Raw genomic sequence first — 111,557 nt, 5'->3', positions numbered from 1 at the left:
CGCGAACGGTCTCGTCGAGATGGCCGAGTTCGAGGTAGACGACGACAGCCCCCTCGTCGGCCAGACGGTCCGCGAGGCTGACCGGTACGAGATGCTCACGTTCGCGGCCATCCTCCGCGGGGAGACGGTGGAGTTACCACGCGGCGACAGTCGACTGCAGGCGGGTGACCGCGTCGTCGTCATCGGGCCGTCGGAGACGGTCCACGAGTTCGCGTCGACCGCGACGCCCGACGAGACGGCGGGCGAGGCCGAGATGGTGTTCGTCGTTGGCGGCGGCGAAATCGGGTTCCAGACCGCCAGACTCCTGCAAGAGCGCGGTATCTCTCCGCGACTCGTCGAACAGGACGCAGAGCGCGCCCGGGAACTCGCGGAGTCGCTCGCCGACACCGTCGTCTTGCAGACCGACGCGACGGACGCCAACGCGCTGGACCGGGAGAACTTCGGCGAGGCCGACGCCGTCGTCGCCGCCCTCGACAACGACCAGAAGAACCTCCTCGTCTCCTTACTCGCGAAGCGACTCGGGGCGGGTCAGACCGTCGCGGTGGTCGAGACGGGCGAGTACCGCGACCTGTTCGAGACGGTCGGCGTCGACGTCGCGGTGAACCCCCGTACGGTGACCGCAGAGGAGATAACCCGATTCACCCGCGAGAACACGACCGAGAAACTCGCGTTCATCGAGGACGACAGAGCCGAAGTCCTCGAAGTGGAAGTCGACGACGACAGCGGACTCGTCGGGCGTCCCATCCGAGAGTCGGTCCCCGACCTTCCGGGCGACGTGGTCGTCGGCGCGATAGTGCGCGGGAGGGAACTGCTCTCGCCGCGCGGCGAGACGGTCATCCAGAGCGGCGACCACGTCGTCCTCTTCGTCGACGCCGAGAGAGCAGAAGCCGTCACCGCGGCCATCTGAACGCGCCCCGTCCGAACGCGCCCCGTCCGAACGCGCTCCGTCTGAACGACCGCTCGGCCGCGCTCAGGCCCGCCAGTACTCCGGCGTGAAGACGATGAGGACCGAGAGAATCTCCAGTCGGCCGATCCACATCAAGAGCACCATGTACAGCTTCGAGAACGCCGAGAACGGCAGGAAGTTGTTCATCGGTCCGGCGACGCCGACGCCCGGTCCGATGTTGCCGAGCGTCGCGATGGCCGCGCCGACGGCTTCGATGGCCGACAGTTCCAGCCCGATTCGCAGGCTGTCGATGTAGATGACGACGGTCGAGACGGCGAAGATGGTGAGGAACGTCGTCACGAAGACGAACAACCCGCGGATGGTCGACTCGTCGACCACGTCGTCAGATAACCGAACCGGGAGCACGGCGTCCGGATGGACCGACGTGAACAGTTCCCGTCGGATGGTCTTCTGGACGACGTACCAGCGGATTATCTTCACGGACCCGGCCGCAGACCCCGCCGAGCCACCGAGGAACATCGCCAAGAGGAGGACGAGTTGCGCCGACTGGTCCCACGTGTTGAAGTCCATGCTCGCATAGCCCGTCGTCGTCACGATGGCGGCCGTCTGGAAGACGGCGTGTCGAAGCGAGTGTTCGAGGTTGCCCGGAATCGGGAGGACGTTCGACGGCGTCGCGTCGAGGCCGAGGCCGGTGAACAGGAGACCGCCGAGGACGACGCTGACGGCGGCCATCATCGCGAGGTACGCGCGGAACTCGGCGTTTCTCGTCAGTCGCTTCGGTTCCCCTGAGAGGACGTACCAGAACAGCGCGAAGTTCGTCCCCGCGACCACCATGAACGCCGTAATCGCCCACTGAACCGCCGGTGAGAACGCCTCCGCGCTCCGCGCTTCGGGCGAGAACCCCCCCGTCGGCATCGTCGTGAGGGCGTGCGCGACGGCGTTGTACAGGTCCATGTTCGGCGCGAGTCCCGAGAGGTGGAGTCCGTAGTAGACGACGGCCGCCGCGACGGTGAAGCCGATGTAGATGCGCCAGAGGGCGCTGGCGGTGTCACGAATCCGCGGCGTCAGTTTGTCGAGAGAGGGGCCGGGTGACTCCTGGTCCATCACCTGCGCGCCGCCGACGGACAGTTCCGGCAGGATAGCGACCATCAGAACGATGATACCCATCCCGCCGAGCCACTGGGTCACCTGCCGCCACATCAGTATCGACCGCGAGTGCGTCTCGAAGGATATCTCTCCCAGGACGGTCGCGCCCGTCGTCGTGAATCCGCTCATGCTCTCGAACAGCGCGTTGACGGGGTGGGCGACAGTTCCCTGCCCGGCGACGAGGTACGGGACGGTTCCGAGCACCGGAAGCACCAACCACGTCAGACTCACGAGGAGGAACGCCTCGCGGTGGCCGAGGTCCGGGGTCGACCGCAACCGTTCGAGACCCGCCCCGAGACCCACCATCACGGCGATGGTGACGAGAAACGGAAGCGGACTCTCGCCGTAGTAGAGGGCGACCGCCGCCGGAAAGATGGGGGGTATCGCCATGTACTTGATGACGGACCCGAGAAACCCGACGCTCGTCCGGTAGTCGACGTAGACGTCGAAAGTAGCGCTCATTGATCTCAGGAAAGACACACCGGTAGCAGGCATATCACTCTGTAGGTATCGGCTCGATTAGTCAGATGGACGTCACCACACCGCACGGTCCGGTTCCGGGTTCACCGTTGTTCTCACGTCCGTCCGCAGACTCGCTCTCGCGTCCATCCTCGTCCCCACCCGCGACGCCGACATATACAGGCACAGCCGTTACCCCGAGAGCGGACTTCGCACGAGATGATGAGCGACGCAGAACGCTCCGACCCCGAGATAGCCGAGACGCACGGCGGGAACGACGACGCTCTCGTCTCGCCGGAGTGGCTCTCCGACCACCTCGACGAGTTCGCATCCGACGACCCGGACTACCGACTCGTCGAGGCCGACATCGAGTACGAGGAGTCCTACGCCGAGCGCCACATCCCGGGTGCCGTCGGGTTCCGGTGGGGGACGCACCTCCAGGACTCCGTCGAACGCGACGTCCTGAAGCGGGCGGCGTTCGAGGACGTCGTCGAGAACGCGGGAATCACGGAGGACACGACTGTCGTCCTCTACGGCGACGAGTCCAACCAGTGGGCCGCGTACACCTACTGGCAGTTCAAATACTACGGCCACGAGGACGTCCGCTTACTCGACGGCGGACGGGCCTACTGGGTCGACGAAGGCTATCCGACGACCGACGACGAACCCTCGTTCTCCCGGCGAGAGTACGACTCCGCGGGACCGAACGAGGGCCTCCGGGCGTATCTGGGGCGCGTCGAGGACGTCGCCGCCATCGAGGGCGAGTCCTCCGCCGAGGGCCGCGCCGCCGTCGGCGACGACCCCGAGATACCGCTCGTCGACGTCCGTTCGGAGGCCGAGTACTGCGGCGAGATAGTCGCACCCGAGGGGAGCACGGAGACGGCGCGTCGGGCGGGACATATCCCGGGGGCGACGAACGTCTCTTGGAAGGAGAACCTCGACGACGACGGCCGGTTCAAGAGCGGAGACGAACTTCGGTCGGTGTACGCCGAGAGCGGTATCGAGGGTGAGTCCGAGGTGGTCACGTACTGTCGCATCGGGGAGCGGTCCTCGCTGACGTGGTTCACGCTGCACGAACTGCTCGGCTGGGACGTCACGAACTACGACGGGTCGTGGACCGAGTGGGGCAACCTCGTCCGCCAACCGGTCGCCGTCGACGTCGAGGACCCGGCGTCCGCCGACGCGAAAGAGTAGTGACTCGCTGGAGCGTTCCGACTCGCTCGGAAGCCGTCGCTGTCACGTTCTGCGTCGTCTGACGTCGCGGGGGTCGAAACGACGAAACACCGAAGACCGGATGTCCCGGCGACCCGACCGTTTACGTCCGAGCGCTACGTTATCGTACACCATGGTGGTCGCCAGCCACGTCTCTCGGCGTCGTCGCATCTCGTGGTCGTTGAACCGGACCACCAACCGGAGGTGCGAGGGTGAGCAAAGCCGGTGAGCGAGCGCCCGTCACGAGCCTGACGCTACTCGACGCGACGATGGTCGGCATCGGCGCGATGATCGGTGCGGGGATATTCGTCCTGACCGGACTGGCCGTCGACATCTCCGGTCCCGCCGCCCTCGTCGCGTTCGCGCTCAACGGCGGCGTGACGGCGTTCACGGCGCTGTCGTACGCCGAGTTGGCGGCCGCCATCCCCCGGAACGGGGGCGGCTACGCCTACGTGCGCGAGGTGTTCTCCGCGCCCGTCGCGTTCGTGATGGGGTGGACGCGCTGGTTCACCTACATGATAGCGGGGTCGCTGTACGCGCTCGGGTTCGCCTCGAACTTCGTGGAGTTCGGCCACATCTACGGCGTCGGCCTCCCCGGACCACCGGTCGCGTACGCACTCGGTGCCGTCGTCGTCCTCGTCGCGTTGAACGCGCTGTCGACGGAGGCGTCGGGACGCGGCGAGACGGCCATCACGCTCGTGAAGATAGCCATCCTCGGCGTGTTCGTCGCCTTCGGCCTGACCGCCGCCGAAGTCGGCGAGTTCGACCCGCTCTTCACCGAGGGCGCGCTGGCCGTCCTCCCGGCGATGGGGTTGACGTTCATCGCCTTTCAGGGGTACGACCTCATCGCGACGGTGACCGAAGAGGTGGAGAACCCCCAGAAGAACATCCCGAGAGCCATTCTCCTCTCTGTCCTCGTCACCGTCGTCGTCTACCTCCTCGTCGTCTTCGTCGCCATCGGAACGCTCGGCGCGGAGCAACTCGCCGGGGCGGGCGAGACGGCCATCGCGCAGGCCGCGGAGGGGTTCATGCCCGCGTTCCCCGTGATTGGGACTGGTGCGGCGCTCATCGCGTTCGGTGCCGTCTTCTCGACCATCTCGGCGCTCAACGCCGTCGTCATCGGCTCCTCGCGCGTCGCGTTCGCGATGGGGCGCGAGCGACAACTCCCGGCGGCCCTCGGCCGGTTTCACCACCGCTACGGGACGCCGCTGGTCGCCATCCTCGCCTCCGCGGTGGTGATGCTCGTCGCCGTCGTCGTCGTCCCCATCCGCATCGTGGGCAACCTCGCCAGCCTGTTCTCGCTTCTCGGCTTCGTCATCGTCAACGTCGCCCTGATTCGTCTCCGTCGCCGCCAACCCGACCTCAGACGACCGTTCGAGGTGCCGTTCTACCCGGTGACGCCGATTCTCGGTATCGTCTGCAACTTGCTTCTCGGCCTGTTCATCGACCCGTTCACGTGGGCGCTCGCGCTCGGCTGGCTGGCGTTCGGCGGCGGCGTCTATCTCCTCCTGTCGCGTCGGGCGGGTCCCGCGACGCCCACGGACGTGGAGATACAGCCAGCAGAACCGCTCGACACACCGAAAGAGACGGAGGACTGACTCCGCAGTACACCATGTCACAACGAGAGACCGACCGACAGTCGCTCCGCGTCGTCGTCGCCGGCGGCGGCGAGATGGGGCTCAGAACGACCGAACTGCTCACCGACCGCGGTCACGACGTCGTCGTCGTCGAGACCGACCCCGACCGCTGTCGGCTCATCAGCGAACGCTACGTCGCCACCGTCATCGAGGGCGACGCCGCCCGGCCGGCGACGCTCCGACAGGCGCAACCCGAACGGAGCGACGTGGTCGCCGCGCTCACCGACGACGAGACGACCAACTTCGCCATCTGTACGGCGGCCCAGCGGATGGCCGACGTGCGGACGGTGATGCGGGTGACCGAGACGCCCGACGAACTGTACGAGGAGTACGTCGACGCCCTCGTCTTCCCCGAGCGACTGGGGGCCCGCGCCGCGACCAACCAGATAGAGGGCGGCGGCGTCAGGACCATCGAGGACGTCGCCGGCCCCGTCGAAATCATGGAGGTCGAAGTCGCGGCGGGGGCGCCCGTCGCGGGCCGTCGACTCGACGAGGTCCGACTCCCCCGCGGGAGCCTCATCATCGTGGACGCGAACGGCGAGCGAATCGGCGGCCCCGACACCGTTCTGGAGGCGGGCAACAGCTACCTCCTCGCCGTCGAGTCCGACGTGATGGACGAGGTGGTCAACCTCATGCGGGGGTGAGTGCCGGTCACTCCGCTAACGCACCGAACCGTTCCGGCGGCCGACGGTGGTCCGTCGCTCGCTCGAAGGCGTACCCCAACTCGAACAGTCGCGGTTCGCCGAACGCTCGGCCGAGGAGTTCGACGCCGACCGGCAGGCCGTCGTCGGTGACCCCGGCCGGGAGGACGATGGCCGGGAGTCCCGTGTGTGCGGCGAGTTCGCAGTTCATCTCGGAGAACGGTTGGTGGTCGGGAATGGCGACGGGCGGCACTCTCGACGGCGGGTAGAGCAGAGCGTCGAGGTCGTCTTCGACCATCCGCGAGAGCACCGACTCTCTGAGCCGCTCTCGCCGCCTGAGTCGCCGGAGGTAGCCGACGTTCGACTCGACCGACGCCGTATCGACGTCGAGGATACCGCCCGAGTCGAGTCGCGAGGCGACCGACGGGGTGACGGGTCCGGTGGCGTGCACCTCCTCCAGCGAGTCGTACGGCGCGGCGTCCCCGAGCGTGGAGAGGTAGCGCTCGAAGTCCCGGGCGAACTCGTGCGTGATGACGCGAGCGCTCGCGAGACGGTCGAGGTCGACGACGTCGACGGGGTCGACGACAGTCGCGCCGGCCGCGGCCATCGCCTCGACGGCGCGGTCGACGACGGCCGTGACCGCCGTCGCGTCCGCCTCCGTGGCCGCGTCGTCGTCGTGCACGCCGAAGAACTGCCGTGCGACGCCGATTCTCGCGCCGTCGAGACCGTCCGGGTCGAGATGCGAGACGTACCCGTCCGGCGGTATCGCGTCCGCTCCCCGCGCCGTGACCGGGTCCTCCGGGTCGTGGCCGGCCACCACGTCGAGCATCCGGGCGGCGTCCCCGACGGTCCGCGTGACGGGGCCGACGGTGTCCTGCGTCTCGCTCAGGGGGACGACGCCGCGGCGACTGACCAGTCCGCGCGTCGGACGGAGGCCGACGAGATTGTTGAACGCCGGTGGCGACCGGACGGACGAACAGGTGTCCGAACCCGTGCCGACCGTCGCGAAGTTCGCGGCGACGGCCACCGCGGTGCCGCCACTCGACCCCGAGGGCCGGTAGTCGGTGTCGTACGCGTTTCGCGTCGCGCCGCCGAGCGAACTGACGGTGTCGACGCCGAACGAGAGTTCTTGCAGGTTCGTCTTCGCGAGGACGACCGCACCCGCCTCGCGGAGTCGTTCGACGACGAACGCGTCCCGCGGCGGGACGGACGCGGATAGTGCGACGGCACCGGCCGTCGTCGGCAGGTCGTGGGTGTCGTGATTGTCTTTGAGGACGACCGGGATGCCGTGAAACGGCCCCACCAACCCGTCCGCCTCGAATCGCTCGTCGAGACGGCGGGCGCGGTCACGAGCGTCCTCGTTCACCGTGAGAACCGCGTTCAGTTCGTCGTCGAACGCGTCGATACGAGCGAGGTAGCGGTCGACGAGCGATTCGGCGGTGAGTCGTTCCTCGGTCATGGCCGCGTGAACCTCGGAGACAGTGGCCTCGACCACCTCGAACGCGTCCGCGGGTGTGTTCGACATGAGTGGTGTGCGCACTACTCTCAGAGGACCGACCTGAACGTTTCGCCGCGTTCGGCGAACAGATTTTTCCACCTCTGGTGCGTCGAAGAAAACATGAAGCTCTCGACCATCGTGATACTCGTCGGCGTCGTGTTCCTGTTCATCCCGATTCCGCCCATCGCTACGATAATCGGTCTCGTGACGATACTAGCGGGCGTCGCACTGCGGTCGTTCGCGGACACGTAGCGCCACTTTTTCCGGGACTCGCTTCGCTCGCCCCGCAAAACCTGGAGGGAAAAACCGCCGAACCCTAGTTCTCGACCGCAGACGCCGCTCGAATCATCGTTTCTTCGCCGAACTTCGGCCCGATTAGCTGGAGGCCGACCGGGAGGCCGTCCGCTTCGCCCGCCGGCACGGAGATGGCGGGGAGGTTCGCGAGGTTCACCGGGACGGTGTTCGCGTCCATCAGGTAGAGTTGCAAGGGGTCAGACAGACTCTCGCCGAGTTCCGGCGGGAGGACGGGCATCGTCGGCGTCGCGAGGACGTCCGCCTCGGCGAACGCCTCGTCGAAGTCCTGCTTTATCCACGCGCGGGCGTCCTGGGCCTTCTTGTAGTACTTGTCGTGGTAGCCCGCAGAGAGCGCGTACGTTCCGAGGAGGATGCGGCGCTTGACCTCCGCGCCGAAGCCCTCCTCGCGGGTGTCGGCGTAGACGTCGTTCCAGTTCCCCTCCTTCCCGGTTGAGAGGCCGTAGCGCACGCCGTCGTAGCGCGCGAGGTTCGAGGAGGCCTCTGACATCGCGATGACGTAGTACGCCTGCACGGCGTGCTCAAGCGATTCGAGGCTCACGTCGACGACGTCCGCACCCTGCGCTCGGAGGTCCGAGACGGCGGCCTCGAACGTCTCGACGACGCGGTCGTCCGCGCCTTCGAGGAGGTCCGTGATGACGCCGACGGTCAGTCCGTCCACGTCGCCGTCGGCGGCGGCGGCGTAGTCCGAGCCTTCGGCGGGGTGGGCGTCCATCTCCGCCGACTGGTCGAACCGGGTCGTCGCGTCGCGTTCGTCCGCACCCGAGATGACGTCTAAGAGGGCGGCGGCGTCCTCGACGGTCGACCCGATGGGGCCGACCTGTTCCAAGGAGTTCGCGTAGGCGACGAGACCGTAGCGAGAGACGAGACCGTACGTCGGTTTGATGCCGACGACGCCGCAGAACGCGGCGGGGTTGCGGACCGACCCGCCGGTGTCCGTCCCGAGTGCAAGGTCGGCCTCACCGGCGGCGACGGCGGCGGCGGACCCGCCGGATGACCCGCCGGGGACGCGCGACTCGTCGACGGGGTTCTTCGTCGGGCCGAACGCGGAGGTTTCGGTCGTGCCGCCCATCCCGAACTCGTCCATGTTCGTCTTCCCGACGATGGTCGCACCGGACGCTTTGAGTCGTTCGACCACCGTGGCGTCGTACGGCGGGACGTACTCCTCCAGCATCGCCGACCCGCAGGTCGTGCGGACGCCCTCGGTGCTGATGTTGTCCTTGACGGCGACGGTCTTCCCCGCGAGGGGGCCGTCGTCGTCGCCCGCGACGGTCTCTTCGGTGACGAAGATGTTCAGGCTCATCTACGACACCCGCGGTCCTTTGAAGAAGCCGTCTTCTGCGTCCGACGCGTTCTCCAAGGCTTCGGACTGGTCGAGGCAGTCGCGTACCTCGTCGCTTCGCATCACGTTCACGAGGTCCGGTTCCGCGTCCACTTCGGGAACCTCGTCCAAGGCGTCGAAGTAGTCGAGAATGTCGGCGAACTGGGTGGCAAACTCCTCGACTTCGTCCTCGTCGAGGTTCACCCGCGCCAACTCCGCGACGTGACGCACTTCCTCGGCGTCGACGGGCGTATCGCTCATGTTCGAGAGGTACCGGGGGTCGGGAGTAAGGGTTTCGGTGTCGGTGGACGGCGGCCCCTTGCGGACCGAAGGCGACCAGAACTCGATTCCGTCGTTCGCTAGCCATCAGATATATGCTCGTGCTTCCCTTGTAACGCGTACGGAGAACACTCCGGTCCCATTCTCTGCATCCAACAAAATGACTGAAAGCGTACGAAGTTTTCGAGCCCGTAGCGCACGCGCGCGCGAGGACGACCGAGAGGACCAGACCGAAGAGACGAACGAGACGCTTCGCTGTCCGGAGTGCGGGTCGACGAGTCTCGTAACCGACGCCGAACACGGAGAGACGGTGTGCGAGGACTGTGGCCTCGTCGTCGAGGAGGACGCCGTCGACCACGGCCCGGAGTGGCGCGCGTTCGACTCCGCCGAGAAAGACCAGAAGTCCCGCGTCGGCGCGCCGACGACGAACATGATGCACGACAAGGGACTGTCGACGAACATCGGCTGGCAGAACAAGGACGCCTACGGCAACTCGCTGTCGTCGACCCAGCGCCAGAAGATGGAACGGCTGCGGACGTGGAACGAGCGGTTCCGCACCCGCGACTCCAAAGAGCGCAATCTGAAGCAAGCGCTCGGCGAGATAGACCGGATGGCCTCCGCGCTCGGCCTCCCGGACAACGTCCGCGAGACGGCCTCCGTCATCTACCGCCGCGCACTCGACGACGACCTGTTGCCGGGTCGTTCCATCGAGGGCGTCGCAACCTCGGCGCTGTACGCGTCCGCGCGGATGGCCGGCACGCCGCGGTCGTTAGACGAGATTACGAGCGTCTCGCGGGTCGGAAAAGACGAGATATCGCGGACGTACCGCTACGTCGTCCGCGAACTGAAGTTGGAGATAGAACCCGCAGACCCCGAACAGTACGTCCCGCGGTTCGCCTCCGAACTCGACCTGAGCGACGAGTCCGAGCGTCGCGCCCGGCAGTTGCTGCAGACGGCGAAACAGCAGGGAATCCACTCGGGCAAGTCGCCCGTCGGACTCGCCGCCGCCGCCATCTACGCCGCCTCGTTGCTCGCCAACGAGAAGGTGACGCAGAGTCAGGTGAGCGAGGTGGCCAACATCTCCGAGGTCACCATCCGCAACCGCTATCACGAACTGCTGGAAGCCGAAGACCACCTGACCGCGTAGTCGCTCCGGTTCTCCGCTCCGCTCTTCGCGCCGCTTTCTCTTCGTGCCGTCTTCTTCGCGCATTCTTCGCGCCGTTCTCTTCTCTCCACGTTCTTTCGCGCGTCGCCTCCGACAGAGAACGCAACAGCCAAACCTCCGCCCCGAAACCGGCGTCCATGGAGACGACGCGACACTTTACCGCGACGGTGTACATCGTCGAAGACGGCGCCGTCGCCCTGCACCGCCACGAACGACTCGGCATCCGCGTCCCACCCGGCGGACACGTCGACAGGGACGAACTACCGCACGAAGCGGGTCTCAGAGAGGTGCGCGAAGAGACCGGACTCGTCGCCGAGTTGCTGGACGACACCGAACAGGTCGACGCTCCCGACGGTGAGGTTCTCCCGCAACCGCGACACCAGATGCTCTACGATATCGACGTCTACGAGAACGGACGGGCGGGTCACCAACACATCGACCACGTCTACTACGCGACGGTCGACTCGCGCGACGTGGACCCCGACGGCGACGACGAAGCGGCCCCGGCGATGTGGGAGTGGTACGACGCCGACGACTTGCGCGACAGTGACCTCGACGGCGACACCGTCCAGTTCGCCTTCGAAGCCATCGACGCCGCGGCGGCGGCCGAGTAGTCGCGCCGAGTCCGAGACGGTCACTCCTCGACGAGCGACCGGACGTACTTCTCGACGTGGTCGTCCATCCGGCGCTTGAATCCGGCTTGCCGCGCCAGACGGTCGAGTTCCCTCGACGCGTACGTCCCGTACTGAACCGCTTTCTTGTCCGCCTCGGCGACGGACTCGGGCACGAGCGTCCGCGCCACCTCGCGCAACGCGACTTTCCGGCGGCCGTCGCTGACGAGCAACTCGCCGGGAAGCGGAAGCGCCGCCCGGACCACCGCGTCGTGCAGGAGGGGTGCCACGGGTTCGACGCCCGCCGCGCGGAGGGCGAGGACGTCCCGTTCCAACTGGTCGGGGAGCGTCCGAATCATCTCGGTGGCCGCGCCGCGCACCGTCTCCGCGTCGACCCGCGGGTCGTCGGGCGCTTTCTCCACCTTCGCGTACCCGCCGAACAGTTCGTCCGCGCCCTGTCCGACGACGAGGCGGTCGTAGCCGTCGGCGGCCACACGCTTCGCGACGAGGTAGAGAGGCAGGACGATTTGGACGTCCATCGGGTTCGTCCGGCCCAGCACCGAGACGAGTTCGGGCACCGACTCGCGGAGTGCGTCGTGTGTCAGTTCGACGACGCGCAGGTCGCGGTCCATCTCGGCGGCGGCGTTCCGCGCGGCGGCGACGTCGTGACTCCCCTCGAACCCGGCGACGTAACAGGGCGCGTCGGGGACGCCCGCGGCGACGACGGCGGAGTCGACGCCGCCGGAGAACGCCACCGCGAGGCCCGCCTCGTCAACGTCGAAGACGGCGTCGGCGACGGCCGAGTCGACCGCAGACAGCGCCGATTCGCGGTCCGTCTCCACCCGCGGTTCCGGGAGCGTCCACACCCGTTCGTCGCCGTCGGTGGTGCGCCGCGTCCCCGGCGGCACGCGGACGGGGTGCGAGAGGGCGCGGCGGTCGAACGACCACGTCGACGGGTCGTCGCGTTCGGAGAAGAGGGGTTGTCGACCGAGGACGTCGCGGACCAAGCCCCCGTCAATCTCGCCCGCGAACCCGGCGGTACCGGGCAGTGGGTCGGCCGTCCGGAGGGCGGTGCGAACCGTCTCCGCGTCGGCACCGCGGAGCATCAGAGCAAGTCGGTGACGCCGCGTCTCACGCGGCGAGTGACGCCGCCGCCGAACTGTCTGAACGAGATGCGCCACGGCGTCTTACTCCCGACGACGCTCGTCTCACCGGCCTCGACGGCGTCGAGGATGCCGTCGACGGAGCGGTCGTCCGTGGCGACTTCCGTGACCGCTTGGCCGACCATCTCGCTGATGTGCGCGTCGCTTCCGGCCGTCTTCGGCAGGCCGCGGGCCGTCGCGAACTTCTCGGCCTGTCGGTTCGACCGTCCGGTGAACAGTCGGGAGTTGTACACCTCGATGGCGTCCGCGCTGGCGAGTTGCGTTCGAGTGATGTGCGGGGCGACGCCGTGCCGCGACGACTGGAACGGGTGCGGAACGACCGCGATTCCGCCCTGTTCGCGTATCGCCTCCAGCGTCTCGTCGTACGAGAGACCCGCCGGAATCAGTTTCTCGATACCGAGTGCGAGCACGTGTCCCGCCGCCGACGTGACCTCCATGCCCGGGATGCCGACCAGTCCGTACTCGTCGGCGACGTCGGCCGCCTCGAGACTCGCGTCTATCTCGTCGTGGTCGGTGACCGCGAGCGCGTCCAGCCCCACCGCTTGCGCCTGTTCGAGGAGGAGCTCTATCGGGTCGCGACCGTCGTACGAGAGCGACGAATGCGCGTGCAACTCGACCGATAACACGTCCGAACGTTGTCGCTGGGGTTAGAAAAACCGAGCGGTCCGAATCCGAGGGCCGCCGATACCGAACCGTCGAGAGCGGAGCCGTCACCGAGCGACCGACTTCTCCGACGACCGAGACGCACGTTCATGCACACGTTCGTGTACATAGAAAGAGCTTACATCCTGCGTTCTGACCACATCAATGAATGAGCCTTTCCGACGCGGACCGCGAACTCGTCGTGGCCGAACTCGGACGCGACCCGACACCTGCGGAGACGGTTCTCTTCGAGAACCTCTGGAGTGAACACTGCGCCTACCGGTCGTCCCGGCCCCTCCTCTCGGCGTTCTCCTCGGAGGGCGAACAGGTCGTCGTCGGCCCCGGCGACGACGCCGCCGTCGTCCGCCTGCCGACGTACGACGAGGACGGCACGGAAACCGACGAGGAGGGCGAGATGTACATCACGATGGGTATCGAGAGCCACAACCACCCGTCGTACGTCGACCCGTACGACGGCGCGGCGACGGGCGTCGGCGGTATCGTCCGCGACACGCTCTCGATGGGTGCGTACCCCATCGCCCTCGCGGACAGCCTCTACTTCGGAGGCTTCGACCGCGAGCACTCGCGGTACCTCCTCGAAGGCGTCGTGGAGGGCATCGCAGACTACGGCAACGCCATCGGCGTCCCGACGGTGACGGGGAGCGTCGACTTCCACGAGAACTACGAGGGCAACCCCCTCGTCAACGTCGCCTGCGTCGGCCTCCTCTCGGCGGACCGACTCGTCACTGCCGAAGCGCAGGAAGCGGGGAACAAACTCGTCCTCGTCGGCAACGCGACGGGCCGCGACGGCCTCGGCGGCGCGTCGTTCGCCAGCGAGGACCTCGCCGAAGACGCCGAGACGGAGGACCGCCCCGCCGTCCAGGTCGGCGACCCCTACTCCGAGAAACTCCTGATAGAGGCGAACGAGGAACTCGTCGACGAACGCCTCGTGGCGTCCGCGCGCGACCTCGGTGCGGCGGGACTCGGCGGCGCGTCCTCCGAACTCGTCGCGAAGGGCGGGTTCGGCGCGCGCATCGAACTGGACCGCGTCCACCAGCGCGAACCGAACATGAGCGCGCTCGAAATCCTCTTGGCGGAGTCCCAAGAGCGCATGTGCTACGAAGTCCGCGAGGAGCACGTCGACCGCGTGGCCGAGATAGCCGCGAAGTACGACCTCGGCTGTTCGGTCATCGGCGAGGTGGCCGAGGGCAACTACGTCTGCACCAAAGACGGCGAGACGGTCGTCGACGTCCCGCCGGAGTTCATCGCCGACGGCGCGCCGATGAACGACCTCGACTCGGTCGCCCCCGAGCAACCGACTCGGGACCTGCCCGACGCCGACCTGCCGGCGGCGTTCGAGGCCGTCGTCGGGTCGCCGAACACCGCCTCGAAACGGTGGGTCTACCGACAGTACGACCACGAAGTCGGTCTCCGAACGGCGGTCCGTCCCGGCGACGACGCCGCGGTGATGGCCATCAGAGAAGCGAACGCCGGCCTGGCTATCTCCTCGGGCGCGAACCCCAACTGGACGACTTGCGCCCCGTACGACGGCGCTCGCGCAGTCGCGCTTGAGAACGCGGCGAACCTCGCGGCGAAGGGGGCGACACCGCTCGCGGCCGTCGACTGTCTCAACGGCGGCAACCCGGAGAAACCGGACGTGTACGGCGGCTTCAGGGGCATCGTCGACGGCCTCGCGGATATGTGCCGAGACCTCTCGGTGCCCGTCGTCGGCGGCAACGTCTCGCTGTACAACGACTCCGTCTCGGGTCCCATCCCGCCGACGCCGACGCTGGCCGTGGTGGGGACGAAGGCGGGATACGACGCCCCGCCCGCCGCGTTCGACGGCGCGGGCGAGATACTCCTCGTCGGCGACGCGGGCGGCGCATTCGGCGGGTCGGAGTACCTCGCGCAGGTCGGCGGGTCGGACGGGTTCCCGACGCTGCCGGAGAACGCCTCCGAGACGCTCTCGACGCTCGCTACCGTCGCGAACGCGGAGACGACGCTCGCCGTCCACGACGTGAGTCACGGCGGACCGGCGGTTTCGCTCGCCGAGATGGTCACCGCGGACGCCGGGGCCGAGGTGTCCGTCGAGAACGCCCTCGACCTGTTCGACGAGACGCCGGGCCGCGCCGTCGTCGAGACGACGGCCCCCGAGTCGGTTCGCGAGGCGTTCGACGGCGTCGCCTCGGTGACGACGCTCGGGTCCGCGACGACGGACGGAACGCTGTCGCTCTCGGTCGGTGACGAAACACTCGTCTACGACGCCGAGGAGATAGCCGACCTCCGCGGCGTGTTGGCGCGCGAACTGGACTGACCGCCGCGCGGGTCGAAGCTCAGTTCCGCTCGGCCGTCCGGTCGCGGATTCTCTCGGCCGCTTCGCCCTCCGATTCGGTCGGTATCTCGAGCGATTCCTCGCCGTCGTACGCACCGAACGGGAGCGACTCCGCAATCCCGTCGTCACCGCGTCCGGGCGTGGCCGCCGACGTCTCGACGGAGACGAAGTACAGCGAGCGAGCGCTCTTCGACCCGCTCACGTGTCCGTAGTGGAAGTAGAGGGTGGCGTCGGATTCGACGAGACGGAGGACGCTGTCGAACTCCTCGCGGTCGAAGTACGCCCAGACGGCGGCACCAGTGTCGGGGTCGTCGACGTTGGAGACGACACCGGTCTCCGTCCGGTTCGACGTAAACAGCAGCGTCGCTTCGTCGCCTCCGTCGGCGGAGCGGAGAACGATTCGTCGCTCGATGGGACTCCACGGTTCGACGGCGACTTCGTAGTCCGAAACCTCGAACTTGGCAGTTGGCACACTCCGGCTACGAGAGGGTCGCTGAAAAGTCTGTTAGCCGTTCGACGGAACGTCTCTCACCGTCGCGCGTTCGTCAGGGTTCGAGGACGACCTTTCCGACGCTCTGTCTACTCTCCAGATACTCCTGTGCGTCTCTCGCATCTTCGAGCGCGAACGTCTCCCCGACGACGACGTCGAGTTCGCCCGCCGCGAGGAGTCGCTGGAGTTCGGCCGTCGCGCCGAGGACGCGCGACGGTTCCGTCTGGATGGCGTTCCCGAGGTGGAACCCGAGGACGGACTTGTTCTCGAACAGGAGACGCGAGGTGTCCGGTTTCGCCACCTCGCCGGAGGCCGCGCCGTAGACGACGACGCGTCCGAACGCCGCGAGCGCGTCCAGACTCCGCTCGAACGTCTCGCCGTTCACCCCGTCCAAGACGAGGTTCACGCCCTCGCCGTCCGTCTCCTCTTCGACGACGTCTCGGAAGTCGGTCTCTTCGTAGTTTATCGGGTGGTCCAACCCGAGGTCGACGGCGAGGTCCAACTTCTCCTCGGTGCTCGCGGTTCCGAACGACTCCGCACCGGCGTGGTCGGCCAACTGGACGGCCGCCGTGCCGACGCCGCCCGCCGCGGCGTGTATCAGGACGCGGTCGTGCGCGGTCAGGTTGCCCCAGTTGTGCAGGCAGTTGTACGCGGTGAGGAACTGGACGGGAAATCCGGCGGCCTCCGCGAACGACATCGACTCGGGCACGTCGAACAGCGACTGCTCGAACGCCGTCGCGTACTCGGCGTACGCCTCGTCGGTGAGTGCGACCACGCGCTCTCCCACCTCTCGGTCGACGCCCTCGCCGACGGCGTCGATAGTTCCTGCGGCCTCGAACCCCGGCACGAACGGCGGTTCCGGGCCGTCTCGGTAGTGTCCGCGGCGTTGCATCACGTCCGCGAAGTTCAGTCCCGCGGCGGCGACGTCGATTCTGACCTCGCCCGGCCCCGGTTCCGGAACCGCTGTCTCCCGCAGTTCGAGGGCGTCGCTACTTCCGTACTCGGTGACGACGATGGACTTCACGGTCGTCGTACGTCGCGAACGCTAAAAGGCGGCGGGAAAGGGGAACCTCGTACGAGTTGCCGGTTCTCTGCGGCGGCGTCCGGGGCCGCCCTCAGAGGACGAGTGGGAGACCGAAGATGACCGCGAGGCCGACGGCGAGAACCACGAGTCCGGTCATCGCCTTCCCCGTCGAGAACTCCTGCATCGGCGAGGTGACGCGCCCGGGGTCCGAGGAGTGGTGCGCGCCCTCGTACTCGTCGTGTTCGTTCGCGGCGTGGCCCTCCACCGTGTGGTCGCTCTCGTACTGGTCGCTCGGGTTTTCGTACGTCTCGTCGCTCATAGCCGACGGTTCGGCCCCGGGGATAAAAGAACATCCGAATCACCGGCGGCCACCGAGGCCTAAGTACGTCTCGCCCGACGACGGTGTATGGACGAGACGGCGCGGACCGGCGGCGAGACGCTCCCGAACGGTGAGACGCGGCGGTGGTGGAAGGAAGCGGTCGTCTACCAGGTGTATCCCCGAAGTTTCGCCGACTCCGACGGCGACGGCGTCGGCGACATCCCGGGTATCGTCGAGAAGGTCGACTACCTCGACGAACTCGGCGTCGACGTGGTGTGGCTCACCCCCGTCTACGAGTCGCCGCAGGCCGACAACGGCTACGACATCGCGGACTACCGGGCCATCGACGACCAGTTCGGGACGATGGCCGACTGGGAGGCACTCCGCGACGCACTCCACGAGAGAGACATCAAACTCGTCATGGACCTCGTGGTGAACCACACCTCCGACGAACACGACTGGTTTCAGAACGCCTGCGAGTCGCGAGACACCGAGTACCGCGACTACTACGTCTGGCGCGACGGCCGCGACGCCGCCGACGCGGACGCGGAGTACGACGTCGGCCCCGACGGCGAGGCACCGCCGAACGACTGGAGGTCGTTCTTCGGCGGCCCGGCGTGGGCGTACCACGAGGGGACCGAGCAGTGGTATCTCCACCTGTTCGACCGCAAGCAACCGGACCTGAACTGGGAGAACCCCGACGTCCGAGAGGACGTGTTCGACATGATGAACTGGTGGGTCCAGAAGGGAATCGACGGCTTCCGGATGGACGTCATCAACCTCGTCTCCAAACCGGAGGGACTGCCGGGAACCGACCCCGACGCGGGCGTCCGGACCATCGACCGAGTCGCCAACGGACCCCGCGTTCACGAGTTCCTCGGGGAGATGCGCGAGGCGGTCCTCGACCGGGCACTCCTGACTGTCGGCGAGATGGTCGGTAATCCGCTTCCGGTGGACCACGCGCGACGGTACGTCTCCGACGACGAGGACGGCGACGGCCTCTCGATGCTGTTTCACTTCGAGCACGTCCTCCTCGATAGGGGAGAAGAGGTGTGGGAGACAGAAGACTGGAATCTGACGGACCTGAAGGCCGTCTTCGACCGCTGGCAGGAGGCGTTCGCCGACGAGGGGTGGAACTCGCTGTATCTCAACAACCACGACCAACCGCGGATGGTGTCACGGTTCGGCGACGACGGAGAGTTCCGCCGGGAGTCGGCGAAACTGCTCGGGACGCTCCTCCACACGCTCCGCGGGACGCCGTACGTCTACCAAGGCGAAGAGTTGGGGATGACGAACTACCCGTTCGAGTCGTTTGACGACTTCCGGGACGTGGAGACGCTGAACAACGTTCGAGAGGCGATAGACGCCGGCGAAGTGGACTCGTTCGACGCGGTCCGGGACGGACTCCGCGCGAACAGTCGAGACAACGCGCGGACGCCGGTGCAGTGGACGGACGATGAGTACGCGGGGTTCTCGGAATCCCGGCCGTGGATAGCGGTCAACCCGAACTACCCCGAGGTGAACGCCACGGCGGAGCGAGACGACGCCGACTCGGTGTTTCGCTACTACCAGCGACTGCTCGCGTTCCGAGACGAGAACGACGTCGTCGTCTACGGCGACTACGACCCGTTCTTCCAGGACCACGAGGACGTGTGGGCGTACACGCGAACGCTCGGGGAGGAGCGTCTGTTCGTCGTCCTCAACTTCGCGAGTGAGACGACGACTGTCGCGAGTCCCGTCGAAGCGTCCGGTGTGACGCTCGAACTCTCGAACTACGATGCCGACGACGCGGTCCAAGAACTCCGTGACGGGTCGCTCTCGCTTCGGCCGTGGGAGGTCCGCGTGTATCGCTGCTGACGGGTCCGCGAGCGAACCGACGGAGTAAAACAGACTGTCTCTCCTACGAGAGATATGACCGACACCGACCGCAAGTGGTGGAAGGAAGCGGTCGTCTATCAGGTGTACCCCCGAAGCTTCGCCGACTCCGACGGCGACGGCGTCGGCGACATCCCGGGTGTCCTGGACCGTCTCGACTACCTCGACGAACTCGGCGTCGACGTGGTGTGGCTCAACCCCGTCTACGAGTCGCCGGGCGTCGACAACGGCTACGACATCGCGGACTACCGGGCTATCGACGACCAGTTCGGGACGATGGACGACTGGGAGGACCTCTTGGCGGGCCTCCACGACCGAGAGATGCGTCTCATCATGGACCTCGTGGTGAACCACACCTCCGACGAACACGACTGGTTCCAGAACGCCTGCGAGTCGCGAGACGCCGAGTACCGCGACTACTACGTCTGGCGCGAGGGACGAAGTCTGGAGGAAGCGGGCGTCTCCGACGCCGCGTTCGACCCCGCCGTCTACGGCCTGCCGGCGGGCGTCCGCGAACTGCCACCGAACGACTGGGAGTCGTTCTTCGGCGGTCCGGCGTGGTCGTACCACGAGGCGACGGGCGAGTGGTATCTCCACATCTTCGACGAGCGACAACCGGACCTGAACTGGGAGAACCCCGCCGTTCGACGGGAGATTCTCGACATGATGGAGTGGTGGTTAGAGAAGGGAATCGACGGCTTCCGGATGGACGTCATCAACCTCATCTCCAAACCCGAGGGGTTGCCCGACGGCGAAGACCCGGACGCCATCGTCCGCGGTGCGGACCAGTTCGTCAACGGGCCGCGGATTCACGAGTACGTCTCCGCCATCCACGACGTGTTGGCCGACTACGACGTGATGTCCGTCGGGGAGATGGCCGAGGTGACCGTCGAACAGGCGAAGCGGTACACCGGCCGCGACGGCGACGGCATGAGCATGGTGTTCAACTTCGACCACCTCCGACTGGACTTCGGTCCCGAAGGCGGACGGTGGTCGAAGGGCGAGTGGTCGATGGCCGACCTCAGAGAGACCATCACGCACTGGCAGGACGGACTCGAAGACGACGGCTGGAACTCCCTGCATCTCAACAACCACGACGAACCGCGGATGGTATCGCGGTTCGGCGACGAAGAGTACCGCCGCGAGTCGGCGAAACTGCTCGGGACGTTGCTCCACACGCTCCGCGGGACGCCGTACATGTACCAGGGCGAAGAGTTGGGGATGACGAACTACCCGTTCGAGTCGCTGACCGAGGTACGCGACGTGGACACGCTGAAAAACGTCGAAGCGGCGCGGAGAGAGGGCCGGTTCGCCTCCGAGTCGGAGATGCTCGACCTGGTTCGCTATCGCTCTCGCGACAACGCGCGGACGCCGATGCAGTGGGCGGACGAGGAGCACGCCGGGTTCTCGGAGTCGACGCCGTGGATGCCGGTCAATCCGAACTACACCGAGGTGAACGCCGCGGCGGAGCGTTCGGACCCCGACTCGGTGTTCCACTACTACCGGCGACTGCTCGCGTTCCGAGACGAGAACGACGTCGTCGTCTACGGCGACTACGACCTTCAGACGCCGAACCACGAGGACGTGTGGGCGTACACGCGGACGCTCGACGACGACCAGTTGTTCGTCGTCCTCAACTTCTCCGACGACGAGACGACGTACGACGTGTCGGCGGAGTTCGTCGGCGACGCGTCGCTCGAACTCTCGAACTACGACGCCGAGGACGGCGTGGCGGCGACGCTCTCGCTTCGGCCGTGGGAAGCGCGCGTCTACCGACTCGCCTAGAGCGGTCGGGACGAGTCGATTCGAGGGGCGAACAGGCGGCGATGTCGCTCGCGACGCGGTGTGCCGCACACCCGCAGGCCGCGCCGCGGTCGGTCTCAGGTCACGGCGTCGCTGGCCGCGCACTCCTATTTGAACGTTCGTCCGACGGCGCGGGTCGGTGCAAAGACCGCGACAGTCGAAACCGTCAAACGGCCCATCCGCGAAGCTTCGAGTAACGAATGCTCACGAAGCGAATCATCCCCTGCATCGACGTCGACTTGGACGAGGACGGCGAACCCGCCGTCTACACCGGCGTCAACTTCGAGGACCTGAAGTACACCGGCGACCCCGTCGAGATGGCCAAACTGTACAATCAGGCCGGTGCCGACGAGTTCGTCTTCCTCGACATCACCGCCTCCGCCGACGGGCGCGAGACGATGCTCGACACCGTCTCGCGCGTCGCCGACGAGGTGTTCATCCCGCTGACCGTCGGCGGCGGCATCCGAACCCGCGACGACATCAAAGAGACGCTCCGCGCCGGCGCGGACAAGGTGTCTATCAACACCGCCGCACTGCAGAACCCCGACTTGGTGAACGAGGGTGCCCGCGCGTTCGGGTCGCAGTGCATCGTCATCTCCGTGGACGCCCGCCGCCGGTTCGACGAGGAAGGCGAGTACTACGCCGAAGTCGACGGCGAGTCCTGTTGGTTCGAGTGCACCGTCAAGGGCGGCCGCGAGGGCACCGGAATCGACGTGGTCGAGTGGGCGGGCGAGGCCGAATCCCGCGGCGCGGGCGAGTTGTTCGTCAACTCCATCGACTCCGACGGGACGAAAGACGGCTACGACATCCCGCTGACGAAAGCCGTCTGCGACGAGGTGTCGACGCCGGTCATCGCCTCCTCGGGCTGTGGCGGTCCAGAGGACATGTACGAGGTGTTCACCGAGGCGGGCGCGGACGCCGGCCTCGCGGCCTCCATCTTCCACTTCGACGAGTACTCGATTCAGGACGTGAAGTCGTACCTCGACGAACGCGGCGTCCCCGTCCGGCTCTGACCCGGCGCTCTTCTGCGGCGTCTCGTGCGCGCCACCGGTCGTGCGGGGTCCGCGCAGGCCGAGACTGCGTTCAAGTCGTCTGACGACGTACCGAGAGTCTCATGAGTTCGCTCGACACCGACGCGTGGCGCGAAGCGTTGCTGCGCCACCGCGCCGACAAAGACGAGTACTTCGCACGCGACCCGCATTCGCCGATTCCGGCCGACCGACGGGAGTCGTTCACGGGACTCGACTACTTCGACCCGGACCCCTCCTACCGCGTCGTCGCCGAGTTGGACGAGTACGACGGGAAAGAGGAGATAACCGTCGAGACGACGACGGACGGCGAACGCGACTACCTCGTCTGGGGGTCGTTCACGTTCGAAGTCGGTGGGGAGACGGTCGCTCTCGACGCCTACCGGTCGGCCCCCGACGAACACCGACTGTGGGTGCCGTTCCGCGACGAGACCAACGGCGACGAGACGTACGGTGCCGGGCGCTACCTCGACTTGGAGGACCCCGACGACAGAGCGGGCGAGGCGTGGGTACTCGACTTCAACTACGCGTACAGCCCGTTCTGCGCCTACAACGACCGCTACGAGTGTCCGCTCGTCCCGATGGAGAACTGGCTCTCCGTGTCGATTCGCGCCGGCGAGAAAGACGTCGAGTAGTCGGCGTTACAGCGCGGCTTCGAACGCTGACGTGAAGTTGGTCGAGAGGTCCTGCACGCGTCGGGACGCGTCCGCGAGAGCGTCGAGCGGGTCCGTCCCCGGTTCGGTCTTGACCGAGAGGATGGGGTCGGTCTGCCCACCGGACTGCTCGGGGTTCACGTCGTACGTCGCGGCGGCGACGCCCGACGTCTCCAGCAGTGCGCCCTTGATGACGTTCATGAAGGTGTGGTCCTCGCCCGCGATTTCGAGGCGAAGTTCTTCGTCCGTCTTGTCGATGACCCGCAGTTCCATGCACTCCTCTTTCCGGTCGCGGCGTTTCAGTATTTCGTCTTGGGGAACAGCGACGACACGTCAGGGTCATCGTCGACCAGACGATATTCGCGGCCGTCCGCGGCGACGACGTCGGCGTGGACGAGGTGGTCGAGGTGCGCCCACGCCTCGCCGGGACCGTGCAGGATGTGGATGTTCTCCAGTTCGCCGAACAGGTGCGCGCTCACCGTCCACGCGTCGGCGGGGCCGTGTTCCGAGAGCACGTCGACGACGTTCTCGGTTCGCTCGCGGTGGTGTTGGAGGATGGTCGCCGTCCGCGCCGTCGGGTCGCCGATGGGGTCGCGGTGGCCCGGAAGCGCCCGGTCGAAGTCGCGGTCCAGAAGCCACTGGAGGCTCTCGACGTACGTCTGGAGCGGTCGGTCGACGCGGAGGTCCGCCCCGCCGACGTTCGGCGTGTACTTCGGGAGGATGGCGTCGCCGACGAACGCCTCGTCGGTCGTCGCTCCCGCCGACGTCTCGCCGGCGAACGCGAACGCGGCGAGTCCGGCCGCGTGGCCGGGCAGGTGGACGACTTCGAGTTCGTCGTCGCCGGCGTCCACGGTGTCGCCGTCGGTCAACGGAATCACGTCGGCCGGGTCACCCGAAATCTCGTCGTGCAGACCCATGAAGTCGACCAGTTCGTCGCGTTTCTCCTCGGGGATGCCCCACTCGTCGAATCGACGGTGGCGGACGTCCCGTTCGGCTTCGACGGCGTCCGTCTCCTTGGCGATGAGCGGCGCATCGGCCTCGTGTGCCCGGACGACAGCACCGCTCTCCGCCTGCAGTTCGCCCGCGAGACCCGCGTGGTCGGCGTGCCAGTGCGTGAGGAGAATCTGGTCGATATCGCTCAGTTCGACGCCCGCCTCGCCCAGTCCGGCGTCCAGGTCCGCTCGAATCTCGTCGAGCGAAGCGCCGACGTCTACGAGCGTCGTCGTCTCGCCGGTGAGGAGGTACGCGTTGTTCCGACCCTCGAAGACCGTGTTGTTGAGTCGGATTCGATGGAGATCCATACACCGCGCGATGCCGTGAACGATGATGAGGGTTGCTATCCCGGAACCGGTGACGGGGAGCGCACGGGACGGTCGACGGCGGCGCGGCCCTCCTCTTCGCCGCGAATCTGTTCGTGTCCGCTAACTGACCCGTCCGACCCGGTACATTCAAACAGGGGGATTTCGTACCAGCGTTCGACCTGAATGGACGACTTCTACGACCTCTTGGAGGTCTCCGAGGACGCTTCGCCCGCCGACATCAAGCGGGCCTGGCGGGGGAAGGCGGGTGAGTACCACCCGGACGTGAACGACGACGACCGAGCGAACGCGCAGTTCAAGACGCTCCGCAAGGCCTACGAGGTGCTCTCGGACGAGACAGAACGCGCGGCGTACGACCGACTCGGACACCGGAACTACGTGAACAAGCGCCTCGACGGGTTGCCGACGTCGGGGATGACGCGCCCGAACGGGGCCGCCTCGGGCGGGAACCGCTGGGACACGGGGACGGCGAACAGTCGCGCGTCGTCCGCCGGTGGGTCGACAACGACGTCTTCGAACACCGGCCGCGGTGGCTCGAACGCGTCGTCGTCCACGTCCTCGGCGTCGTCGTCCGCTCGGACGAATCGGTCGAGTACGTCGTCGGGACGGTCTCGGTCGTCGGGGTCGTCCCGGTCCACCGGTTCGACCTCGCGCGGTTCGACGTCCGCCCGAACCACCGGCGGACGGTCCGGACGGTCGGAGTCGTCTCGGCGGCGCGGTTCGTCCGGGCGTCGGTCGAACGCGAACGCGAACGGGACGTCGTCCACCGCTTCCGCGGGGTCGAACGCGTCGACGACCGGAACCGCCGAGGCGGGGACGACGGCGGCGACGGACACCGAATCGTCGCCGCGACATCCGCTCTGGTACGGGTGGGTCGTGACCTTCCTCGTCGGCGTCGCGTACGTCGGGAGCCTCGGCGTCTACCTCGCCGCCAACGCGGGCGCACTCTCGTCGTTCGCCGCCGCACTCCTCGCGAACCCGCAGGCGGCGCTCCTCGGCGCCGGCGGCATGACCGCTCCGGGGACGTTCGTCCTCGACGCCGTCGCGGCGACGCCGGGCGTCGCACTCGCGTTCCCCGTCGGCGTCGCCCTCCTCACCGTCGTCTTCACCGGCGTCGTCGCGAAGTTCGGCCACGGGACGGCCTACCTCTACCTCCTCGGCGCACTCGCGCCCGCGGCGGCGATGGCCGTCGGTCCGGTGGTTCCACCGCTCTCCACCGCCGGCACCCTCGCACTCGTCCTCGTCCTGCCGTTCCTCGCGACGACGCTGTTCCTCGCGGACGTGGGGCGGTTCCTCGCGTCGACCCGGTAAACTGGGGACCGACTTTTGTCATCGCGCCGTGAAGACAGGGTATGTCACTCGAACCCGGTGCAGTCCGCCGATTCCGGTGTCGCGGTGTGAACGCCTACCTCGTCGACGACGACGGGACGCTCACCCTCGTCGACGCGGGGACGCCCTGGGACGGCGACCGGATGCGCCGGATGCTCTCGAACGCGGGTCTCGACCCCGAGGCCATCGACCGCGTCCTCCTCACTCACTACGATATGGACCACGTCGGGACGCTCGCGACGCTCGGACTCGACGCCGACGTCCCCGTCTACGTGGCCGACCCCGACGCCTCGTTCCTCCTCGGCGACGCGGACCCGCCGGCGACGAACCACAAAGGACTGATTCAACGGCTCTCTCGACCGTTTCTCACCCCGCCGGAGAACGAGATTCGACGCGTCACGGACGGCGACGCCATCGGCGGATTCGAGGCGCATCGGACGCCCGGTCACACGCCGGGACACGTCGTCTACCACCACGCGGCCCACGAGACGGTCTTTCTCGGCGACCTGGTCCGCGAATCCGACGGCGAACTGTCGCCGTTGCCGTGGGTCGTCTACTACGACGTCGAGCGAAACGCGCGGAGTCTCGTCGAACTAGTCGAGCGAATCGACCCGTTCGAGGCGGCGTGCGTGGGCCACGGCGACCCAATCCGCTCTGACGGGTATCGTGCGCTTCGCTACGCCGCGGCGAGGGTCTGAGAAGAGACAGGTTTCTTGTACTCTGACGAACAGTTCTCGGCATGGACTCGAAGCCTTCCACCCGACTGACTCGGAGACGATTCTTCGCGGCGACGGGTACCGGGGCGGTGGCCGCCCTCGCCGGATGCAACGCGCCCGGGTTGGAGACGCGTCTCGAAACGGAGTTCGACGTCTCGCCGGACGGGGCCACCGACGTCCGCGTGACGAACCGGAACGGCGGCGTGACGGTTCGCCCCGGCGACGGGGACGCGGTCCACGTCCGCGTCGTCAAGCGGGGGTTCGGCGTCGACGAGAGCGTCCTCGAACGGATATCGGTCAGCGATTCGGTCTCCGACGGCGTGTTGACGCTCGACGTGGACTACCCGGAGAACGCCGTTCGCGTCGCTAGCGACCTCACCGTCGAACTGCCGGAGTCGCTCGCGCTCTCACTCGCGGAGACGGCGAACGGAGGCGTCGACGTCCGCGGCGTCGCGGGCGACGCGACGCTTCGGGCGGGCAACGGCGGCGTCACCGCGGAGTCGGTTCCCGGGTTCCTCACGCTCGAAGCCGGAAACGGCGGCATCGAGGCGCGAGACGTGGGCGGTATCGACGGCGTTCGTGCGGGTAACGGCGGTATCGACGTCGAGATTCCGGCGATACGGGGTGATACCGAGGTGAGCGCGTCGAACGGCGGCATCGACGCGGCCGTCTCTCCCGATATCGACGCGGCGTTCGAGGCGCGCGTGACGAACGGCGGCGTCGACGTCTCCGGGTTGGAACTCACGAACGCGACCGTCTCGCCGTCGCGCGTCGCCGGAACGCTCGGTGACGGCGGCCCGTCGCTGACGCTCTGGGCGGGCAACGGCGGTATCGACGTGCGGCGTCTCGACTGACGAACGTGAGTCCTGAGAAGGAAGCAGGGACCGCGGCAAGCGCGGACCCCGGACTGACCAAGCCACTGCGAAGAGCACCAGTCTCGCAGTTCCTTACCTGACGCGGCGGTGGAGTCGTCCACCACGGGCGTCGATACCTTGTTTGACGGTTGTAGTAAAAAATCCACCGTTGGTGCCAATTCCTTCTAACTCCATCGCGAGTACCGTTCAAACGGTGGGTATACGTCCCGTATTACTCTCCCAAAGTAAAAATTTGTTTAATTGTAATGGTCTTTACTACGCGATTGAACGACGTTTCGGAGGCGAACCGCCGCATTCTGAAACTATGACACGTTTTACCGTGTGAGAACTCGGCGCAAGAGGCGTTACCGAACGAGGTAGGGGTCGCCTCCGGCGGTGAACCGACCGAGGTCGGTCTCGCGTCTGAAGTCGGTGGACTGGAGGAGTTTCAACGCGTCCACCAATCGGTCGTGGTGGGTCTGGTCCCAGTCGTGCGGGTTGGCGATGGGGAGGACGAGGAAGCCACTGCCGCGAATCTCGCGGCCGTGGAGTTCCTCCATGTCGACGGTTATCTTCCGAGCCTGTGCGGTGTAGTTCTGCAGGACGTACTCGGTGGCGCGGGCACCGACCGGGAGGAGGACGTGGGCGGCGATGGCGCGTAGTTCGGCGTCGAAGAATCGCTCCATGTCGTCGTACTCGGCCTGCGTGGGCGTCCCCTCCGAGACGCACATGTGTAGATACGAGAGGAACGTCTTCGCGACGGCCGGTTGGTCACCGGTCGTCGTCAGCAACCCCGCATCGGCGAGGGCCGCTTGGAGACGGATACTCGGTTCGTTGGTGAACGGTACGCCGGTGACTTCCCCGCCGTGGAGGCCGGGGTAGTCGCCGATGACGTGAAACTCGGCGTTGGCGTCGCCGTATCCGGGGACGAACCGTTCGCACGATGGTCGCATGCCGAAGGGGTTACTCGTCCGGTCGGTTACGTTCTCCACGGCGACACGTAACGATGAGAAGGTTATATGCCGTGCGGTTTCGCTCGTCGAGAGAACAGGTTAGAGTTCGACGCCGGACGGGATGAGACTGTGTCCCCGCAGGAGGTTCCCGTCGGCGTCGTAGACGAGGAAGGTCCGCTTCTCGTAGACGACGGTGTCGCCGTCGTCCGTTCGTATCTCGACGCGATACTGCCCGTCTTCGCCGTCCGCGGCGGACTCGCCGTACTCTCGCGCCGCGCGGATGAATCGGAGTACGTCGTCCGCGTCTTCGTTCAGTTCGAGAACGAAGTCGCCGGTGATGCGGTTGGTCACGCTCACCACCCCCGTCGCGTCCGGGTCGGTGACGTCGCCCTGTAACCGGTACGCCACGTCCGTCTCTCCGTCGTCGAGTGGTTTCCCCTCGGCGTCTGTGAGACGGTCCGTGAGCATCCCCTCGGGACCGTGAAAGTCGATTCGGACCGACGGCTTCTCGGGAGGTTCGTCCGTCTCGACCCAGTCGATATGTTCGACGTCCAACTCGAAGTAGTCGCGCCTCATTCCGTGACCCGATTTAGACGCCACCGTGTATGAACGTAACGCCTTGACACACCGTTCGTCGGTCGCTGTCGCCTCCGACGAGAGTTCGTCTGCGTCGGCGAACGGTGTCGAGACGCCCACCAGTCGGTAGCTTTTACCGAGTCGATTTCAGTCATCTCGCATGGTCTGGGTCCGCTCGGAGTACGCAGGACCGCTCGCCGTCGTCCTGACGTGGCTCTCGGTGTTGCTCCCGTGGAACGTGACGTACTCGCCGGACGTCTCCGGCGGGTCGGTGTTGTTCGTCCGCTTCCCGTTCTTTCAGATACGGTACGCGTTCGGCGTGCCGTTCGCCGACGCCGTCCGCCTCTCGGACCCACTGTCGGCCGTCGCGTTTCAGGCTGGCAACTCCATCCAACTCGCCTACGAGGTGTGGGTTGTCGGCGCGGCGGTGCTTCTCGTCGCCCTCGCCGTCTCCGTCGCCTACTACGCCCGCGAGAAACGCCTCGAATCCGGTCCCGTCGACCCGGTGCGCGCCCTGGGTGCCCTCCTCGGCGTCGCGGGCGTCGTCCTCGCGGTGGCGACGTACCTCCTCTGGACGCGCGGATTTCCCGGCGTTCCCCTCCCCGTCGGCGTCGTCTTCCTCTTCGTCTTCGCCGGTCTGTTGGCGACGGTCGAACGTACGTAACCGACTGACATACACCCCGTATGTTAAGTCACTCGAAACGAAACACCCGGTAACGTATCGGCAGGGGGACGAAGATGTCACAGACGGAATTCGACTCGGGGGAGACGGAGGGGGAACAGAGAGACGCCGCGACGGACGGGGACGCGGCGACGACCGACGGTTCGGAGACCGGCGGTTCGGAGACGGAAGCGTCGTTCTCGCGGTTCGAGACGGTGTTCGACGACGTTCGACGGCGACTCAGGCGGACCGTGGAGGTCCTCCGCGGGTCGAACATCGACGTCCGACCGTTTCGACCGTCGGACGGGGTTCTCGGGACGTTCGAAGCGCCGGCCACCGAGGAGGAGGTGGACCGCTACTGGGTGAACGCGCCGTACGCGTACGTCGTCCTCACGTACGACGACGGCGAGAGCAAACACCGCTACTACACGGTCGAACCCGACTTGGACGACTTCGAACGCGACGTCCTCGACAGAGTTCGCGAGGACATCCGCGACCCGCTTCTGTACGGGTCCGAAACCGACCTCGCGGACGAGACGACGCTCCGCCGCGAGTTACGGACGCTCCTCGAACAGTACGGCGTCGAGGTGGGGATGGCGACGTTCCACTCGCTTCTGTACTACCTCCTCCGAGACTTCCGCGGATACGGCCGCATCGACCCGTTGATGCACGACCCGCACATCGAGGACATCTCCTGCGACGGCTACGACCTGCCCATCTTCGCCTACCACGACGACTACACCGACATCGAGACGAACGTCTCGTTCGCGGAGTCCCAACTGGACCGGTTCGTCGTCCGCCTCGCCCAGCAGTCCGGACGGCACATCAGCGTCGGCGACCCGGTGGTGGGGACGACGCTCCCCGACGGGTCCCGCGTCGAACTCGCACTCGGTGAAGAAGTGACGCCGCACGGGTCGGCGTTCACCATCCGTCGGTACGCCGACGACCCGTTCACGCCCATCGACCTCGTGGAGTTCGGGACGTTCTCCATCGAGCAGATGGCGTACCTGTGGCTCTGTATCGAGCACAACAAGAGCCTCATCTTCGCGGGCGGGACGGCGTCCGGAAAGACCACCTCGATGAACGCCGTCTCGATGTTCGTCCCGCCGCGTTCGAAGGTGCTCACCATCGAAGACACGCGCGAACTCTCCTTGCACCACGACAACTGGCTCTCCTCGGTGACGCGGAGTCGGATGCACGAGGGGGCGGACATCGACATGTACGACCTGCTTCGCTCCGCGCTCCGACACCGGCCGGAGTTCATCATCGTCGGCGAGGTGCGCGGTGAGGAGGCCGTGACGCTGTTTCAGGCGATGAACACGGGACACACGACGTTCTCGACGATGCACGCAGACAGCATCGAGACGGTCATCAACCGACTGGAGAACGAACCCATCAACGTCCCCCGTGCGATGGTCCAGTCGCTGGATCTGCTCTGCGTCCAGACGCTCACGCGGTTCGGAAACGAACGCGTCCGACGCTCTCGCTCCATCGGCGAAATCGGCGGCATCGACCAGCGGACGGGCGAACTCGACTACTCGCGCGCGTTCTCGTGGGACGCCGAGGAGGACACGTTCGACCAGCGAAACTCGACGCTCCTCTCGGAGATTCAGTCCGAACGAGGGTGGACGCGCGCGGAACTGACCAGAGAGGTCGCGCGCCGAGAACGCTTCCTCCGGTCGCTTCTGGAGTTGGGTATCGACGACTACCGGCAGTTCACCGCCCTCGTCAACGAGTACTACGCCGACCCCGAACGCGTGATGGCCCGCCTCGACGCCGAGGTCGACGCCGACGTCTCCGACGACGACGCGGACCCGTTCGAGACGGCGACCGTCGAAGCGACGGGCGGGGAGCGGTAGCGTGGTCGTCGGCTACCTCCCGGCGGTCCTCGCGACAGTCGTCTGTCTACCGGTCCTCCTCTCGCCGGTGAGTTCGACTGCGAGCGTCCTCCTCGACCGGGTGTCGCTGTCGCTGTTCGGTCGCTACGTGACGGTCCAAAGCTCGCGTCGCAGACGACAGGAGGAAGCGCTCCGCGCGGCGTTCGTCGGTCAGAGCCATCGCCTGTACGCCTCGAAGACGCTGTTGATGGCCGCCCTCGTCGGCGTCTCGGGGAGCATCTTCGGCGTCTACGTCGCCGCGCTCGTCGTGCAGACGTTCGCCATTCCGGCGTCGACGCTGCGGGAGACGCTTCCGGGCGCACTCGGGTTTCTCTCCACCGTCACCGCCGTCCCCGACCTCTCGGTGTTCGAGTTGTTCGGACTCCTCCTCGTCTCCGGTGCGACGTTCGGGACGGCGTCGGCCGTCGGGACGTACGCCGTCCGGTGGCAGTATCTCGACCAACGGGCACGCGCCCGACGCGTCGAGATAGACGCGACGCTCCCGCAGACCATCGCGTTCGTCTACGCGCTGTCCCGCTCCGGGATGCCGTTTCAGGTCGTGCTGGCGACGCTGGCGGAGAACCAGCGCGTGTACGGCGAGGCGGCCCGCGAGTTCGGCGTCGCCGTTCGCGACGTGCGCGGGTTCGGCGCCGACCTGCCGACGGCGCTCCAACGGATGGCGGAGCGAACGCCGAGCCAACGGCTCGAAGATTTCACCGAGAACCTCACGAGCGTCCTCGCCAGCGGACAGAGCGTCTCGGCGTTCCTCCGCGACCAGTACGACCGCCTGCAGTCCGAGTCCGAGGCCCAACAGGAGCAGTATCTCGAACTGCTGGCGACGTTCGCCGAAATCTACGTCACCGTCCTCGTGGCGGGCCCGCTCTTTTTCATCACCATCCTCGTCGTCATCGGGTTGGTGATGCAGGACACGATTCCGCTCCTCCGTCTCGTCAGTTACGTCGGTCTCCCCCTCGCGAGCGCCGCGTTCGTCGTCTACGTCGACAGCGTCACCGAGTCGCTCCGCGGGCCGGTCGACGACACCGAACCGGCGGACGACGCCGAGGGGGACACCCTGTCCACGCCGGACGTCGCCGGAGACGTCGCCGACGTGGCACCGACTGCGTCGGCCGCGACGGACGGCGGCGTCGTCGCGGACGACGGGTGGCAGGCCAACAGAGAGCGACTGGCGGTGTACGACCGCGTCTCCTCGGTCACGGCACTTCTCGCACGGCCCGTTCGGACGATGCTCGACCGACCGTCGTACACGCTGGCCGTGACGGTTCCGGCGGGCCTGCTGTGGGTGGCGCTCACGCTCGACGTCGCGGCCGCGACGGAGGCCGTTCGGGCGGCCGCGTCTCCTCGCGCCGACGGCGGGTGGTCGGGAGTCGCCGCCGTCGTCGACGGGCCACTGGTCGAACTCTCGCTCGTCGCGATGCTCGGCGTCACCGTCGCCTACGAGGTGCAGAAACGGCAGATAGACGCGATAGAACGAGAGATTCCCGACTTCCTCGACCGGATGGCGAGCGTCAACGAGGCGGGCGTCACCGTCGTCAAGAGCCTCGAACGACTCGCGCGGAGCGACCTCGGGCCGCTGAGCGTCGAACTCGGCCGAACGTGGCGCGACATCCGGTGGGGCGCGTCGGTTCGCGAGTCGTTCCGCGGGTTCGAGCGGCGAGTCCGCGCGCCGATGGTGTCGCGTGCGGTGACGCTCATCACGAACGCCGTCGCCGCCAGCGGCGAGATTTCGCCGGTGCTCCGAATCGCCGCGAGCGAGGCGCAGAACAGTCGTCGCCTCCTCCGCGAGCGAAAACAGGAGATGGTCATCTACCTCGCGGTCATCTACATCTCCTTTTTCGTCTTCCTCGGCATCGTCGTGGCGCTGACGCTCGCGTTCATCCCCGCCGTCGAGGCGGCGAGTCAGTCGGCCGCGGTCGGAGACGGGCAGGTTCAGGGTGTCTCGACGGGCGTGTTCTCGGGACTCAGCAACGTCGACACCGGCGCGTACGAACTGCTGTTCTTCCACACGGCGTCGATTCAGGCCGTCTGCTCCGGACTCATCGCCGGGCAACTCGGCGAGGGGCGCGTCCTCGACGGCCTCAAACACGCCGTCTTCCTCCTCGCCGTCTCGTACGCGCTGTTCGCGTTCCTGTAAGTCTTCGATTGTCGAACGCTGCTCGGTTCGCCTACTAAGTACCGTTTCGACTATGTCGACGGATTGGGAAGATTTAACCACGGATAATATAACCACTCGCTCATGAAACGAGTGCGCAGAGACGACTTCGACGGTCGGGTGCACGGCCGATGAGCGCGGCCGAACGGCGTGTCAACCTCGGATGTGGAGACGATGTTCGAGACGGATGGGTCAATGTCGACTACCGCCCTGGCGAGACCGGCGTCGGTGGTGACGACGTCGAACCTGACGTGAACCAAGACCTCACCGAGACGCCGTGGCCTTTCGAGGACGACGCGTTCGACCACGCACTCATGGACAACGTCCTGGAACATCTCCCGAACGCGACCGACGCCGTCCGGGAAGTGGCTCGAATCGTCGAACCCGGCGGAACGGTCGAGATTCGGTGTCCGTATCCGAACAACCCGAGCGCGCACCGAACCGACCACGTTCGTCACATCCACCCCGTCGAGTTCCTCGAGGGGAACTACCTCTACGACGGCCTGTTCGAGGTCGCCGACTGGGAACTCTCTCGAGTTCGTCTCGGCCGAGTGTTTCCCTCGGACGAGTCCGCGTTGTGGGTCTGTGACACGTTCGGACTGTTCGGTATCGACGAGTGGAGTGTCACTCTCAGAATCCTCGACGCGGACGACTGATTCACCGAAGACCACGTCCCCGAGCCGTGGACGCTTAGTAGCCGGCCCGTCTCCTGACGGCTATGTCCCGCGACGACCGGTCGGGTCCGTCGGACGCCGAGACGCCGCACGAGACGTACGACCGAATCGCCGAACACTTCTCCTCGACGCGCGAGTATCCGTGGCCCGAGGTCCGGTCGTTCCTCGACGACTACGCGTCGCGTGCCGTCGCCGACGGCACCGTCGGCCCGTCGGTCGGACTGGACCTCGGGTGCGGCAACGGCCGGCACGCACAGGAGATGGCCGACCGCGTGGACCGGGTCGTCGCCCTCGACGCGAGTCGGGGACTCCTCGAACAGGCCCGCGAGCGCGCGAGCGAACGCGGGTTCGACGCCGACTTGGTCCACGGCGACGCCGCCTCGCTCCCCCTCCGAGACGACAGCGTCTCGCTGGCCGTCTACGTCGCCACGTTGCACCACCTCCGGCCCCGTGCGTCGCGCGTCGCGAGTCTCTCGGAACTCGCGCGCGTCCTCGCCCCCGGGGGTCGCGCCCTCGTCAGCGCGTGGTCCGTCGAACACGACCGCTTCGACGCCGACGCGGGGTTCGACACGACGGTGGACTGGACGCTCCCCGGCGGCGAACGCGTCCCGCGCTACTACCACATCTACGACGCAGAGGAGTTCGCGGCCGACCTCGACGAGTCGACGCTCTCCGTGGTCGAGTCGTTCGTCTCCAGCGGAAACTGCTACGCCGTCGTCGCGCCCGCGGACGCCGACCGGCCGGACCCCTCGTGAACCTCGTGGCGTGGTAGCACCCGACGGCTGGTCGGACCGCCTGCAATGGTGCTTTGCGTTTAAGAAGATACGGCGGTAATCGGGAGGTAGAATGAGCGATATCGACGACGCCGAGGAGTACGAAGTGGTAGTGGTCGGCGGCGGTCCGGCGGGTCTTCAGACGGCGCTGTACACGGCGCGACTCGGACACGACACCGCCGTCGTGGACCGCGGCGGCGGCCGCGCCGCGATGATGCTCGACACGCACAACGTCATCGGCGTCACCGAGGACGTCTCGGGGAACGAGTTCCTGCAGACCGCCCGCGAGCAGATTCAGTCCTACGGCGCGGACTACGTGCAGGACCTGATCACCGATGCGACGCGTCTCGACGACGGCCGGTTCCACCTCGTCGGCAACGGTAACGAGTTCGTCGCGGACCGCGTCGTCCTCGGGATGGGCTTCAACGACGAACGCCCGGAACCGCCGGTTCCGCGGACGGGCAAGGGACTCCACTACTGCCTGCACTGCGACGCGTACATGTTCGTCGACCGCCCGGTGTTCGTGATGGGCACCGGCGAGTCCGCCGCCCACGTGGCGATGATCATGCTCAACTTCACCGACGAAGTCGACGTCCTCCTCCGCGGCGAAGACCCCGAGTGGAGCGACGAGACGGACGAGCGACTCCGCGCGCACCCCATCGACGTCGTCGAAGCGGAGATAACGTCGATGAACAAGTCCGACAACGGGTGGTTGGAGTCGTTCGAGTTCGAGGACGGAACCGTCCGTCAGTACCGCGGCGGGTTCCCGATGTACGGGTCGAACTACAACACGGACCTCGCGGAGCAACTCGGCTGTGACCTCAACGACGACGGCACCGTCGACGTCGACGACGACGGGGAGACGTCCGCGGACGGCGTCTACGCCGTCGGTGACCTCACGCCGGGCCACAACCAGATTCCCGTCGCGATGGGCAAGGGCGCACAGGCCGGCCTCGCCATCCACTACGAACTGCGCGAGTTCCCCCGCAGTTTAGAGGATATCCGCGAGAACGGCGACGTCTCCCTCGACGAGGTACCCGGCCTCGGCGACAGAATCCACGCCGCCGCAGAGGAGTTCGAGGAGGCGCGCGCGCCGCCCATCGAGTCGCCGCAGGCCGAACCCGCGGACGACGACTAGCGAGACGAAAGAGTAACACCCTTATTCCGGCGTCGAAAAGAGGGGAGTGAGCGTCGTTCGCGCCGCTGGGGCGCGCACGTGCGAGCATCGTTGTCGAGTCGGACGCAGTCCGTCGATGCGCGGTGCGAGCGAAGCGAGTACCGGTGTCACCACCGAACGAGGTGAGGTGGTGGCCCGGTGCGCGAACGAACGACGTGAGTGAGCGCACCGGTGTTGAGATGGACGCAGCCCGTCGATGCACGGTGCGAGCGAAGCAAGCACCGGTGGTCTAATGGCAAGACTTTGGCCTTCCAAGCCAATAATCTGGGTTCGATTCCCAGCCGGTGCATCTTCTGACCACCCACACCCGTGAGAGACCGCTGCAGTTCTCGTTCGGCGACTCCGGCCACTGTCTCTGCTGCCTGCACTACTCGTGCGTCCGCCTCCGTTCGCTGAGAATTCTGAACCCGAGTATTTCTCGGAGAGTCACAATACGCTTTCAATCGGTCTGGTGACGTATTGTGTGGTGTAATGTCAAGTGGCACGGAGCGGGGGCGAGTCACTCAGAACCGTCGAACGTTCCTGAAATCGGTTGGAGCGCTGACTCCCCTTCTCTTGGGGTCCGGTACGGTTGCAACACCGGTGGGTGCCCGCGAGTCGGGGGATACGACGCTCGAAGGGTCGGTGTCGAACGCACAGGTGAGTTCGAACGACGAGTTGCTCCAGCAGTTGCTCGGGACGCTCACCGCGGGGCAGGGGTTGTGGTTCCAGCAGGATTACTTCGAACCCATCCAATACGTCGACTGGGTGCCAGCGACGCGGACACACGCGTTCTACAAGTTCGGTCTCGGGTCGGTTCCGGCCCCGTGGCACGGAATCGGACATCGTGATACGATTCTCGACCAACCGGGAGGGTTCTCCTTCTCCGCCGACGACGGACTCGTCACGAGCCACCAGTGGGCGCTCGTACCCTACCAAGACGAACAGGGTACGACACACTGGATACTCTACGTCCTACTGAACGCGAATCGGGTTGCGACGGAGTTCCAGTGGGAGGTCATCCAACTGTTGAGTTACGAACCGCAGTCGGACGTGTTTGGAATCTATAACTATACCGTCCAGCGGCAGGGCGTCTGGCAGCGCTACGTGTAGTCTCGGTCGACGAAGTTCGCTCGCGGCGACGACGCGGCGAGGACTGCGCGCCGGTTTTCTGTTCTCCGAGAACATCTCGAGATGCACAATAGAAGCTAACACGCCGCACGGTGTACTATCACTAGCGCCAGCCACGAGCGACGCCTCCGAGGGCCGAACCACGGCGACAGCGCGAGAGGGGACACACGATGGCAACCGCAACAGACGACGCCGCGATAGCGCAGCTACAGCAATCACTCAGGGGGGCGGTGGTCCGGCCGGAGGACCCCGAGTTCGAGGAGGTACGGTCGATATACAACGCGTCGATAGACAAGCAACCGCGTCTCATCGCGCAGTGCGCGGACGTCGGCGACGTGATGGCGGCGGTCAACTTCGCCCGTCAGCAGAACCTGACGACGGCGATTCGGAGCGGGGGGCACAGCGGACCCGGACTCTCGCTGGTCGAGGACGGACTCGTCATCGACCTCTCGGGGATGACGGGCATCCGCGTCGACCCGGACGCGCGGACGGTCCGTGTCGAACCGGGATGTACGTGGGGCGACGTCGACCACGCGACGCACGCGTTCGGACTCGCGACGGTGAGCGGTATCATCTCGACGACCGGCGTCGGCGGACTGACGCTCGGCGGGGGGCACGGCTACCTGACGCGGAAGTACGGACTGACCATCGACAACCTGCTGAGCGCCGACGTGGTGTTGGCCGACGGCCGACTCGTCCACGCGAGCGAGGACGAGAACCCGGACCTGTTCTGGGCGCTTCGCGGCGGCGGCGGCAACTTCGGCGTCGTCACGTCGTTCGAGTACCGACTCCACCCGGTGGACGCCGTCGTCGCCGGGCCGATGTTCTGGTCGCTGGACGACCTGGAGGCGACGATGGAGTGGTACCGGGAGTGGCAGGCTGAGGCGCCGAGAGACGTGTACGCCTTCTACGTGGTCGGCGAGGTGCCGGGCGACCCGTTCCCGGCGGCGATTCAGGGCGAGAAGATGTGCGGACTGATGTGGTGTTACCTCGGCGACGACGCCGACGGAATCGAACCGTTCCTCGGCGACGCCCGCGACGTCGCCGAACCGATCTTCGAGCACGTCGACTCGATGCCGTATCCGGCGTTGCAGTCGATGTTCGACCCGTTCTACCCGAAGGGACACCACTGGTACTGGAAGGGCGACTTCGTCCGCGAACTGACCGACGAGGCCGTCGCGGAACACCGACGGTTCGCCGAGGTGCCCACGGCGCAGTCGACGATGCATCTGTACCCCATCGACGGCGCAGTCCACGACGTCGACGCCGACGAGACGGCGTGGCGCCACCGCGACGCCACGTGGTCGATGGTACTCGTCGGCGTCGACCCGGACCCCGCGAACGTCGATGCGATGACGGCGTGGGCGCGCGACTACTGGGAGGCGCTTCACCCGCACACGGTCGGCGGGTCCTACGTGAACTTCATGATGGAGGAGGGAGACGAACGCATCCGCGCGACGTACGGCGACAACTACGACCGACTCCGCGAGGTGAAAGCGACGTACGACCCGGACAACTTCTTCCGGGTGAACCAGAACGTTCGTCCGGCGGAGTGACGCACTCGCGCCTTCGCCTCGAACAGGGGAGAGTTGCTCACTCGGGCAGAGAACAGAGCCGTCTCGTGTCGCTCAGAGGTACCCCAGGTCGCGTAGGTGCTGTCCGACGTCGAACTCGCCGTCGTCGGCGTCGGTCTGCGGGTCGACGATCGGATCGTACGTCCCTTCGTCGGTGGCAGTGGTCTCCACCCACGGAACGCGTCTGACGGCGGGATGCGGGAACCCGGTCGTGTGACCGTAGAAGCCCAACTCGCCGAACGCCTCCCCGTGGTCTGCCGTGATGGCGACGCGGTCGGCGTCCACGTTCTCCAACAGGAGTTCTACCTCGTCCAGGACGACCCGGAGCGTCCCGCGGTACGATTCCCACGCCTCGTCTCGGTCGAGTTCACCGTTGCTAAGACGCTCGAAGACGTGCGGGCCGAGACCGACTTCGTCGTCGATGTACGGTTCGTGCGGTTGCATATAGTGCGCGACGATGCGGTCGTAGTCACCCTCACGTGACGCCGCTATCGTCCGGTCGGTCATCGTCCGCGGGGGCGTGACACCGAGTTCGTCGTCGACCCCGTAACGAAACACCTCGTCCAACAGAGCGAACGTATCCACGTCGACCGATCCGTAGTTCGTCGGTGCGATGGGAATTCGACGGTTCGACGGGGGCACGGTCCGATGGCTGAACACTCCCGTCGTGTACGGGTTCGCCGAGACGTACGCGGTCCGTTCGATGTCGGACTCGTACTTCTTCGTGAACGTTTTGGTCATCCACTCCATCGAGGCACTCCCGAGCGACCACCGGGTGTCGATGGGTTCGAGAAAGTCGTACTCGTGTGCGACTTCCCTGAGCACGTCCGTCCGACACGCGTCGAGAACGACGAGGAGGTCCCAGTCCTGCGAGAAGACGTTCGTACCCAGCGGGAACCGCGAGGTACCGAAGAGCCAACACGAGAGATACAGGTCGTAGGCGACGTTCAACGCCCCTCGTTTCGGGTCTCGACGAACGGCGTCGACGCTCGCGGAGAGCCAGTTTTTCACGTCTGTTCGTACCACGAGTCGTCGTTCTTTCCCGTGCTTATTTAGCTATATCTCATTCCCCGCGCTCTCGACGGACCGGTGCCCACCTTCGTGACGCTCCGCCCGCATCCGTTCGTCCCACTCCGCGAACAGTCCGTACTCCGTCATCGTCGTCATCCCGGCGATGGCCGCGCGGAGTTTGATGCCGACGAGTGGGACGTCGGCGACGGTGACGACCACGTCGGCGTCGAGGACGGCCCCCTCTCGCAGGAGCACGTCGACCAAGTCGACGACGGCGTCGTCGTCACTCGGCGGGTCCGGGTCCATCCTCCCCCGTCGGCGCGCAGGCGTCGGGCGCGAACGTGTACGGCGGCCACGGCCCGGTGTACCGGACCGACGCGCCGTCCTCGTCGGCGATGGTGTCCAAGTACGACCCGACGGCGTCGCGTTCGTCGTCGTCCGCGAGGACGGCGAACCGAGCGGTCGGTCCGGACGGCGTCTCGGTCAGCGGCGTCTGCGGCGCGTCGCCGAGTTCGACCACCTCTGCCGTCCGTCGCCGGAGTTCCTCGTCGAGCGACGCCGACCGAGTGCGGCGACGTTCGGTGACGAGTTCGGAGACCCGTCGGTCGTACTGCTTCTCTACGAGGAACGCCGTCCCCTCCGAGGCGTCGGCGAGTCGGTCGTCGAGTTCGGCGAGTCGCTCGTCGTCTTCGGTGAGTCGGTCGACGAGGGCCTCGCGGTCCCACTCGACTTCGACGCGGTACTCCCACCGGCCGTCAAGTGCCGTCAACGCCTCGTTCAGCGTCTCGGCGTTCGCGTCGAGCCACGCGCGAACCGCCTCGTCGCCGCCGCGGACGATGGTGTCGAAGCGGAAGGGGACGGGCGTCCCGAACGTCTCGCCGACGCGTTCGACGGCCGACTGGTGGTCGTACAGCCAGTCTCTCACCTGCGTCGTCTCGTCGGATTCGTACGGTTCGTCCCTGTCGTGGACGACGGCCGAGAGGCCCCCCGCAGAGACGAGCGTGAGCGGTGCGCCGTCGACGCCGCTCACGTCGAACGACGCCGCGGCGTCGTCGTCGCGTCGGACGACGCAGTAGAGATACCGCCCGTTTCGAGTCGACGACGCGGATTCGTCGCCGCCGCCGGAGTCGTCGCTACTCATCGGTTCCCCCCGCGTTCGCCGAGGGGCCGGTGCGACCGGTCGTCCGGGGTCGCCCGTCGGTGTCGACCTGATGGAGTGCGTCGGTGACGAGCGAATCCAGGTCGCCGCGCAGTCGGTCGACTTCCTCGTCGACCTCCTGCTCTTCTTTCATGCGTTCGAGGTCCGCTTCGAGCGTGGCGAGGTGACGCCCGAGGCGGTCTATCTCCTCGTCCGTGAGGGTCCCCGACTCCATCCGCCGTATCGCCTCGCGTTCGAGGGCGTCGAGGAGAATCTCGACGACGGCGACGACGACGGCGGTGAGACCGCTCGCACCCTCGTCGCCGACTTCGACGGTCGTCATTCGCCGCCTCCGTCCGTCTCGGCTTCGGTCGCCTCGCCCTCTTTCGACGTCTCCGACACGTCTCCGTCGCCGTTCGCGCTCTCTCGGTCGCTTCGTTGGTCTCCGTCGCCTCCGTCGTTCGTTCCGTCACCGCCGTCTCCGTCGCTCACGGCCGACGCCTCGTCTCGTTCGGCGAAGTCGCCCGACGGCGACAGTTCCGGATTCGCCGCCGGCGTGACGCTCCGTTCGCGTCGCCGGTCGCTCGCGGCCTCGACGGCCTCCATGTCGGTTCCCGAAGGGAACTCCAGTCCGTACTCCGAGGCCGTCTCGAACGACGCGATGGCCGCGCGGAGTTTGATTCCCAGGAGTTCCGTCTCGCCGACGGAGACGACGATGTCGGCGTTGATAACGACGCCTTTGTCGAGGAGGAGTTCGACGACGTCGGCGAGACTGTCGGAGTCGCGTCCGGGTCGGACGGGGTCAGGCATCGTCGCCTCCGTACTCCTCGAACCGGTCGCCGTAGACGCGCCGTCTGTTCGGCGCGTTCGAGTACTTCGTCTCGGCGGGCACCGTCGAGTACGTCGTGTCTCCGCGGCCGGCCGTCCGCGTCGACGCGAGCGTCGAGTGCGCGGTGGGGTTCCGCGAGTCCGGTTGGCCGACGCGGTCGGTTCGCTGGCGGTTCTCTTCGCGCAGACGCGCGAGGTCACGGTGGAGGTCGACGAGTTTCTGCCGGAACTCGCCCACGGTCTCGGAGAGTTGCTGTTGTATCGCGGTCTGGTAGGCGGCGTCCGGCAGGTCGACGACGTCGTCGTCCGTCGAGAGCGTCTCGCCGACGTCGACGTCCACGTCGAAGTCGTCGTCTTCGTCGTCTCCGTCGCCTTCGTCGTCGGTGAACTCCGAGACCAGCGCCGACACGTCGTCGTCGCCCTCGTCGTCGGTGAACTCGTCGACGGCGTCTTCGAACTCGCGTTTGTTCTGCCACACGTCGCGCACGTCGACCGAACTCCAGAGTTCGCCGATGTCGACGACGGCGAGGAGCTTTCGGAGACGAATCGCCTCTCCGGGGTCGAGGTTCGCGACGGCCTCGGGCAACTGCTCCTCGTCGACGACTTCGTCGACCCCCTCGGGGTCTATCGCGGACGGTAGTTCCGAGAGGTCCATCGCGTCGAGCAACTCCGTCGCCTCGGCGGCGATAGCCTCCAACTCGTCCAACAGGTCGGCGGTGTCGCCGCCGTCGGCGTCGTCCGCCTCCAGACTGTCGAGGACCTGCGTGCTCAGTTCGACCGCGCGGGCGACGAGCGACGACACGTCCTCGTCTCCCTCTCCGTCGGTCATCGTTGCACGACCACCTTGTCGCTGAGGCGCTCTCGGGCCCGTTCGGCCGCGTCGAGTTCGGCCTCCAGTCGGGCGCGTCGCTCCTCGTACTCGGCGTCGTCGAGTTCGCCCAACTCGTACAGCAACTGGGTCTCTTTGATGTCGCTCTGAATCGACTCGGGGTCGTACATCTCCTGGACCGCAAGCGAGTGGAGGACGTCCACGACGTTCCGAATCGGCCACAGCAGGATGTCGTCGAGGAGGAACATCTCACTTCGCTCCGATCTCGACGTCGACGAAGTTGTAGGGTGCCCACGGACCGGTGTACTGCACGATAGCGTCCGGGTACTCCGCTTCGAGGTCGGACACGGCGTCGCCGAAGGCGTCCTGTTCGTCGGTGTCGACAAGGTACGAGCGGTTGAACACGAGTCGGTCCGAGTAGAGGTCGTTCTCCGCTTCGCCGTCGCTCAGGGCGACGAGTCGCTCGGAGACGTCCGCGCCCACCGTCTCGCGGTCGAGCGTCGAATCCTCGTCCGCGACGACTTTCACGCCCAACTCCACCGCGCCGTCGACGTCCATGAGCGCTTTCCGGAACGCGCGTCGGCCGCCGCGCATCACGCTCTTCAGCGGACGAGCGCTCTTGAACGTCATCCCGAACTGCATCGGGACGACGGTTCGGCCCGCGCCCTCTGTCATCACCGCTCTGAGCACCTCGTCGTGTGCTCGCGTGTTCTCGTCGGTGCGTTCGACGTCCATCTCGTCGATGGGTGTCACGACGGCGGAGAGAGAACGGTACGTCACCGTCTCGGCCGGCCCCTCTCCCTCGACACCCTCCATCTCCAACTCGAAGTCTTCGGCTTCCACAACGCCGTACGCGTACAGATGAGAACTCATGGCTCGGGGATGATGCGCGATTACGCGGACATTACTGTATAGCTTGCGGCCCTGATAACAAGTATGGAGAGATAGTTTTCGTTCAGACAGTCCGAATTTTGTTCACGTCGGCCGAATGATTAAATAACGTCTCCCGACGACTCCGACACATGCCAGCAGACAGTCCGGACGGCTCCAGTTTGGCGGACGTGCTAGACCGCATCCTCGACAAGGGTATCGTCATCGACATCTGGGCGCGGGTGTCCGTGGTCGGTATCGAGATACTGACCGTCGAGGCGCGTATCGTCGCCGCCTCCGTCGACACCTTCCTGACCTACGCCTCAGAGATGGCGAAAATTGAGAAGGCGAGTCAGGGGGACTTAGAAGACCTCCAAGAGATAGAGATCGGACGCGCGAACCCACAGCGAGCGGACACGTCGTAGGGTAACTCGTGACCGACCAGTGTCAGGCCGTGACGTCGGACGGTGACCGCTGTTCGCGCCCCGCGCAAGCGGACGGGTTCTGTCACCAACACGGCCCCGAAGACGAGACCGTAGACGACGCCGACTCGTCGGAGACGACCGACGAAGACCGACAGGGCGCGGCGAGCGACGACGGTCCGGACACGGCGTCGGCGGAGAGCGATGGTGCAGACGAGGAGTCGGCAGACGGAGACGACGACACGATGGACGAAGACGAGACCACCGACGACGAGAGTACCGGCGACGAGGAGACAGTGGACGACGACTCAGCGGCCGACGAGACCGAAGACGAGGCGGGTGACGCTGACCCGAGCGACGACGGTGGCGCGACCGGTATCGTCGCCGTTCGCGACACGGTTCGAGAACAGGTACCCGCCCTCATCGGCCACGACTTAGACGGCGTCACGAGTCTGATGCGAGAAGAGGACGGATGGCTCGCGACCGTCGAACTGGTCGAACGGCACTCGGTCCCCGACACGCAGGACATCCTCGGGCAGTACGAGGTGACGCTCGCCGAAGACGGGTCCATCCACGGCTACCGCCGCCTGGAGACCTACCGGCGCGCGGAAGGACCGCCGTACGAAGGGTAGTCCTCGTACCTCCGGAACCACTCGCCTTCGCGTCGGTCTTCACACCGGTGACAAGTTGATATTCTCCCGAGACGTATCTCGGACGATGACGCTCACACTCGTCCCCCTGTTCCCCGGAATTCCGGGCGGTCCAGAACTTCTCATCGTCCTCCTCATCGTCGTCCTCCTGTTCGGCGCGAACAAACTCCCCCAACTCGCCCGTTCGACCGGACAGGCGATGGGCGAGTTCCGCCGCGGCCGAGAGGACATCGAACGCGAACTGCAGGAAGCGGCCGCGGGACCGTCCGACGACACCGACGCCGACGGCGTCGACGACGCGGGCGACACAGAGACGACGGAGACCGATGCCGCGGTCGAGACGGAGGCGCTCGAAGAGGAGACCGACGACGACCGAACGACGGCCGCCTGACCGACTGTACCGTCCGCCTCTCTCGCCGGCCGAATCAGTCGCCGCCGACCGGCGTCGTCAGGTCCTCGTGCGACGTTCGGTAGTAGGTGACGACGAAGACGCCCGTCGCGACGACGATGAACGCCGCGGCGGTGAGAAACGCCGCCGTCGTCGACACGAAGTCCTTGATGCTTCCGACGAGCGCCGGCCCCGCCACCTGTCCGACCTTCCAAGAGATGGAGCGAAGCGACATGCTGGAGGCCACGGAGTCGAAGCGCTCGCCCTCTTCGACGAACAGCGCCATGCTCGCGGGGAGGCGGATGCTGTCGGCGATGCCGAGTATCCCGTAGGCGGCGAACAGTGCGAAGAACGCGCCGCCGAGCACCTGTGACTCGCCGAACATGCCGAACTCGATGGGCGTGACGACGCCCTCGAAGTAGAGCGCAAGGGGGATGAGCGCGGTGCCGAGACCGTAGAGGATGGCACCGACCGCGACGAACCAGTGTTTCGCACCGATTCTGTCGGTCAGGTCGCCCATGTAGCCCTGCGCGATGGTCTTCGTCAACTTTCCGCCGGCGAGAATCCAGCCGATGGCGAACGCGTTGATGCCGAACTCCTTTCTCGCGAAGATGGGCAGGAAGATGATGACGGCCATCTTGCCGACGCTGAACGCGAGTCGAAAGAGGACCAGAGAGCGAATCATCGGCCGGTCGAGGAGGGCGCGGAGCGTCTCGGTGCCCGTCGCCTCCTCGGGGTCTTTCCGGCCGCCGGGGTTCTCGCGAAGGTAGTGCCAGACGAGGAGGAACGCGGCGACGGTGACGGCGCTGAGAACCGTGTAGACGACGTGCGTCTGGTAGGCGTAGAGGAGGTAGCCGCCGACGACGTCGCCGGCGAGACTGGAGAAGGCGGCGACCTGGTTGTACGCGCCCAACCAGCGTCCGCTGGCGTCCTCCGGGCTTATCTCGCCGACGACGGTGGAGCCCGTAATCCAGAGGAGGCTCGCGCCGAGTCCCTGTATCATCCGCATGAGGATGACGTGGACGGAGTTCTGCACGAACGCGAACCCGACGAAGACGGCGACGTTGATGGCGAGTCCGGCGAGGAGGTACTTCTTGGCGTTGCCGGTGTCCACTTTCCGACCGAGCGGTAAGACGATGAGAAGTTGGACGACGGCGAACGCGGTGCCGAACATCCCTTCGATGAACCCGGTCGTCCCGAACTGCTCGGCGTACAGCGCGAGGGCGATGAGAATCGTCGAGTAGGCTTGGCTGCGCGCGAAGGCGGTGCCCGCGAGGGCGGTGAACTCTCGGTCACGGAGGAGGCCGAGTGAGCCTCCGAGCCCAGACGACATCGGTGTTCGAAGCGGGACGGTGTGAACCGGGTTAAATCACATCATCTGGGAAGCCTGTGGGGGGTAGTCTCTCGCGGGGTGAACGGCAGGCGTGCGATGTGGCTGCGACGCGAGACGGTGACTGCGACGCGAGGCGGCGGCGTCGCTCTCGAACGCGAATACGGTATGAATGGTGGACGACGGGGTTGCCCGGCGTTCCGGTGCGGGGAATCCCGGTTGCCTCCTCCACCCCGCGATCCGGCGAGCGACATACGTTCAGTGATCCGCTGCTCGCTTCCGCGCCTGGCGGAGTATCACCGACGAACCGCGTTCAACCGACCCTGCGGCCGGTTTCCACGGACCGCTGTCCCCGACGGACGAGGTTTCTACGTTGGCTCCCGGGGCCCGCACCGGTCTGACCGGACGCGCCCGGGTTCGGTCCCCGCTAAAGGCCGAAGTTACGGGTGAAGAGCAGGGCCTAGCTGCCCGACCTAGTCCATCTCACTATATGCCCGCCGTCGCTTAAGGGACTTTCGACTCGCCGGTCCGCGAAATCGACAGACGACGTGCGGGTGGCGCGACCGTCGGCGCGACGGAGAACCGAGAGAAGAAGCGAAGGACGCGTTACGAGAGCGTGTCGCGGGCGTATCCCGCCGCGGCGACGGGGACGATGGCCGCGAGGATGATGACGGCCCAGCGGTGCGTCGCTATCCAGGAGTACTCCGCCGGGAAACTGAACAGGAGCGTCTCGTCGATGCCGAACGCCCACGTCAGCGAGAACGCGAACATCGACACGCCGAGGACCAGCGTCAGTCCGGCGACGGTCGCCGGTTCGGTCCGTTCCTGTTTCCCGGCGAGGAAGACGACGATTCCGAGGAGTGCGAGGAAACCGACGACGGAGACGCCGATGGGTCCGGACGCGTAGTAGTCGGCGACGCCGACGTCGGGCGTCGAGATGAGGAGCGCGGGTGCGAAGACCACGACCGCGAGGAGTAACGACGCGACGGCCCCGACGGACGGTGCGACGGTGTCGTTTGCCATTGTCGTCGGGAGGTTCGCCCCGGTGGTAAAACATTCGAGACGCGGCGCGGGGAAGGGAAACGAGTAAACCGCCGGCCCCGAGTCGATACGCATGGACAGCGTAGCAGTTATCGGCGCGTCGATGACCCAGTTCGGGCAACGCGACGCGTGGATACGCGAGTTGCTCGCAGAGGCCGGACAGGCCTGTCTCGACGACGCGGGCGTCTCACCCGACGCCATCGAACACCTCTACGTCTCGAACATGGCCAGCGGCGAGTTCGAGGGGCAGACCGGGGTACCGAACGCCCTCGCGCACGACCTGTCGGCGCTCCCGGCGTACACCGCGCGAATCGACCAGACGTCGTCGTCCGGCGGCGCCGGCATCTACGCGGCGTGGCAGTCCGTCGCGTCCGGCGCGTCGGACATGACGCTCCTCGTCGGCGGCGAGAAGATGACCCACCGCACCACCGCGGAGGCGACGGACGTCATCGCGTCGCTCACGCACCCCGTCGAGTACAAACACGGCGTCACGCTCCCCTCGTTTGCGGGACTCACGGCGCGACTCTACCTCGACACGTACGACGCCCCGCGCGAATCGCTCGGCAAAGTCGCCGTCAAGAACCACAAGAACGGCGTCGACAACCCCCACGCGCAGTTCCGCAAGGAGGTTGACTTGGACACCGTTCTCGACTCCCCCATCGTCGCGGACCCCCTCCGCCTGTACGACTTCTGCCCCATCACCGACGGCTCCGCGGCGCTCATGTTCTGCCCCGAGTCAGTCGCGCGCGAGTACACCGACGAGTACGTCGTCGTCTCGGGTATCGGCGGCGCGACGGACACCCACGTCGTCCACGAACGCGCCGACCCGACGACGATGGGCGGCGTGGTCAACTCCTCGGAGATAGCCTACGAGATGGCGGACCTCGAACCGGACGATATCGACGTGGCCGAACTCCACGATATGTTCACCATCCTCGAATTTCTCCAGTCCGAAGACCTCGGATTCTTCGAGAAGGGCGAGGGCTGGAAGGCCGTCGAGGACGGCGTCACCGACCGCGACGGCGACCTCCCGATAAACACCTCGGGCGGGTTGAAGTCGAAGGGACACCCCCTCGGCGCGTCCGGCGTCGCACAGGCGTACGAGATATACGCGCAGTTGATGGGCGAGGCCGGAGACAGACAGGTCGACGCGGAGACGGGTCTGGCCTGCAACGTCGGCGGGTTCGGTAACTGCGTGACGACGACCATCATGGAGGCACGACGATGACCGACGAACGCACGATGGAGGCGCACCGCTACCCCGACGGCAGTATCACCTACCCCGGCCACCTCCTCGGCCCCGGCGGCGAGGAGGCCGTCGGAACGGTCGACCTGAGCGAGTACACCGCGGAGATAGTGACGTGGACCACCTCGACGGCCCCGCCGCCGGGCGTCGACGAACCGAACCACCTCGCCATCGTCGAGTTCGACGTCGACGGCGAACCCGTCCGCGCCATCGGGCAACTCACGACGGGCGACGTGGCTATCGGCGACGAGGTCAGACCGGTCTACGTCGAGGAACTGCGCGACCCCGACGCGGGCATCCGGGAGCGAGAGAGCCAGGAGTGGGACGGGTTCCGCTTCGAACCGGTCTGAGTCGGTGTCGGCCGAGTCTTTCGGGTCGGAGCGGAGGTTCGAGCCGGTCTGAGTCGGACACCCTGACTTCCGCTCTCGGCACGAGCACTGGAATCGCCCGCGCCGGGTATCGGACACGTGTCGACGACAGACGCCGCGTCAGATACTGACAAACGTTATTGCATTCTCGGTGATACCATTCTGAATGCGACGGCTACCGCTCTGTGGTCTGATCTTCGTGTTCGTCCTCGCGGGGTGTGTGGGAAGCCCGTTGTTGAATCCGGGGCCGCAGGAACGCCCGGTGATGATGAATCTCTCGAACGAGGCGAACGAGACCTACACCCTCGAACTGTGGACCGCCGAGTCGCCGCTGGACGTTCGAGTCATCCAGACGAACGGGAGCGACTATACCACGCAGATGGGGAATGCCGGAGTCGGCGTCTACGATACTGGGGTGTCTCAAACCACGTCGTCGCTCCAGTTTCCGGAACGAGCCACCCTGTACGGACGGTACACGTTGAACCCCGGAGAGAGTCAGCAATGGGCCATGCAGGAACCGTACTACGACACCGTGTTCGTCGTCGTCGTCTACGCCGACGACCACGTCATCGGATGGGTCGAGACCAGTTGCGCGGGCGGCGTGAAACTAGGGTTCGATGTCGTCGTCGCCAACTACGGCCCGAGCGGTTCCTACGGGTGCATATGATTTCGCGCCGAGCGATGGTCGCGTCGAGCCTCTCCATCCTGACCGGGTGCGCCTCGTCGGTACTTCCTCCGCGAGACACGGACGACTACTGTGAGTACGAAGCGATTGCTCGCCCAATCGACCCCGTCGAAGCGGTCCCACCGGCGTACGCACCCGCTCAGAGACGCTTGGCGGTGCGCGCGATTCGTGGGGGAACGGCGACCGCGTTCTACGGACCGCGTCCGCTGAAGAACGACTCCTACGTCGTCTTCGACGGCGCGTACTACGAGGTTTCACTCGCAAAAAGCACCGCAAAAACGCTTCCCGCACTCCTCCTGCGCGTCGAGTGGAGGCCCGAGCAGGAGGCGTCTGAAGACACTCCCAACTACTCGTTCGGCGAGCTTCCACCGGTGGATCGTCAGGCTCTCCGTTCGGTCGTGTACGGTGGAGTCTATCGGACGTGGACTCACCCCGAGAACGCGCTTCTCCACTCGGCATCGCCGGTCCTGTATCCTCACGGGACGGCGTCCTCGCTCTTGGCGACGCTCGATTCGTGTTGGATTCGGTGGAACGACCGGGCCTACGAGGTCACGGTTCACGGTGAGTCCTCGACGGAGCAATCCGTCTACGAGTACGAGGCACGTCAGGTCGCTTCCGACGCCGAGGGCTTTCGAGCGCTCATGGCCGAACGATGCCTCGTCCGACTGAACAGCCTCAGTTCCGAACAGGAAACAATCGTCAGGCGAGCCATCGCGGATAAGTACCGTCGGCGGAGTCCGACTCGCCTTCCCGAGTTCGACAGTCTCTGGGACACCCTCGGGAAGGAGGGAGCGTTGTTGCCCGAGGCTGATCGCTGGTATATCGAGTACGAGGGGGAGCGATACGGACTCGAACTGAGTATGTACTGCCAGGGCGCACCCGCCGAGTCGGTATCGCGCCCCCGTCACAACCTGTTCGAACGGAGTTAGGCAAGCAGCCCCGACTCGACGCCGAGCGTCCCCTGTCGGTCGAAACGGTCAGTCTCGGTCGTCGTCGGACTCCTCGCCGCTGTCCGCGTTCTCACCGGAATCGTCGTCCCCGTCGTCACCGCGGACTTCCTTTCGTATCGACGCCAACTCGCCCTCGACATCCACCTGCGGTTCTTCCGGGTCGTCTTCCGCTCCGCCTTCGTCCTCGTCGGCCACGTCGATGGTCACGGGGGACGTGTTCGTCCGTCGGTCCTCGTCGTTCCGACCGCCACCACGCCGGTCGTCGTCGGTCTCGTCCCGCCGGTCGCGGTAGCCGTATCGCGACCGTTCTCTGGTCTGTTCGGCCTCGTCGATGCGCGCCTCTATCTCGGCCATCAGGTCGCGCGCGTCGGTGACGATGCTTCTGGACTCGGCTTCCTGCGGGAGGTCCGCGAGGGCGTCTCTGAGGTCGTCGAGCGCCCGGTCGACGCCGGAGAGCGCTTCGCGGCCAACGTTCGTCGTCGCCAGTCGCTCGGCGGCCGAGCGTCGTCGGCCGTCCCGGTCGAACGCCGACCGGTCGGGGTCCGCCAATCGGAGGACTCGCTGGAGGAGTTCGAGCGACCGAATCGTCGTCTCCAGCATCGAGACGACGGTCGGGATGGTGTACTCGTCGGTGAACCGGAGCAGTTCCGAGAGCGACGGCGGCCGCGGAATCGCCGGGTCGCGGCGGCGCGAGCGGTCGTCGCGCGGTCCGTCGTCGCGTCGGTAGCCGTCCCCGTCTCGGTCACGCCCGGCCGTATCGTCCCGTCGTCCGTCTCCGCGCTCTCCGCTCCGCTCTCGCTCCCGCTCTCGGAGTTCGTGTCTGAGGTCTCCGAGCGTCCGGTCGAGTTCGGAGAGGAGGTCCGCGAGGTCGTCGTCGGGGTCACGTCGCTCGCTCATACACCCTCATTCGAGGCCCGGAGAGAAAAGCTGTCGCCGTCGGTGGGTGCGGCGTCGTCGGTGGGTGCCGCGCCGTCGATTCCGCCCGGCCGCAGTCAGTCGAACGTCCCGCGTCGGTACTGAGCGGGCCACTCCACGTCTTCGCCGAGTTCGTGGGCCGCCTCCAACCCGAAGTAGGGGTTCCGGAGGAACTCCCGTCCGACGACGGCGACGTCCGCCGACCCGTTTCTGACTATCTGGTCGGCCTGTTCGGCCTCGGTGATGCCGCCGACGGCACCGACGGCGGCGTCCGTCGCTTCGTTCACGCGTTCGGCGTAGGGGACCTGATAGCCGGGTCCGGCCTCGGGGACCTCCTGGTCGGGATGGATGCCGCCCGCGCTCACGTCTATCAGGTCTGCGCCGGCCTCGGCGAGGAGGGGCGCGAGACGGGCCGACTGGTCGAGGTCCCACGACTCCCGGTCGTCGAGCCAATCGGTCGCCGAGATGCGGACGAAGACGGGCTTGTCGTCGGGCCACACCTCGCGGACGGCGGCCGTGACCTCGCGGACGAGGCGCGTCCGGTTCTCGAACGACCCGCCGTAGTCGTCCTCGCGGCGGTTCGTCACCGGCGAGAGGAACTCGTGCAGGAGGTAGCCGTGCGCGGCGTGCACCTCGGCTATCTCGAATCCGGCGTCGAGTGCGCGTTCGGCGGCCGCGCGGAAGTCCTCGACGAACTGGTCGACGTCGTCCGCCGACATCTCGCGCGTCGCCGCCGTCTCGCCGCCGTCGTAGGGGTACGGTTCCGGACTCGGCGCGAGCGTCTCCCATCCGCCGTCGTCCTCGGAGATGGGGGCCGACCCCTCCCACGGACGAGACTTGCTGGCCTTCCGGCCGGCGTGGGCGAGTTGGATAGCCGGGACGCTCCCCCGTTCGCGAACGAACGCGGCGATATCGCGAAGCGCGTCGGCGTGGTCGTCCGACCAGATACCCAGGTCGCCGGGGGAGATGCGTCCCTCCGGACTGACCGCCGTCGCTTCGGTCATGACGACACCCGCGCCGCCGACGGCGCGACTGCCGAGGTGGACGAGGTGCCAGTCCGTGGCGAGTCCGTCCTCGGCGGAGTACTGACACATCGGCGAGAGCATCACTCGATTCGGGAGTTCCGTCTCCCGAAGCGTCAACGGAGTAAACAGCGAAGCCGTCATCGACTCCGCGTTCGCGCGGGACGGAAAAACGCCTATCGACCCCGGAACGCGACGGGGGGTACCTCGTTTTAGGCAGACCAAAACTGACTTATCCACCGCCCCGTCACAGAGGAACATGGAGCGTCTCGACGACGAGCAACTGAACGGACCCGACGAACCCGAAACGACCGTTGCCGCCCACCAGTCCTCCCGCGAACGGACCGTCTTCACCGAGAAAGGCAACCGCGACGCCTGGATATCGCTCGACACCGAGTCGACGGTCGACCTCTCGCGATAGCCGCACCGCGGCCGCGTCGCTCCCGTCTCGTCTACTGACGGCTCGGAAAAAAGATTCGCGTCGGGAGCGGACTCCCCGCCGTCCTCACTCGTGGTGGATCGACTGCTCGGTGACGAGCGTGTCGTCTTCGAGGTAGTGCTCGACGTGGTGGGCATCCTCTTCGACGTGTTCTAAGTTCTCCCGAATCATGTGCGCCGTCGCGTGGTCGCCGAGGTCCTCGGCGAGTTCGACGTGGTCGCGCAGGTCCTCGATGATGTCGCCGTACATCTCCATGTCGTTTCGTAGCGACGTGCGGACGTCGTAGACGTCCTGTCCCTCGTGAGAGACCGGCGCGTGCTCTTCGAGCGCCTTACCGCCGGAGATGGGGACGCCGCCGAGCGCTTGGACGCGCTCTGCGAGTTCGTCGGCGAACACCTCGGCGTGCTCGTACGCCTCCTCGAAGAACAGGTGCAGGTCGCGGAACTCGGCACCCTCGACGTTCCAGTGGTGTTTCTTCAGCTGGTGGTACAGCACGTACGACGACGCGAGGTCCGTGTTGAGCGCGTCGACAATCTGCTCTGCACGGTCGGCGTCGATTCGCAGCGCCTCGCTCCCGTCCACTTCGCCCGCCTTTTCGCGGACGTTCTTCTGGGTGCTCATTGCGTCTCTGTATTGTGGTGCAACGGACTTAATCGTTCTCGCCGCACGAAGATATCTTCTCGAAAGACAAACTGTCGCGGCGCTCTCGGGGTGGGTTCGACGCGTACCTCGTCCTCCGTGCACCTCACTCCACGGACCCGACGAACGCCCGCTGTTCGTCGAGAACCTCTCGGTCGAGTCGCCACACCAGGTCCCGTTCGTCGCGGCCGAGTGCCGCCGCGACGGTTCCGTCGGGGCGGACGACGACCGACCGGCCGGCGTACTCGGTCGGCCGAGACCCGGGCACCTCTCTCGTTCCGGTTCGACCCGCGCCGACGACCCAGCGCACGCCGTCCAACGCGCGGGCACGACAGAGGAGTCGCCAGTTCTCCGAGTAGGCGGCCGGCCACGCTCCGGGGACGAACAGCGCGTCGACGCGTTCGTCGGTGAACGCGGCGCTCTCTCCGACGAAGTTGAGGTCGTAACAGGTCAGCAGTCCGGTCTTCCCCGCGGGCGTCTCTAGGACGACGCGTTCCGTCCCGGGCGTCAGCAGCGACGCCTCGCCGTCCCACAGGTGCCGCTTCCGATAGACGCGGTGTGAGCCGTCCGAACGGACGTACGCCGCCGCGTTGAACAGACTGTCGCCGTCGCGTTCGACGTACCCCGCGAGCACGTCGAGGCCGTTCTCCGCGGCGATGGGTGCGAGTCGGTCGACGGCCCCTCCGCGCGTGAGTGCCGCGTCCGCGAGTCGGTCGTCGGCGACGAAGCCCGTCAGCGCGTACTCCGAGAACAGCGCCACGTCGACGTCGTCCGCGAGCGCGGCGGTCCGTTGCCGAATCGACGCGACGTTTCTGTCGGGTCTGAGGTCCGCGACAGAGCGTTGCGGGACGGCGACGAGTGGGGCAGTCACGTCCGACGGCGGGGCGCCCGCGAGCAAAAGTACTCGGGTCGCTCGGAGTGACAGTCGCGCGGACTGACCCACGCCGGCGGACCATGCGAACGCGCGACAAGGTAAAGACAGTACGGTGTCAATACAGTGTACTGGTCGTCAGTCACACGTCGTACGCGGCGACCAGCGCTCGGCCGATGTACCGCCGGAGGTTCGTGTCATGGTCTCCGGTGTGGGTAGGAAATCGGCCGTGCAGTTTTTCGAGCGCCACCCGAACTGGTCGAGAGACCGGAAGGGAAACGCTCTTTTCGGACACGCACCGACTCTCCGCATATGAGTGACGGGGACGACGAGACGCCGGACGAAACTCCCGAACCGGAGGAGACGACGGCGTCCGAGTCGGACGATATCACGGCCGAAAGCCTGGACGAACGCCTCGACGCCGCGGAAGCGGAACTCGAAGCCGCCGAGACCGAGTCTGACCTCGACGAGGTGGAGTCGACGCTCGACGACGTCGAGTCCGACCTCGAGGCGGCCGACCTGCCGGAACCGGACGAGGACGACGACGACGCCGAGGACCCGCGCGCGGACCTCGAATCCCGTCTGTCGGGTCTGCGAGACGACCTCGAAGCGAAGCGCGGCCCGTACGCCGAGGACGTCGTCGACGACGTGGAGTCGGCGAAGTCGAAGATTTCGGACACTCGCTGGACGGACCGCGGCGAGGGCGAAATCGTCGACGTCGTCGAGTCGTTCGCGGCCGACGTGAACGAGACTCTCGACGCCTCCGTCTCGGTGGACGGCGCGTCCGAAGACGACCTGACCGACGCCCTCGACGAAGCCATCGCGGCCGTCGAATCGGCCGGACTCGACGCCGACGAGGACGAAGAGACCATCGCGTCGCTGCTCGAAGCGACCGACGCGCTCGAATCCGGTCTCGAAGACGCCCAGGAGTGGGACGACCTGGAGACGAACGAGAAGCTCCAAGCCGAGGGCTTCTACGACGTGCTCGGCCACTACAAAGACTACCCGCCGGAACTCTCCGCGCTCAAAGAGTGGGAGAAACGCGGCCGTACGGACATGATCCTCCTCGCGAAGGACAACCTCCAGTCCGAGTTCATGCAGGACTACTGCATGGAGGCGTTCGTCCGCATGGCGGACCCCGCGGTGTTCGACGAGATGCACCAACTCGCCCAGCGTCGCGACAAGACGGCCATCAAGGCGCTCGGCAAGATGGGTTCGGGTGCCGAAGAGGCGGTCGAGACGCTCGTGGAGTACGTCGACACCGACTCGGACCCGGCGCTCCAGAAGGTGACGTTCAAAGCGCTCGGCGAGATTGGCTCGCCGGAGGCGACGCAGGCCATCGCCGACAAACTGGAGATGGACAACGACAACGTGCGCCCGTACGCCGCGCGCTCGCTGGGTCTGCTGGGTGACACGCGCGCCGTGAAACCGCTCACGGACACGCTCGCCGAGGACGAGAGCGACACCACCCGCGCCGCCGCCGCGTGGGCACTCCGTCAGATCGGAACGAAGGACGCGCTCGAAGCGGCCGCCGAGTACGCCGACGAGCGCTCGTTCCTCGTGCAGAACGAGGCCGAACACGCGCGCGACAGTCTCGACGCGGACGCCCCGCGCGCCTGAACGGGCGACCAGCGGTTCCCTTCTCGCGGTCACGACGCCGAGAGCGGTGTCGCCGTCCGGAGGTTTATGTACTGACGCGCGGCCAACGTCGTCGTGCCGACAGTCTCGGGTGCGCTCCGCGCCCTCTTCGTCTGTGTCCTCCTCGTTCAGGCGTGTAGTGCCGTCGGTGCTGCCGGTGTCGTCGATGCCGCCGGTGCCGTCGGCGCGGCGAACGCCCCCGCGGCGACGCCGCCCGCGAACGAGGCGTCGACGACGTCGTCCGCGCGAATCGTCGGCGTCTATCCGAACCCCGTCGCGCGCGAGGACGTCGGCGAGTTCGTCGTCGTCCGCGTCGACGGCGCGGCGAACCTCACGCTCTCGGACGGCGAAGACACGTTCTCTCTGCCGACCGCCTCCGGTCGAGTCGTCCTCTCGTCGGACCCCGCGGCGACCCGGAACGCGACGACGCTCCCCGTCTTCCGCGCCGACCTCTCGCTTTCGAACGCGGGTGAGCGGTTGGTCCTCGCCCGAAACGGCACCGTCGTCCACGACGTCCGGTACGAGGACGCACCGGAGGGCGAACGCCTGAACGTCTCGACGGGACGGTGGACGCCGCTCGGACTCCGACTCCGCGAGGCCGTCGCCACCGGTCCCGCCGACGCGACGGCGTTCGTCCTCCCCGACGCGCCCGGCGTTCCCGTCGAGACGCTTCGCTCCGCGGACGACAGACTCCTCCTCGCGGGCTACACGTTCTCCTCGGACCGCGTCGCCGACGCCCTCGTGGCCGCGCACCGCCGCGGCGTCCGCGTGCGCGTCCTCGTGGAGGGGAGTCCGGTCGGCGGCGCGTCGACGCGGCAGGCCGAGATGCTGGACCGCCTCGTCGACGAGGGAATCCCCGTCGCCGTCGTCGCCGGGCCGCGGGCGCGGTTCTCCTATCACCACGCGAAGTACGCCGTCGCGGACGACAGCGCGGTGGTGCTCACGGAGAACTGGAAGCCCTCGGGAACCGGCGGCCGCGACAGTCGCGGGTGGGGCGTCCGCGTCGATTCCGCGCGGACGGCCGACGAGTTGGCGTCGATGTTCGCGGCGGACGCATCGGGCCGCGGCGTCGTCCGGTGGGAGTCGTACCGAACGGGTCGCGAGTTCGTCGCCGACGCGCCGCCGGACGCGACGTACCCGGAACGATTCGCGCCCGAGTCGGTCCGCGCGACGGAGGTCCGCGTGCTGACCACGCCGGGGAACGCGGGCGAGGAAGTGATTCGTCGCGTCGACGGCGCGGAAGAGCGAATCGCCGTCGTCACCCCGCGCATCGACCCCGACGGACGGTTCTTCGCGGCCCTCGTCCGCGCCGCCGAACGGGGTGTCGAGGTGCATCTCCTCCTCTCGAACGCGTGGTACGACGAGGAGTCGAACCGAGCGGTCGTCGCCAGAGCGCGGGAACTGAACGAGTCGGGCCTGCCTATCCGGAGCCGAATCGCCCGTCCCAGCGGCGACTTCGGCAAAGTCCACGCGAAGGGGGCCGTCGTCGACGGGGAGTACGCAGTCGTCGGCAGTCTCAACTGGAACGACCACGCGGCGACGGAGAACCGAGAGGTGGTGTTGGAGCTAGCGGGCGAGGAACCGGCCGCGTACTACCTGCGGGTGTTCGACGCGGACTGGCGGGCGGCCGGTGGTGAGGGACGCGAGGAGACGCCGTGGCTCCTCGTCGCCGGTGCGTTGGCGTCGGCGACGCTGGCCGGTGTGGTGTTGAAGAAGGTGGTTCGGTTCGAGGGGTGACCGCGACTGCGGCGTCGAGAACCGACTTACAGTTCCGCGTCGACGCCCTGCGAGGAGAGTTCGGCGTCGAGTTCCGCGTCGGCCATCTTCTCGACGAGGCTGTCGATGACTTCGCCGCGCATGCCCTTCACGAACTTGATGGACCCGACGACGAGGTGGCCGCCGCCGGAGACGCCGCCGCCGACGACTTCTTCGTTGAGTTCGGCGACCATCTGCGGGATGTCGAGTCGCACCCCGTCCGAGCGGAGGACGGCGAAGTCCGGACCGTAGCCGATGGTGATGACGGGTTCTTGCATCTCTTGGACCTTCTGGTCGTGGAGTTTGCCCGTCGTCTTCCCCGGCGCGGGGTAGGTGAAGCGGTGCGCCCACTCGTCCAAGTCGATGGTGTAGAGGTGCGCGCCCGAACTGAGCGTCTCGCTCTCGACGTGCGACTCCGCGGCGTCCAGTTGCCGGGCCACGTCGCGTTCGGCCCGCGTCGCGAGGAACTCGACCAGTTCCTCGTGGCGCGACTCGTCGTCACAGCCGACGTTGAGCACGTCGTTGACGACGGACTGCCCGTCGCTGTAGCGGAGCCAGTGCGCCGCGTAGTCGAGGGCTTCGCCGATGTCGAGGAGGTTCTCTCGGTCGTAGCCCTGACTCTCGGCGAGTTCGACGAAATCGTCCATCGCCTCGGCCTTCGAGCGGTCCGAGAGGCCGGCGACGGCGGGGACGTGCTTCAGGTCGTCCGTGACCGAGGGGTCTATCATCCGCGCGAGTTCGACGCACATCATCCCCGTCGTGATGCGGTAGTCCTCGTCGTAGAGGTAGGGGTTGACGTGGGCGTCGAGGAGGGGTTCGACCGCCTCGGGGTCCGGGTGGTGGTGGTCGACGACGGCGATAGGCACGTCGTAGTGCGCGAGGTTCTCGTAGGCGGGGACGTCTTCCTCCGTCGACCCGTTGTCGAGCATGAGCAGGAGGGGGAGTCGCTGGCCGTGCCGCGAGCGACCCTCTAAGGCGAAGTTCAGGTCGCGCGTGACGTCTTCCATCTCGTAGAACGGCGCCTTCGAGGGGAGGCGCTTGATGAGGTGTCGCGGCGCGTCGTCGTCGTCGTGGACCTCGCTGATGAAGTTCTCTAAGGCCAGTTGGACCGGAACGGACGCGCACATGCCGTCGCCGTCGGCGTGGTGGCGGACGCGGATGGGACGGCCTTCGAGGACCGTCCGGCGGAGCAGACGAGCGACGTCGCGCAGGTCGTCGCGGAGTTTCTCGAACGCCGACCACTCGACGAGGGGGTCGACGTCGTTCGGTTCGGCGCGTTCGTCGAGCGCGGACGCCAGACGCTGTCGCGTCTCTGCGGCCGCCTCGTCGTCGAGTCGGGTCATCGACCCGACTTCGAGTTGGAGCGCACCCTCGTGGCTCTCGGTGGTGCCACTGACGCGGACGACGTCGTCCAGTTCGACTTCGGGGTGGGCGCGGACGCCCGCCTCCTCGAAGGCGGCGGCGGAGACGATACCGGTGTCGTCGGAGATGCGGAAGACGGTGGGACCGCCCGTCTGTTTGATCTGTGCGACGACGCCCTCGACGAACACGTCCGACCCCGCTTCGAGGTCGGCTATCGGCGTGATGTCGGGTTCGTAGTCGACGGTCTTCGTCTGGTAGTCGTCGAAGTTCGCCGTGTCGAACGCGACGTCGCCGTTCTCGCGGACCTCTTCGAGCGTGACGACCAGACGGTCACCGACTTCGTAGGTGCGGTCGAGGTTCGACTCGTGGACGAGGCCGGACACCTCGTCGGAGACGTCGACGAAGACGCCGTACTCGACGACGCCGTTGACGACGGCGTGGTAGTGCGCGCCGACTTCGGTGTCTTCGAGCGTGCAGTTCGGTGCTAAATCGTAGACGACAGGTCGCGAGTCCGCGTCCGAATTCGAACCGGACTCGCCGCCGGAATCCCCGGCGTTTTCGACGGTCATGGTCGATTCAAGTGGTGGCCGGCGGTTAAGACTTTACATGCGCGTCGGGGTCCGAGGCGGTCGAATCCAGTCACCTCGCGACCGCGCTCAGTAGCCCAACTCGTCCAACGCCTCGCGGAGGTGCGGGAGGTAGTCGCGGCCGAAGTAGCGGACGTGTTCGAGAAGCGGGTGGACGCCGTACACCGTCGCTCTCGTCTCGAAGAACCCGGGGTCGATTCCGCGCAGTTCGTCGTACCGGTCGAAGAAGGCGTCGCCGAACCCGTCGAAGGCGGCGACGTACGCGAGTTCGACCTCGGGGTGGCCGTAGTACGTCGCGGGGTCGAGAAACGCCCGGACGCGGCCGTCGCGGACGACGACGTTCTCGCGCCACACGTCGCCGTGGACGAGTGAAGGTTCGTCCGGTTCGGCGAGGAGCGAGTCCAAGTCGGACGCGAGAGCGGTCACGCGTTCCCGGTCGGTGGCGGGAAGCGTCCCCTCCGCGGCGGCGGCGTCGGCGACGTCCAGCAGTCGGTGCTCGCGGAAGAACTCGACCCACGACTCGGTCCACGGGTTCGGGAAGTGGTACGGCCCGCTGAGCGTGTCGAACGAGAACCCCGACCGGTCGGCTGTCACCTCGTGGAGGGCGGCGAGGTGGTCGGCGATATCGCGTTCGACCGACTCGGTGAACCGCCCGTCGCCGTCGACGTACTGCAAGAACAGGAGGTCGTCGGCCGCGTCGTACACCTCGGGGACCGGAAGCGGCGACTCGCGGGCGAGGTAGCGGAGCATCTCCGCCTCGACGGTGAGCGGCGTGTCCCCGGCTTTCGCGACGACAGGAGACCGGTCGGCGAACTCGACTCGGTAGACGGTTCCGACCTCGCCGCCGTCGAGTTCCGAGAGCGCGGTCACCGGCGACTCGAACTGTGACTCCGCGCGGGTGCGAATCGTCTCGGCGGACGGCGTCTCGTCTGGCATACGACCGTCTGGGTTCGCCGGCACCCTGAGAGTGACGCTTCGGGCATCGCGCCGCAGTCTCCCGATTTCGGCGCTTCACGGACCGGAACTCTTAGATGCCGACGAACCGGAGTTGGTGGCATGCGCCTCTTCCGGTCGAAAGAGATTCTCGGTATCGCCGAGGAGGCACTCGAGTTCGCGTTGGAGGCGTCCAAGGAGACTCATCCGAACGAGTACATGGGCTTTCTCCGCGGCGAAGACGCCAGACGCGTCGGCCTCGACGAGTCGGGCACCGTCATCACCGACGTCCTCATCATTCCGGGGACGAAGTCCGACCCCGTGAGCGCGACGGTCGATTCGAACATGGTGCCGAACGACTTCCGCGTCGTCGGGTCGGTTCACTCGCACCCGAACGGCGTCCTCCGCCCCAGCGACGCCGACCTGGACACGTTCGGCCAGGGACAGGTCCACCTCATCCTCGGACACCCGTACCGCCGAAGCGACTGGCGGGCGTTCGACCAGGAGGGGTCGCCGACGACGCTCGACGTACTGGACGTCGACCTCCCCGACCCGGAGGACTTTTTCGACTTCGACGAGTCCGACCTCGGCCTCGACGAAGAGGAGTTCGACCGATGACCCGCCGCGTCATCGCACAGGGGACGTTCGACATCCTCCACCCCGGCCACCTCCACTACCTGAGCGACGCGGCCGCCCTCGGCGACGAACTCCACGTCATCGTCGCTCGGCGCGAGAACGTCACGCACAAGGCCAAACCCATCCTCCCGGACCGGCAGCGTCGCGACATGGTCGACGCCCTCTCGATGGTGACGGAAGCGCACCTCGGCCACCTCGAAGACATCTTCGTTCCCATCGAACGCATCCAACCGGACGTCATCGTCCTCGGCCACGACCAACACCACGACCCCGAAGGAATCCGCGCCGCCCTCCGAGCGCGAGACATCGACTGCGAGGTCACTCGCGCGTCGGGTCGCGAACCAGCCTACGAGGGAGAACTGCTCTCGACGGGTCGCATCATCGACCGCATCCTCGCCGTCCGCGACGACGAGGCCGAATCCGAGTCGTCAGACGGCGCGCCGCAGTAATCCACCGAGCGTTTCTCCGAGTCGGGTACCGAAGGCGCCCGTGAGCGACGGCTCTCCAGCGGCGGCGTTGCCGTGCATCGATAGCGGAGTGGCGACAGAGGGCGAAGCCCAGCGACTGCAGAGACGAGCGTCGTCGGGAGAGGAAAAGAGACCGGGAAGACGAAGAGACGGTTCGAGAGAACGGTCCGCTGTGCGTTACTGTGCGAGTGCGGGCGGCGCGACGCTACTGCTGTTCTGCGCCGTGCTGTTTCCGCCGCTCTCGCCGCCACTGCTGTTCTGCTGCTCTGCGACCCACTGCTGGTACTCTTCCTGCGAGACGACTTCGACGGTGAAGTACATCTGCGAGTGCGCGACGCCGCAGTACTCGGTGCAGTAGCCCTGGTAGGTGCCTTCCTCGTACGCGACGGTCTTGATGAGGTTCTCCTGCCCGGGCATCGCGTCCGTCTTCAGCGCCAGCTCGGGGACGTGGAAGCCGTGTATCACGTCTCTCGACGTCACTTGGAACACCACGGGGCGGTCCTTGGGGATCACGATCTCAGTACCGCTGCTGAAGTTGCCCTCCTCGGGGTAGGACATCTCCCAGCCCCACTGGAACGCCTCGGCGTGGACGACGACGGGCTCTTCGCCCTCGAGTTCGGTCTGCGGTTGGTAGGTGACGTTGTCGTTCGCCAGCACGCCGTAGGAGGCGACGCCGACGAACAGGAGGATGATGGCCGTCGCGATGGTCCACGTGATTTCGAGGCGACGGTTCTCCTTCGTCGGGAGCGGGTTGTCGTTGTTGCGGAACTTGATCACCGCGTAGAGGAGGATGACCTCGACGAGGACGGTGATGGGGATGGCCACGTACAGAAGCTTGCTGTTCAGCTCGTTGATGAGCTCGGCAGTCGCCGACGGCTGGGCGGCGACAGGGTCCACAAACAGTGCGAGAACGAGCACCGAGAGGGCCGAAACGAGCGCTAAACGCGTCTTTCGCATCTTGGTTTGCGCTTAGGAACAAGTGCCTAAATAGTTGCTGTCTTTTCGTCGCGCACTCTGGAAAGCGCGGAGTCTAAGTACGCCGGTTACGAAGGACCGACAGGTGACTATTCGTGGACTCGAACCGCACACACGACCGTTTTCACGGCCTCCTCGCCGCCACCGCGATGGGCGTCTACCTCCTGCTCCTCGTCGGTGCGACGACGGCCCTCACAGACGCCGCGGCGGCGTGCACCGCGTGGCCGGTCTGCGGTGACGGCTTCGCCGCACCGACCACCGCGGCCGGATGGCTGGCGGTGGGCCACCGACTGGCCGCCGTCGTCGTCGGCCTCCTCGGCGTCGCGACGCTCGTCGCGGGCCTCCGGACCGGCGTGAGCCGCCGGGTGCTCGGCGCGATGGTCGTCGCGGGCGTCCTCTACCCGGTCCAGGCCGGACTGGGCGCGCTCGTCGCCGTCGACGGCGCGGGAACGACGCTGTCGACGGTCCATCTGGCCGTCGGCATGGCCATCTTCGGCGGCCTCGTCCTCGCGCTCGCGTGGACGTTGGAGTCCGACACGGGCGACCCGACGGACCGACCGCAGGAGCGACCCGAACCGGACCTGCCGTCCGAGCGACCGCACGAACCCGTCGTCCCGACGGACCCCGTCGAACGCGCGAAGGCGACGGCGAACGCCTACTTCCGCCTGATGAAGCCGCGGCTGATGTGGCTGCTCTGCCTCGTCGCCTCGGCGGGCATGGCGCTGGCGGCGACGACGAGTACCGGCCTCTCGCCCGCCGTCGTCCTCGCGACGCTCGGCGGCGGCGTCCTCTCCATCGGCGCGTCGGGGACGTTCAACCACGTCCTCGAACGCGACATCGACCGGCGCATGGAGCGGACGAGCGACCGACCCCTCGCGGTCGACTTGGTCCCCGTCAGCCACGCCATCGCGTTCGGCGTCGCTCTCGCCGTCGCCTCCGTGGCGCTGTTCGCGTGGGTGAACACCCTCGCGGCCGTCCTCGGCGTCGCCGCCATCCTCTTCTACAGCGTCGTCTACACGCTCATCCTGAAGCCGAACACGGTCCAGAACACCGTCATCGGCGGCGCGGCGGGCGCGCTTCCGGCGCTCATCGGCTGGGTGGCCGTCACGGGGAGCATCGGCTTCGGCGGCCTCCTCTTGGCGACGGTCATCTTCCTCTGGACGCCCGCGCACTTCTACAACCTCGCGTTGGCGTACAAGGACGACTACGCCCGCGGCGGGTTCCCGATGATGCCCGTCGTCCGCGGCGAGACGACGACGCGAAAGCACATCCTCTGGTACCTCGGCGCGACGCTCGTCGCGGCGGGCGCACTCGCGGCGCTGAAGGGTCTCGGCCTCGTCTACGCGCTGACGAGCGTCGTCTTCGGCGCGGTGTTCCTCTACTTCGTCGTCCGCCTGCACTACGAACAGACGGAGTCGGCCGCGTTCCGCGCGTTCCACGCCTCGAACGCCTACCTCGGGATGCTCCTGTTGGCCGTCGTCGTCGACACGCTCGCCGTCTGATGGGCGTCACCGAATCTCTCAGAGTCGCGTTCGACCGTGACCTCCTCTACGTCGGCCTCTTGGCGAACACGCTCGGCATCTTGGCGTTCGCGTACGTCCTCCTCGCCGACATCACGCTTACGCAACCGCGCTACGCGTTCTACGGACTCCTCTGGATAGCCGTCGGCGTCCTCGCCGTCTGGAAGACGACGCCGGCGCCGGCGGACGAGAAGACGAGACGGCGCGCCGGCGTCGTCGCCGTCGGCTACCTCGTTGCACTCGCCGTCGCGGGCGGTATCGTCGTCTCCTCGGTTCCGTCGGGGGCCGACTGGGGCGCGCGACTCGCCACCCTCGCCCCCGGGTGGGGACCGGCACCCGTGTTCACGACGCCGTACGTCGCCGTCGTCCTCATGCCCGCCCGCGTCGTCGGCTACCTCGCGTTGGCGTACCTCGTCTACGCGACGGTCATCGACGCTTCGGGCTCTGCGGTGTCGGGATTGCTGGGTCTGCTCTCCTGTGTCTCCTGTTCGTGGCCCATCCTCGCCTCCCTCCTGACCGGCGTGTTCGGAAGTAGTTCGGCGCTCGTCGCGGCGACGTTCGACCTCTCGTACGACATCTCGACGCTCGTCTTCGTCGTCACCGTCGCCCTCCTCTACTGGCGGCCGTTCGGGTTCTCCGAGGGCGACTGACCGCTCTCGTCACCTGAAGACACTTACTGCACGTCGAGCAATCTCCGACCATGTCCCGCCTCTTTCGCCGCGTCCTCCTCGCCAGCGTCGCCGGTCTCTCGACCGGATGCGTCGGGTCGCCGGACGCCCGCCGACACCGTCGTCTCCCTCGCCGACTGACCGGCGCGTACGTTTAATTACCAGGCCGGAGCAGTCCACGTATGACCGACGTGGAGATAGAGTACTGCGTCCCCTGCGAGTTCCTCGACAGAGCCGAAGCCATCCAACACGCCCTCCTGAGCCAGTTCGGCGAGCGGTTGGACCGCGTGTCGCTGGTCACCGGCGACCACGGCGTCCTCACCGTCGCCGTCGACGGCGAGGTGGTCTGGGACAAAGCCGACGACGAGTACGACGTCGACGAGATAACGCGCCGCGTCCGCTCGTCGGTCTGAACCGTGAAGTCGGCAGAACACGCCGTCGTCGGCGCGGCGGTGTCCGTCCCGGCGGCACTGGTCGTCTTCCCCGACGCGGGGACGGCGGTGCTCGCGGGCGTGGTCCTCGGCGGCGTCCTGCTGAGCGTCTTCGTCGACTTAGACCACTTCGTCGTCGCCCGCGGCGTCACCGGCGACTGGCACAACCTCGCCCGCGCGGTGCGCAACCCTCGCGTCGGACTGGTCGAACAGGAGAAGGTGTTCGCCGACATCGACGGCGGCCTCCGGAGACGACGACTGTTCAGTCATCACCTCGTCGGCGGCGTTCTCACGCTCTCGCTCGTCCTCGCGGGGGTCGGCCGTCTCGCCGTCTTCGTCGCTGTCGTGCTCTACGCGCACGTCTGCTGCGACTACCTGCGGGACCTCGACTACGCCTGAACGCGGGCCGTGACGGGCGAATCAGTGCCCGTGGAGGCGTCCTTCCTCGGCGTAGCGGGCGTCCATGATGCGGTCGTACTGGTCGTCCGAGAGGTCCACGTCTGCCGCGCCGACGTTCTCGTCTAACTGTTCTCGGGTGCGCGCGCCGACGATGGGTACCACCGTCGCGTCCCGGTAGTCCATCAACCAGCGAAGCGCCACCTGCGCGGGCGAGGCGTCCACCTCGTCGGCGACGGTGCGAACCGCGTCCAGCACCTCCCACCCGCGCTCGGAGAGGTAGAAGCGGTCGAACCGTTCGTCGAAGGAGCCGCGAGAGCCGTCGGGCGCGACGACCTTCTCGGGGTCGTCCGGGTCGGCGCGTTCGTACTTCCCGGTGAGGAAGCCACCCGCGAGCGGCGAGTACGGACACACTGCGAGCCCCTGGTCACCGCAGACGTCGAGGTAGTCTTTCACGTCCTCGTAGTAGCCCGCGTGGAACAGGGGTTGGGTGACCTCGAACCGTTCGAGGCCCTCCACGTCGGACTTCCAGAGCGCTTTCGTCAGTTGCCACGCCGCCATCGTCGACGCGCCGAGGTAGTTCACCTTCCCCTCTTCGACGAGGCCGTTCAGCGTCTTGAGCGTCTCCTCGATTGGCGTCTCCTCGTCCCAGCGGTGGATGTAGTAGAGGTCGAGGTAGTCGGTGTCGAGGCGGTCCAGCGTGCCCTCAATCTGGTTGCGGATGTGCGTCCGCGAGAGGCCTGACCCGTTCGGGTTGTCCTCGTCGAACCCGAAGTACACCTTCGAGGCGACGACGTAGTCCTCGCGGTCCTTCTCGGCCAACCAGTCGCCTATCCACGCCTCCGAGCGACCGTTGGGGTTGCCGTAGACGTTCGCGGTGTCGATGAAGTTCCCGCCGTGGGCGTCGAACGCGTCCAAGAGGTCGTGCGCCTCCTTCTTCGACGTCTCCAAGACGCCGCTTGACTCGCGGCCGAAGCGCCACGTCCCGAAGCAGAGTTCCGATACCTTCGTGCCCGTACTGCCGAGGCGTCGATAGTCGAGGCTCATGTGCGGACAGACGGATGGCCGGTGCAAAAGTGTGCTAGCCGAGGCAACGGACCGTCGCTGTCGGAGGGTTTTTCTCCTCACCCACCTCCCGTCGCAGTGTGTCTGAAACCGCAGTCGTCGCCATCGGCCTCGGCGACCTCGGTCGATTGGAGTGCCGGACAATAGACTCGGTAGACGGCGTCCGCGTCGTCGCGGGGGCTGACCCCTCGGCGGACGCCAGAGACGCGTTCGAGTACGAACTCGGCCGCGACGTCTACGACTCTCACGAGGAGATGCTGGACGAGGTGGACGCCGACGCCGCCATCATCTCGACGCCGCACACCCTCCACTACGACCACGCGATGGCGTGTCTGGAGCACGGCGTCCACGTCCACCTGGAGAAACCGATGGTCACGGACCTCTCGCACGCGAAGACGCTCGTTCGGCAGGCCCGCGAGGACGGACTGGTGCTCGCCGTCGGCTACCAGCGACACTTCGACGGGCGATTCCGCGAGATTCGACGGCTCATCGACGAGGGACGTATCGGCGACCCGCACATGGTGACCGGCCACCTCGAACAGCAGTGGATATCGTGGAACGAAGGTCGCTGGCGCGCCGACCCCGAACTCTCCGGCGGCGGCCAACTGTACGACTCCGGGTCGCACCTGCTGGACGCCCTCCTCTGGACGACGCGGAGTACGCCGGTGGACGTGGCCGCGACGGTTGACCACCGCGGCGCGGACGTCGACGTGAACGCCGCCCTCGCGGTCTCTCTCGACCGGTTCGGCGACCGACTGACGGCGAGCATCGGCGTCTCCGGCGCGGGGCAGAGCGGTCCGGCACCGGGAGAGGGAATCCACATCTGGGGCACCGAGGGCTCCATCTCGTTCGACGGCGAGACGGTCCGCGTCGTCGAAGACGGGACGGCGTACGAGGCGACGCCGCACCACGGCGGATTCGACGAGTTAACCGACCGGAAGTTGGCGAACTTCGTCGCCGCGGTTCGCGGCGACGCCGAGTTGGAGATACCGGCGATGGACGCCGTGAAAGTGACCGCGCTGACGGAAGCGGCCTACGAGTCCGCGGAGTCGGGGCGGCGCGTGGCCGTCGACACCGATATCTAGAGACTACGGAGCGACCAGACGGAACAGTTCGCCCGAGTTCTTCGTGATTCCGCGCACGCCCGTCGTGAGGACGTACAGGTCGTCGCCGTCGCGTCCGAACGCGGTCAGGAACGACCCCGGTTTCGCGTCGCCGGCGAACGGCACCTCGGCGACGGGCCACGGCGTCGTCTCCGCACCCGGGTCGGCGGCGAACAGTCGCCCGCCGGTTCGCCAGTCGGCGAACAGATACGCGCCCGTCAGTTCCGGCAGGCTATCGCCGCGGACGACGTACCCGCCGACGACGGCGATTCCGGACGCGCCGTCGCCCGAGTGCGGGTACTCTATCACCGGGTCCACGAGGGGGTCGCCGTCGGGCGTCGTCGTCGGGCAGTCGTTCGCGCGGAAGCAGTGCGTCGCCTCGCGGACGTTCCAACCGTAGTTGCCGCCGTTCTCCACGATGCTCACCTCCTCGTACTCGTTCTGCCCGACGTCGGCGACGTAGAGGTCCCAGTCGTCGGACCCCCGAACGTCGAAGGAGAACCGCCACGGGTTTCGAAAGCCCCACGCGTACTGCTCGTCGAGGCCGTCTCGCCCGACGAGCGGATTGTCTTCGGGGATGCCGTACGGACGGCCGTCACCCTCCGAATCGACGTCGATGCGGAGGATACTCCCCAGCAGGTTCTCGGTGACGTCCTGTCCGTTGCCGCCCGAGACGGCGTCGTACCAGTCGTCGACGTGACCGGTTCCGCTGTCGCCGCCGCCCCCGCCGTCGCCCGTCGCGACGTAGAGGTAGCCGTCGGGACCGAACCCGACGGCGCCGGCGTTGTGGTTCGACTGCGGTTGCGGAATCTCCAACAGCGTTCGCTCGTCGTCGACGCTCGCCGTCCGCGCCTCGGGGTCGACGGTGAACTCGCTGAGGACGAACGTGTGGCTGTAGTTGTTCGGCGTTCCCTGCCGGCGAGGCGCGCTGTACCGGACGAACAGGCGACCGTTCTCGGCGAACTCGGGGTGCGGGGCGACGCCGAGGAGGCCGCGTTCGTCGTACCCGTTCAGGTCGACCACCCGGTCACGGACGTCGAAGTAGGGCGCGTCGCGCGCGCCGTCGGCCGTCACCTCGTAGATGGCGCCGGGTTGGTCGACGACGAACCGTCGGTCGGTCCCCGCGGGGGCGTAGAAGTCGACGGGCGAGACGAACCCCTCGGCGACGCGTTCGACGGCCACGCTGGCGTCGGCGGGTCCGTCGCTCGTTCCCGTCTCGCCGCCGGTTCGGGCCGTCTCGTCGTCGGTTCCGTCGTCGCCGCTGGTCGGGGCGGAACTACACCCGGCGAGGCCCGAGAGGACGGTGGCGAACCCGGCGGCGAGGACGCGCCGGCGGGACGCAGGAGAGAGACTGTCGGACGTGGGGGACATACTGTATCCGGAGGGCCGCGCGCGAATAAGCGTTGGTTCTAGTCGAACGAGTGACAGTAGCTCCCCGGCGCTCGCCCCGCCTCTCGTCGCGGAATCCGAATCCTTACCACCGGACGCCGCACAGATTCGGCCATGAACGAGGTACTCGTCGCCGACGGCGTTCGGAAGTCGTACGGCGACAACGAGGCCCTCTCGGGCGTCTCGCTCTCCGTGCGGGCGGGCGAGGTGTTCGGACTCATCGGCCCGAACGGGGCGGGCAAGACGACGCTCGTCCGGGCGTTGACGGGGACGACGGCCGTACAGGGGTCGGTCAGCGTCTTGGGGACGTCGCCCACGGACGTCGAACGCGACCGAATCGGGCTCCTCCCGCAGTCGTTCTCGCCGGCGTCTCGACTCACGGCCCGCGAACTCGTCGAGTACTACGCCGGTCTGTACGACGAGGCGCGCGACCCCGAGTCGGTCCTCGCGGACGTGGGTCTCACGGGCGACGACGCCGACACGTGGTACGAGAAGCTCTCGGGCGGCCAACAACGACGGGCGTGCGTCGCCGCCGCGTTGGTGAACGACCCGGACGTGCTCTTCCTGGACGAACCGACCACCGGCATCGACCCGGCCGGTCGTCGCTCGCTGTGGAACCTCTTGGACGGCCTCGCCGCCGGCGGGACGACGGTGTTTCTCACGAGTCACTCGATGGCCGAAGTCGAACGCCTCTCGGACCGGGTTGGCCTGTTGAACGCGGGCGAACTCGTCGCCGTCGGAACGCCCGCCGAACTCGTCGCCGAACACGGCGGCGCGAGCAGACTGGAAGTGGAGACGGACGCGACGCCCGGCGACCTGCCGGACCTCGTCCGTCGGACGTACCGTCTCTCTTCGCGCGGCGGAACGCTCGTCTTCGAGGGTCTCGCACCGCGGGACATCGGCGACGCGGTGACCGAACTGGAGTCCGCCGACGTCGACTACGAGGCCCTCACCTGGACGCAACCGGACCTCGAAGACGTCTACCTCTCGCTGACCGGCGAGTCGTTCGAGGCGCGTCCGAGCGACGTCGTCTCGGCCGACGCGGAGTCGTCCGGTCGCGGTCGACGGCGCGGCCGCGGGGGTGGCGAATGAGTTCGCTCTCGCGCATCCGCGCGGAGTTCGTCGCCTCGTGGCACTCGTTCCTCCGCCGCCGGACGGCGGTGTTCTTCACGTTCTTCTTCCCGGTCATCATCGTGCTCATCTTCGGCGCGTTGGTGCAGACGCAACCGACCGGCGGCGGCCTGTTCGCCGAACCGCCCGCCTACTACGTGCCGGGCTACCTCGCCGTCGTCGTCCTGTTCACGCCGCTCTCGCGGGTGGGGTCGACCATCGCTCGGCACCGAGACGGCAACCGCTTCGAGAAGTTGGCGACGACGCCCCTGCGGCGCGACGAGTGGCTTCTCGGGCAGATTCTCGTGAACGTCGTCGTCATCGGACTGGCGGCGTTGCTCCTTCTGGTCCTCACCGTCGTCGTCACGGGCGTGTCGCTCCCGCTTCGCCCCGCGACGCTCAGCATCGTCCTGTTCGTCGCCCTCGGCGTCACCCTGTTCTGCGGCCTCGGGGCGATTCTGGGCCGCGTCGCCGACTCGCAGGACGGCGTCATCGCGGCGTCGAACGCCGTTGCACTCCCCTTGCTGTTCCTCTCGGAGACGTTCGTCACGCCGGACCTCCTACCGGCGTGGTTCCGCCCGGCCATGGACCTCTCGCCGCTGACGTACTTCGCACGCGGCGTCCGCGCGGTGACGACGGGTGCGGGCGACCCCTGGACGAACCTCGGGATTCTCGCGGTGCTCGCCCTCGTGTTCTTCGCGGCGGGCGCAGTCGCCATCCCCCGGACGGACTGAGCGAGTCGCGTTCCGACGTCCCGAGTCACCGCCTCCGTCGGCTCTGTCGTCCCCGCCGTCGCAGGACGAGAACGAGAGTCAGCGGGAACACGCAGACCAGAAGCAGCGTCGGGAGCGTCTGCTGTCCGTCGAGGTACGACAGCAGGCCGAACAGGGAGACGCAGAGAGCGAGGGCGAGTCGCCACGCCGCGGTGTCGGTGACGCCCGCCAGCGACCCGGCGGCGAAAACGAGGACGAAGGAGGCGGTGACGGCGACGAACGGGAGCGAGACGCCGGGCGTCTGCGAGAGGACGGCGGCCATCCCGAGGGCCATCAGCGCGGAGAGAACGAGTCGGCCACGGTTGACGGGCCGACCGAACAGCGTGGGCATCGGCGGTGCTTCGGAGAGCGGCGACTTGACGCTACCGTCCTCAGCGAATCGGGATGTCGGTTCCCTCGTCGTCGCCCTCTCCCGGCGTTTCCCCCGGTCCGCGGCCGTCGCGCCGGCGGACGCGATGGCCGGGTGACCGTTCGACGGCCGGGCGTTCGTCGAGGACGACGGTGAGCGTCGTCGGCGACGCGTTGCGAATCACCTCGACGTCGACGGGTTCGCCGGGGTGCGTCTCCGTGATGAGATAGCGCATCAGTTCCTCGTGCGAGCGGAGTTCGCGTCCGCCGATACCGACGATGATGTCGCCGCCGACGGGGATGCGCTGGCCGCGAACGGTGCGCGTCTCGCGCGACCCTCGGAGGCCGTCTCCGCCGCGCGGTCCCTCCGCCACGTCCACGACGAGGACGCCCCGAGGGTCGTCCAGTCCGTTCGCTTCCGCCACCGTCGGCGTCACGTCCAGCGTCCGCGCCCGGAGGTACGAGTGGGGGTAGCGCCCGAGGGCGACGAGCGTCGGAACGACGCGTTCGACGATGGTGGGCGAGACGGCGAACCCGATGTTGTCGCCCTGTCGCGCGCGGTTGACACCGACCACCTCGTACCGCTGGGTCGTCTTGCCCTCGTCGTTCTCGTCGGCGTAGACGGCGACGAGCGGTCCGCCGGAGTTACCGGGGTTGATGGGTGCGTCCGTCTGCACCACGTCGGGGATGGCGAACCCGCCGGAGGTCGGCATCGACCGGTTCGCGCCGGAGACGATACCCGCGGTGATAGAGCCGTCCAGTCCGAGGGGGTTTCCGAGGGCGGCGACGGGGCGTCCGGGGAGGGGGTTCTCGGGGGCGACGGGCAACGGCGTCGCCGCCGCGGGCATCTCGTCGACGGCGACGACGGCCAGGTCGGTGTAGGCGTCCGTGCCGACCACCTCGCCGATGGCCCACGACCCGTCGGCGAACCGGAGTTCGACCTCCTCGACGCCGTCGACGACGTGGTGGTTCGTCACGACGTGGTGGTCGTCGTAGACGAACCCCGACCCCGCGCCGACGCCCGGCGCGCGGCGGCCGACGTACAGCGAGACGACGGACGGAATCACGTCGCGGTACAACTGCTCGAAATCGATGTCTGCGTGCATGGTGTGCGACCACTCACGGGTCGCTTACCCGAGGTAAGTGTCGGACGTATATATCCGTGTCGCGAGTTGTCACACTACGGGTAGAGCGGACGGTTCGGGGCCGCCGGTCGGGAACGGCGAGCGGTGTCGGTGTCGCCGGTGTTTATTACTCGTGCCGCGCGATTCGTGAGTGAGATGGTTACGCTCGATGCTCACGCGGATATGCAGCGATTGGTAGACAGCGGCGTCGTCGCGGTGATGCGCGGCGCGGACGCCGACACCATCATCGAGGTGGCGCAGGCGCTGAACGACGGCGGCGTCACGGCGTACGAGATAACCGCGGACAACCCCGACGCGATGGACCTCATCAGCGAGGTGTCCGCGTCGTTCTCCGAGGACGAGGCCATCGTCGGCGCGGGGACGGTGCTGGACAGCGAGACGGCCCGCGCGAGCATCATGAACGGCGCGGAGTTCGTCGTCGGCCCGAACTTCGACCCCGGCGTCGTCGAGACGTGTAACCGCTACGGAACTATCGTCGCACCGGGCATCCTCACGCCCACGGAGGCCGTGAACGCCTACGAAGCGGGCGCGGACATGGTGAAGGTGTTCCCCGCGTCGGTGATGGGGCCGAAGCATCTCTCCAGCATCAAAGGACCGCTCCCGCAGATTCCGCTGATGCCGACGGGCGGTATCGACATCGACAACGTCGCCGACTACGTCGAGGCGGGTGCCGCCGTCGTCGGCGCGGGAAGCGCCATCATGGACGGCGACGCCATCGAAGCGGGCGACTTCGAGTCGATAACCGAGACGGCCCGCGAGTTCACGCAGGTCATCGACGACGCGCGACGGTAAACGCGGTTCCCGTGCCGCCTCGGAGGGGAAGCGCCTTTGCTCCGGACGAGTAACATATCCCCTATGGTCGAGGATATCGACGACGTGGACCGGGCCATCCTCCACGCGCTCCAAGAAGATGCTCGGAGCCTCTCGTCGGGTGACATCGCCGAGCGGGCGGGAGCCTCCGACAGCACCGTCCGCAAGCGAATCGGACGGCTCGAATCGATGGGAATCATCAAGGGATACAGCGCCGAAGTCGACTACCAGAAATCCGGGTATCCCCTTCGCATGCTGCTCTTCTGCACCGCCCCCATCGGGGAACGCGGCGCGCTCGCCCCGCAGATTCTGGACGTCGAGGGCGTCGTGTCCGTACAGGAGTTGGTCACGGGGGAGGAGAATCTGCTCGTCACCGCCGTCGGCGAGTCCGACGAGGACGTCACACCCGTCGCGCAGCGACTCATCGATATGGGAGTCACCGTCGCCGACGAAGTGCTCGTGCGGAGTCACGAGACGGCGCCGTTCAGCGGGTTCGACCCCGACAGCGCCGACGAGCAGTAGCGCAACCACACCCGCCCGAGTCGGACGGTGCGGACCATCCCACCGACTTCGACAGCACCCGCTTCTCCCGCTCGTTCGCTACCCGCCGTTCGCGCACCGCCAGCGGGGGCGTTCCCGTGTTCGACGGCTTCGGTAGAACGAGAACGATATGGTCCCGATTGGAATTTTTGCGAACAATTTGTTCGTATAGGAACCCTTATCAACGATATCGTTCTCATTGCAGGTGATAGCCCGGCCGCCGATATGGGGCGGCCGCCGGTGGCCGGGCAAGGACCGTTCACATAATGGGACAACACGACCCGCGGAAGACCGTAGGACAGTACCCGAAGACGACCGCATCGACGCCACTAGTCCCGGTACTGCTGACGCGACTGGTGTGGCTTCTGTGGCTGGCGAGCGCCGCCGCGTTGGCCGCACGGCTGTGGACCGGCGCGTCGTGGACCCCGTCCGACCTCCTCGTCGTCGACGGCCTGACGCTACTGCTGTGGACGGTGGTCACGTTCATCAGCGGTATCGTCCACAGCTACTCCCGCCGGTACATGGCGGGGAGTCGGGACATCACTCGGTTCTTCACTCGGACGTTCGCGTTCACGCTCTCCGTCGCGCTCCTGGTCGCGGCCGACCACGTCATACTGTTCGCAGCCGCCTGGACCGCGATGGGGCTCCTGATGGCCGACCTGATAGGGTACGTTCGCGAGTGGCCCCAGGCGCGGGCCGCCGGGAAGTCCGCACGGCGGTACTTCCTCGGGAGCAGCACCCTGTTGACCGCCGCGCTCCTGACGCTGTGGTCGGCGACGGGTGCGACGCGCGTCTCGGAGCTTTCTGCGGCCGTCGAGACGCTCGACGCCGCGACGGTACTGCTCGTCTCCGGGGCGTTGCTCCTGGCGGCGATGATTCAGTCCGCACTCGTGCCGTTTCACGGGTGGCTCCTCTCGTCGATGACTGCTCCGACACCGGCCTCGGCGCTGATGCACGCCGGGTTCGTCAACGCCGGCGGTATCCTTCTGGTGCGCTTCGCGCCGGTCGTCACCGCCGAGGTGTGGTTCCTCTCGCTCGTCGTCGTCGTCGCGGCGACGAGCGCGCTGCTGGGAAAGTTGATGAAATCGGTCGAGCCTGCCGTCAAACGCCAGCTCGGCTGTTCGACGGTCGGTCAGATGGGTTTCATGATACTGCAGGTCGGCCTCGGCTTCTTCGGGGCCGCCATCGCTCACCTCATCCTCCACGGCTTCTACAAAGGGTACCAGTTCCTCTCCTCTGGCGATAGCGTAGAGCACACGAGTCCGACGCCGGCTTCCGACTCCGCCGGGTGGTCCGGACTCGGCGCGGCGGTGGCCGTCGCGACGGCGCTCGGGGGCGGCGCGCTGTTCGCGTTCCTCACGGGCGAGGCGGCCACCAGCGGCGGGCAGGTACTGGTTCTTCTCGTCGTCCTGACGACGCTGCACGCGACGCAGAACGTGGTCCGCCGGACGTCGCTCCCCGCGTTGCTCCGGTACGTCGCGGTTCCGCTGACGTTCTTCCCGGCAATCCTCATCTACGCGGGGGTCTACGGTCTCGTCAAGGAGCTACTCCGGACGGCACCCGCCATGGAGGCGACGGTCGCGATGACGCCGCTCCACGTCGCCGTCGCCGTCGCGTTCCTCCTCGCGTACGTCGGCGTCGAAACCGGGGTCCTCCAGCGGAGTGACCGGTTGTACGTCGAACTGACGAACGCGATGCGGCTACCGGCTGCGACCGTGGTCTCTCCCGCGGAGGTGTCCGATGAGTAACGAGCGGGCAGTGAGCGAGGCGATACAGCAGGCGTCGAACTCGGTCGGCTCTGTCTGGCCGCTCCACTCGTTCGTGACGGCCAACCCGCTCGCCGGGTTCGAAGACCGCCCGTTCGAGGAGGCGGTGGCGCACGGGTCGCGGTTGTTCGGCGGTGACGGCTATCCCAGTGCCGCCGTGTTCCGCCGGGCGCTGGAGGCTGGACAGATCGACCGGGAGCTCCTGACGTCGGAACTGGCCAACCACGGCTACGACGCCGACCCCGAAGCGCTCTTGACGCGGATGGAGTCCGCGGCGACGCCGGCGGACGGCGAGGGGACGGCGACGCCCGACGTGGACCAGGTGCTGGCGAAGTGGCTTGCGGGCTTCCTCGACCACGGCCGGGCGAAGTGGTCGATGCCGAACCGCGAACGCGGCTTCTACGGCTGTTTCCGCGCGATGGCCCAGTACGACCGCGACATCCCCGACCGGGAGGCGCTCGCCACCCTTCCGGAGGACCCCGTCGAGGCTATCGAACGCTACGTCGACGGCCACCCGACGGACCGCCTCGCGGAGCTGTTCGAGTACCACCTCGTTGCCCTCCCCGGTTGGACCGGATTCCTGAAGCAGCGCATCGACGACGGCGGCGAGTGGCAGTCCGCCCACCCGATATCGCTCGAGGGGTACCTCGCGGTCCGTCTCGCGTTGGCGGACCGGTTCGGCGCACCGGTCGCGCCGCCGCCGGAGTTCGCGGCCGACGCCGACGGCCGAGACGACGACGCGAACTCTCTCCCGGAGGTTTGGCTGACCGCGTGGGAGGCGACGTACCGCCGCGAACTGGTCACGGCCGTCGCGGACGCGAGTCAGACGCTGGACGATGCCAAGGACGACGAGCGTCCCGCCGCGCAGCTCGTCTTCTGTATCGACACCCGTTCGGAGGTCATCCGCCGGCACCTCGAATCGACGGGGGCCTACGAGACCCACGGCTACGCGGGGTTCTTCGGCGTCCCGATGCGCTTCGAGGGGTACGACTCCGACGTCTCCGTCGACGCCTGTCCGCCGATTGTCGACGCTCGGCACCACGTCACGGACCGGCCGACGGGCGACGACCGCGAGTTTCGGGAGCGTCACGACCGCTGGTCCCGGGCCCGGGACGCGTGGGAGGACGTCGTCGGTTCGCTCAAGTCGAACGTCTCGACGGCGTTTAGTTTCGTCGAGAGCACGGGCGTCGCCTACGGGGCGGCGCTGACGGTTCGGACCCTCCTGCCGAACCTCGTGTACGACACCCACGACGCGGCTCGGAAACGCTCGCCGAGCGCGCACGAGTTCTGCGCGCCGGACATTCATAGGGACGCGGCCGACGGCGACGGACTCCCGAGCGGGATGACGACGGGCGAGCAGATAGAGTACGCTGCGGACGCGTTCGAGTCGATGGGGTGGACGCAGTTCGGGCGACTCGTGGCCTTCGTCGGCCACGCCGGACAGACGGCGAACAACCCGTTCTCGTCCAGCCTCGACTGCGGTGCCTGCGCCGGGAACCCCGGCGGGCCGAGCGCTCGCGTCCTCGCGGCCATCTGTAACGAACCGGCCGTCAAGGAGGGACTCCGCGACCGGGGCATCGACGTCCCCGAGGACACCGTCTTCGTAGCCGGCGAACACAACACGACGACCGACGAGGTGACCCTCTACGCCGGTGACGTGCCCGCGAGCCACGACGAAGACGTCGAGCAGCTCCGTTCCGACCTCGAAACGGCGCGCCGCGCCGCGGCCGAGGAACGCGTCGACACCACGGACTCCGACGCGTCGGGCGTCCGCGAGGCCGAACGCCGGGCCGCCGACTGGGCGGAGACGCGCCCCGAGTGGGGTCTCGCGGGCAACGCGTCGTTCGTCGTCGGCCCCCGCGACCTCACCGAGGGGATTGACTTGGGCGGTCGCTCGTTCCTGCACTCGTACGATTGGAGGACCGACCCGGACGGCGAAGCGCTGGCGGCCATCGTGGGCGGCCCCATGGTGGTCACACAGTGGATCAACAGCCAGTACTACTTCGCGACGGTGGACAACGATGTCTACGGCAGCGGGTCGAAGGTCACCCACAATCCCGTGGGGAACGTCGGCGTGTACCAGGGCAACGGCGGCGACCTGATGACCGGGCTCCCGCTCCAGTCCGTGCTCGCCGACGACGACGTGCCGTACCACCAGCCGTTGCGGCTATCGACCGTGATTCACGCGCCCGTCGACCGGGTGACTGACGTCCTGTCCGACAACGACCACGTCACCGACCTGCTCGACAACGGGTGGCTCTCGCTGACCGTCGTCGACCCCACGCGCGACCACGAGGCGTTCCGGTACGTCGCCGGCCTGGACTGGCGTCCGGCGGACGCGACGCAACGCACGCTCACGGAGGACAGCCACCCGGTGGCGTTGTCCGTGGCCGAGGACTGAGTCGCCGCGGGACGTCCGACCGGACCTTCGTACACCGGCACGACCGACCGGGAACCAGCGGGACCGAGTCCGCTCACAGCGGGTCAGGCGGCGTTTCGCCGTCCAGCGAGACGAGGTACGCCGCCCCGTCCTCGTCGCCGTAGGCTCGCTGGAAGTCGTACACGAAGCCGGCGACGGTCACGTCCGCCGGAACGGCGCAGTCGTCGACGAGGAACTGCACCTGTTCGCTGACGGCTCGCACGACCAGCCGGTTCACCGCGAGGCGGTGCGGGGTGTCGGCGTCGAACACGCCCTCCTCGCGCGCGGACCCGACGATGGGCACGAGTCGTTCGACGGCCGCCTCGACGGCCGGCGGCAGCGACTTCACGCCGTCGCCACCCGTCACGGCCTCGTACGCGGCCGCCACGGCACCACAGCCGGTGTGGCCGAGGACGACGACGAGGTCCACGTTCAGTACCGACACCGCGTACCCGACGGTTTCGTTGACGACGCGTTCGCCGTCGATATCGGTCCAGACCTGGTTGCCGAGATTGACGCTGGTAAACAGGTCACCGTTCGCGCGAGCGTTCCACACGCTCTCCGCGGGGACGCGGGAGTCCGAACACGACACCGAGACGACGTCCGGGTCCTGTCCGTCGCGGACCCCCTCGAAGTGGTCGTGGCGAAGGCGGGCGACGTGTTCGCCGTTGCCGTCGATGAGCCGTTCGAGTGCGTCCATGCGTGTTCGAAGGCGCTTCGTGGGTATGAATCGGGTGGAACTCGACAGCTCTTTGCTCGCCTCGGCCGAGAGTCCGGCCATGACCGCAGGAGGCATCGTCTTCTTCCGGACGACGAACCGCGAGGCGACGACGGCGTTCTACACCGACCGCGTCGGTGCCGAACTGTATCTCGAACAACCGGACTGTACCATCCTCAAACACGGGAACATGCTGTTCGGGTTCTGCGACGGCGAGGAGACGGAGTCGGAGGGCATCGTCACGTTCGTCTACGACACGGCCGAGGAGGTGGACGCGATGCACGAACGCGTCGGCGACGCCGCCCGAGAGGACCCGCACGAGAACGAACGCTACGACATCTACCAGTTCTTCGCCGCCGACCCGGACGGCCGGACCGTCGAGTTCCAGACGTTCCGACACGACGTGGCCGACCCGCTCTGAGTCAGGTCTCGTCTCCGCCCCTGTCGCTTCCGTCGCTCTCGTCTCTGGTCTCCCCCCAGACGAACGGGTCCGCGTCGTCGGCGTTCTCGTTCGCGTCGTCAGTATCGCCGTCTTCGCCGTCCGTCGGCGTCTCTTCGCTCGTGCCGTCACCGTTCTCGGGCGGCGCTTCGCGCTCGTCGTCTCTGCTTCGTCCACCCTCGTCGACCAACTCCGTCACCTGCGGTTCGTCGTCAACGCCGATGCCGACGCGTCCCTGCCGGTGCGCCGCGACGGCGATGCGGAGTCGTTCCTCTAACTCGTCGCGGAGGCTGTCGGCGTCGGCGGCGTCGATGTCGACTGCGGCGGCGTCCTGCCCGCCCAGCGAGAGCGACCCGGCGGTGTCGACGGTGACGGTGGCGAGGCGGAGGCGACGCTGGAACACCGTCCGGGTGTCGATGACCGTCTGGATACGGTAGTACGGCACCACCTTCACCTGCCGTTTGAAGACGCCGTTCCGGGTGACGACGTGGTTCTCGCCGAGCCAGTAGCCGCGGTGCTTCCACTTGTAGTGCGCGCCGACGGCGGCGACGGGGAGCAGTGCCAGCGGTGCGTACCACGGGAATCCGTCGACGAGGAAGAACTCCGCGCTGTACGCGATGGCCGTCACGACGCCGATGACGATGCTGTACCGGGCGACGTACCGGCGGCGCGTTCGCTTCGGCGGACGGCGGAAGTCGGGCGTCCCCACCGGTTCGACGTCGTTCACGAGGCGTTCGACGCGTTCGCGACTGGCGATGGGGACGGCCGCCTCGGACCCGCGCGACGACGACTCTCCCTGTCCGGGCGCGTACCCCGCCGTCTCCACGAGGAGCGTCGCGTACCCGGTCCAGCGCTTCAGCGGGTTGTCCTCGATGGTGAGCGTCTGCACTTTGTCGAACGGAATCGACCCGTCGTAGCGCTGGAGCAACCCGCGTTCGTACTGGAGTTCGTCGGCCGACCGGACCAGCCTGAAACCGTAGTAGTTGACGACGGCGACTACCGCCCCGGCCACCCACGAGACGAGGACGGCGGCGACGACGAGGACGGCCACCCCGAGGACGGCGACGAGCGGACCCATGCTGTCCGGGAAGTAGGAGGTGACGAGGGTGAACGACCCCGAGAAGAACAGGAAGAGGACGCCGGGAACGCGGAAGTCGAACGAGAGCGCACCGAGGATGGCGAGTTCGCGGCCGTCGAGTTCGAAGAGCGTCTCCGACGTCGGTTCCTCGCTCTCCTCACCGACCGCGTCGCCGCGTTTCAGGCGTCCGAGCTCTCGCTGGAGGCGTTTCGCCTCGTCGAAGGAGACGAATCGGAGACTCGCCTCCGTCTCCGTTCCGCCCGCTGTCTCGAAGGCGACGGCGGAGAGACCGACCGCTCGCTGGAGGACGTTGCGCGAGATATCGACGTTCTGGACGCGGCGGAGCGGAATCTCGCGGTTCCGGCGGGCGAAGACGCCCGACTCGATGTCGAGCGTGTCCGGGGTGAGTTCGTAGGAGAACCGGCGGTAGTAGGCGAGTTCGTAGGCGACGAAGACGACGGCGACGAGGCTCGCGAGGCCGACGAGCGCGAGCGGTCCCGCCAGACCCACGACGGGGAGGCTGAACCCGCCCGTCGCGAGGGCGAACGCGAGAGCGGCGACGATGCTCCCGCCGCGTTGGACGACCCGGTAGGGGACCGACAGGGGAGAGAGGCGTCGTGCGGGCATCAGACGGCGTCGTCACCCTCGGAGCGAATCGCGAGGCGCTTCAGTCGTTCGCGGAGTTCGTCCGCGCCGTCGCCCGCCAGTCCCGGAACCGCCACGTCGGCACCCCGCGACCCGGCGGTGTAGACGACGGTGCTCGCGAGTCCGACGACGCGTTCGAGGGGGCCGCGCGAGGAGTCGACGTGCTGGATGCGGACGAACGGGACGACGGTCCGGACCTGCGTGAAGACGCCGCGTTCGAGGTACAGCGAGTCGTCTCTGACCTCGTACCCCCACGCCCGGTAGCGCGCGACGGCGAGGAGTGCGCCGAGGACGAACAGTCCGCCGGCGACGGCGTACGGCGTCCACGCGGGGACGAACGGCGGAGAGAACACCCTGACGACGGCAAACAGTATTCCCCCGACGACGAGTGCCGAGACGGCGGCGCTCCCGACCCAGATGAGTTGCACGCGCGGGTCGAGCCGGTTCATCGGTGGCGTGACGGCGAGGCGGTCGACGAACGTGACGCCCGAGCGGAGTCGGTCGGCTTCATGGTGGAGAATTTTCTTCGCCGGTGATAAATAGGTGTGGCCGCGCGGTCGGCGTCGGCGAGTTTGGCGAGTCGGAGCGAGTCGAAGCGAGCAGCTCAGTAGAGCGAGATTCCCGACGCGAGGAGTCCGGCGTCGACGAGGAGGAGGACGCCGACGACGGCGGCGGCGCGGAAGAGGTTCCGCGTGTCGCTGACGGGGCCGCGGACGCGTTTCTCTCGGAGTCCGTCGACGAGTCTGCTCCGTCCGACTTCGACGAGTGCCGTGAGGACGAACCAGAGCGCGAGCATCGCGAGGACGAGGTGGCCGCGGAACGAGTTCGCGAGGAGTTCGAACGTGTACTTCGACCCGGCGAGGTGGCCGCCGGTGAGGAACATCACGACGGACGCGGCGCGAGACCCGTAGACGAGTCTGTCGGCGAACGTCTCCAGCGGTGCGGCGTCCAACGACCCGTCGAGTGCGGCCGGGAGGACGACGCCGGCGACGAAGACGACGCTTCCTACCCAGACGGCACCGGTGAGGACGTGTATCGTCGTCATCGCGGTGTCGAGTGCGACGTTTACCATACGCTCTCGTGTGACTGTCTTCGCTTCAAACCCGACGGTTTCGGTCGCTCTCTCGGGTCCGGCCGCCGGTCCTCAGTCGCCGACGCGGTGGATGCGCCCGGCGGTCACTTCGGTCCCCGGCGAGTAGTGCAGTATCGGGTCGGCCGTCGGCGCGTCGAAGTCGCTGGCCTCGAACAGCGTGTTCGTCCGAATCTCCGCCTCGGCCTCCTGCAGGGGCCACGGCGTGTGCCGGATGTCGCCGTAGTAGAGGTCGGTGCCCGCGGTGTAGAAGCGGTAGTTCTCCGTGAGGAAGTGTTCGAGCGTCCCCGGTTCGGGCGTGAACTGCTCGCCGACCGGTCGGTACGTCGCGTCGAAGTGCGCCGGGGGGACGCCGCGATGCGTCCGGTGACTGGCGAACTCCACCTCGTCTCCTCGCGTCGTCACGCGCATGTCGGCGCGGTAGTACGGGAGCGAGTAGAGGCGTCGCGCGACGGGGACGCCGAGGGCGTCGTCGGCGTCTAAGTTGAAGAAGTACACCGAGTGGTCTTCGTCGCCCGGTCGTTCGACGTACGTCCTGAGGTTCAACTCCGGAAACGAGAGTCCGAACGGGAGTCCGCGGGGGCGGATATCCTCCATGACGAAGGCGACGACGCCCATCCACGCCCGGCCGTCGTAGGTGGCGACGGACACGTCCGCCGGGAGGTTTGCGTCCACCACGCCGGGGTCGAACGCCCAGTGGGCGAACAGGGCGTCGCGCCACCGCATCTGCAACAGGCCGTCGAAGTCGGGCAGCGAGAATCGAGAGGCGCGACGCGTCTCCGGTTCTCCCTCGTCACGCCGCACGGAAGCGTCTCCGGATGCCATGTCCGAAACTCGGGACCGGACGTACTTGCGCCTTTCCGCCGGTCGCGTCCCGCGGTTTCCAGCGTGCGTCAGTCGAGGACGGACTCGGCGACGTCCGCGAGCGTCCGCGCCGTCTCCGCGTCGCCCGCGCCGACGTACAGGCCGTCGCCGTCCATCCCCGACCCCGCGGAGACGACGCCGCTCTCCGCGGCGAGGAGTTCGCCCGCGTACTGTTCGTACACGTCGGGGTGAAAGCAGACCATCCCTTCGAGGCCGCCGCGAGCGAGGAGTCCCCAGTCGACGCACGGCGACCACGTCGTGACGACGCGCTTGCACCTGGATTCGAGCGCCGACTCGATTCGGTCGGCCGCCGCCGCGAGTTCCGGGTCGCGGACCGCCGGGAGACCGACGACGAACGAGACGGTTCCGTGTTCGATGGGGACGTCGCTCCCGGCCGAAAGCGGTTCGCCGTCCACCGTCGCCCCGCCGCCGCGGCGGGCGACGTACGTGGAGTTCGGGAGGGGTTCGTAGACGGCGGAGACGACCGGGTCGCCGTCGCGGAGGGCGCAGACCGCGGTGGCGAACGATGGGAGACCGGCGGCGAAGTTGTTCGTGCCGTCGAGGGGGTCTACCACCCACTCGTAGCGGTGGTCGCCGTCTCGCCCGGACTCCTCGCCGTGGACGGCGTGGTCCGGATAGGCGTCTCTGAGGACCGAGAGGACGCGTTCTTCGGCGGCCCTGTCGGCGGCGGCTTTCACGTCGTCGGTGCCGTACTCGCCCTCGACCGGACCGTCGCGGAAGGCGTCTTCGAGGTAGTCGCCGCCCGCGTGGACGGCGCGAGTCGCGACGTCTGCCAGCGCCCGCAAATCGGCGTCGGTGGCGCCGCCGCTATCGTCGGCGTCGTCGGCGTCGTCAGATTCCGCGGTGGAGGTGTCGCTCATACCCAGTCTCCGCGGTCTGCGGGAAAGAATCGTTCGGTCGCGCGGGTCTTCCGCTTGCCCAACGTATTTCGTCGCGTAGGCGACAGTTCACGTCGTATGCAACCCGTCCCCACCGAGGCCTTCTCCGACCTCACGACGATATCCGACGTCGCGCTCTCTCCGTCTGGCGACCGCGTGGCGTTCGTCGCCGCCGAGTCCGACCCCGACGAAGACGAGCGACTCGCTTCGCTGTTCGTCCTCCCGGCCGACGGCAGTCGGGAGCCCCACCGGCTCACGCGCGTCTCGTCGGCGTCGAGTCCGACGTGGAGTCCCGGCGGCGACCGACTCGCCTTCCTCGCGGCCCGCGAAGAGGACTTCGAACGACGAGTCGGCCGCGACGACGCCGAACCCGCCGACGGCGACGCGGACGACGAGGCAAATACCGACGCCGGCGGGGCAGACACCGACGCCGACGCCGAACCGAAGTCGCAGGTGTGGCTGTTCGACCTCGCACGCGGCGGCGACGCCCGGCAGGTGACGGCGTTCGAGGAGGGAGCGGACGAGTTCGACTGGTCGCCCGACGGAGACCGGATGGTCGTCGCCGCGCGCGACCCGACCGAGGACGAACGGGCGTACCTCGACGACAGGCGCGACGGCGGCCCCGTCGAGACCGAACGCTTCCAGCACAAACTCGACGGCAAGGGCTATCTGGACACGGTGACGACGTATCTGTTCGTCGTGGACGCCGAAACGGGCGAATCGGACCGACTCGACGACGCCCGGGGCGGCGGCGCGTTCCACGCTCTCGCGGGGATGGACCCCCGATGGGGCCCGTCGGGCCGAATCGCCTACACGGCGTACGAAGGCGAGGACGCGGACGCGACGATTGCGCGAGACGTGTACTCCGTCCGACCGGACGGCACCGACAAACGCCGACACACCGACGGCGAACTCGGCGCGTCCGCGCCGCGGTGGTCGCCCGACGGCGACAGACTGGCGTTCGCGGGCGGCGACCCCGAGAACTGGTGCATCCCGACGCAACTGCACGTCACCAGCGTGGACGCCGACGGAGACGCGTACGAGAGTGCGTCCGCGTCCTTAGACCGGACGCTGGCCCGCGGCGCGGAACCGGTGTGGGTCGACGGCGACACGCTCTACGCGCTGGTCGGCGACGATGGGAAGACGCGCCCCGTCCGCTTCCTCGCGGGCGAGGACGACCCCGAACGCGTGTTCGAGGCGCAAGGAGAGAAGAGAGCCTGCACGATGCTCGACGTGGCCGAGGACACCGCCGTCGTCCACCTCTCGCACCCGAGCGAGGGCGCGGACCTCTACGCTCTCGAACTCGGCTCGCTCGACGACTCGGGGTCGCACACCGATTCCGACCCGGACGCCGAACTCACGCGCCTGACCGACGTGAACGCCGAGTTCAGAGACCGGTACGAGATGCCGCAGGTCCGTCGCGTCACGTACGACAGCGACGGCGTCGACGTGGACGGCGTCGTCTACGCGCCCCCGTCGTTCGACTTCGAGGGAACGGACGCGGATGCGGATTCGGATACGGACGGCGAGGGGTCGCTTCCAGTCGTCGTCGCCATCCACGGCGGCCCCGTCTCCTACGACGAACCCGAGTTCCGCTTCGACCACGCGGTGTTCACCTCGCGGGGCTACCTCGTCTTCCGTCCGAACTACCGCGGCGGGTCGTCGTACGGACGCGACTTCTCCGAGGCCCTCCGCGGTCGGTGGGGCACCGTCGAGGTGGACGACATCGCGGCCGGCGCGCGCGAACTCGTCGCCCGCGGGTGGGCCGACGAGGACCGCGTCTTCGGCCACGGATTCTCGTACGGCGGCATCGCGCAGGGGTTTCTCGTCACGCGAGAACCCGACCTGTTCGCCGCCGCCGCGCCCGAACACGGCCTGTACGACCTCCGGTCGGCGTACGGGACGGACGACAGCCACGTCTGGGCCGAGAACGAGTACGGCGTCCCGTGGGAGAACCCCGAAGCGTACGACGCGTCGTCGGCGATTCGTGACGTCGGGGCGCTCCGAACCCCGTTGCTCGTCGTGGCCGGCGGCGAGGACTGGCGCTGTCCGCCGTCGCAGTCCGAGCAGTTGTACGTGAGCGCCAAGAGCGAGGGCGTGGACGCGCGGTTCGTTCTCTACCCGGACGAACACCACAACATCGGCGCTCCCGAGCGAGCGATTCACCGCCTCGACGAGATTACGGCGTGGTACGAGCGACACGACCCGGCGAGAGAGACTGACGGCGAGGCGGACGACCGGTAGCTTTCAGACCCGTTCTTTTCCGCCTCGGAGACGAACGTGACCCATGGAGTTTCGCGTGGTCCACGGTGACATTGCACAGCAGTCCGCCGACGTCCTCGTGAACGCCGCCCGCACGAGTCTCCGGATGGGGTCGGGCGTCGCCGGTGCCCTCAGGCGTCGGGGCGGTCCCGAACTGAACGAGGCGGCGGCGGGACAGGGGCCGATAGACCTCGGGTCGGTGGCGGTGACGGAAGCGTTCGAACTCGACGCCGACTGGGTGATTCACGCCGCCGCGATGCCGCACTACGGCGACGCAGAGGCGACCGCAGAGAGCATCCGCGACGCCACGCGACACAGTCTCGAACGCGCCGACGAGCTCGGGTGTGAGTCGCTCGTGATTCCGGCACTCGGGTGCGGCGTCGCCGGGTTCCCGCTCGAAGACGGCGCGCGCATCGTCTGCGAGACCATCGACGCCTACCGGCCCGAGTCGCTCTCGGACGTCCGGTTCGTCGCCTACGACGAGGCGGAGTTCGAGACGGTCGAGCGCGTCGCGAACGAGGTTCGCGACAGGACCGGCGGCGACTGAACGACTTTTTCGTCTCCGGTCCTACAGTTCGGTCGATGCGCGTGCCAGACGACGCCCCCGCCGCGTGCCCGGTGTGCGGCGTCGATTACGACTCCATCTCCGAACACGACGCCGGACTGATGGTCAACCTCCTCGACAACGAGATGTACCGCAGGGTGTGTTTCGACCCCGTGACGCTCGACGGCCGGGCGCACGTCCGCTTCTACCATCACACGCACGAACAGGTCAGCGACGGTGACGAGACCTAAGCGAGACGGTTCACTCCGACGGGACGGACTTCAGGACCACGGTCGTTCGGAAAACTCCCCTGCCTCAATCTCTCGCTCTATCTCTCTGAGCGTCTTCTCGTCCACGCTCACGAGGTGACAGAGCGGGTGTCCGGGCGCGGCGACGGGGTTCTGCAGCACGCCGATGATGAGGCCCGTGAAGGGTGCGGCGACGCGTTTCTCTCTGGTCTTGAAGTGGTTCGAGATGGTGCAGATGGTGTCGCCCTCGTAGACGAGTGGGACGCCGTCGTACTGCATCTCCACGAGGCCGCCGGTGTCGGCTCGAATCCACGCCTTGTCCGAGGCGTTCTCCACGATTCGCGTCCAACCCGGCCACGCCACCGGCCGGTTCGGCAGGAGACCGTACTCCGCGAGGACGCTGTCGACGCCCTCCATCGCGCGCTCGATGAGCGGGAGTTGGAAGCGGTGCGCGCGGCCCATCTCGACGGTGATAGTGGGCGTCCCGTCGTTCGTCGCGACGGTTCGGAGAGACCCCGCGTCGGCCTCGCCGGAGAGGATGAGGTTCGACCCGTACGACCGGGCGAGGCGGGCGACGTCCGGCCTCGACATGTCCGCGCGCACGTGGTACATCGTGGTTCGGTTGCGCGTGGAGGTGTGGAAGTCGAGGCCGATGTCGCAGGGGCGGATGAACCGCTCGTATATCTGATTCGCCATCCGCTCGGCCGTGTTCGAGGAGTTCCGACCCGGGAACGACCGGTTCAGGTCCAAGTCGTAGATGGGGATGTAGCGCTGCTGGGCGAGGTAGCCGGGGACGTTCGCGACGTGAATACAGACGACGGTGCCGTGAATCCGCGTCGGGTCGTAGCGGGCGGCCACCTCCTGCAACACCTTCACGCCGTTGAGTTCGTCGCCGTGGAGGGCGGCGGTCATGAACACCGTCGGCCCGCCGTGTTCGCCGTTGATGACCGTCACCGGAATCTCGACGGGGTCGCCGAGGTACGTCTCGCTTATCTCGTACCGGAGGTGTCGCTTCTGTCCCGGCGGCACCTCGGCCTCGTACCGGAACGGTTTGGGGTCGCTCATAGCGCCTCGTCGTCGCGGCAGGTGATGAATCTTCACACGCTCGGACCTGTCCTCGTTTCGTCAGTTCGTCGGCTCTTTGGTCGCTCCCGCCGAGGCACGGACATGGCTCGGCTCGACTCTCCGTTCCGAATCGGCGACGTGACGGTGCCCAACCGACTCTACCGGGCACCGCTCTTAGAGTGCGCGGGGAACGGCCCCGACGCGGTGGACAGACTCGTCGCCGAGTTGGAACCGGCCGCGGCGGCGGGCGCGGGACTCGTCTGTCAGGGTGCGACTATCGTCCGCGGCGAGGGCGGGTGCGCCGCCCCGGGGATGACCCGCGTCCACGACCGACGCTTCGTCTCCGAGTTGTCGACGCTCACCGAGGCGATTCACGACCACGGCGGCCGCATCGCCGTCCAACTCGAACACGGGGGTCTGCGGAGCATGGAGACGTGGCACGCCGGGTATCGCGAGGCGAACCCGGACCTCCGGCAACTCGCCGTCTCTCGGCCTCCGAGACTCCTGCGCGCGATGGCCGCGACGGGCTTTCTCGACTACGACGCGCACGTCCTCTCCACCGACGAGGTGTACGAACTCGCCGCGGACTTCGGCCGGTCGGCGAAGTACTGCGCCGACGCCGGATACGACGTGATTCACCTCGCCGGAGCCAACATGGGTCTGATTCACCAGTTCCTCTCGCCGTTCTACAACCGGCGGGACGACGAGTTCGTCGACGGCGTCCGCTTCCTCGAAGTCGTCCACGACGAGATACGCTCGCGCGCCGGCGACGTGCCCGTGATGACGAAAGTACCCGCGGAGACGGCCGCGCCCCCGGTTATTCGGCGGCGACTCTCCGCCCACGACGCGGTGGGAATCTGTACGCGTCTCGTCGAATACGGCTACGACGCCGTCGTCCCCGTCAACGGTTCCGTCTTCTGGGACGCCAGCATCGTGAAGGGCCGCTATCCGGCGCGAGCGTGGCGCGACGACCGGTATCGGGAGGGCTACGCGGAGGCGTTCGGCGGCAGACTCCGCGCCCGTCTCGTCGCTCTCGGCAACTGGGTGGAGTCGAAGTGCTACGCGTTCGACCCGGCGTGGAACGCCGACCTCTGCCGGCGCGTCCGTCGCCTCGTGGACGTCCCCGTGCTGTGCGAGGGCGGTATCCGCGGACGCGGGGAGATGGAGCGACTGCTCGCCGCCGACTGCGACGCCGTCGGACTCGGACGCCCGTTCTACGCCGAACCGCGACTCCCCGCGCGACTGCTGTCCGGTGACGGCGACGATTCGGGCGGCGCGTCCGAAGACGCGCGCGTCGTCTGCGAGAACTGCAACAACTGCGCCGTTCCGCAGGCGACCGGTGCGGACGGCGTCTGTCGGACGCCCGCGGTGCTTTCGGAGGCGGGACGGCTACGGAAGGAGGGGGCGTACGAGTGACCGACGGACGGGTTAATCGCCTCCCGAACGCGCCGCGACATCCACGAAGATTATTGCCTCTCGCTTTGGAGTGAGCGTAATGGCACGCGACCGGTCCGCCGAGGAGTCGGCGGCGCTCCTGTCCGTCCTCGACGCGTTGGACGACGCGGACGCCCGGGCCATCATCAGAGCGCTAGCAGAACCCATGACGGCAAGTGAACTCTCCGAGGCGTGTGACATCCCTCTCTCGACGACGTACCGCAAGTTAGACCTCTTGACCGACGCGGAACTCCTCGCCGAAGGGACGGAGATACGCACCGACGGACACCACACGACGACGTACGAGGTGACGTTCGACGAGGTTCGCATCGAACTCTCCGACGACAGGCGACTCGCCGTCGACGTCGTCGGAAGCGACCTGTCGCCCGAAGAGCAACTCGCCGACATCTGGTCGGCTGTCCGGAGGGAGACGAAATGAGTCACTTCTCCGCCGCACCGGCCCTCGCGACGGCGCTCATCGTCGTTCAGACCGGAATCTTGGTGCTCGGCGGTCTCATCACCTACTTCAGCTACAAGGCGTACCGACAGACCGGCGAGTCGTCGCTCCGCGCACTCACGCTCGGATTCGGCATCGTGACGCTCGGTGCCACCGTGGCGGGCGCACTCGACGTCGTGTTGAATCTGAACCTCGTCGTCGGCGTCCTCGTCGACGCCGTCCTCACCCTCGTCGGGTTCGCCATCATCACCTACTCGCTGTACGTGGAGTGACCGTCTCGAACCGGCGAATCGTGCCTTTCCCGCACACAACTGTTATCTTCGCGCGTCTCGAACGACCGCCGATGAGCGAACGCGCATCGAACCGAGACGAACTCGACGAGATTCGGCGACGGAAGCGAGAAGCGCTCGAAGCGAAGATACGCGGCGAAGGAGCGAGCGAAGACGATTCCCAGCCTGCGCCGACGACGCCCGTCCGCGTCGACGGCGTCGACGAGTTCGAATCGCTCGTCGCCGCGCACGACGTGGTCCTCGTCGATTTCCACGCGGACTGGTGCGGGCCGTGCAAGATGCTCGAACCCACCGTGAAGCGACTGGCCGCCGAGACGGACGCGACGGTGGCGAAGGTGGACGCCGACCGAAACCAGACGCTCGCACAGCGACACGGCGTTCGCGGACTCCCGACGCTCCTCCTCTTCAGCGGCGGGGACGTGGTCGAACAGGTGGTCGGTGTCCGCGACTACGGGACGTTACGGAGTCTGGTCGACCAGTACGTCTGAGGCGGACGCGCAGGCGTTCACCCGAGGACGTAGTCCAGTCGGGGGTACTTCTCGACGAGCGTCTGCCCGCCTATCTCGTAGCGTTCCAAGAGCGCGTCCACGCCGAGGATGCGGCCCGCGCCGAACGCGGCGACGGCGAGGAACACCAGCATGTAGGCGAAGTCGCCGTTGATGACGCCGTGGGCCACGTCCCAGTTCCCGAGGTAGAACAGGAACATCATGAACGCGCCCCAGAAGGCGGCGAGTCGGGTCAGGACGCCGACGATGAGCGCCAGTCCGATGGCGAGTTCGCCCCACGGGACGGCGACGTTCACGAACGCGACGAACAGGTCGTTCGCGGCCATCGCGACGAACAGGTCGGCGGCGGGCGACCCGTTCGCCACCGTGGCGAACTGGAGGTAACCCCGCGCGTCGAACGGTTCGATTATCTTCGCGACGCCGGCGTACGTGAACGCGACACCCATCATGAGACGCAGTGCGAGGACGAACCACGCGCTCAGCGAGTGGGCCTTCCCGCGGACGGTGACGCCCGCCAGCGTGCTCTCGAACGTGTTCGCGACTCCAGTGGAAGTTGTCGAAGTCATGTTTCTCACCTACAGTTAAAGAGACGTCGACAGGTTCCATATACTCGGACGCTGGTTCTCGAATCCGGAGAAACGAGAGACGCGGCCGTCGTCGCGCGTGCCTCGCGCTGACTCGTCGCACTGTCTTCGGCCGTCCGCGCAATCGGCCGTACGACGGCGTGCGGTCGCGTGCGTGATGACCCGTAGCCGTCACTATATCTCGTTCGGCGTCGTAGCTCTCGCATGCGCCTCGCCGCCGTCGATATCGACATCGGAACCCGCTCGCCGACCGTCCTCCTGAACGGCACGGACGCGGCGACGCTCGGCGTCCATCCGCTGGACCGCGTCCACATCGAGACGGACTCGGGCACGGTGGTCGGTATCGTCGAGTTGAGCGACGAACTCGTCGCCCCCGGCGAGTTGGCGGTCACGCGCCGACTCGGACACGTCGAGGGGTCGGTGGAGGTGACGCCCGCCCCGCGCCCCGCGTCGGTGGAGTTCATCCGCAAGAAGTTAGACGACGACGAACTCGACGCCGAGGAACTCGACCGTATCGTCCGCGACGTACGCGAGGACCGACTGTCGGACGTGGAACTCGGGGCGTACGTCTGCGCGATGTACCTCAACGGCGCGTCGCTCTCGGAGACGATGCACCTCGCGGAGTCGATGGCGGCGGTCGGAGAGACGTTGACGTGGGACGACGAGGTGGTCGCGGACAAACACTCCATCGGCGGCGTCGGCGGCAACCGCGTCACGCCGATTCTCGTCTCTATCGTCGCCGCGGCGGGCGTCACCATCCCGAAGACGTCCTCCAGAGCCGTCACCTCCGCCGCGGGGACCGCCGACACGATGGAGGTGTTCTGTCCCGTCGCCCTCTCTGCCGACGAGATTCGCGCCACCGTCGCCGCGACGGGCGGGTGTCTCGCGTGGGGCGGCGCGGTCAACCTCTCGCCCGTCGACGACAAGATAATCCGCGCGGAGACGCCCCTCTCACTGGACCCGCACGGACAACTCGTCGCGTCCGTCCTCTCGAAGAAGCGAAGCGCCGGGTCGACGCACGTCCTCGTGGACATCCCGTGCGGCGAGGGCGCGAAGGTGACGAACCTGAACGACGCGCGCGAACTCGCGTCCGACTTCCGCCGCGTCGGCGAACACCTCGGGATGACGCTCGACTGCGTCGTCACCGACGGGAGCGCACCCATCGGCCGCGGCGTCGGCCCCGTCTTAGAGGCCAGAGACGTGCTCTCAGTGCTCTCCGGGAGCGGACCGGGTGACCTCCGCCGCAAGAGCGTCCGTCTCGCGCAGGTTCTGTTGGACTGCTGTGACGTGACGGCGGACGCCGCAGCGATACTGGAGTCCGGGGAGGCGCTCGACCGCTTCCGCGCTATCGTCGCGGCACAGGGCGGCGACCCGGAGGTGTCGCTCTCGGACCTCGTCCCCGGTCGGTTCGAGCGAACGGTGACGGCGCGGGACGACGGCGTCGTCACCCACGTCGACAACGGACTCGTCAACGACGTGGCTCGGCGGGCCGGGGCCCCGCGGGCGACGGGGGCGGGACTCGAACTCCACCACCGCGTCGGCGACGCCGTCGGCCGCGGCGACCCCCTCTACACCGTCTACGCCGAGGCGGAAGGGCGTCTCGACGAGGCGGTCACCGTCGCCGAACGCGTCGAGGCCGTCCGCATCCGCGCGCCGGACGAGACGCTGATAGAGCGACTCTGAGCCGAGCGTTCGCGGGCGACGACGCCGCGGCAGAGCCTTTTGTCGTTCGGAGTGCTACCGAGACACATGGACGACCCCGACTCGCGCGTCGTGAGCGAGGTGCGCCGAACCGCGGACGCCATCGGGTCGATGGAGGTTCGCGGCGCGGCGACCATCGCGGACGCGGCGGCGGCGGCCCTCCGCGCGCAAGCGGAGCAGAGCGACGCGACGACCGCCGCGGACCTTCGCGCGGAACTCCGCGCGGCCGCCCGAACGCTCGACGACACCCGCCCGACGGCCGTGAGCCTCCCGAACGCCCTCCGCTACGTCCTCTTCGACCTCGACGGCGAGACGGTAGAGGCCGTCCGCGACGCCGCGGTCAGGCGCGCCACCGAGTTCTGCGAACGCCTCGAACACGCCCAGACCGACCTCGGACGCGTCGGCGCGAACCGCCTCCGCGACGGCGACACCGTGATGACGCACTGCCACTCGACGGACGTCCTCGCCTGCGTGGAGGCGGCCGTCGCGCAGGGAAAGTCGCTCTCGGCCGTCGTCAAGGAGACGCGGCCGCGGATGCAGGGGCACATCACCGCCCGCGAACTCGCCGCGTTGGGCGTGGACGTGACGCTCGTCGTGGACTCGGCGGCGCGTCGCTACCTGAACGACGTGGACCACGTCCTCGTCGGCGCGGACAGCATCGCCGCCGACGGGTCGGTGATAAACAAAATCGGAACCAGCGGACTCGCCGTCAACGCCCGCGACAGGGGGACGCCCGTCGTCTGCGCCGCCCAGACCATCAAACTCCACCCCGGCACGCTCACGGGCCACACCGTCGACATCGAGATGCGCGAGGAGAGCGAGGTGATAGACCCGGAGACGGCGGCGACGCTGGGCGACGTGCGCGTGGCGAACCCGGCGTTCGACGTGACTCCCCCGCGGTACGTCGACGCAATCGTGACCGAACGCGGCCAGTACCCGCCCGAGAGCATCGTCGTCCTGATGCGCGAACTGTTCGGCGAGGCGACGGCGGAACCGTGGGTGGAGAAGTAACACAAGAGATTTAATGGCGTGAGATTCCTCTTCGATGAGATGTCTTCGCTCCCGCACACCTCCCCGAGACTCGTCGTCGGCGTCGGGTCTCTCCTCCTCACCGTCCTCGCGACGTACGTCGCGGCGTCGGCACCGGGGTTCCCGGGCCGCGTCTGGACGTGGCCGTACACGTTCCTCGTCCGCCTCCGGCGTGACCTGCCGCGCGGTGACCGCGTGACCCTCGCGTGGGTCGCCGTCGCCCTGTGGTCAGTCGGCGTCACGGCCCTCCACTTCGGCGGCCTTCGGTACCGTATCTACACGCAGTACCCGTGGTGGGACCTCCTGACGCACTCGATGGGCGGCCTCGGCGTCGCCGCCGTCCTCGCGATGTCGTACCGTCGACCCGGCGACGCCGCCCGGTCGCCGTGGTGGCTGATTCCGGGCGTCCTCGCCATCGGCGCGGGGTTCGAGGTGTACGAGTTCGTCTTTAAGACGTTCTGGTACGGGTGGACCTTCGAGTTCTACGTCGTCGACACGGTCATCGACCTCTGCATCAACACCTCCGGTGCCGTCGTCGTCGCCGTCGCACTCTCGTGGTATCAGAACGAGGCCGAGACGAACGCGAGGGCGTCGGACGCCGGCGACGGACCGTCGGGCGGTGAGTTCCCCGAGTAGGAAGTCTACCGCGGCGTCTCCGTGCCCCACTTCTCAACCGCCACCGCGAGTTCCGGACTCGCTTCCGCGGACTCCTCCAGACTCTTTCCCGCGGCGTACCCGTCGACGGCCGCGCGGAGGGCCGCCGCGCCCGCCCGCGTTCCGTCCGGGTGGCCGTGAATTCCGCCGCCCGCCTGCACGCAGACGTTCGTCCCCGTCGCGTCCAACAGGTCGTGGACGAGGCCGGGATGGAGGCCGCCGGAGGCGACAGGGAGCACGTCCGTCAACCCGTACAGGTCCGAGCGCATCCACTCGTTGATGCCGACGGTGTCCTCGTTGGCGAGTTTCCCGAGGCCCGCTGTACCGGTGTGGAGTTGGTCGACGCCGCAGAGGCGCAACACCTGCGCGAGGACGCGCATCGAGACGCCGTGGTGCGGCAGGCGGTCGAACGCCGCGTGCATCGCGCGGTGGGCGTGGATGGCGATGCCGTGGTCCTCACACCGGTCGCGGACGGTCTGCACGGCGGCCCACCCGGTCGTTATCACGTCGACCATCACGTACTCACAGCCCTCTTCTGCCGCCAAGTCGACCCGTTCGAGCATCGTGTTCGTGTCCGCGGTGACGTTTATCAGGTAGGACTTCGTCTCGCCCGTCTCGTCTTCGGCGTCGTCGCGGAGGGCGAGACTCTCCACGAGTCGGTCGTGGTAGGGGTTGAACGACTGGTCGGTGAGGTTCTCGTCGTCTTTCAACAGGTCGACGCCGCCGACCCACGCCTCGTAGCCGACCTCGGCGTGGCGCTTCGTCGAGAGACCGACTTTCGGTTTCGGAACCGTCGCGAGGATGGGTCGGTCCGCTTCGAGGCCGAATATCTCGTCTCGAACCCTCGACCCGAACTGCGGCCCCGCGAAGGAGGTGACGAGTTCTTCGGGCCACTCGCAGTCTTCCAGACGGATGCTGTCGACGGCTTTCATCCCCATGATGTTGCCCGCGATGCACGAGAGGACCTGCGCCATGTTCCCGGGTTCGAAGAGGCCCGCGGGGTAGGCGACGCCGACGTCGGACTCGCCCGCCGCGTCGGCGTCGTCGATGGCGAACGCCGTCGCGCCCATGTCCGTGAAGTCGGCGCCGGTGGGGAGGGCCGCCCACGTCCCGTTCGAGGACTCCGAGGCGACGCGGGAGGCGGCCGCCTCCGCGCTCATCCCCTCGGCGGGGGCGATGCGGAACGTACACACGAGGTCCGACGCGTCAGGTTCGTACGACAGGTCGAGGAAGTCCTCGTAGGTGATTCCAGCCATGCCCATGCGGTACGTGGGCAAGGAACATAAAGACGGGCGCGACGGCGACATCTCGACGCCGCGTGGGCGTCCGATTCCGACTCAGAGACGCCCGCGAACGTCGCGGAACACCGACAAGTCGGTGTCGACGACGGCGGTGATGGCGTCCGCCGCGCCGAGCAACCATTCCACGCGTTCGATGCGGGCCTCTAAGTCGCCGGGGCCGATGCGGTAGTTCTCCACGATGTCGTCGATTGTCTCGCCCGCCGTCCAGTCGCGGAAGATGCGCGCGAGTTTGACCGTACACAACCACTCCTCGAAGTCCTCGGCGTCGTTCATCCCCGTCGTGAACTCCGCGGCGTGACTCGTGGCGAAGCGGTACATCGCGGCGCGTTCGCGGTTGCCGAGGTACGTTCCCTGCATGTCGGGCGTTCCGCAGACGATTTCGAGGGCCGTGAGGTCGGTGACGTTCGCCTCGTCCATCGCCGCGGCCGTCTCGATTCCCCGGACCAGTCGCGCCCCCGTCTCCGGGCGGACGTACTGTCTGGAGACGACGCCGCCGAGTTCCGTCGCCGCGAGTCTGTCCACTTCGTCGCCGACGGTGCCGGCGTCGTCGTTTCCACCGGCGACGCCGCTCCCACCGACGTCGTCGTTCCCACCGTCCACCTCCAGCATCTGCATCGCCGCGAGTTCGTCGACGACGCCGTCCACGAGTCGCGAGAGGTCCACGTCAGGCGACTGGTGCGCGAAGAACGTCGCGTCCAGTAAGTCGAGGACGCCCGCGCGAGAGTCGGCGAACCCGGAGGCGACGACGGAGAGGACGTGCGTCCGGAGGGCGTCGCGCGCGGCGAGTTTCGACTCGACGGCCTCCGGTCCGGCGGTGACGTACCGGTCCCACAGCTCCGCCGCGTCGGCACCGTCGTCCTCGTCGGTCAGGAGGACCGCCTCGCCGTAGGGGTCGAGGTGCGGGCGGCCGGCGCGGCCGCACATCTGGTGGACTTCGAGGACGGGAAGCCACGCCATCTCCTCGCCGGTGTAGCGTTTCAGGTCGCGGACGACGACGCGACGGGCGGGGACGTTGACGCCGGCCGCGAGCGTCGGCGTCGCGCAGATGACTTTCAGTTTCTTGTCGCGGAAGGCGTTCTCGACGAGGGCGCGGTGACCGCTTCGGACGCCCGCGTGGTGGAAGGCGACGCCGGACCGAACGGCGTCCGCGAGTCGCGCGCCCGTCGCCGTCGACCCCAACTGCGTCACGGTGTCGGCGAGCGTCTGGCAGTCGGCCAGTCCCTCGTGCGCGAGACGGGTCGCCAGCGATTCGGCCTCGCGCCGGGACCGGACGAACGCGAGACACTGGCCCCCGTTCGCCACGGCGTCGGTGACGAGTGCGGCCGTCGCCTCCGTCGGCCCGTCGTCGTCCGGGGCCGCGTCTCCGGCGTCGACGCCGAGCGAGGAGTCGTCGTCGAACGTCACGTGTCCGTCGTCGTAGACGCCGGTCCGGAGCGAGACGGGCCGCCACGTCGTCTCGACCAGTTCGGCGTCCAACCAGTCGGCGATGTCTCCGGGGTTGTCCACCGTCGCGGAGAGCGCGACGATTTGGAGGCCCGGCGCGCGTCGCTGAAGCGTCGCCAGCGTCACCTCCAGCGTCGGGCCGCGGCCGTCCGACCCGAGGAGGTGTACCTCGTCGACGACGACGCAGGCGAGCGATTCGACCCACGACGCTCCGTTCCGAATCGCGGAGTCGACTTTCTCGGCGGTGGCGACGACGACGTCGTTGTCCATCAGGTCGTCGTCCGTCGCGTCGAAGTCGCCGGTGGAGATGCCGACGCTGACGCCGGGGAGTTCGGCGAACGTCTCGTACTTCTCTCGGGCGAGGGCGCGGAGCGGAACGATGTAGAGCGCGGGTCCGTCGGCCGTCAGCATGGCGAGTTCGGCGATGAACGTCTTCCCCGACGCGGTGGGGATGGCGGCGACGAGGCGGCCGCCCTCCGTGACGCCCGCCTCGACGGCGGCGGCCTGCGGGGGATAGAGTTGTTCGATGCCGTTCGACTCGTAGTGCTCCTGTATCGGGCCGGGGAGCGGCAGGTCCCGGACGTGCATCGTCCGCTTCTGGTCCCGTGCCCGTATAAAAACCTCCGCCCGTCAGCGTGCGGTACTGTCTCGCCCTCGGAAGTATCTGTTAGTACGATATTGACACCGATAGACTGCGGCGGGATTCGCGCGGCATCTTTTTACCCGGAGCGGCCAACGTTTGAAACAGATTACATGAAACGCTCGGTCGCCCTCGCCGTCGTCGTGGTGTGCTCCGTGCTCGCCGGTATCGGCATCGCGGACGCCGCGACGACGACGTACATCTCGAACGTCAGCGTCTCTCCCGAGCAACCGGTCCCCGGCGAACGGTTCACGCTTCGGACGACGATTCAGAACAGTCAGAGCAGCGACGGGAGTTTCCGCATCACCGACGTCTACGTCCGGCCCAAGGGGTCGACGAGCGACGTCGCTCGCGTGGAGAACCTCGGGAGTCTCCCGCCCGGTTCGAACGTCGTCGTCCCGTTGACGGCGTCGTTCGACACGCCGGGCACCCGCGAACTCCGCGTCCACGTCGTCGGCCGGAACCCCGGTGGCGAACTCGTCCAACTGCAGTACCCCGTCGTCGTCGCCGTCCGGCAGGGCGGGCCGCAGGTCGGACTCTCCGTCGGCGACGCCGTCGTCGGCACCGAGAACACGGTCCAAGTGACGGCCGCGAACGGCGAGGACGCGGCCGTGCGAAACGTCCGCGTCTCGCTCGGCGGGTCGGACGTGCGCGTGAAGAACGCGACGCGCGTTCTGGCGACGCTCGAACCCGGCACGTCCCGCGTGTTCAACTTCGCCGTGACGCCGGAGACGGAGGCCGCCGAACTGGAGGCCCGACTCCAGTACACCTCCGAGTCCGGTACCACGCGAACGGTGCGCGACACCGCCGCCATCGACGCCGAACCACTGCGCGAGAGCGTACAACTGGAGACGACGGTGGGAAGCGGTGCGCAACCGGCCGTCACCGTCGACGTGTCGAACCTCGGGAACGCACCGCTCGAAGACCCGGTCGTCGAACTCTCCCGCGAGGGGACGGTTCTCGTCCGACGGCCCGCCGCCGACGTCGCGCCCGACGAGACGCGGAGCGTCCGCCTCAACGTCTCCGAGGCGGAGAGCGGACCGCTGAACGTCCGCGTCACCTACCGAACGGGCGGGCAGTCCGGCGAGGCGACGTCAAAGGTGGCGTACGCCGCGAACCCCGGCCGGGTCGAACTCACCGGCATCGACTACGAGATGGAGGACGGCAGACTCCACCTCTCGGGGAGTACGAGCAACGTCGGACTCGGCGACGTGGAGAGCGTCGTCGTCCGCGTCGTCGAGACGGAGTCGGTGACGCCCGCCCGGCCGAACCCCGAGTACTTCGTCGGGAGCATCCCCGCCAGCGACTTCGCCTCGTTCGACCTCTACGCGGACGTAGCGCCCGGGACGGAGACGGTTCCCATCGAGGTGACGTACCTCGCGAACGGACGGGAGCGAACCGTTCGAACCGACGTCGACGTGAGTGACCTGAACGCCGAACCGACCGACGAGAGCGGTGGCGGCCTCCCGTCGATGCCGCTTCTCGTCGGCGGACTGGTCGCCGTCCTCCTCGTCCTGGGCGTCGGCGGCTACGCCTACCTCCGGCGGTGACCACGATGCCCATCATCGAACTCGAAGGCGTGTGGAAGCGCTACGAGAGCGGAACCGAGACGGTGGAGGCCCTGAAGGACGTGAACTTCGCGGCCGAACCCGGCGAGTTCGTCGCCATCATGGGGCCGTCCGGGAGCGGGAAGTCCACGATGCTGAACGTCCTCGGCCTCCTGGACGTCCCCTCCGAGGGCGTCGTCCGACTGGACGGCCGGGACGTGACCGACCTGACCGACGAGGAGATGACGACGCAGCGAAAGCGCGCCATCGGCTTCGTCTTCCAGAACTTCTTTCTCATCCCGACGCTGTCGGCGACGGAGAACGTCGAGGTGCCGACGCTGTTCGGGACGGACCCGACGGCCCGCGAACGCGCGACCCGGCTGCTCGAACGCGTCGGCCTCGGCGACAGACTCGACCACCGCCCGGACCAACTCTCCGGCGGCCAGAAACAGCGCGTCGCCATCGCCCGCGCCCTCGTCAACGAACCGCGAATCGTCCTCGCGGACGAACCCACCGGAAACCTCGATAGGAAGACCGGACGCGACGTGCTCGAACTGTTCACCGAACTGAAGACCGAAGAGGACGTGGCCGTCATCGCCGTCACCCACGACGACCAACTGCGTCAGTACGCCGACAGGGTCGTGAACCTCGTCGACGGCGTCCTGACCGAAGAGGGTGCGGAGGCCGACGCGGGGACGGAACCGGAGACGACGGAGGAGTTCGGCACGTGAGCCTCCTCGACAGACTCTACCGCCGCGTCCCCGCCCTCGTCATGGCGCGCCGGAACCTCTCGCGGAACCGCCTTCGGTCGGCGCTGGCCGCGCTCGGCATCATCATCGGCGTCCTCGCCATCGCCTCGCTGGGGATGTTCGGGACGACGCTCCGGACGGGCGCGTCCGAGCAACTCGGCGACATCGGCAACGAGATAAGCATCACGCCGAACCCGGAAGCGGGGTTCGACCGACTGACTGACCGGGACGTCGCCGACATCCGGCGCGTCACCGACGAGGGGGTGGTCGTGCCCGTGAGACAGCGGAGCGGAACGCTCACACGGGGGAAGGACAGGCGGATAACGACGGTGTACGGCATCGAGAACCCGGGTGCGCTCTACGAGGCGACGGACGGGCGGGTTCCCGACAGACTCCGGCAGGGCGCGCTCGTCGGCGCGACGCTGGCGGAGCAACTGGATATCGAACCGGGCAACCGCATCACGCTCGACAACCAGTCGTTCCGGGTCGTCGGCGTCCTCGAAGAGGAGAACGGCATCTCGCTTCTGAGTCCGAACAGCGCCGTCGTCGTCCCGATGGAGTCGTTCGACGAACGCGGCTACTCGCAGGTGGTCGTGAAGTCGCCGACGGGGACGGCCGCCAACGAGACGGCGATGGCCGTCCGCGAGGAACTGAACGACCGAGAGGAGAAGGTGTCGGTGTTCGAGTTGGGGTCGATAACCGAGGGAATCAACCAGTTCTTCGGCATCCTCAACGCCTTCCTCGTCGGTATCGGCTCGATATCGCTCGTCGTCGCGGGCGTCAGCATCCTGAACGTCATGCTGATGAGTACCATCGAACGGCGACAGGAAATCGGCGTCCTCCGCGCCGTCGGCGTGCAGAAACTCGACGTCGTGCGCATGATTCTCGCCGAGGCCGGACTGTTGGGCCTCGTCGGCGGGTTCTTCGGCGCGGTTCTCGCGGTTCTCGCGGGTCTCGTCCTCAATCAGGTCGTCATCTCCGACCCGTGGTTGACGTTCGCGCCCGCGAACCTCCTCTACATCGGACTCGCGGTCGTCTTCGGTATCGTCACCAGCGTGCTGAGCGGACTGTACCCCGCGTGGAAAGCCGCGACGGAGCGACCCGTGGAGGCGTTGCGGAAGTGAGAGCGCACGGCCGTCGGGCGTTCTTGGCGTCGCTCGGCGTCGGTTCCGTCTCCGTCGCGGGGTGTCTGGACGCCGCCCGAACCGACGACGCGACGGCCCGGACCGACGGCGGCACCGACCGCGACGCTTCCTCGGAGACGGGCGAGTCGGAGACGACCGAGTCGGGTGACTCGGCGGGGACGGTGGATGTCGCGGACGACTCGCCGCAGGGCTACCCGCACGTCCGCGCGTCGGGCAACCGCGTCGTCGCCGGCGAGGTAGACCTCTCGACGGCCGTCGAGCACCGCGTCGAGTTCGACGCGCGGCCCGCGTGGGTCGTCGGGCTTCCGTCCCTCGACGGCGACGCGTCGGTGTGGGCCGTCCGCCTCGAAGACGGCACCGTCGAAGGCGTTCGCGTCGACGACGCGGTGTCTCGCGTCTCCGTCTCACCCGACCGACTGGACGGGACGCTTCCGGTCGCCGCCGAGGCGAGGGCCGGTGAACTCTCGTTGCTCACCCACCCGGAGACGGCGGCGCACACTCATCCCGTCGCCGTCGGCGACACGGTGGCGACGGTGACCGACGGTGGGTCGCTCGCATTCGGCTGCGGCGACGACGTTGTCCGGGCGGACGCGAACCCGATTCCGGACGCGCGACCCGTCGCCGCCGCGGGGACCGTCGCTGTCCTCACGGACCCCACGGAGTCGTACGACCACGGCGTCCTCGGCGACGCGGTCGAGGCGACGTCGCTCTCGGTGGTCTCGACGGACGGCGAGCGACGCGCCCGCTTTGCGGCCCCCGAGGGGACGGTCTTGGAGGGAATCGCGCCCATCGCCGCCGACGTGGACGGCGACGGCGACGGCGAGTACGTCACGACGGCCAGCGACGGCACCGACGGCGCGCGCGTCGTCGCGTTCGACGGGTCGGGGTCGCACTACGTCGCCCCGGCCGTCGGGTCCGGCTATCGCTGGCGACACCCCCTCGCCGTCGCGCCGTTCGGGCCGGACGGCGACGTCGAGATAGCGGTCGTGAAGACGCCTCACATCGGCGGCGTCGCGGAGTTCTACCGCGCCACCGACGACGGGCGACTCGCACTCGTCGCCGAGTCGGCGGGGAACTACGCGACGCACACCATCGGGAGTCGGAACCTCGACGCCGCCCTCGGCGGGCGCTTCGCCGACGGCGACTGGTGTCTCCTCGTCCCCGACGACGCGCGCGAACGACTGTTCTCGCTCCGCCGCCGCGACGACGGCGTCGAACGGACGGCGACGCTCGCACTCGGCGGGGAACTGACGAGCAACGTCTCCGGCGTGGCCGTCGGCGACGACGCGCACGTCGCCGCCGGCGTCGGGAGCGAACTGGTCGTCTGGACGCCCTGAGTCCGCTCGAACGCGGACTTCACTTTCGACCCGAGGTCCGAGTATAAGCCCTGAGACGACGTTCTCTCCCGTATGACATCCAGCATCCGAGCGTCGGCGACGACGACCATCGACCGGGACGTGAAGACGGTGTTCGACCACGCGGCAGACCCCGCGCGGATGGACGACTGGGTCGTCGGCGTCTCCGGGACGCGACTCGTCTCGGGGGCTGGCGACGCTGTCGGCGACGTGTACGAGTACGACTACACCTACGGCGGGCGGACGACGCCCATGCGCGTGGAACTGACGGCGTTCGACCGACCGAACCGCGTCGCGATGCGCGCCGAAGAGGGGCCGTTCGCGTTCGAGGGCGAGACGACGTTCGCGGCGGACGGCGACCGGACGCTCGTGACGAACACCATCGAGACGGGGTCGGACGGTCGGTTCACGACCGTGATGTTCACGGTGTTCAGACCGGTGATGCGGTGGCTGATGGCGCGGCGTCTCGGCGCGGAACTCGGCGAACTGAAGCGTCTCGTCGAGTCGGAGACGGAACGCCAGTCGGCGTCGCAATCGGAGACGGACTCGGAGGCGGCCCCGTCGGCGTGAACCGGTGAAGAAATCGTGCGCGAGGCGTCGTCGCTCGGACGACGCGGTCGACCTCAGATGAGGTCGTGTTCGGCGAGTCGGTCGACGGCCTCGCGGAGTCGTTCCTCGCTCGCGGCGTAGGAGATGCGGGCGTAGCCGGGCGACCCGAACGCCGACCCGGGGACGGTGGCGACGTGGGCGTCCTCGATGGCCGCCTCGCACCACGAGGTGTCGTCGTCGTCGACGGGGAGCATCATGTAGAACGCGCCGTCGCCGACGGGCACGTCCAGGTCGTGTTCGGCGAAGAGGTCCGCGAGCATGTCGCGGCGTTCGCGGAACGCGTCGCGCATCTCGGTGACGGCGTTGTCGGTGTTCGTGATGGCCTCGACGCCCGCGCGTTGGACGAAGTTGACCGCACAGGAGACCGAGTGCGAGTGGAGTTTCGCCGCCTGCGAGACGAGTTCCTCGGGCGCGTGGAGGTAGCCGAGACGCCACCCGGTCATCGAGTACGCCTTCGAGAAGCCGTTGATGGTGACCGTGCGGTCTTCCATCCCCTCGACGGAGCCGAGACTGGTCTGTTCGACGCCGTACGTTATCTGTTCGTAAATCTCGTCGGAGATGACGGTGACGTCGTGTTCGACCGCGAGGTCACGGACGCCTTCGAGGGCGTCGTCGGAGTACACCGCGCCCGTCGGGTTCGACGGCGAGTTGACGACGAGCAGTTCGGTGTCGTCGGAGACGGCCTCGGTCAGGTCGTCCAGCGCGGGTTCGAGTTGGAAGTCGTACGGCGCGAGGTCCACGCGGTTCAAAGAGCCCCCGGCGAGTTTCACCATCGCCTCGTAGGACACCCACGCGGGGTCCAAGAGGACGACTTCGTCGCCGTCGTCTATCAGGGACTGGAACGTCTCGAACAGCGCTTGCTTGCCGCCCGGCGTGACGATGACCTCGTCGGCCTCGGCGTCGATGCCGTCGCCTCGGAGTTTCTCCGCGATGGCCTCGCGGAGTTCGCGGATGCCGTTCGAGGAGGTGTAGCCGGTGTGTCCGGCGTCCATCGCCTCCTTTCCGGCCTCGACGACGTTCTCCGGCGTCGGGAAGTCGGGTTCGCCGACCGAGAGGTCGACGACGTCTACGCCCTGTGCTTCGAGTTCGCCCGCCTTGTTGCTGATGGCGAGCGTCGCGCTGGGTTCGACCCGCTCTACGCGGGCGGCAAAGTCGAAACTCATGCTAACACCTCCACCATATCGACCGCGGCGTTTACCGCTTCCGCACCTTTCCCGACGCGCTCTCTCGCCTCCGCCCCACTCTGCCCTGGCCCCGAAACCCCGAACGTGACCGGAACGTCCCGGTCGAGACTGACGTCGGTGAGCGACTGCGCCGTCGCGTCGGCGATGACTCGGTCGTGCTCCGTGTCGCCGGTGACGATAGCGCCGACGACGGCGACGGCCTGCACGTCTCTCCGGCGGGCGAGTCGGTCCGCGGCCAGCGGCGAGTCGTAGACGCCGGGGACGCGAAGTACGTCTACCACGTCGGCGTCGCGTTCTGCCGCCGCGTCGCGGGCGGCGTCCTCCATCTGCGAGGTGACCGAGGAGTTGAACTCCGCGACCACCAGTCCGAGCGTAACCATGTCGGTTCGGTTCCCCGCGCTGATAAAAGAACTACCGACACGCGCAGTTCCGGCCGCGAGAGAGCAGAGAGCAAAAGAGTTGTAACCTCCGGGGGGCGATGAGAGTCACAATGAGTTCGGACGACGTCGCGTCGGAGTCGTCTGCGTCCTCCTCCACGTCGCCCGCGGCGGACTCCGTCGCCGGGACGGGCGCGGAGACGGACGCGACGCGGACCGACGCGCGCACGACCGTCGCCCACAGTCGCGCCCTCCTCGGCGTCCTCGCCATCTCCGTCCTCGCGCTCGGGATTCGACTCGTCGACCTCGGTGGCCGCATCTTCCACTGGGACGAGGGCCGCGTCGGCTACTGGATACTCCGCTACCACGACTCGGGCTACCACGTCTATCGCCCCATCGTCCACGGGCCGTTCCTCCCCATCGTCAACGACTGGCTGTTCGCGCTCGCCCCCGCCTCGGACTTCCTCGCGCGCTTCCCCGTCGCGCTCGTCGGCGGCCTTCTCCCCCTCGGCGCGTGGCTGTTCCGCGAGCGACTGTCGAACGTCGAGGTGCTGGCGTTCGCCGGTATCCTCGCGCTGAATCCGCTCCTCGTCTACTACTCGCGCTTCATGCGCAACGACGTGCTCGTCGCCGCGTTCGCGCTGTTCTGTCTCGGGTTCGTCGTCCGGGGGTTCGACACCGGAAAGCTCCGCTACGCGTTCCCCGCGGCGGCGTCGCTGGCGCTCGGGTTCACCGCGAAAGAGAACGCCCTCGTCTACGTGCTCTGTTTCCTCGGCGCGGGTGCGCTCCTCTTGGACCACCGACTGCTGAAAGCGACGGCCCGCGGCGAGGGTGCGAGCCGCGTCGTCTTCGGCGCGTGGCCCGCCGCCGTCCGCCGTCGCGTCCGGAACCACGGTGAGACGCCCCGCGACGGCGCGCTTCGCGTCGGCGGAACGATACTCGGGTCGATGGTCGTCTTCCTCGCCGTCTTCGTCTTCTTCTACGCGCCGCGCCCGGACCTCTGGCAGGCGCTGGGCGACCCGAGTCGACTGCCGGGCGTCCTCGAAGCGGGGTCGGTCGGCGCGTTCGAGCGATTCCTCGACACGTGGGCGGGCGGGAGCCACCAGGACCACGCCTACCTGCCGTACCTCCACGACATGCTGGAGACGCTGGTGTACGGCGCGCCCGCCGTCCTCGGCTTCACGCTCGTCGGCGTCGTCGTCGACCGCTACGGCTTCCAGACGGGCGGAACGTACCGCGAACTCGTCGCGTTCGCGACGTACTGGGGACTGGCATCGCTCGCCGGCTACCCCATCGCCACGGACATCCAAGCGCCGTGGGCGGCCGTCCACGTCGTCCTCCCGCTCGCCATCCCCGCCGCCGTCGGCGTCGCGTTCGTCTTCGAGTCCGCGCGCGACGCCCTCTCGTCGGACGACGCGGTGAGCGTCGGACTGGCCGCGCTCGTCGTCCTCGCCTCGTTCGGCGGCGTCGCCGTCGCCAACGTGGAGTACTTCAACTCCACCTCGAACGAGGACAGACAGGTCCTGCAGTGGGCGCAACCCGAGAACGACCTGAAAGAGACGATGCAGCTAGCGAGCGCCGTCGCCGAGAACAACGAGGGGACGGACGTGCTGTACTTCGCGCGGCCCGCGCCGAACGACCCCGACAGGGAGGTGTTCTGGGTGCGAGACGAGTCCGAGATGCTGACGCCGCCGCCGCCGGGCGGGACGCACTGGCACGACCGACTCCCGCTCCCGTGGTACACCGAACTGTACGGAATGCAGACGGCGAGTACGTCGCCCGAGACGCCCGCGGGGGAGGCCCTCGCGGACGCGCCGCCGGTGGTCATCACTCGGGAGTTCAGCCGTGAGGAGGCCGAAGCACACCTCGACGGCTACGTCGCCTACGAACACGACTGGCGGCTCAGGAGCGAACACGTCGTCGTGTTCGTCGACCGAGACGCCCTCGACGCGGCCGGCGTCTCGGCGAACGCGACGGCCGAGTGACCGCGCCCCGAGCGCATCGATACACGTTCGTGCCTATTCTCTTGCCGAGTTCGGTAACGTTTATGCAGTAACCTCCACAACCGACCGACCGTGACTGTCACCGTTCCCGGCCCCACACTCGGCGTCGTCGGCGGCGGCCAACTCGGGCGGATGCTCGCCGAGGCGGCCGCGCCACTCGGCGTCGAGGTTATCGTCCTCGACCCGACTCCGGACTGCCCCGCCGCGCCCGTCGTCCGCGACCAAGTCGTCGGCGACTTCGACGACGAGGCGGCGTTCCGCGAACTTGCCTCCCGCGTGGACGCGCTGACGTTCGAGATAGAACTCGCCGACGCCGACCTGTTGGACGAGGTGGCCGACGAGTTCGGCCTCTCGGTCCACCCCTCGCCCGAGACGCTGTCTCTCATCGAGGACAAACTCGTCCAGAAGCGCGCTCTCGCCGACGCGGGCGTCCCCGTCCCGCCGTTCCACCGCGTCGACGACGCCGACGACCTGCGCGAGGCGCTCTCGGAGTTCGGGTCGGTGATGCTGAAGGCCCGGACCGGCGGCTACGACGGCCGGGGGAACGTCCCCGTCCACGACGAGAGCGACGTCGAAGACGCGATAGACGCCGTCGGCGGCCCCGCGATGGCCGAGGCGTTCGTCGACTTCGAGCGAGAACTCTCCGTCATCGCGGTACAGGGCGACGACGAGGTGCGCACGTTCCCCGTCGGCGAGAACATCCACGAAGAGGAAATTCTCCGCGAGACGGTCGTTCCCGCGCGGACGACCGACGAGGTTCTCGAACGCGCCGACGAGGTGGCCCGCGACGTGCTCTCGGTTCTCGACGGCCGCGGCGTGTTCGGCATCGAGTTGTTCGAGACGCCCGACGGCGACATCTCGGTGAACGAGATAGCGCCGCGCCCGCACAACTCGGGCCACTGGACCATCGAGGGCGCGCGCACCTCGCAGTTCGAGCAACACGTCCGCGCCGTCCTCGGGTGGCCGCTCGGTTCGACCGCTCGTCGCTCTCCGACCGTGATGGCGAACGTCCTCGGAACCGTCGACGAGGCGCGCCCGGCCCGACTCGGGTCGGTGGAGTCGGTCCTCGCGGCCGACGGCGCGTCGCTTCACTGGTACGGGAAAGACGAGGTGCGGCCCCTGCGGAAGATGGGCCACCTGACCGTGACCGACGAGAGCGGGGAAGCCGACGAAGACGCCGGCGAACGACTGTTGACCCGTGCGCGCGACCTGCGCGACGGCCTGACGTTCGAGTGAGACGCAGACCGACCACGCCATGACAGACGACACCACCACGACCGCAGACGACGTGACCGTCGAATCGCTTATCGACCGCCTACACCGGGAGGCCGACGCCGACGCGGACCCCGAGACGACGCCCGACGTCGGCGTCATCATGGGGTCGGACTCCGACCTCGACGTGATGCGCGGCGCGCACGAGGCCCTCGACGAACTCGGCTTCGCCGAACAGACCGACTTCTTCGACGCGCCCGAGGCTCGCTTCACCTACGAGACGTACGTCGTCTCCGCGCACCGGACGCCCGACCTGATGTACGCCTACGGGAAGACGGCCGCCGCCCGAGGTCTGGACGTGATTCTCGCCGGCGCGGGCGGGAAATCCGCCGACCTGCCGAACATGACCGCTTCCATCGCGTATCCGCTCCCCGTCGTCGGTATCCCCGTCCAGGAGAAGTCCGTCGACTCGGTCATCGGGATGCCGACCGGCGCGCCAATCGTCGCCGTCGACGCGGGCAAGTCGTTCAACGCCGCCCTCTCGGCGGTCCAGATGCTCGCGCGCGAACACGACGTGTTGGAGGAGCGACTACTCGAGTATCACGACTCGCTGACCGGCGGCGTCGCCCGCGACTCGCGGGACCTCCACGACCTCGGTGTGGCGGGGTACGTCGCCTCGCGCGAGGAGTAGTTAGTTCGGTCGGCAGTCCGTGCGACGAGAATTTTGTCGTCTTCCGTGATTTCCGGTTAGTTACCCGTCGAAACCGCCGGACGCACACAAATCAACGCTTATAGGGGGCCGCTTCTAACCTGCGGACGTCAGGGAGACTACGGAATGAGTGAATGGATCGCAATCGGTGCGTTGGCCCTCGTCGCAGTCGGCATCCCGCTGGGGATGATGGCGGCTTCGGCGATTCTGCGGCCGAGCGTGCCGGAGCAAGGAAAGAGCGCTACGTACGAGAGCGGTGAGATACCGACGGGTTCGGCTCGCGTCCAGTTTAATATCCAATACTACATGGTCGCGCTGCTGTTCGTCGTGTTCGACATCGAGACCGTCCTCATCTTCCCGTGGACGGTCATCTACCGCTCCGCGTTGAGCCAGGGCGCGAGTCTGGCGACCGTACTGCTGCCGATGCTCGTTTTCATCGGCGTGCTGGTCGTCGGTCTCGTCTGGGCGTGGCGCAACGGCGCCGTCGAGTGGGTCAAAAGCCCGCTGGCGAAGCGTCGGAAGACAGAGAGACAAGACGCATGAGTAGCGACCAGAACCAACCTTTCGTCACGGACGACACGCAGGTACAGACCGAGACACGCGACGCCCGAATGACGGGCGCAGACAACCGGTTCAACTCCAAACTTCGCGAGGCGTTCGGCTCCTCGCCGTTCATCCTCACGAAGTTCGACAAGTTCATGAACTGGGTCCGCGGGTCCTCGATGTTCATGCTGCAGTTCGGTATCGCCTGCTGCAGCATCGAGATGATGCACACGTACGCCATCAAGCACGACCTCGACCGATTCGGTGCCGGGGTCCCCCGCGCGTCGCCGCGGCAGGCGGACGTCATCATCGTTCCGGGAACCATCGTCTCGAAGTTCGCCCCGCGCATGAAGCGCGTCTACGACCAGATGCCGGAGCCGAAGTTCGTCGTCGGGATGGGGTCGTGCACCATCTCGGGCGGTCCCTTCCAGGAGGGCTACAACGTCATCAAGGGCGCAGAGGAGGTCATCCCCGTGGACATCCACATCCCCGGGTGCCCCCCGCGACCCGAGGCCCTCGTCTACGGCATCGCGAAACTCCAAGAGCGTATCGCCGAGGGCGAGTCCAGTCCGGTGACGGTCAAGCCGTACGAACTCGAACAGTTCGGCGACCTCAGCCAGGACGAACTCGTGAACCACCTCGCAGACCGAATCGACGAGGACGACCTCGTCATGCGCTACAACTGGGCTGATTCGCCATGAGCCTCGAAGAACCACGCGACCAGGGAACCGACGCGGTAGCGACGAAGCCGACGACCGGCGACGAAATCGCCGACCTCCTCGGTGACCTCGTCGTCTCGCGGGAAGAGCACGTCAACGCACCCGGGTTCGTCATCCGCCCGGACACCGTCCAGGAGACGCTGTCCCGTCTGCGCGACGAGGCCGGATTCGACCACCTCTCGTGCGTCACCGCCGAAGAGTACGAGGACCGGTACGAGTCCATCTACCACCTCACGAGTTACGACGACCGCACGCGCGAAGCGAGCGTCGTCGTCCCCGCGGCGAAGGACGACCCCCGCAGTCAGTCCGCCGACGCGGTGTTCCGCACGGCCGACTGGCACGAACGCGAGGCGTACGACCTCGTCGGCATCGACTACGAGGAGCATCCCGACCTGAAGCGGATTCTCCTCCCCGACACGTGGCAGGGACACCCCATGTCGCTGGACTACGACCAGGACCGCCCGCAGGTCGTGACGCTCAAGGAGTGGGAGAACCCCCTCGCCGACGACCACCGGGAGAACGAGGGCGACACGATGTACCTCAACATCGGTCCGCACCACCCCGCGACCCACGGCGTCCTCCACGTGAAGACGGTCCTCGACGGCGAACAGGTCGCCGACGTGGAACCCGACATCGGCTACCTCCACCGCTGCGAGGAGCAGATGTGCCAGACGAAGACGTACCGCCACCAGATCATGCCGTACCCCGACCGGTGGGACTACGCGTCGTCCGGCCTCCTCAACGAGTGGGCCTACGCACGCGCGGCGGAGGACCTCAACGACATCGAGGTTCCCGAGTACGCGCAGATCATCCGGACGATGGGCGCGGAACTCTGTCGCATCGCCTCGCACATGCTGGCGGTCGGAACGTTCGCCCTCGACGTCTACGGCGACTTCACGGCCATCTTCATGTACGCGATGCGGGACCGCGAAATCGTGCAGAACATCCTCGAAGACCTCACCGGTCAGCGGATGATGTTCAACTACTTCCGCCTCGGCGGCGTCGTCTGGGACCTCCCGGAACCCCGCGACGAGTTCTTCGAGAAGATTCGCGACTTCCTCGACGACCTGCCGGGCACGCTGGAGGAGTACCACGACCTCATCTCCTCGAACGAGATTCTGCAGGTCCGCACCATCGACACGGGCGTTCTGCCCCCGGAAGTCGCGAAGTCCTACGGTGCGACCGGACCGGTCGCGCGCGCCTCGGGCATCGACTACGACCTGCGCCGCGACGACCCGTACGGCTACTACGACGAACTCGACTGGGACGTCGTCGTCGAAGACGGCTGTGACAACTACAGTCGCCTCCTCTGCCGCATGCGCGAAGTCGAGGAGTCCGCGAAGATCATCCAGCAGTGCGTCGACCTGCTGGAGGACTGGCCCGAAGACGAACGGACCATCCAGTCGAACGTGCCGCGGACCCTCCGCCCGGAGGACGACACCGAAATCTACCGCGCCGTCGAGGCCGCCAAGGGCGAACTCGGCATCTACATCCGCGCGGACGGCACCGACAAGCCCGGTCGCTTCAAGATTCGGAGCCCGTGCTTCTCGAACCTGCAGACGCTGGCGGAGATGTCGCAGGGCGAGTACATCCCGGACATGATCGCGTCGCTCGGCAGCCTCGACATCGTTCTCGGTGAGGTCGACCGATGACGGCGCCACTGCAGTCTGATACGGTGTTGTTGCCGGAACGCATCGCGAACCTGCTGGGTCTCTCCGGCGTCCTCGGTGACGTCGTGGGCGGACTGCTCGGTGCC

The 111,557-nt window shown here is 67.4% G+C and carries 117 protein-coding genes, 1 tRNA gene, 1 other RNA gene and 1 pseudogene (2 of these 120 cut by a window edge); 72 read left to right on the top strand and 48 right to left on the bottom strand.

The genetic code is table 11. The features are described from left to right. On the top strand, positions 1-907 hold the 3' portion of the coding sequence (gene trkA, locus BM282_RS07755) for a Trk system potassium transporter TrkA (protein WP_089878873.1). It extends 431 nt beyond the left edge of the window; only the last 907 of its 1,338 coding nucleotides appear in the window; the start codon falls outside the window, past its left edge; its stop codon occupies positions 905-907. A gap of 63 nt (positions 908-970) precedes the next feature. Here the strand turns inward: trkA and BM282_RS07750 are convergent, their stop codons facing one another. Further along, positions 971-2,515 (bottom strand): TrkH family potassium uptake protein, encoded by a 1,545-nt coding sequence (locus tag BM282_RS07750; RefSeq protein WP_089878870.1) that lies wholly within the window; start codon positions 2,513-2,515, stop codon positions 971-973. A gap of 219 nt (positions 2,516-2,734) precedes the next feature. Between BM282_RS07750 and BM282_RS07745 the strand changes: the two genes are divergently transcribed. From BM282_RS07745 to BM282_RS07735, 3 genes are all read left to right on the top strand, one after another. Beyond that, positions 2,735-3,706 (top strand): sulfurtransferase, encoded by a 972-nt coding sequence (locus tag BM282_RS07745; RefSeq protein ID WP_175501427.1) that lies wholly within the window; start codon positions 2,735-2,737, stop codon positions 3,704-3,706. 230 nt (positions 3,707-3,936) lie between these two features. Beyond that, complete coding sequence (locus BM282_RS07740; protein WP_089878867.1) at positions 3,937-5,322, top strand: APC family permease; 1,386 nt, start codon at positions 3,937-3,939, stop codon at positions 5,320-5,322. 14 nt (positions 5,323-5,336) lie between these two features. After that, the gene (locus BM282_RS07735; protein ID WP_089878864.1) at positions 5,337-6,005 is read left to right on the top strand and encodes a potassium channel family protein; all 669 of its coding nucleotides are present in this window, start codon (positions 5,337-5,339) and stop codon (positions 6,003-6,005) included. Positions 6,006-6,012: 7 nt separating this feature from the next. Here the strand turns inward: BM282_RS07735 and BM282_RS07730 are convergent, their stop codons facing one another. Beyond that, a complete protein-coding gene (locus BM282_RS07730; RefSeq protein ID WP_089878861.1) occupies positions 6,013-7,527 on the bottom strand; it encodes an amidase in 1,515 nt (504 codons plus the stop codon). 93 nt (positions 7,528-7,620) lie between these two features. Here BM282_RS07730 and BM282_RS07725 point away from each other — a divergent pair, with 93 nt between their 5' ends. Beyond that, the gene (locus BM282_RS07725) at positions 7,621-7,752 is read left to right on the top strand and encodes a transporter (protein WP_089878858.1); all 132 of its coding nucleotides are present in this window, start codon (positions 7,621-7,623) and stop codon (positions 7,750-7,752) included. Positions 7,753-7,816: 64 nt separating this feature from the next. Here BM282_RS07725 and gatA read toward each other — a convergent pair whose 3' ends face one another. Further along, a complete protein-coding gene (gatA, locus tag BM282_RS07720; RefSeq protein WP_089878856.1) occupies positions 7,817-9,115 on the bottom strand; it encodes an Asp-tRNA(Asn)/Glu-tRNA(Gln) amidotransferase subunit GatA in 1,299 nt (432 codons plus the stop codon). Continuing rightward, positions 9,116-9,394 (bottom strand): Asp-tRNA(Asn)/Glu-tRNA(Gln) amidotransferase subunit GatC, encoded by a 279-nt coding sequence (gatC, locus tag BM282_RS07715; protein WP_089878853.1) that lies wholly within the window; start codon positions 9,392-9,394, stop codon positions 9,116-9,118. A gap of 178 nt (positions 9,395-9,572) precedes the next feature. Between gatC and BM282_RS07710 the strand changes: the two genes are divergently transcribed. Together BM282_RS07710 and BM282_RS07705 are read left to right on the top strand one after the other, a co-directional pair. Beyond that, positions 9,573-10,559, top strand: coding sequence for a transcription initiation factor IIB (locus BM282_RS07710; RefSeq protein ID WP_089878850.1), 987 nt, complete (start codon positions 9,573-9,575; stop codon positions 10,557-10,559). 155 nt (positions 10,560-10,714) lie between these two features. Beyond that, positions 10,715-11,191, top strand: a complete 477-nt coding sequence (locus BM282_RS07705; RefSeq protein ID WP_089878847.1) for an NUDIX domain-containing protein — start codon at positions 10,715-10,717, stop codon at positions 11,189-11,191. A gap of 20 nt (positions 11,192-11,211) precedes the next feature. Here BM282_RS07705 and BM282_RS07700 read toward each other — a convergent pair whose 3' ends face one another. Then, positions 11,212-12,294: an asparagine synthase C-terminal domain-containing protein gene (locus tag BM282_RS07700; RefSeq protein WP_089878845.1), complete on the bottom strand. Its 1,083-nt coding sequence runs from the start codon at positions 12,292-12,294 to the stop codon at positions 11,212-11,214. Beyond that, positions 12,294-12,977, bottom strand: a complete 684-nt coding sequence (locus tag BM282_RS07695) for a PHP domain-containing protein (protein ID WP_089878842.1) — start codon at positions 12,975-12,977, stop codon at positions 12,294-12,296. The genes BM282_RS07700 and BM282_RS07695 overlap by 1 nt, the downstream gene beginning before the upstream one ends. Before the next feature lie 185 nt (positions 12,978-13,162). Here BM282_RS07695 and purL point away from each other — a divergent pair, with 185 nt between their 5' ends. Continuing rightward, entirely contained in the window at positions 13,163-15,307 is a 2,145-nt protein-coding gene (gene purL, locus BM282_RS07690; RefSeq protein ID WP_089878839.1) for a phosphoribosylformylglycinamidine synthase subunit PurL, read from the top strand. 19 nt (positions 15,308-15,326) lie between these two features. Here purL and BM282_RS07685 read toward each other — a convergent pair whose 3' ends face one another. The 3 genes from BM282_RS07685 to BM282_RS07675 form a co-directional block, all read right to left on the bottom strand. Beyond that, the gene (locus BM282_RS07685; RefSeq protein ID WP_089878836.1) at positions 15,327-15,797 is read right to left on the bottom strand and encodes a hypothetical protein; all 471 of its coding nucleotides are present in this window, start codon (positions 15,795-15,797) and stop codon (positions 15,327-15,329) included. A gap of 73 nt (positions 15,798-15,870) precedes the next feature. After that, positions 15,871-16,839 carry a quinone oxidoreductase family protein gene (locus BM282_RS07680; RefSeq protein WP_089878832.1) on the bottom strand — a complete coding sequence of 323 codons (969 nt, stop codon included), beginning with the start codon at positions 16,837-16,839 and terminating at the stop codon, positions 15,871-15,873. A 91-nt stretch (positions 16,840-16,930) separates the two neighbouring features. Further along, positions 16,931-17,158 carry a DUF7550 family protein gene (locus tag BM282_RS07675; protein ID WP_089878829.1) on the bottom strand — a complete coding sequence of 76 codons (228 nt, stop codon included), beginning with the start codon at positions 17,156-17,158 and terminating at the stop codon, positions 16,931-16,933. 87 nt (positions 17,159-17,245) lie between these two features. Here BM282_RS07675 and BM282_RS07670 point away from each other — a divergent pair, with 87 nt between their 5' ends. From BM282_RS07670 to BM282_RS07655, 4 genes are all read left to right on the top strand, one after another. Then, on the top strand, positions 17,246-19,015 hold the full coding sequence (locus tag BM282_RS07670) for a glycoside hydrolase family 13 protein (RefSeq protein ID WP_089878826.1): 1,770 nt from the start codon (positions 17,246-17,248) through the stop codon (positions 19,013-19,015). Positions 19,016-19,069: 54 nt separating this feature from the next. After that, the gene (locus BM282_RS07665; protein WP_089878823.1) at positions 19,070-20,818 is read left to right on the top strand and encodes a glycoside hydrolase family 13 protein; all 1,749 of its coding nucleotides are present in this window, start codon (positions 19,070-19,072) and stop codon (positions 20,816-20,818) included. Between the two features lie 218 nt (positions 20,819-21,036). Next, positions 21,037-21,849, top strand: a complete 813-nt coding sequence (hisF, locus tag BM282_RS07660) for an imidazole glycerol phosphate synthase subunit HisF (RefSeq protein ID WP_089878820.1) — start codon at positions 21,037-21,039, stop codon at positions 21,847-21,849. A gap of 101 nt (positions 21,850-21,950) precedes the next feature. Then, positions 21,951-22,499 carry a DUF1684 domain-containing protein gene (locus tag BM282_RS07655; RefSeq protein ID WP_089878816.1) on the top strand — a complete coding sequence of 183 codons (549 nt, stop codon included), beginning with the start codon at positions 21,951-21,953 and terminating at the stop codon, positions 22,497-22,499. 6 nt (positions 22,500-22,505) lie between these two features. On the opposite strand, the gene BM282_RS07650 is transcribed toward BM282_RS07655, so the two are convergent. Next, positions 22,506-22,790, bottom strand: coding sequence for a DNA-directed RNA polymerase subunit L (locus BM282_RS07650; RefSeq protein ID WP_089878812.1), 285 nt, complete (start codon positions 22,788-22,790; stop codon positions 22,506-22,508). Positions 22,791-22,816: 26 nt separating this feature from the next. Next, positions 22,817-23,818 carry an MBL fold metallo-hydrolase gene (locus BM282_RS07645; RefSeq protein ID WP_089878810.1) on the bottom strand — a complete coding sequence of 334 codons (1,002 nt, stop codon included), beginning with the start codon at positions 23,816-23,818 and terminating at the stop codon, positions 22,817-22,819. A 183-nt stretch (positions 23,819-24,001) separates the two neighbouring features. Here BM282_RS07645 and BM282_RS18840 point away from each other — a divergent pair. Beyond that, positions 24,002-24,181, top strand: a pseudogene (locus BM282_RS18840) (DnaJ domain-containing protein); the annotation flags it as partial. Positions 24,182-24,210: 29 nt separating this feature from the next. Here the strand turns inward: BM282_RS18840 and BM282_RS18835 are convergent. Continuing rightward, on the bottom strand, positions 24,211-24,672 hold the full coding sequence (locus tag BM282_RS18835; RefSeq protein ID WP_245758330.1) for a hypothetical protein: 462 nt from the start codon (positions 24,670-24,672) through the stop codon (positions 24,211-24,213). A 40-nt stretch (positions 24,673-24,712) separates the two neighbouring features. Between BM282_RS18835 and BM282_RS18830 the strand changes: the two genes are divergently transcribed. The 3 genes from BM282_RS18830 to BM282_RS07630 are packed head-to-tail and all read left to right on the top strand — an operon-like array spanning position 24,713 to position 26,735. Further along, complete coding sequence (locus tag BM282_RS18830; RefSeq protein ID WP_245758329.1) at positions 24,713-25,147, top strand: hypothetical protein; 435 nt, start codon at positions 24,713-24,715, stop codon at positions 25,145-25,147. A gap of 41 nt (positions 25,148-25,188) precedes the next feature. After that, the gene (locus BM282_RS07635; protein WP_089878804.1) at positions 25,189-25,863 is read left to right on the top strand and encodes an MBL fold metallo-hydrolase; all 675 of its coding nucleotides are present in this window, start codon (positions 25,189-25,191) and stop codon (positions 25,861-25,863) included. 41 nt (positions 25,864-25,904) lie between these two features. Next, a complete protein-coding gene (locus BM282_RS07630; protein ID WP_089878801.1) occupies positions 25,905-26,735 on the top strand; it encodes a hypothetical protein in 831 nt (276 codons plus the stop codon). Between the two features lie 365 nt (positions 26,736-27,100). Here BM282_RS07630 and BM282_RS07625 read toward each other — a convergent pair whose 3' ends face one another. Together BM282_RS07625 and BM282_RS07620 are read right to left on the bottom strand one after the other, a co-directional pair. Continuing rightward, on the bottom strand, positions 27,101-27,727 hold the full coding sequence (locus BM282_RS07625; RefSeq protein WP_089878798.1) for a uracil-DNA glycosylase family protein: 627 nt from the start codon (positions 27,725-27,727) through the stop codon (positions 27,101-27,103). Positions 27,728-27,787: 60 nt separating this feature from the next. Continuing rightward, on the bottom strand, positions 27,788-28,264 hold the full coding sequence (locus tag BM282_RS07620) for a DUF5793 family protein (RefSeq protein ID WP_089879502.1): 477 nt from the start codon (positions 28,262-28,264) through the stop codon (positions 27,788-27,790). 160 nt (positions 28,265-28,424) lie between these two features. Here BM282_RS07620 and BM282_RS07615 point away from each other — a divergent pair, with 160 nt between their 5' ends. The 9 genes from BM282_RS07615 to BM282_RS07575 all read left to right on the top strand — a co-directional run bounded on the left by BM282_RS07615 (position 28,425) and on the right by BM282_RS07575 (position 38,262). After that, positions 28,425-28,928 (top strand): DUF7549 family protein, encoded by a 504-nt coding sequence (locus tag BM282_RS07615; protein ID WP_089878795.1) that lies wholly within the window; start codon positions 28,425-28,427, stop codon positions 28,926-28,928. 74 nt (positions 28,929-29,002) lie between these two features. Further along, positions 29,003-30,784 carry a type II/IV secretion system ATPase subunit gene (locus BM282_RS07610; RefSeq protein WP_089878791.1) on the top strand — a complete coding sequence of 594 codons (1,782 nt, stop codon included), beginning with the start codon at positions 29,003-29,005 and terminating at the stop codon, positions 30,782-30,784. Position 30,785: 1 nt separating this feature from the next. Beyond that, positions 30,786-32,954 carry a type II secretion system F family protein gene (locus BM282_RS07605; RefSeq protein ID WP_089878788.1) on the top strand — a complete coding sequence of 723 codons (2,169 nt, stop codon included), beginning with the start codon at positions 30,786-30,788 and terminating at the stop codon, positions 32,952-32,954. Positions 32,955-33,103: 149 nt separating this feature from the next. Continuing rightward, positions 33,104-33,628, top strand: a complete 525-nt coding sequence (locus tag BM282_RS07600) for a class I SAM-dependent methyltransferase (protein WP_089878785.1) — start codon at positions 33,104-33,106, stop codon at positions 33,626-33,628. Positions 33,629-33,690: 62 nt separating this feature from the next. Further along, entirely contained in the window at positions 33,691-34,401 is a 711-nt protein-coding gene (locus BM282_RS07595) for a class I SAM-dependent methyltransferase (protein ID WP_089878783.1), read from the top strand. Positions 34,402-34,492: 91 nt separating this feature from the next. Next, positions 34,493-35,557: an NAD(P)/FAD-dependent oxidoreductase gene (locus tag BM282_RS07590; protein ID WP_089878780.1), complete on the top strand. Its 1,065-nt coding sequence runs from the start codon at positions 34,493-34,495 to the stop codon at positions 35,555-35,557. Positions 35,558-35,814: 257 nt separating this feature from the next. Next, positions 35,815-35,885: transfer RNA gene (locus BM282_RS07585), tRNA-Gly, on the top strand. A 182-nt stretch (positions 35,886-36,067) separates the two neighbouring features. Further along, positions 36,068-36,688, top strand: coding sequence for a hypothetical protein (locus BM282_RS07580; protein WP_139229698.1), 621 nt, complete (start codon positions 36,068-36,070; stop codon positions 36,686-36,688). A 188-nt stretch (positions 36,689-36,876) separates the two neighbouring features. Then, positions 36,877-38,262, top strand: a complete 1,386-nt coding sequence (locus BM282_RS07575; protein ID WP_089878775.1) for an FAD-binding oxidoreductase — start codon at positions 36,877-36,879, stop codon at positions 38,260-38,262. 72 nt (positions 38,263-38,334) lie between these two features. Here BM282_RS07575 and BM282_RS07570 read toward each other — a convergent pair whose 3' ends face one another. The 8 genes from BM282_RS07570 to BM282_RS07535 are packed head-to-tail and all read right to left on the bottom strand — an operon-like array spanning position 38,335 to position 42,959. Beyond that, on the bottom strand, positions 38,335-39,306 hold the full coding sequence (locus tag BM282_RS07570) for a hypothetical protein (protein WP_217642690.1): 972 nt from the start codon (positions 39,304-39,306) through the stop codon (positions 38,335-38,337). Positions 39,307-39,336: 30 nt separating this feature from the next. After that, positions 39,337-39,597 (bottom strand): gas vesicle protein GvpM, encoded by a 261-nt coding sequence (gene gvpM / locus BM282_RS07565; RefSeq protein ID WP_089878771.1) that lies wholly within the window; start codon positions 39,595-39,597, stop codon positions 39,337-39,339. Next, a complete protein-coding gene (gvpL, locus tag BM282_RS07560) occupies positions 39,575-40,432 on the bottom strand; it encodes a gas vesicle protein GvpL (RefSeq protein ID WP_089878768.1) in 858 nt (285 codons plus the stop codon). Before gvpL ends, gvpM begins: the two co-directional genes overlap by 23 nt. Then, entirely contained in the window at positions 40,425-40,772 is a 348-nt protein-coding gene (locus BM282_RS07555; protein WP_089878766.1) for a gas vesicle protein K, read from the bottom strand. The genes gvpL and BM282_RS07555 overlap by 8 nt, the downstream gene beginning before the upstream one ends. Beyond that, the gene (gvpJ, locus tag BM282_RS18985; protein ID WP_089878763.1) at positions 40,769-41,239 is read right to left on the bottom strand and encodes a gas vesicle protein GvpJ; all 471 of its coding nucleotides are present in this window, start codon (positions 41,237-41,239) and stop codon (positions 40,769-40,771) included. Before gvpJ ends, BM282_RS07555 begins: the two co-directional genes overlap by 4 nt. After that, entirely contained in the window at positions 41,232-42,086 is an 855-nt protein-coding gene (locus BM282_RS07545) for a hypothetical protein (RefSeq protein ID WP_089878760.1), read from the bottom strand. The genes gvpJ and BM282_RS07545 overlap by 8 nt, the downstream gene beginning before the upstream one ends. Further along, positions 42,083-42,334: a gas vesicle protein GvpG gene (gene gvpG / locus BM282_RS07540; protein ID WP_089878757.1), complete on the bottom strand. Its 252-nt coding sequence runs from the start codon at positions 42,332-42,334 to the stop codon at positions 42,083-42,085. Before gvpG ends, BM282_RS07545 begins: the two co-directional genes overlap by 4 nt. A gap of 1 nt (position 42,335) precedes the next feature. Next, the gene (locus BM282_RS07535) at positions 42,336-42,959 is read right to left on the bottom strand and encodes a GvpL/GvpF family gas vesicle protein (RefSeq protein WP_089878754.1); all 624 of its coding nucleotides are present in this window, start codon (positions 42,957-42,959) and stop codon (positions 42,336-42,338) included. A 149-nt stretch (positions 42,960-43,108) separates the two neighbouring features. Between BM282_RS07535 and gvpA the strand changes: the two genes are divergently transcribed. The 3 genes from gvpA to tatA all read left to right on the top strand — a co-directional run bounded on the left by gvpA (position 43,109) and on the right by tatA (position 44,419). Next, positions 43,109-43,381 (top strand): gas vesicle protein GvpA, encoded by a 273-nt coding sequence (gene gvpA / locus BM282_RS07530; RefSeq protein WP_089878752.1) that lies wholly within the window; start codon positions 43,109-43,111, stop codon positions 43,379-43,381. Between the two features lie 8 nt (positions 43,382-43,389). Beyond that, positions 43,390-44,010 carry a gas vesicle protein GvpO, halophile-type gene (gene gvpO / locus BM282_RS19025; protein WP_089878750.1) on the top strand — a complete coding sequence of 207 codons (621 nt, stop codon included), beginning with the start codon at positions 43,390-43,392 and terminating at the stop codon, positions 44,008-44,010. An 85-nt stretch (positions 44,011-44,095) separates the two neighbouring features. Continuing rightward, positions 44,096-44,419 carry a Sec-independent protein translocase subunit TatA/TatB gene (tatA, locus tag BM282_RS07520; RefSeq protein WP_089878748.1) on the top strand — a complete coding sequence of 108 codons (324 nt, stop codon included), beginning with the start codon at positions 44,096-44,098 and terminating at the stop codon, positions 44,417-44,419. Positions 44,420-44,453: 34 nt separating this feature from the next. On the opposite strand, the gene BM282_RS07515 is transcribed toward tatA, so the two are convergent. The 3 genes from BM282_RS07515 to BM282_RS07505 all read right to left on the bottom strand — a co-directional run bounded on the left by BM282_RS07515 (position 44,454) and on the right by BM282_RS07505 (position 46,769). Further along, entirely contained in the window at positions 44,454-45,749 is a 1,296-nt protein-coding gene (locus tag BM282_RS07515; RefSeq protein ID WP_089878746.1) for an MFS transporter, read from the bottom strand. Positions 45,750-45,919: 170 nt separating this feature from the next. Next, positions 45,920-46,230, bottom strand: an RNA gene (gene ffs, locus BM282_RS07510) — signal recognition particle sRNA. Positions 46,231-46,352: 122 nt separating this feature from the next. Beyond that, on the bottom strand, positions 46,353-46,769 hold the full coding sequence (locus tag BM282_RS07505; RefSeq protein ID WP_089878743.1) for a DUF7548 family protein: 417 nt from the start codon (positions 46,767-46,769) through the stop codon (positions 46,353-46,355). 91 nt (positions 46,770-46,860) lie between these two features. Between BM282_RS07505 and BM282_RS07500 the strand changes: the two genes are divergently transcribed. The 4 genes from BM282_RS07500 to BM282_RS07485 all read left to right on the top strand — a co-directional run bounded on the left by BM282_RS07500 (position 46,861) and on the right by BM282_RS07485 (position 50,015). Beyond that, complete coding sequence (locus BM282_RS07500; RefSeq protein WP_089878740.1) at positions 46,861-48,015, top strand: thiolase family protein; 1,155 nt, start codon at positions 46,861-46,863, stop codon at positions 48,013-48,015. After that, positions 48,012-48,383, top strand: coding sequence for an OB-fold domain-containing protein (locus tag BM282_RS07495; protein WP_089878736.1), 372 nt, complete (start codon positions 48,012-48,014; stop codon positions 48,381-48,383). Before BM282_RS07500 ends, BM282_RS07495 begins: the two co-directional genes overlap by 4 nt. A 184-nt stretch (positions 48,384-48,567) precedes the next feature. Next, on the top strand, positions 48,568-49,068 hold the full coding sequence (locus BM282_RS07490) for a hypothetical protein (protein WP_139229697.1): 501 nt from the start codon (positions 48,568-48,570) through the stop codon (positions 49,066-49,068). Continuing rightward, positions 49,065-50,015 (top strand): hypothetical protein, encoded by a 951-nt coding sequence (locus BM282_RS07485; RefSeq protein ID WP_139229696.1) that lies wholly within the window; start codon positions 49,065-49,067, stop codon positions 50,013-50,015. Before BM282_RS07490 ends, BM282_RS07485 begins: the two co-directional genes overlap by 4 nt. Positions 50,016-50,063: 48 nt before the next feature. Here the strand turns inward: BM282_RS07485 and BM282_RS07480 are convergent, their stop codons facing one another. Continuing rightward, positions 50,064-50,933 (bottom strand): DUF7547 family protein, encoded by an 870-nt coding sequence (locus BM282_RS07480; protein WP_089878730.1) that lies wholly within the window; start codon positions 50,931-50,933, stop codon positions 50,064-50,066. Between the two features lie 95 nt (positions 50,934-51,028). After that, positions 51,029-52,117 (bottom strand): NADH:flavin oxidoreductase/NADH oxidase, encoded by a 1,089-nt coding sequence (locus BM282_RS07475; RefSeq protein ID WP_089878727.1) that lies wholly within the window; start codon positions 52,115-52,117, stop codon positions 51,029-51,031. 115 nt (positions 52,118-52,232) lie between these two features. Between BM282_RS07475 and BM282_RS18470 the strand changes: the two genes are divergently transcribed. Next, complete coding sequence (locus BM282_RS18470) at positions 52,233-52,394, top strand: hypothetical protein (protein WP_175501425.1); 162 nt, start codon at positions 52,233-52,235, stop codon at positions 52,392-52,394. 84 nt (positions 52,395-52,478) lie between these two features. Here the strand turns inward: BM282_RS18470 and dpsA are convergent, their stop codons facing one another. Together dpsA and BM282_RS07465 are read right to left on the bottom strand one after the other, a co-directional pair. Further along, positions 52,479-53,033, bottom strand: coding sequence for a DNA starvation/stationary phase protection protein DpsA (dpsA, locus tag BM282_RS07470; RefSeq protein ID WP_089878724.1), 555 nt, complete (start codon positions 53,031-53,033; stop codon positions 52,479-52,481). Positions 53,034-53,157: 124 nt separating this feature from the next. After that, entirely contained in the window at positions 53,158-53,922 is a 765-nt protein-coding gene (locus BM282_RS07465; protein ID WP_089878721.1) for a carbon-nitrogen hydrolase family protein, read from the bottom strand. Between the two features lie 312 nt (positions 53,923-54,234). Here BM282_RS07465 and BM282_RS07460 point away from each other — a divergent pair, with 312 nt between their 5' ends. Next, complete coding sequence (locus BM282_RS07460; RefSeq protein WP_089878718.1) at positions 54,235-55,542, top strand: HEAT repeat domain-containing protein; 1,308 nt, start codon at positions 54,235-54,237, stop codon at positions 55,540-55,542. Positions 55,543-55,635: 93 nt separating this feature from the next. Beyond that, the gene (locus BM282_RS07455; RefSeq protein WP_089878716.1) at positions 55,636-57,297 is read left to right on the top strand and encodes a phospholipase D-like domain-containing protein; all 1,662 of its coding nucleotides are present in this window, start codon (positions 55,636-55,638) and stop codon (positions 57,295-57,297) included. Between the two features lie 26 nt (positions 57,298-57,323). Here BM282_RS07455 and BM282_RS07450 read toward each other — a convergent pair whose 3' ends face one another. Continuing rightward, on the bottom strand, positions 57,324-59,246 hold the full coding sequence (locus BM282_RS07450; protein WP_089878707.1) for a DHH family phosphoesterase: 1,923 nt from the start codon (positions 59,244-59,246) through the stop codon (positions 57,324-57,326). A gap of 87 nt (positions 59,247-59,333) precedes the next feature. Continuing rightward, complete coding sequence (locus BM282_RS07445) at positions 59,334-60,200, bottom strand: fructosamine kinase family protein (protein WP_089878704.1); 867 nt, start codon at positions 60,198-60,200, stop codon at positions 59,334-59,336. 120 nt (positions 60,201-60,320) lie between these two features. On the opposite strand from BM282_RS07445, the gene BM282_RS07440 reads away from it, so the two are divergent. Next, positions 60,321-60,815, top strand: coding sequence for a Mov34/MPN/PAD-1 family protein (locus BM282_RS07440; protein ID WP_089878702.1), 495 nt, complete (start codon positions 60,321-60,323; stop codon positions 60,813-60,815). Next, on the top strand, positions 60,812-61,282 hold the full coding sequence (locus BM282_RS07435; RefSeq protein ID WP_089878700.1) for an adenylyltransferase/cytidyltransferase family protein: 471 nt from the start codon (positions 60,812-60,814) through the stop codon (positions 61,280-61,282). Before BM282_RS07440 ends, BM282_RS07435 begins: the two co-directional genes overlap by 4 nt. Positions 61,283-61,477: 195 nt before the next feature. Here the strand turns inward: BM282_RS07435 and coxB are convergent, their stop codons facing one another. Beyond that, positions 61,478-62,257, bottom strand: a complete 780-nt coding sequence (gene coxB / locus BM282_RS07430; protein ID WP_089878697.1) for a cytochrome c oxidase subunit II — start codon at positions 62,255-62,257, stop codon at positions 61,478-61,480. 167 nt (positions 62,258-62,424) lie between these two features. Between coxB and BM282_RS07425 the strand changes: the two genes are divergently transcribed. Genes BM282_RS07425 through BM282_RS07410 form a run of 5 tightly spaced genes read left to right on the top strand, consistent with a single transcriptional unit; the run spans position 62,425 to position 65,293 of the window. Then, positions 62,425-63,777: a heme o synthase gene (locus BM282_RS07425; protein WP_089878694.1), complete on the top strand. Its 1,353-nt coding sequence runs from the start codon at positions 62,425-62,427 to the stop codon at positions 63,775-63,777. Further along, a complete protein-coding gene (locus BM282_RS07420) occupies positions 63,777-64,445 on the top strand; it encodes a DUF7546 family protein (RefSeq protein ID WP_089878691.1) in 669 nt (222 codons plus the stop codon). Before BM282_RS07425 ends, BM282_RS07420 begins: the two co-directional genes overlap by 1 nt. Before the next feature lie 50 nt (positions 64,446-64,495). Next, positions 64,496-64,621 carry a hypothetical protein gene (locus BM282_RS18930; RefSeq protein WP_281244791.1) on the top strand — a complete coding sequence of 42 codons (126 nt, stop codon included), beginning with the start codon at positions 64,496-64,498 and terminating at the stop codon, positions 64,619-64,621. Positions 64,622-64,645: 24 nt separating this feature from the next. After that, positions 64,646-64,876, top strand: coding sequence for a SelT/SelW/SelH family protein (locus BM282_RS07415; protein ID WP_089878688.1), 231 nt, complete (start codon positions 64,646-64,648; stop codon positions 64,874-64,876). Positions 64,877-64,879: 3 nt separating this feature from the next. Beyond that, positions 64,880-65,293 (top strand): hypothetical protein, encoded by a 414-nt coding sequence (locus tag BM282_RS07410; protein ID WP_089878686.1) that lies wholly within the window; start codon positions 64,880-64,882, stop codon positions 65,291-65,293. Positions 65,294-65,314: 21 nt separating this feature from the next. Here BM282_RS07410 and BM282_RS07405 read toward each other — a convergent pair whose 3' ends face one another. Then, entirely contained in the window at positions 65,315-66,337 is a 1,023-nt protein-coding gene (locus BM282_RS07405) for an aldo/keto reductase (RefSeq protein ID WP_089878683.1), read from the bottom strand. Between the two features lie 98 nt (positions 66,338-66,435). Here BM282_RS07405 and BM282_RS07400 point away from each other — a divergent pair, with 98 nt between their 5' ends. Further along, positions 66,436-67,440, top strand: coding sequence for a Gfo/Idh/MocA family protein (locus BM282_RS07400; RefSeq protein ID WP_089878680.1), 1,005 nt, complete (start codon positions 66,436-66,438; stop codon positions 67,438-67,440). 3 nt (positions 67,441-67,443) lie between these two features. Here BM282_RS07400 and BM282_RS07395 read toward each other — a convergent pair whose 3' ends face one another. Beyond that, entirely contained in the window at positions 67,444-68,829 is a 1,386-nt protein-coding gene (locus BM282_RS07395; protein ID WP_089878677.1) for a PQQ-dependent sugar dehydrogenase, read from the bottom strand. 132 nt (positions 68,830-68,961) lie between these two features. On the opposite strand from BM282_RS07395, the gene BM282_RS07390 reads away from it, so the two are divergent. Both BM282_RS07390 and BM282_RS07385 read left to right on the top strand, forming a co-directional pair. Further along, positions 68,962-69,939 carry an ABC transporter ATP-binding protein gene (locus tag BM282_RS07390; RefSeq protein ID WP_089878674.1) on the top strand — a complete coding sequence of 326 codons (978 nt, stop codon included), beginning with the start codon at positions 68,962-68,964 and terminating at the stop codon, positions 69,937-69,939. Beyond that, a complete protein-coding gene (locus tag BM282_RS07385; RefSeq protein WP_089878671.1) occupies positions 69,936-70,691 on the top strand; it encodes an ABC transporter permease in 756 nt (251 codons plus the stop codon). The genes BM282_RS07390 and BM282_RS07385 overlap by 4 nt, the downstream gene beginning before the upstream one ends. Positions 70,692-70,716: 25 nt before the next feature. Here BM282_RS07385 and BM282_RS07380 read toward each other — a convergent pair whose 3' ends face one another. Then, a complete protein-coding gene (locus BM282_RS07380; protein WP_089878669.1) occupies positions 70,717-71,061 on the bottom strand; it encodes a hypothetical protein in 345 nt (114 codons plus the stop codon). 40 nt (positions 71,062-71,101) lie between these two features. Beyond that, complete coding sequence (locus BM282_RS07375; protein WP_089878667.1) at positions 71,102-72,184, bottom strand: S1C family serine protease; 1,083 nt, start codon at positions 72,182-72,184, stop codon at positions 71,102-71,104. Between the two features lie 174 nt (positions 72,185-72,358). Between BM282_RS07375 and BM282_RS07370 the strand changes: the two genes are divergently transcribed. The 4 genes from BM282_RS07370 to BM282_RS07355 all read left to right on the top strand — a co-directional run bounded on the left by BM282_RS07370 (position 72,359) and on the right by BM282_RS07355 (position 77,740). After that, positions 72,359-73,015 (top strand): bifunctional 4-hydroxy-2-oxoglutarate aldolase/2-dehydro-3-deoxy-phosphogluconate aldolase, encoded by a 657-nt coding sequence (locus tag BM282_RS07370; RefSeq protein WP_089878664.1) that lies wholly within the window; start codon positions 72,359-72,361, stop codon positions 73,013-73,015. 63 nt (positions 73,016-73,078) lie between these two features. Next, positions 73,079-73,555, top strand: a complete 477-nt coding sequence (locus BM282_RS07365) for an Lrp/AsnC family transcriptional regulator (protein ID WP_089878661.1) — start codon at positions 73,079-73,081, stop codon at positions 73,553-73,555. A gap of 284 nt (positions 73,556-73,839) precedes the next feature. Next, positions 73,840-75,321 (top strand): proton-conducting transporter transmembrane domain-containing protein, encoded by a 1,482-nt coding sequence (locus tag BM282_RS07360; protein ID WP_089878659.1) that lies wholly within the window; start codon positions 73,840-73,842, stop codon positions 75,319-75,321. Next, complete coding sequence (locus BM282_RS07355; protein ID WP_089878655.1) at positions 75,314-77,740, top strand: DUF2309 domain-containing protein; 2,427 nt, start codon at positions 75,314-75,316, stop codon at positions 77,738-77,740. Before BM282_RS07360 ends, BM282_RS07355 begins: the two co-directional genes overlap by 8 nt. A 73-nt stretch (positions 77,741-77,813) precedes the next feature. On the opposite strand, the gene BM282_RS07350 is transcribed toward BM282_RS07355, so the two are convergent. Then, on the bottom strand, positions 77,814-78,458 hold the full coding sequence (locus BM282_RS07350; RefSeq protein WP_089878653.1) for a carbonic anhydrase: 645 nt from the start codon (positions 78,456-78,458) through the stop codon (positions 77,814-77,816). Between the two features lie 79 nt (positions 78,459-78,537). Between BM282_RS07350 and BM282_RS07345 the strand changes: the two genes are divergently transcribed. Then, positions 78,538-78,897, top strand: a complete 360-nt coding sequence (locus BM282_RS07345; RefSeq protein WP_089879494.1) for a VOC family protein — start codon at positions 78,538-78,540, stop codon at positions 78,895-78,897. A gap of 1 nt (position 78,898) precedes the next feature. Here BM282_RS07345 and BM282_RS07340 read toward each other — a convergent pair whose 3' ends face one another. From BM282_RS07340 to BM282_RS07320, 5 genes are all read right to left on the bottom strand, one after another. Then, positions 78,899-80,620 (bottom strand): PH domain-containing protein, encoded by a 1,722-nt coding sequence (locus BM282_RS07340; protein WP_089878651.1) that lies wholly within the window; start codon positions 80,618-80,620, stop codon positions 78,899-78,901. Beyond that, positions 80,620-81,087 carry a PH domain-containing protein gene (locus tag BM282_RS07335; RefSeq protein ID WP_089878648.1) on the bottom strand — a complete coding sequence of 156 codons (468 nt, stop codon included), beginning with the start codon at positions 81,085-81,087 and terminating at the stop codon, positions 80,620-80,622. The genes BM282_RS07340 and BM282_RS07335 overlap by 1 nt, the downstream gene beginning before the upstream one ends. A gap of 155 nt (positions 81,088-81,242) precedes the next feature. Then, a complete protein-coding gene (locus BM282_RS07330) occupies positions 81,243-81,710 on the bottom strand; it encodes a CopD family protein (RefSeq protein ID WP_089878646.1) in 468 nt (155 codons plus the stop codon). Between the two features lie 72 nt (positions 81,711-81,782). After that, positions 81,783-82,454 (bottom strand): YqjF family protein, encoded by a 672-nt coding sequence (locus tag BM282_RS07325; RefSeq protein ID WP_245758326.1) that lies wholly within the window; start codon positions 82,452-82,454, stop codon positions 81,783-81,785. A 167-nt stretch (positions 82,455-82,621) separates the two neighbouring features. Then, positions 82,622-83,473 carry an inositol monophosphatase family protein gene (locus tag BM282_RS07320; RefSeq protein WP_089878640.1) on the bottom strand — a complete coding sequence of 284 codons (852 nt, stop codon included), beginning with the start codon at positions 83,471-83,473 and terminating at the stop codon, positions 82,622-82,624. 96 nt (positions 83,474-83,569) lie between these two features. Here BM282_RS07320 and BM282_RS07315 point away from each other — a divergent pair, with 96 nt between their 5' ends. From BM282_RS07315 to BM282_RS07305, 3 genes are read left to right on the top strand one after another with little or no spacing between them, the layout of a single operon-like run. Further along, on the top strand, positions 83,570-85,735 hold the full coding sequence (locus BM282_RS07315) for a S9 family peptidase (protein ID WP_089878637.1): 2,166 nt from the start codon (positions 83,570-83,572) through the stop codon (positions 85,733-85,735). A 43-nt stretch (positions 85,736-85,778) separates the two neighbouring features. Next, the gene (locus BM282_RS07310; RefSeq protein WP_089878634.1) at positions 85,779-86,300 is read left to right on the top strand and encodes a macro domain-containing protein; all 522 of its coding nucleotides are present in this window, start codon (positions 85,779-85,781) and stop codon (positions 86,298-86,300) included. 35 nt (positions 86,301-86,335) lie between these two features. Then, positions 86,336-86,548, top strand: coding sequence for a hypothetical protein (locus tag BM282_RS07305; RefSeq protein ID WP_089878631.1), 213 nt, complete (start codon positions 86,336-86,338; stop codon positions 86,546-86,548). Positions 86,549-86,578: 30 nt separating this feature from the next. On the opposite strand, the gene BM282_RS07300 is transcribed toward BM282_RS07305, so the two are convergent. Next, the gene (locus tag BM282_RS07300; protein ID WP_089878628.1) at positions 86,579-87,610 is read right to left on the bottom strand and encodes a succinylglutamate desuccinylase/aspartoacylase family protein; all 1,032 of its coding nucleotides are present in this window, start codon (positions 87,608-87,610) and stop codon (positions 86,579-86,581) included. A 102-nt stretch (positions 87,611-87,712) separates the two neighbouring features. Between BM282_RS07300 and BM282_RS07295 the strand changes: the two genes are divergently transcribed. The 4 genes from BM282_RS07295 (at position 87,713) to BM282_RS07280 (ending at position 90,279) form a co-directional block, all read left to right on the top strand. Beyond that, positions 87,713-89,026: an oxidoreductase gene (locus BM282_RS07295; RefSeq protein WP_089878625.1), complete on the top strand. Its 1,314-nt coding sequence runs from the start codon at positions 87,713-87,715 to the stop codon at positions 89,024-89,026. 79 nt (positions 89,027-89,105) lie between these two features. Then, complete coding sequence (locus BM282_RS07290) at positions 89,106-89,483, top strand: winged helix-turn-helix domain-containing protein (protein ID WP_089878622.1); 378 nt, start codon at positions 89,106-89,108, stop codon at positions 89,481-89,483. Beyond that, on the top strand, positions 89,480-89,773 hold the full coding sequence (locus tag BM282_RS07285) for a DUF7521 family protein (protein WP_089878620.1): 294 nt from the start codon (positions 89,480-89,482) through the stop codon (positions 89,771-89,773). The genes BM282_RS07290 and BM282_RS07285 overlap by 4 nt, the downstream gene beginning before the upstream one ends. Before the next feature lie 71 nt (positions 89,774-89,844). Continuing rightward, on the top strand, positions 89,845-90,279 hold the full coding sequence (locus BM282_RS07280; protein ID WP_089878617.1) for a thioredoxin family protein: 435 nt from the start codon (positions 89,845-89,847) through the stop codon (positions 90,277-90,279). Positions 90,280-90,296: 17 nt separating this feature from the next. Here the strand turns inward: BM282_RS07280 and BM282_RS07275 are convergent, their stop codons facing one another. After that, complete coding sequence (locus tag BM282_RS07275; RefSeq protein WP_089878614.1) at positions 90,297-90,863, bottom strand: DoxX family protein; 567 nt, start codon at positions 90,861-90,863, stop codon at positions 90,297-90,299. A gap of 222 nt (positions 90,864-91,085) precedes the next feature. On the opposite strand from BM282_RS07275, the gene BM282_RS07270 reads away from it, so the two are divergent. The 3 genes from BM282_RS07270 (at position 91,086) to BM282_RS07260 (ending at position 94,247) form a co-directional block, all read left to right on the top strand. Beyond that, on the top strand, positions 91,086-92,564 hold the full coding sequence (locus BM282_RS07270) for an AMP phosphorylase (RefSeq protein ID WP_089878612.1): 1,479 nt from the start codon (positions 91,086-91,088) through the stop codon (positions 92,562-92,564). A gap of 66 nt (positions 92,565-92,630) precedes the next feature. Further along, positions 92,631-93,593: a ribose 1,5-bisphosphate isomerase gene (locus BM282_RS07265; RefSeq protein ID WP_089878609.1), complete on the top strand. Its 963-nt coding sequence runs from the start codon at positions 92,631-92,633 to the stop codon at positions 93,591-93,593. Between the two features lie 39 nt (positions 93,594-93,632). Beyond that, positions 93,633-94,247, top strand: coding sequence for a hypothetical protein (locus BM282_RS07260; RefSeq protein ID WP_245758321.1), 615 nt, complete (start codon positions 93,633-93,635; stop codon positions 94,245-94,247). Between the two features lie 5 nt (positions 94,248-94,252). Here BM282_RS07260 and rbcL read toward each other — a convergent pair whose 3' ends face one another. Then, the gene (gene rbcL, locus BM282_RS07255; protein ID WP_089879492.1) at positions 94,253-95,521 is read right to left on the bottom strand and encodes a type III ribulose-bisphosphate carboxylase; all 1,269 of its coding nucleotides are present in this window, start codon (positions 95,519-95,521) and stop codon (positions 94,253-94,255) included. 81 nt (positions 95,522-95,602) lie between these two features. Further along, positions 95,603-97,597, bottom strand: coding sequence for a DEAD/DEAH box helicase (locus tag BM282_RS07250; protein WP_089878607.1), 1,995 nt, complete (start codon positions 97,595-97,597; stop codon positions 95,603-95,605). 165 nt (positions 97,598-97,762) lie between these two features. Between BM282_RS07250 and BM282_RS07245 the strand changes: the two genes are divergently transcribed. From BM282_RS07245 to BM282_RS07225, 5 genes are all read left to right on the top strand, one after another. Continuing rightward, on the top strand, positions 97,763-99,199 hold the full coding sequence (locus tag BM282_RS07245) for a hypothetical protein (RefSeq protein ID WP_089878604.1): 1,437 nt from the start codon (positions 97,763-97,765) through the stop codon (positions 99,197-99,199). Positions 99,200-99,204: 5 nt separating this feature from the next. Next, entirely contained in the window at positions 99,205-99,927 is a 723-nt protein-coding gene (locus BM282_RS07240) for an ABC transporter ATP-binding protein (RefSeq protein WP_089879489.1), read from the top strand. After that, positions 99,924-101,069: an ABC transporter permease gene (locus tag BM282_RS07235; RefSeq protein WP_089878601.1), complete on the top strand. Its 1,146-nt coding sequence runs from the start codon at positions 99,924-99,926 to the stop codon at positions 101,067-101,069. The genes BM282_RS07240 and BM282_RS07235 overlap by 4 nt, the downstream gene beginning before the upstream one ends. Beyond that, positions 101,066-102,427, top strand: coding sequence for a hypothetical protein (locus tag BM282_RS07230; RefSeq protein WP_089878597.1), 1,362 nt, complete (start codon positions 101,066-101,068; stop codon positions 102,425-102,427). The genes BM282_RS07235 and BM282_RS07230 overlap by 4 nt, the downstream gene beginning before the upstream one ends. Positions 102,428-102,499: 72 nt before the next feature. Further along, the gene (locus BM282_RS07225) at positions 102,500-103,015 is read left to right on the top strand and encodes an SRPBCC family protein (protein WP_089878594.1); all 516 of its coding nucleotides are present in this window, start codon (positions 102,500-102,502) and stop codon (positions 103,013-103,015) included. A gap of 53 nt (positions 103,016-103,068) precedes the next feature. Here BM282_RS07225 and BM282_RS07220 read toward each other — a convergent pair whose 3' ends face one another. Both BM282_RS07220 and ribH read right to left on the bottom strand, forming a co-directional pair. After that, positions 103,069-104,217, bottom strand: coding sequence for a pyridoxal phosphate-dependent aminotransferase (locus BM282_RS07220; RefSeq protein WP_089878591.1), 1,149 nt, complete (start codon positions 104,215-104,217; stop codon positions 103,069-103,071). Further along, a complete protein-coding gene (gene ribH / locus BM282_RS07215; RefSeq protein ID WP_089878588.1) occupies positions 104,214-104,618 on the bottom strand; it encodes a 6,7-dimethyl-8-ribityllumazine synthase in 405 nt (134 codons plus the stop codon). The genes BM282_RS07220 and ribH overlap by 4 nt, the downstream gene beginning before the upstream one ends. Before the next feature lie 110 nt (positions 104,619-104,728). Here ribH and BM282_RS07210 point away from each other — a divergent pair, with 110 nt between their 5' ends. The 7 genes from BM282_RS07210 to BM282_RS07180 all read left to right on the top strand — a co-directional run. Continuing rightward, complete coding sequence (locus BM282_RS07210; RefSeq protein WP_089878585.1) at positions 104,729-106,600, top strand: flippase activity-associated protein Agl23; 1,872 nt, start codon at positions 104,729-104,731, stop codon at positions 106,598-106,600. Between the two features lie 90 nt (positions 106,601-106,690). Continuing rightward, entirely contained in the window at positions 106,691-107,854 is a 1,164-nt protein-coding gene (locus BM282_RS07205; RefSeq protein ID WP_089878582.1) for a 5-(carboxyamino)imidazole ribonucleotide synthase, read from the top strand. Positions 107,855-107,873: 19 nt separating this feature from the next. Next, a complete protein-coding gene (gene purE / locus BM282_RS07200) occupies positions 107,874-108,521 on the top strand; it encodes a 5-(carboxyamino)imidazole ribonucleotide mutase (RefSeq protein WP_089878580.1) in 648 nt (215 codons plus the stop codon). A 144-nt stretch (positions 108,522-108,665) separates the two neighbouring features. After that, entirely contained in the window at positions 108,666-109,082 is a 417-nt protein-coding gene (locus tag BM282_RS07195) for an NADH-quinone oxidoreductase subunit A (RefSeq protein WP_089878576.1), read from the top strand. Beyond that, a complete protein-coding gene (locus tag BM282_RS07190) occupies positions 109,079-109,783 on the top strand; it encodes an NADH-quinone oxidoreductase subunit B (protein ID WP_089878574.1) in 705 nt (234 codons plus the stop codon). The genes BM282_RS07195 and BM282_RS07190 overlap by 4 nt, the downstream gene beginning before the upstream one ends. Beyond that, complete coding sequence (locus BM282_RS07185) at positions 109,780-111,453, top strand: NADH-quinone oxidoreductase subunit D (RefSeq protein WP_089878571.1); 1,674 nt, start codon at positions 109,780-109,782, stop codon at positions 111,451-111,453. Before BM282_RS07190 ends, BM282_RS07185 begins: the two co-directional genes overlap by 4 nt. Continuing rightward, positions 111,450-111,557, top strand: the 5' end (the start) of a protein-coding gene (locus BM282_RS07180; protein ID WP_089878569.1) for a complex I subunit 1/NuoH family protein. The gene runs 963 nt beyond the window's last position; 108 of the gene's 1,071 nt are visible here — the first part of the coding sequence; its start codon is at positions 111,450-111,452; its stop codon lies beyond the right edge, outside the window. The genes BM282_RS07185 and BM282_RS07180 overlap by 4 nt, the downstream gene beginning before the upstream one ends.

The organism is Halogeometricum limi, assembly GCF_900115785.1.
GTDB classification, from domain to species: domain Archaea; phylum Halobacteriota; class Halobacteria; order Halobacteriales; family Haloferacaceae; genus Halogeometricum; species Halogeometricum limi.
Note: the sequence above shows the minus strand (reverse complement) of the source record. Positions and strands in the feature narration are given on the sequence as shown.

Coding starts and splice junctions, on each gene's coding strand:
- BM282_RS07750 (WP_089878870.1), bottom strand. CDS start 2,515: ATGAGCGCTACTTTCGACGTCTACGTCGACTACCGGACGAGCGTCGGG.
- BM282_RS07745 (WP_175501427.1), top strand. CDS start 2,735: ATGAGCGACGCAGAACGCTCCGACCCCGAGATAGCCGAGACGCACGGC.
- BM282_RS07735 (WP_089878864.1), top strand. CDS start 5,337: ATGTCACAACGAGAGACCGACCGACAGTCGCTCCGCGTCGTCGTCGCC.
- BM282_RS07730 (WP_089878861.1), bottom strand. CDS start 7,527: ATGTCGAACACACCCGCGGACGCGTTCGAGGTGGTCGAGGCCACTGTC.
- BM282_RS07725 (WP_089878858.1), top strand. CDS start 7,621: ATGAAGCTCTCGACCATCGTGATACTCGTCGGCGTCGTGTTCCTGTTC.
- gatA (WP_089878856.1), bottom strand. CDS start 9,115: ATGAGCCTGAACATCTTCGTCACCGAAGAGACCGTCGCGGGCGACGAC.
- gatC (WP_089878853.1), bottom strand. CDS start 9,394: ATGAGCGATACGCCCGTCGACGCCGAGGAAGTGCGTCACGTCGCGGAG.
- BM282_RS07710 (WP_089878850.1), top strand. CDS start 9,573: ATGACTGAAAGCGTACGAAGTTTTCGAGCCCGTAGCGCACGCGCGCGC.
- BM282_RS07705 (WP_089878847.1), top strand. CDS start 10,715: ATGGAGACGACGCGACACTTTACCGCGACGGTGTACATCGTCGAAGAC.
- BM282_RS07700 (WP_089878845.1), bottom strand. CDS start 12,294: ATGCTCCGCGGTGCCGACGCGGAGACGGTTCGCACCGCCCTCCGGACG.
- purL (WP_089878839.1), top strand. CDS start 13,163: ATGAGCCTTTCCGACGCGGACCGCGAACTCGTCGTGGCCGAACTCGGA.
- BM282_RS07675 (WP_089878829.1), bottom strand. CDS start 17,158: ATGAGCGACGAGACGTACGAAAACCCGAGCGACCAGTACGAGAGCGAC.
- BM282_RS07670 (WP_089878826.1), top strand. CDS start 17,246: ATGGACGAGACGGCGCGGACCGGCGGCGAGACGCTCCCGAACGGTGAG.
- BM282_RS07665 (WP_089878823.1), top strand. CDS start 19,070: ATGACCGACACCGACCGCAAGTGGTGGAAGGAAGCGGTCGTCTATCAG.
- hisF (WP_089878820.1), top strand. CDS start 21,037: ATGCTCACGAAGCGAATCATCCCCTGCATCGACGTCGACTTGGACGAG.
- BM282_RS07655 (WP_089878816.1), top strand. CDS start 21,951: ATGAGTTCGCTCGACACCGACGCGTGGCGCGAAGCGTTGCTGCGCCAC.
- BM282_RS07650 (WP_089878812.1), bottom strand. CDS start 22,790: ATGGAACTGCGGGTCATCGACAAGACGGACGAAGAACTTCGCCTCGAA.
- BM282_RS07645 (WP_089878810.1), bottom strand. CDS start 23,818: ATGGATCTCCATCGAATCCGACTCAACAACACGGTCTTCGAGGGTCGG.
- BM282_RS07635 (WP_089878804.1), top strand. CDS start 25,189: ATGTCACTCGAACCCGGTGCAGTCCGCCGATTCCGGTGTCGCGGTGTG.
- BM282_RS07630 (WP_089878801.1), top strand. CDS start 25,905: ATGGACTCGAAGCCTTCCACCCGACTGACTCGGAGACGATTCTTCGCG.
- BM282_RS07620 (WP_089879502.1), bottom strand. CDS start 28,264: ATGAGGCGCGACTACTTCGAGTTGGACGTCGAACATATCGACTGGGTC.
- BM282_RS07615 (WP_089878795.1), top strand. CDS start 28,425: ATGGTCTGGGTCCGCTCGGAGTACGCAGGACCGCTCGCCGTCGTCCTG.
- BM282_RS07610 (WP_089878791.1), top strand. CDS start 29,003: ATGTCACAGACGGAATTCGACTCGGGGGAGACGGAGGGGGAACAGAGA.
- BM282_RS07600 (WP_089878785.1), top strand. CDS start 33,104: ATGAGCGCGGCCGAACGGCGTGTCAACCTCGGATGTGGAGACGATGTT.
- BM282_RS07595 (WP_089878783.1), top strand. CDS start 33,691: ATGTCCCGCGACGACCGGTCGGGTCCGTCGGACGCCGAGACGCCGCAC.
- BM282_RS07590 (WP_089878780.1), top strand. CDS start 34,493: ATGAGCGATATCGACGACGCCGAGGAGTACGAAGTGGTAGTGGTCGGC.
- BM282_RS07580 (WP_139229698.1), top strand. CDS start 36,068: ATGTCAAGTGGCACGGAGCGGGGGCGAGTCACTCAGAACCGTCGAACG.
- BM282_RS07575 (WP_089878775.1), top strand. CDS start 36,877: ATGGCAACCGCAACAGACGACGCCGCGATAGCGCAGCTACAGCAATCA.
- gvpM (WP_089878771.1), bottom strand. CDS start 39,597: ATGGACCCGGACCCGCCGAGTGACGACGACGCCGTCGTCGACTTGGTC.
- gvpL (WP_089878768.1), bottom strand. CDS start 40,432: ATGAGTAGCGACGACTCCGGCGGCGGCGACGAATCCGCGTCGTCGACT.
- BM282_RS07555 (WP_089878766.1), bottom strand. CDS start 40,772: ATGACGACCGTCGAAGTCGGCGACGAGGGTGCGAGCGGTCTCACCGCC.
- gvpJ (WP_089878763.1), bottom strand. CDS start 41,239: ATGCCTGACCCCGTCCGACCCGGACGCGACTCCGACAGTCTCGCCGAC.
- BM282_RS07545 (WP_089878760.1), bottom strand. CDS start 42,086: ATGACCGACGGAGAGGGAGACGAGGACGTGTCGTCGCTCGTCGCCCGC.
- gvpG (WP_089878757.1), bottom strand. CDS start 42,334: ATGTTCCTCCTCGACGACATCCTGCTGTGGCCGATTCGGAACGTCGTG.
- BM282_RS07535 (WP_089878754.1), bottom strand. CDS start 42,959: ATGAGTTCTCATCTGTACGCGTACGGCGTTGTGGAAGCCGAAGACTTC.
- gvpA (WP_089878752.1), top strand. CDS start 43,109: ATGCCAGCAGACAGTCCGGACGGCTCCAGTTTGGCGGACGTGCTAGAC.
- tatA (WP_089878748.1), top strand. CDS start 44,096: ATGACGCTCACACTCGTCCCCCTGTTCCCCGGAATTCCGGGCGGTCCA.
- BM282_RS07515 (WP_089878746.1), bottom strand. CDS start 45,749: ATGTCGTCTGGGCTCGGAGGCTCACTCGGCCTCCTCCGTGACCGAGAG.
- BM282_RS07505 (WP_089878743.1), bottom strand. CDS start 46,769: ATGGCAAACGACACCGTCGCACCGTCCGTCGGGGCCGTCGCGTCGTTA.
- BM282_RS07500 (WP_089878740.1), top strand. CDS start 46,861: ATGGACAGCGTAGCAGTTATCGGCGCGTCGATGACCCAGTTCGGGCAA.
- BM282_RS07495 (WP_089878736.1), top strand. CDS start 48,012: ATGACCGACGAACGCACGATGGAGGCGCACCGCTACCCCGACGGCAGT.
- BM282_RS07490 (WP_139229697.1), top strand. CDS start 48,568: ATGCGACGGCTACCGCTCTGTGGTCTGATCTTCGTGTTCGTCCTCGCG.
- BM282_RS07485 (WP_139229696.1), top strand. CDS start 49,065: ATGATTTCGCGCCGAGCGATGGTCGCGTCGAGCCTCTCCATCCTGACC.
- BM282_RS07480 (WP_089878730.1), bottom strand. CDS start 50,933: ATGAGCGAGCGACGTGACCCCGACGACGACCTCGCGGACCTCCTCTCC.
- BM282_RS07475 (WP_089878727.1), bottom strand. CDS start 52,117: ATGACGGCTTCGCTGTTTACTCCGTTGACGCTTCGGGAGACGGAACTC.
- BM282_RS18470 (WP_175501425.1), top strand. CDS start 52,233: ATGGAGCGTCTCGACGACGAGCAACTGAACGGACCCGACGAACCCGAA.
- dpsA (WP_089878724.1), bottom strand. CDS start 53,033: ATGAGCACCCAGAAGAACGTCCGCGAAAAGGCGGGCGAAGTGGACGGG.
- BM282_RS07460 (WP_089878718.1), top strand. CDS start 54,235: ATGAGTGACGGGGACGACGAGACGCCGGACGAAACTCCCGAACCGGAG.
- BM282_RS07450 (WP_089878707.1), bottom strand. CDS start 59,246: ATGACCGTCGAAAACGCCGGGGATTCCGGCGGCGAGTCCGGTTCGAAT.
- BM282_RS07445 (WP_089878704.1), bottom strand. CDS start 60,200: ATGCCAGACGAGACGCCGTCCGCCGAGACGATTCGCACCCGCGCGGAG.
- BM282_RS07440 (WP_089878702.1), top strand. CDS start 60,321: ATGCGCCTCTTCCGGTCGAAAGAGATTCTCGGTATCGCCGAGGAGGCA.
- BM282_RS07435 (WP_089878700.1), top strand. CDS start 60,812: ATGACCCGCCGCGTCATCGCACAGGGGACGTTCGACATCCTCCACCCC.
- coxB (WP_089878697.1), bottom strand. CDS start 62,257: ATGCGAAAGACGCGTTTAGCGCTCGTTTCGGCCCTCTCGGTGCTCGTT.
- BM282_RS07425 (WP_089878694.1), top strand. CDS start 62,425: ATGGGCGTCTACCTCCTGCTCCTCGTCGGTGCGACGACGGCCCTCACA.
- BM282_RS07420 (WP_089878691.1), top strand. CDS start 63,777: ATGGGCGTCACCGAATCTCTCAGAGTCGCGTTCGACCGTGACCTCCTC.
- BM282_RS18930 (WP_281244791.1), top strand. CDS start 64,496: ATGTCCCGCCTCTTTCGCCGCGTCCTCCTCGCCAGCGTCGCCGGTCTC.
- BM282_RS07415 (WP_089878688.1), top strand. CDS start 64,646: ATGACCGACGTGGAGATAGAGTACTGCGTCCCCTGCGAGTTCCTCGAC.
- BM282_RS07405 (WP_089878683.1), bottom strand. CDS start 66,337: ATGAGCCTCGACTATCGACGCCTCGGCAGTACGGGCACGAAGGTATCG.
- BM282_RS07395 (WP_089878677.1), bottom strand. CDS start 68,829: ATGTCCCCCACGTCCGACAGTCTCTCTCCTGCGTCCCGCCGGCGCGTC.
- BM282_RS07390 (WP_089878674.1), top strand. CDS start 68,962: ATGAACGAGGTACTCGTCGCCGACGGCGTTCGGAAGTCGTACGGCGAC.
- BM282_RS07385 (WP_089878671.1), top strand. CDS start 69,936: ATGAGTTCGCTCTCGCGCATCCGCGCGGAGTTCGTCGCCTCGTGGCAC.
- BM282_RS07380 (WP_089878669.1), bottom strand. CDS start 71,061: ATGCCCACGCTGTTCGGTCGGCCCGTCAACCGTGGCCGACTCGTTCTC.
- BM282_RS07375 (WP_089878667.1), bottom strand. CDS start 72,184: ATGCACGCAGACATCGATTTCGAGCAGTTGTACCGCGACGTGATTCCG.
- BM282_RS07370 (WP_089878664.1), top strand. CDS start 72,359: ATGGTTACGCTCGATGCTCACGCGGATATGCAGCGATTGGTAGACAGC.
- BM282_RS07365 (WP_089878661.1), top strand. CDS start 73,079: ATGGTCGAGGATATCGACGACGTGGACCGGGCCATCCTCCACGCGCTC.
- BM282_RS07360 (WP_089878659.1), top strand. CDS start 73,840: ATGGGACAACACGACCCGCGGAAGACCGTAGGACAGTACCCGAAGACG.
- BM282_RS07355 (WP_089878655.1), top strand. CDS start 75,314: ATGAGTAACGAGCGGGCAGTGAGCGAGGCGATACAGCAGGCGTCGAAC.
- BM282_RS07350 (WP_089878653.1), bottom strand. CDS start 78,458: ATGGACGCACTCGAACGGCTCATCGACGGCAACGGCGAACACGTCGCC.
- BM282_RS07345 (WP_089879494.1), top strand. CDS start 78,538: ATGACCGCAGGAGGCATCGTCTTCTTCCGGACGACGAACCGCGAGGCG.
- BM282_RS07340 (WP_089878651.1), bottom strand. CDS start 80,620: ATGCCCGCACGACGCCTCTCTCCCCTGTCGGTCCCCTACCGGGTCGTC.
- BM282_RS07335 (WP_089878648.1), bottom strand. CDS start 81,087: ATGAACCGGCTCGACCCGCGCGTGCAACTCATCTGGGTCGGGAGCGCC.
- BM282_RS07330 (WP_089878646.1), bottom strand. CDS start 81,710: ATGGTAAACGTCGCACTCGACACCGCGATGACGACGATACACGTCCTC.
- BM282_RS07325 (WP_245758326.1), bottom strand. CDS start 82,454: ATGCGGTGGCGCGACGCCCTGTTCGCCCACTGGGCGTTCGACCCCGGC.
- BM282_RS07320 (WP_089878640.1), bottom strand. CDS start 83,473: ATGAGCGACACCTCCACCGCGGAATCTGACGACGCCGACGACGCCGAC.
- BM282_RS07315 (WP_089878637.1), top strand. CDS start 83,570: ATGCAACCCGTCCCCACCGAGGCCTTCTCCGACCTCACGACGATATCC.
- BM282_RS07310 (WP_089878634.1), top strand. CDS start 85,779: ATGGAGTTTCGCGTGGTCCACGGTGACATTGCACAGCAGTCCGCCGAC.
- BM282_RS07305 (WP_089878631.1), top strand. CDS start 86,336: ATGCGCGTGCCAGACGACGCCCCCGCCGCGTGCCCGGTGTGCGGCGTC.
- BM282_RS07300 (WP_089878628.1), bottom strand. CDS start 87,610: ATGAGCGACCCCAAACCGTTCCGGTACGAGGCCGAGGTGCCGCCGGGA.
- BM282_RS07295 (WP_089878625.1), top strand. CDS start 87,713: ATGGCTCGGCTCGACTCTCCGTTCCGAATCGGCGACGTGACGGTGCCC.
- BM282_RS07290 (WP_089878622.1), top strand. CDS start 89,106: ATGGCACGCGACCGGTCCGCCGAGGAGTCGGCGGCGCTCCTGTCCGTC.
- BM282_RS07285 (WP_089878620.1), top strand. CDS start 89,480: ATGAGTCACTTCTCCGCCGCACCGGCCCTCGCGACGGCGCTCATCGTC.
- BM282_RS07280 (WP_089878617.1), top strand. CDS start 89,845: ATGAGCGAACGCGCATCGAACCGAGACGAACTCGACGAGATTCGGCGA.
- BM282_RS07275 (WP_089878614.1), bottom strand. CDS start 90,863: ATGACTTCGACAACTTCCACTGGAGTCGCGAACACGTTCGAGAGCACG.
- BM282_RS07270 (WP_089878612.1), top strand. CDS start 91,086: ATGCGCCTCGCCGCCGTCGATATCGACATCGGAACCCGCTCGCCGACC.
- BM282_RS07265 (WP_089878609.1), top strand. CDS start 92,631: ATGGACGACCCCGACTCGCGCGTCGTGAGCGAGGTGCGCCGAACCGCG.
- BM282_RS07260 (WP_245758321.1), top strand. CDS start 93,633: ATGTCTTCGCTCCCGCACACCTCCCCGAGACTCGTCGTCGGCGTCGGG.
- rbcL (WP_089879492.1), bottom strand. CDS start 95,521: ATGGCTGGAATCACCTACGAGGACTTCCTCGACCTGTCGTACGAACCT.
- BM282_RS07250 (WP_089878607.1), bottom strand. CDS start 97,597: ATGCACGTCCGGGACCTGCCGCTCCCCGGCCCGATACAGGAGCACTAC.
- BM282_RS07245 (WP_089878604.1), top strand. CDS start 97,763: ATGAAACGCTCGGTCGCCCTCGCCGTCGTCGTGGTGTGCTCCGTGCTC.
- BM282_RS07240 (WP_089879489.1), top strand. CDS start 99,205: ATGCCCATCATCGAACTCGAAGGCGTGTGGAAGCGCTACGAGAGCGGA.
- BM282_RS07225 (WP_089878594.1), top strand. CDS start 102,500: ATGACATCCAGCATCCGAGCGTCGGCGACGACGACCATCGACCGGGAC.
- BM282_RS07220 (WP_089878591.1), bottom strand. CDS start 104,217: ATGAGTTTCGACTTTGCCGCCCGCGTAGAGCGGGTCGAACCCAGCGCG.
- ribH (WP_089878588.1), bottom strand. CDS start 104,618: ATGGTTACGCTCGGACTGGTGGTCGCGGAGTTCAACTCCTCGGTCACC.
- BM282_RS07210 (WP_089878585.1), top strand. CDS start 104,729: ATGAGTTCGGACGACGTCGCGTCGGAGTCGTCTGCGTCCTCCTCCACG.
- purE (WP_089878580.1), top strand. CDS start 107,874: ATGACAGACGACACCACCACGACCGCAGACGACGTGACCGTCGAATCG.
- BM282_RS07195 (WP_089878576.1), top strand. CDS start 108,666: ATGAGTGAATGGATCGCAATCGGTGCGTTGGCCCTCGTCGCAGTCGGC.
- BM282_RS07190 (WP_089878574.1), top strand. CDS start 109,079: ATGAGTAGCGACCAGAACCAACCTTTCGTCACGGACGACACGCAGGTA.
- BM282_RS07185 (WP_089878571.1), top strand. CDS start 109,780: ATGAGCCTCGAAGAACCACGCGACCAGGGAACCGACGCGGTAGCGACG.